Raw genomic sequence first — 112,005 nt, 5'->3', positions numbered from 1 at the left:
TCGGTGGTGGGATTTCCGTCGCGGTCGAGTGCCCAGCCGAGCGGGATCGGCTCGCCGCGCTGCTGATGCACCACGATCTCGCTCTTTGCAACGACGCTCGACGACTGGTCGAGCACCAGCGGATCGGCCCCGGCGCGCGGCACGGCGAGCGCGATCGGGTTCGTGCCGAACACCGGCTTCGTGCCGCCCATCGGCGCGATCGAGGCCGGGGCGTTGACGAAGGCGAGCGCCAGCAGCCCTTCCCGGGCGAGACGCTCGACATGGTAGCCGACCACGCCGCAATTATAGGAGTTGGTCACGGCAAGCGCCGCGATGCCCTGCGCCTTGGCCGCCTCGCACAGGGCCGGCAGACCGAAATCGATCGCCGGGTGGGCGAAGCCGCCCTTGGCGTCGACACGGACGAGGCCGGGCCGCGGACTGTCCAGCACCGGCCGGGCCTTGCCGTCGATCTTGCCGACCTTGGCATGCTCGCAATAGGTCGGCAGCCTCGCGAGGCCGTGGCTGTGGATGCCCTCGGCCTCCGCCGCGACCACCGAGGCGGTGATCGCGGGCTCGTTGCGCGCATCGACTCCGCAGGCGATCAGCGCCCGCCGGGTCAGCGTCTCGACGTCCGCCAGGCTGAGATGGACACCGTCGGCCGGCTGGTGAGCGTTCATGCGACGGCTCCCATCTGCTCGGTGTAGCCGTAAAGCGAGACCGCCTTTTCAGGGCTGATCATGCCGTCGGCGAGGTCCTTGGCGATACGCTGCGGATCGCGCTTCAGCGGATCGCCGAAGCCGCCGCCGCCGGAGGTCTCGATGGTGACGACATCGCCGCGCTTCAGCGGGATGCCGGAGATCTTCGAGCGCAGCGGCGTCCGCGAGCCGTCCGGCCGCGTGATCGTCATGCTGCTGAGCGAGCCGGGCTGGCCACCATGGACACCATGCGGCGGGAACTTGAATCGCTCGAAATGGGCGCCGAGCTTGCCGGCATCCTGCTCCAGCCGCCATTCCCGAACGAGGCCAAGCCCGCCGCGGAACTGCCCGGCTCCCCCTGAATCCGGGATCAACCCGTATTTCGTGAAGGTCACCGGATACTTCGCCTCGACCATCTCGATCGGCGCGTTGGTGTTGTTGTGCAGACCGCAGGAGAGGGCGCTCGCGCCGTCGCCGCCGGCATGGCCGCCCCAGCCCCCGACCTCGATGTCAAAGTAGACCTGGCCCTTGCCCTTTCGGCTGACCGTCTGCAGCGCATAGACATAGGAGATCGCGTAATAAGCCGCCGGGATGCGCTGGGGCGCGATCTCGGCCAGCGCCCCGAATACGGCTATCGCGATGCGGTGGTTGATCACCATGCGCCCCGCAACCGGGGCCGGGAAAACGGCATCAACGACGCTGCCCTCGGGCAAGGTCACCGTGACCGGGCGATAGCAGCCGGAGTTGGCGGGGATGTCGCCGCCGAGCGCGGCGAGCAGGGCGTAATAGACCGCCGAACAGGTCATGGCGCGGGTGTTGTTGACCGGGCCGCTGACCTGCGGGCTCGAACCCGCGAAATCGAGCGCGATCCGGTCGCCTGTCTTGGTGATCTTCACGGCCAGCCGGATCGGCTCGTCGGACTGGCCGTCATCGTCGACGAGTTCGACGAAGGAGGCCTCGCCATCCGGCAGCGCCTTCAGCCCGGCGCGCATCATCGCCTCCGAGCCGTCTAGGATCGCTGCCATCGCGGCGGCCAGCGAGTCGGAGCCGTATTTGCGGGCCATGCGCGCGACGGCACGCTCGCCGATGCCGAGCGCCGCGATCTGCGCGTTGAGATCGCCACGCGTCTCGTCGGGCTGGCGGACATTGTGCAGCAGCATCTCGAAGACGCCGGTGTTCAGCACGCCCTTCTCGACGAGCCGCAGCGGCGGGATGCGGATGCCCTCCTGGAACACCTCGGTCGCGGCGGCATAATAGCTGCCGGCGGCGGCGCCGCCGACATCGACATGGTGGCAGAGCGTGCCGACGATGCCGACGCGCCGACCGTCGACGAAGACCGGCCGGAAGGTCTGGATATCCGGCAAATGCTGGCCGCCGGAATAGGGATCGTTGGTGACGATCACGTCGCCGTCGTTCCACTGCTCGAGCGGGATGAAGCGGTCGAGGATCGTGCGCAGGCAGTCCGACATCGAGTTGAGATGGACCGGGATGCGCGCCGACTGGGCGATGTTGTTGCCTTCCGCGTCGAAGACGGCGGTCGAGAAGTCGAGGATCTCGCGAACCACGGTCGAGCGGCTGGTGCGCCAGATCGTGATGCTCATCTCCTCCGAGGCCGCGACCAGCGCGTTGCGGATCACTTCGAGGCGGATCGGATCGATCGCCGGCTGAAGATCGGTCATGTGCTTCGTCATGGTCTTTGAACCTCAGTGGCTGTCGGCGCGGTCGGCGATCAGGGCGCCCGACGCATGGGTCAGGATCGTCCAGCCGGCGGGGAGGTAGATCGAGGTGTAGGGCTCCTCGACGATGGCGGGGCCTGCGACCGGCGTGGTGCGGCTGATCGCGTCGCGCTCGCGCACCGGCGTCGCGACCGCGCCATGGCGGCCATGGACCGGTCGGGTCGGGGCGGCTTCGCCGGTCTTGGTCGCGATGCCCTGCGTCGGCACCGGCTTGGCGAGGCGCCCGACCGCCTTGAGCCGCAGCGCCACGATCTCGACCGGGACCTCCGGCTCGTCATAGGAGAAGCGCTGGCGATGCAGGGCGTGGAAACCTGCAGTCGCCTTGGCGACACCCGCAGGCGAGAAATCGGCATCGTCGAGCGCGACGCGCAGGTCGAAGGCCTGGCCGGCATAGCGCAGGTCGACTGCCCATTCGAAGTCCTGCGCCGCGTCCGCCACGCCATCCTCCGTCAGCAATTGCCGCGCTTCCGCGACGAGGCGCGTGGTGGTCTCGCCGAGGCCCGGCGCGAGCTCGGCGAAGAGGCCGATCTGCGTGGCGCTGAGGTCATGGGCGATGTCGGACCAGAGGATGCCCCAGGCCGAGAGCGTCGAGGCATGGGCCGGGAAGATCACGCGGCGGATGCCGAGTTCTTCCGCGACCTCGCAGGCATGGACGCCGCCGGCGCCGCCGAAGGAGAGCAGCGCGAAATCCTCGGGGTCCATGCCCTTCTCGAAGAGCGACAGGCGGGTCGCCGTCGCCAGCGCCGAATTGGCGACGTCGATGACGCCGGCCGCGACCTGGTCGACCGAGAGCTTGAGCCGGTTCGCGATCTCCTCGGCGGCCTTCTGCGCCGCCTGCCGGTCGAGCGGCATCGCGCCGCCCATGAAGCTCGCCCCGTCGAGGCGGCCGAGCAGGAGGTTGGCGTCGGTGACGGTGAGCCTCGTTCCGCCCTTGCCATAGCAGGCAGGGCCGGGATCCGCTCCGGCCGAATGCGGGCCGATGCGCAGGCGTCCGCCCTCGTCGACCCAGGCAATCGAGCCGCCGCCCGCACCGATCGTCCGCATCTCGATCATCGGCAGGCGCACGGGCAGCCCGTCGACCTCGCCTTCGTTCACCATCGAGACCGCGCCGTCATGCACGACCGAGACGTCGAAGGAGGTGCCGCCCATGTCGACAGCGACGAGATTGGGCTCGTCGAGCTCGGCCGAGAGCCGCTTCGCCGCCGCAGCCCCGCCACTCGGTCCGGAGAGCAGCAGCCGCGCCGGCTCGCGACCCGCCTTGGCGAGGCCGGAGACGCCACCATTCGACTGCACCAGATAGACCTGCGCCTCCGGAAGCTCCTCCTTCATGCGGCCGGCAAGCCGGTCGGTGTAGCGCTGGACGATCGGCACCAGCATCGCGTTCAGCGCGGTCGTCGACATCCGCTCATATTCGCGGATTTCGGGGGAGATGTCGGAAGCGAGCGTGATCGCGACGCCCGGCAGCAACTCGGCGAGGATCGCGCCGACGCGCCGCTCATGCGCGGGGTTGGCGTAAGCATGCAGCAGGCAGACGGCAACCGACTTGACGCCCGCCTTGGCGAGCTCGCCCGCGACATGACGGACACCGGCCTCGTCGAGCGGCACGGTGATCTCGCCGGCGGCATTGACGCGCTCGCTCACGCCGAAGCAGAACCGCCGCGCCACCAGCGGCTCGGGCTGGGCCAGCGTGATCGCATAGACATCGGTGCGGCCATGGCGGCCGATCTGCATGACGTCCTCGAAGCCGGCCGTGGTGACGACGGCGCCGAGCGGCAGCTTGCGCTCGAGCACGGCATTGGTCGCGATCGTCGTGCCGTGCAGCAGGTACTGCACAGCCTCCATCGGGAAACCGAAGCGCTCGGACGCCTGCTTGATGCCGGTCAGCAGGCCGATCGAGGGATCGGCTGGCGTGCTCGGCGTCTTGATCTGGTGGATCGCGCCGGAGGTCGCATCGAGGATCTCGATGTCGGTGAAGGTGCCGCCGATATCGACGGCGATGCGGATGTCCTGATCCATCAGGCAAGGCTCCAGTGTTCCCGCTCGCGCGCGGCGAGCGGGTCGGGTTGATCAGAAGTCGGTGTTCGTTCGAGTTAGCGCGCGCTCGGCGCGGTTCCGAATGGGGTCAACAAGGCGGTCACTTCACGAAGGTCTTGGCCAGGCCCGAGGTCCGGTCGACCACGAGCACGACGAGCAGGGTGAGCACGACGAGCAGCACGGAGAGCGCCGCCACCAGCGGGTCCGCCTGCTGCTCGACATGGTGATACATCGCGACCGGCAGCGTCTGGATGCGCGGGCCGGTCATGAACAGCGAGAGCACGACCTCATCGAAGGAGACAAGGAAGCACAGCGCAGTCGTGCCGATCAGCCCCGACTTCATCATCGGCAGCGTGATCCGGCGGAAGACGGTGAAGGGTGAGGCGCCGAGCGTCGACGCGGCCTCCTCGACCGCGATCGGCAGCGTCGAAAGTGCCGTGGCGAGCACGCGCAATGCATAGGGCAACGTCACCACGAGATGGGCGGCGACGAGACCGGGGAACGTCGCGAGCAGGCCGAAGCGGGCGAAGACGATCAGGATGGCCAGGCCGAGCACGATCGTCGGCAGCAGGAGCGGCGCGGTGAAGAGGCTCGACAGCGCCTCCGCCCCGCGCGGCTTGAGCCGCACCAGCGCGAAGGCCGCCGGCAGGGCGATGACGAGGCTGAGCACCGTGACGACGCAGGCGAGCAGAAGGCTCGTCCAGAAGGCAGCGGTCATCTTCCCGTCGGCGAAGATCGCCGGATACCACTTCACGCTCCAGCTCGAGGGCGGGAACATCATGTAGCTGTCGCCGGAGAAGGAGATCGGCACGACGACGATCAGGGGCGCCAGCAGGAAGGCGAACATCAGGAACGCCAGCAGCTTCAGCGCGGGGGAGACGGGACGTTCATCCATGACCAGCCTCCCTCACAGGATCGCGCGCAAGGCGCGGGTATAGAGCACGAGCGCAGCGCCGAAGATGACGAGCACCAGGATCGAGAGCGAGGCGGCCAGCGGCCAGTTCAGCGTCACGATCGCCTGGTCGTAGATCTCGGTCGCCAGCAGGAAGACGCGCCCGCCACCGAGCAGCTTCGGCGTGATGAAGGACGAGACGGCCAGCACGAAGCAGAGCAGGCAGCCGAGCGCGATGCCGGGCAGCGTCAGCGGCAGGATGATGCGGCGGAAGATGGTGAAGGGCGGCGCGCCCAGCGTCGATGCGGCTTCCTCGACGCGCGGGTCGAGCCGCCCGAAGCCGGCGAGCAGCGCCAGGATCATGTAGGGCATCAGGATCTCGGTGAGGCCGATGACCACGCCGGTCTTGTTGAACATCAGCCGCAGGCGCTCGAGGCCTAAGCCTGAGACCAGGTTGTTGACCAGGCCGTTCTCCGAGAGGATCGCGATCCAGCCATAGGTCCGCACCACCGCCGAGGTCAGCAGCGGCGAGATCACCAGCACGAGCAGGATCGTCTTCCAGGTCCCGCTGGAGCGGTGGAGATAGAGCGCGATCGGATAGGAGCAGATCAGCGTCAGCAGGGTGATGCCGAGGCTGACTGTGATGCTGTTGACGATCAGCTCTGCGTAGAAGGTGTCGGCGACGACCTTGGCCCAGGTCGCAAGCGAGAACGCCTCGTGCATCGCGCCGGTCGGCTCGACCTCGTAGAACGACATGCGCGCGAGGTTGAGCACCGGTGCGAGGAAGCCGAAGGCGTTGACCAGCGCGATCGGCGCGATCAGCGCAACGACCAGCGCAAGCCCGTTCGAGCGCCGCTCGGCCACCGGAGCGGGCATGGTGATCGCCGCGGTCACGCCGCGGCCCCATAAACGAAGACGTCCTGCGGCCGCCAGGACAGGGTGACCGCCGCACCCGGCGCGAGCACGGTCTCGCCGCCGCGCGTCGCGAGCTCGATGGAGACGATCTGCCCGGCGACATCGACATCGTATTGAAGGATATCGCCGGCGAAGATCGCCCGCGCGATCGTGCCGGGGATGCCCTCGCCGCCGGCCGGAGCCAGGGTTACGCGATGCGGCCGGACCATCACCTCGACTGGGCCGGACAGGCTGGCGGGCGCGGCGATGCGCTGGCCGGCGAAGTCGGCGAAGCCGTCCTTCGCCACTGCCTTCAAGCGGTTGGTACGGCCGACGAAGCTCGCGACGAAAGCGGTCTTCGGCCGCTCATAGAGATCGACCGGCGTGCCGAGCTGTTCGAGCCGGCCCTGGTTCATCACGACGACCTTGTCACACATCGTCAGCGCTTCGCTCTGGTCATGCGTCACGAAGATCGCGGTGATGCCGAGCCGCTGCTGGATGTCGCGGATTTCGTTGCGCATCTCGTCGCGCAGCTTGGCATCGAGATTGGAGAGCGGTTCGTCGAAGAGCAGGATCGAGGGCCGGATGACGAGCGCACGCGCCAGCGCCACGCGCTGTTGCTGGCCGCCCGAAAGCTGCGCCGGCCGATGCTCTTCCTTGCCGGTCAGATGCACCAGCGCGATCGCTTCCTTGACGCGCTTGGCGATCTCGTCCTTTGGCACCTTCCGCATCTCGAGGCCGAAGGCGACGTTCTTCGCCACGCTCATATGCGGGAACAGCGCATAGCTCTGGAAGACCAGGCCCATGTCGCGGCGGTGCGTCGCGACCTCGGTGAGGTCCTGCCCGCCGACGACGATGCGCCCCGACGTCGCCGGCACGAGGCCGGCGATCATCCTGAGCGAGGTCGTCTTGCCGCAGCCCGACGGGCCGAGGAAGGCGACGAGCTCGCCCTTGGGAACCTCGAGGTCGAGATTGTCGACCGCCGTGAAGCCGGCATAGCGCTTGGTCAGCCCCCGGATGGAGAGAAAGCCCTGGCTAGGCGCCGTGCGGGTGTCGGTCATGACGGTCATTCCTTCCCGGATCAGCGGCTCAGCGGGATCACCTTGCGGCGCCACTGTTCCATGATCGGCTCGCGGACCTTAGCGAGGGCGATCCAATCCACGGGGATGACCTTGTCCATCGACTTCACCGCGGTGCGGGCGATGGCAGCGTCCGAAATCTGCGCCTTGGCGTTGGTCGGGGCGTAGAACATCGTCTCGGTGAAGGACTTCTGGGCTTCCGGAGACAGCGCGTAGTCGATGAACTTGGCGCCTGCATCCTTGCCGGGGCCATTGGCGACATAGTTGATCGTGTTGATCTGGAAGACACTGCCCTCCTGCGGCAGGATCGCCTTGAGCTTGCCGCCGGAGGCGTCAGCATTGACCTGCGCGCGGGCGTTCCAGCCGGCGCCAGCAGCGGCCTGGCCGGAGATGATCACCGGATAGACTTCCGGCTTCGGCTCCCAGGTCTGCACGTTGGGGGCGATTTCGCCGAGCGCAGCGATGCCCTGGTCGACGTTCTTGAGGTAGTCGGCGCCGCCGCGCGCCTTGTCCATGATCAGCACGAGCGACAGACCCTGGATGTCAGGCATGCCGGGGATCGCGACCTTGCCCTTGAGGTCGGGCTTGGCGAGGTCCATCCAGCTCTTCGGCGTCTCCTTCACGACGTCGGAATTGTAGAGCATGACGAGGTTGTCGAAGGTCACCGCGACGCCGTCGACATCGGCGATGCGGGCGTTCGGATAGAGATCGGCGACGTTCTTCGAGACCTTGTCGTCGATCTTGATCAGCAGCTTCTCGTCGGTCGCGGCCTTGGAGACCGAGACGTCCATGATGACGACGTCAGCCTGGGGCGCCGCCTTCTGGGCGCGCAGATTGCCGAGCATCTGCGCCGAGTTCGGCAGCGGGAAGTACTCGACCTTGATGCCGGGATTGGCCTTCATGAAGGGCTCGATCACCGCCTTGGTGTAACGCTCCTGGAACAGGCCGGAATAGGCCATGACGGTGACGGTCTGCTGCTGGGCGAATGCACCCTGCGCACTGAGGCCGGCGGCCAGCGCGATGGCCATGGTGAGCTTCGTCGATGTCTGCATGTTCAATCCCCTCTGTTGTTGCGCGGGCGGTGCTCCGCCCGTCGTCAGGTCTGGTCGATTGATCGGGTCTTTCAGGATTTCGCGAGCTTGCCCTCCACCAGCGCGGTCGCGCCGGAAATGTCGGGCAGCTTTTCGCCCTTGCGCAGGCGTTCGAGCAGCACGAGCTCGTTCTGCTGCATCTCGATCGCCTTTCGCGCATAGGCCTCCGCCGTAACAGCCTTCAGGACCACGACGCCGCTTTCGTCGCACAGCACCGCGTCGCCCGGCTCGATCGTCTGCCCGCCGACGCTAACCGGCACGTTGATCGCACCTTCCGTGCCAAGGATCTTGGTGGTGATCGGCGAAGGACCGCGGCACCACATCGGCATGTCGGTCTTGACGATCTCGGAGAAGTCCGTGGCCGGGCCGTCGATGACGCCGGCCGCGACGCCAGCATTCTTCATCGCATGGGTGACGACGCCGCCCCAGCAGGCATGCTTGGTGTCGCCACAGCGGTCGATCACGACGATATCACCGGGGCGCACCAGCTTGGTCAGGTAGTGCAGTGCCGTCGAATCCGCGTGCGGGATGCGGATCGTCACCGCCGTTCCGGCGATGCGCTTCGTCGGCAGCACCGCCTTGATCTCGCGGTCGACAAAGCCCGAATGCAGGACATGGCCGATGGTTGCGACCTCGCATTGCTGCAGCAGGGTAACGAGATCGCCGGAGATCTGCGCCGGCATGGGATTGACGATGAACATGGAAGGCTTCCCGATCAGGCGATGTCGTGGTGGTTGGCGACCGGCACCGCCGCGCGGACCTTCGCCGTATAGTCGAAATCGAGCCGGCCGCTGGTCGTGCCGACGCCGTCCGATGCCTGGGCAGTGATGTGGCCCCAGGGGTTGATCACCATCGAATGGCCGTAGCAGGCATTCTTGCCCTGGGCGTGCGTGCCGGTCTGGCCGGTGGCGAGGAACCAGGTCTGCGTCTCGCAGGCCCGCGCCCGCGCCAGCAGTTCCCAATGGTCCTTGCCGGTCATCAGGGTGAAGGCGGCGGGCAGGACGATGACGTCGGCGCCGGCGTCGCGCAGCTTGCGGAAGAGCTCCGGGAAGCGGATGTCGTAGCAGATGGCACAGCCGACGGTGGTTTCGCCGACCTTGTAGGTGACGACGTCACGCCCGCGCGACACCATGTTGGACTCGCGATAGCTCACGCCGCCGGGCGCATCGACGTCGAAGAGATGGATCTTGCGGTAATGCGCGATCTGCTTGCCGTCGGGTCCGAAGACAATCGTCGCATTGAAGTAGTCGTCGCCGTCGCGCTCGGCGACGCTGCCGGCATGGATGGTGACGCCGTGCTTCTCCGCGAGGCCCGACATCAGGCGATAGCTCTCGCCGTTCGGGAAGGTCTCGGCGCTCTCGCGCATTGCCGCCGGGCTGCCGTCGAGAAACGCGTAGTACTCGGGCAGGACGATGAGGTCGGGCCGGTCCTCGGCTACGACCTTCTCGACCATGGCCCGGGCCGTCTTGAGGTTCGCGGACTTGTCGTCCTGCGAGTTCATCTGGATGAGTGAGACCTTCATCGGCATTTCTCCCCGCTGTCGGTGCGGCAGGAGAGCAAACGCGCGGCAGGCCGGCAAACGCGAAATTCTTGTTCGCCCTGACAAGAATTGCTTATGACAGCGGCGTGACCAGTGCCTGCCTGTTGTCGAGGCAGATTGTCATGGGCGCCGCGGCCGCCTCACGACGCCGCGATTTCCGCTGCCATATCGGCGATCAGGGCCGGCAGCGTGTTTCCCGGATTGTCGTTGAAGACGGCGTGGAAATGCAGCGGCGGCAGTTTTGGCTCGACATCGAGCACATGCAATTCGCCGGTATCGAGGAACTCCTGGACCACCACTCGCGGCAGCACGGCGACGCCGACGCCATCGCGGATCAGCCGCGTGATGGTGGCGAGCGAGTTCGAGTTGAACACCCGCACCGTCTCGGTGTCGATGCCGGACGTCTCGATCGCGCGCAGCACCGCATGATGCGGCTGCGAGCCTTTCGAGTAAGCGAAGATCGGGTAGGCGGCGAGATCGGCTATGGCGAGCGGGCCCGGCTTGAGCGCGAGCTTGGGCGAGCCGATCCAGAGGCAGTCGAAGACGCAGAGTTCGATGTTGCGGATATGCGGCGCGACCACCGGGCCCATGATCAGGCCGAGATCGATCTGGCCGTCCTGGATCTGGCGGGCGAGGTTCAGGCTGGTGTCGACGTTGAGATCGACAGCGACGTTCGGATAGGTTTCCTTCACCCGTTCGATCAGCCGCGGCAGCCAGGCGTAGACGACGGAATCGACCGTGCCGATCAGCACCGTCCCGCGGATCTGACCGGCATCGGCGATCGAGCGCTCGAGCTCCGCCACCATCCGCATGATCGCCTCTGCCTGAGGCAGGGCGCGCTGGCCATGCGGTGTCAGCCCGACATTGCGCAGGTCGCGCTCGAACAGGCGCACGCCGAGTTCGCGCTCCAGTGTCGCGATGCGGTTGGAGACCGCGGCCTGCGTGGTGCAGAGCTTGTCGGCGGCGACGGAGAAGTTCCGCAACCTGGCGACCCAGACGAAGGTTTCGAGAAATTTGAGATTCACGCCATGCCACGTCAGCTGCACGCGCCCAAGCGCGGGAAAGGCTGACTTAGCGCCGTTTGGGGATGGCCGTGAAGTGCGTCGTGAAGCCCACGCCTTGTATCGACGCCTTTTCGTGGCGACTGGCGGCCGGCACGCGCAGTGCCGGCCGCCAGGATGGCTCACGCGACCGCGTAGCCGACCGTACCCTTGATCTCGAGGAACTCCTCGAGCCCGAAATCCGCATACTCACGCCCATTGCCGGACTGCTTGTAGCCGCCGAAGGGAGCGCCCGCGTCCCAGGCCGGGTAGTTGATGTAGACATTGCCCGAACGCATCTGCGCCGCGACCTTGCGGGCGCGGTCGAGCGAGCCGGACTGGACATAGGACGCCAGGCCATAGGGCGTATCGTTGGCGCGCTGCACGACCTCGTCCTCGCTCTGATAGGGCAGGATCGAGAGCACCGGGCCGAAGATTTCCTCACGCGCGATCGTCATTTCGTCCGTGACGTTGCCGAAGATCGTCGGGCGGACATAGTAGCCGCGATTGAGTTCCTCGGGACGCCCCGGACCGCCCACCACGAGATCGGCGCCTTCCTTGATGCCGGCCTCGATCAGCTTCTGGATCTTGTTGTACTGGGTCTCGCTGACGACCGGGCCGAGGAAGGTGTCGTTCGAGGCGGGAGCTCCGACCTTGAGCGGCTCGGCCACGGACTTGGCGATGGCAACCGCCTTGTCGTGCAGTTCGGCCGGCACGAACATCCGGGTCGGCGCATTGCAGGACTGGCCGCTGTTGCGCATCACGCTCTCGACACCGAGCTTCACGGCGCGGTTCAGGTCGGCATCGTCGAGGATGATGTTGGCCGACTTGCCGCCGAGTTCCTGATGCACGCGCTTGACCGTATCCGCCGCCGCCTTGGCGACCAGGATGCCGGCGCGCGTCGAGCCGGTGAAGGAGACCATGTCGACGCCCGGATGGCGCGAGATCGCCTCGCCGACCGTCGGCCCATCACCATTGACGAGGTTGAACACGCCCTTCGGGATGCCCGCCTCATGCACGATCTCGGCGAAGAGGATCGCGTTGAGCGGGGCGATCTCCGACGGCTTCAACACCATGGTGCAGCCTGCGGCCAGTGCGGGCGCGACCTTGCACATGATCTGGTTCATCGGCCAGTTCCACGGCGTGATCATGCCGACGACGCCGATCGGCTCCTTGGCGATCAGCGTCGTGCCGCGAACCTCCTCGAACTCGAAGTTCTCCAGCGTCTCGATCATCTTGGCGAGGTGAGCGGTGCCCATCCCGGCCTGGGCTCTGGTGGCAAGCTCGATCGGCGCGCCCATCTCGCGCGACAGCGTCTCGGCCATCTCGGCGTAGCGCGACTTGTAGACCTCGAGCAGGCGCCGCATCAGGGCAAGGCGCTCCTGCTTGGAGGTCGCGGCGAAGGCAGGGAAGGCGGCGCGCGCAGCCGCTACGGCCTTCTCGACATCGGCCTCGCTGCCGAGCGCGATCGTGGCGATGGCCTCTTCGGTGGAGGGATCGATCACTTCCAGCGTCTTGGACCCTGACGGCTGGACCCATTCGCCGTCGATGTAGAATTGCAGGTTGTGCGACATTGAGAAGGCCTCCTGAGGCTTACACGAATGGTCTTCGACCGGGTGATCTTTGGCGCCGAGACCGCCTGCCCTGCCTGCGCAGGCGGCGGCGAACCAGGCGATTGCGCTGCCCGTGACGGCTGCGACGCTATATTTTTCTGAGCCCAGCGCAACGCGACGCGACGCTGGGCTGCGATGCCCGCCATGCCTGAGGCTAACCGGATGGCCGTCTGCGAGGCGGCCGCGCTCACGGCGTGGCTGGAAGCTCCGCCGCAGCCTCCTGCAGCGCCTCGATATGAAGGGAAGCGGCCTTCAGCGCCTTGCTTTCGATCGCACGATAATGGGCGACGACTTCGCGCCCCATGGCTGTGAGATGGGCTCCGCCGCCATTGGCGCCGCCCGGCGCCGCCTCGACCAGGGGACGTCGGAACATACGATTGAGATCATCGATCAACAGCCAGGCGCGGCGGTACGACATCTTCATCGAGCGGCCGGCGGCGGAGATCGAGCCGGTTTCCTCGATCGCTTCGAGCAGATCGATCTTGCCTGGCCCCAGCCGTCCGGTCGGCACCAGATCGACCCTGACGCTGAGCAGCGCATCCGGTCTCTGCCGCGTGGGTTCAGCCATGTCCGCATCCTCTACACATGCATCCACTCTAGACCATTTCCGAGCGGCGGCACTGTCCCGACCGACCATCATCAAGGGGTGTCGATCGACACGCTCTTGATCACGGCATGGACGGCCCTGCCCTTGGCGAGCGACAGTCCGTCGACGGATTTGGCGGTCAGCCGGGCGAGGAGCTTCTCCCCGCCGCAGTCGATCAGCAGTTCCACAGCCCCGCCGGCGTGGCGCTGGCCGATTTCGGCGATCGTGCCGGGCAGAATGTTCAAGGCGCTGACGCCGACTGGCGCGCCCAGGCTGATCAGAACGTCGCTGGCGAGGATGCGAACGCGCGTGCGCGCTCCGACCGGAAGGCCGCTGCGCGCGACCTGAAACGTGCCCGCCGCCGTTTCCAGCGAGGTGAGGCTGTATGCGTCGTCATGGCCGGCCACCCGCGCCTCGAAGATCGAGCCAGCCTCGGCGGCCCCGGAGATGCCTGCAATGTCGAGCTGCGACATCACGCTGGCCATCGGGCCGCAGGCCGTGACCCGGCCCTGGTCGACGGTAACGAGCGTCGTCGCCAGCCGCGCGACCTCGGCAACCGAATGCGAGACATAGACGATCGGGACGCCGGCCTCGTCGCGCAGGCGCTCGATATAGGGCAGGATCTCCGCCTTGCGGGCCTCGTCGAGCGAAGCCAGCGGCTCGTCCATGAGCAGAAGCCGCGGCTTCGAGAGCAGCGCGCGGCCGATCGCGACCCGCTGCTTCTCGCCGCCGGAGAGTGCGCCGGGCCGCCGTTCGAGCAGATGGCCAATGCCCAGCAACTCGAGCACACCCGCAAGGTCGCTGCTGGCCTTGGCGGCGCGCGGCGCGAACCAGTGCCCGAAGAGCAGGTTCTGCCGCACGCTCAGATGCGGGAACAGCCGCGCCTCCTGGAACACGTAGCCGATCCGGCGGCGGTGCTTGGGCACCAACACGCCGGCGTGCGTGTCCACAAGCACCTGCCCATCGACCACAACGCGTCCCTGCGTCGGCGCAATCAGCCCGCCGATGATGTTGACGAGCGAGGTCTTTCCCGAGCCGGATCGACCGAACAGCGCCGTCAGCCGGCCGTCCGACGAAAAGGCTGCATCGAGCGCGAACTGGCCGAGCCGATGCTGGACGGCAACTTCGAGGACGGGGCTCATTCGACGGAAATCCGCCGCCCGACCAGCCGCGCCAGCCATTCCGAGACGAACAGCGCGGCGACCGAGATCGCGATCGAGATCAGCGTCAGCCGCATCGCGCCGGCATCGCCATTGGGGACCTGGGTGAAGGTGTAGATGGCCGACGGCAGGGTCTGCGTCTCGCCGGGAATGTTGGAGACGAAGGTGATGGTCGCGCCGAACTCGCCCATTGCCTTGGCGAAGCACAGGATCATGCCGACGAGGATACCGGGCAGGCAAAGCGGCAGCGTCACCACGAGGAAGACCCAGGCCCGGTTGGCGCCGAGAGTTCCGGCCGCATCCTCGAGCTTGCGGTCGACGGCTTCGATCGAGAGGCGGATCGCCCTGACCATCAGCGGGAAACCCATCACCGCGCTGGCGAGCACGGCGCCCGTCCAGCGGAACGACAGCACGATCCCAAACCAGTCGTAGAGCAATTGGCCGACGGGCCCTCGCCGGCCGAACCAGATCAGCAGCAGGTAACCGGTCACGACCGGCGGCATGATCAGCGGCAGATGGACGATGGCGTCGAGGATCGACTTGCCCCAGAACCGCCCGCGCGCCAGCAGCCACGCGACCGCAAGCCCGAGCGGCAGGCTTGCCAGCATGGCCGTCGTCGCGACGATCAGGCTAAGACGAACCGCCGTCCACTCTTCCGGAGAAAGCCAGTCGCTCAACGGACCCGCCGCCTGCCGGTTTCCTCACCCCCCCGCGACAACGCGATCAGGTCGCGTTCGCGGGCTTGTTCAGGACGGTGAAGCCCTGCTTCTCGAAGGCTGCCCTGGGGCCGGCGCCGCGCAGATAGGTCAGGAAGCCCAATGCGTCCGAATTGGTCGAATCCTTGGTCACGGCGACCGGATAGAGGATCGGCGGATGCGAATCTTCCGGGAAGGTCGCGATGACCTTGACCTTCGGATCGGCAGCGGCGTCGGTCGTGTAGACGATGCCGAGCGGAGCCTCGCCACGCGAAACCAGGAGCAGCGCGGCACGCACATTGTCGGCCTGTGCGACCTTGTCCTTGACCTTGTCCCAGCCACCGAGCTTCTCCAGCGCCGCCTTGCCGTACTTGCCGGCCGGGACGGAGTCGACATTGCCCATCGCGAGCTTGCCCTGGCCGAGCGCGGCGGAAAGGTCGGCGCCCGGCGCCAGCGTCAGCTTCGCGGTCGAATCCGACGGAGCGATCAGGGCGATGCGGTTCGCCAGCAATGTGATGCGGGTATCTGGCTTGATCAGGCCCTTGCCGGCCGCATAGTCCATCCAGTCGAGATCGGCCGAGAGGAAAAGATCGGCCGGCGCGCCCTGCTCGAGCTGCTTGGCCAGCACGTTGCTGGCCGCATAGGAGATCTTCGGGGCGGGCTTGCCGGTCTCCTTGACCCAGGCGGCGGCGGTCTCGTCCAGCGCGTTCTTCAGGCTGGCGGCAGCGAAAATCACGAGCTCCTTCGGCTGAGCCTGGGCGGCACCGATGACGGGCGAGAGGCCAAGGAGGAATGCGGCAGCTAGGCCCAGCACATTGCGTCGGATGATCATCGTTCCCGTCCTCGTCACATTGCCAATCGTTCGCTACGAATGGATATAGCGAGCCGCGCAAAACGTCGAGGGCCCTCTCGGGGGAAACTGGACAGCGCAGCGAGACTGTCGATACCAGCCAGGCACCCGCCCGATTTGTGAAGGAGCATTCCCATGAAGATCAGCGCCCGCAACCAGCTCAAGGGCACCATCGTCGAGATCACCAAGGGGGCGACCACGGCCCATGTCCGGCTCGATGTCGGCGGCACGATCGTGACTTCGGCCATCACCAATGCCGCCGTCGACGACCTGAAGCTCACTGTGGGCCAGCAGGCCTATGCGGTCGTCAAGGCGTCCGACGTAATGATCGCCATCGACTGACGCGGGACGTCCGGGAAACCCAGTCCCGCCCGAGATTGGGGACTGCGAATGCATGAGCCCCGGCCGCCGGGCCGGGGACTCCGAGCAAACGAAGGCATGTTCAGCCCTTGCGGTGGCTCGTCACGCCGAAATGATAGAGCGGCTCGCCGGGATTGGCGGTCATACTCGGGAAGATGATGAAGCCGTCGCTCGGCGCGGTCACGGCCTCGCCGTTGGCACGCCGCGCCAGCACCGCGCCCTTCGGCACTGCGTCGCCGGTCTTCCAGCCGCCCTCGGCCACGTCGCCCTTGGTCTCGCAGATCACCACCTCGGTCATGTGGATGATCGTGTCGAGGGCCGAGGGTGGCGGCGGCGCATCGATCAGACCGAGATGCGCCAACGTGTTGCGGATCGCGGCATAGCCGACCTCGATGGAAGCCGGGTCCTCATGCGAACCGCATTCGAGCGTCACGGCGTAACCGCCGGAGAAGCGCATGAACTCGGTCGTGCCGTAGCCTTCGGTCACGGCAAGCGGCGGCAATTTCAGCCGTTCGCGCGCAGCGATGATCTTGACGTAGTTGTCCAGCCAGCCATGGATCGCGACAGGGACGCCGAGGCAGGCCGCCAGCGCCAATTCGGCGGCATCGTGCCGGAACGGCTCGAGCTCGCCGGTGTTGTTCTCCGGCCCGAAGAAGACGAAGGGCACGCCCTCGCCGCGGAAGGAGTGCACGTCGAGCAGCATGTCGTGCTCGCGAAGCAGGGCGGTCAGCCGGGCGCCGATCCTGTCCTCGTTGTCGACCGGCTGCGGCCGCTCATACATGTCGCGGTTGAGGTTGCGGTCGCCTTCGCGGGTGTTCTGGCGGTAGGCCTTGGCGTTCGTTACCGGAACGAAGGTGACCTCGCCGCGCCGGATCAGCAGGCGCCCGCTGCGGCAATCCTCGATGATGCGGGCGATCGCGTTCGGGCCGCAGGTCTCGTTGCCGTGGACGGCGCCGAGGACGAGCAGCTTCGGCCCGGCCTTCAGGCCATGGAAGCGTACGCTCTCGAGCGGGGCGTGGTCGTCGGCGGGCACGGTCCAGGCCGGTGCGGCTGGCTGGGTCGGCATATCTGCAGATATCCTGATGGTGATGTGGAGGCTCAGGCCTGACGCGTCCGCGAATGCGGGTCAAGGATGTCGCGCAGTCCGTCCCCGAGCAGGTTGAGGCCAAGCACGGTCAGGAAGATCGCCAGCCCCGGGAAGATCGAGATCCAGGGCGCGGTCGAGATCTGGTCGCGCGCATCCGACAGCATCGAACCCCAGCTCGGGAAGGGCGGGCGGATGCCGAGGCCGAGGAAGGAGAGCGAGGCTTCCGCCAGCACGGCACCGCCCATGCCGAGCGTGCCGATGACGATGATCGGGCCGGCAATGTTCGGCAGGATCTGCGTCGCCATGATGCGGAAGGTGCCGTAGCCCAGTGAGCGGGCGGCCTCGACATAGCCCATCGCCTTGACCGAAAGCGTCGCGGCGCGCGTCAACCGGCAGGTGAAGGACCAGTTGGTCAGGCCGAGCGCGATCAGCAGGCTGGTCAGGCCGGGGCTCAGGATCGCCATGATCGCCAGCGCGAAGATCAAAGACGGGATCGCCAGCATCATGTTGGTCAGGCCGTTGACGAAATCGTCCCACCAGCCGCCGAAATAGCCCGCCGAGAGGCCGAGGGAGACACCGATGATCGTGTTGATCAGTTGCGAGACGATGCCGACGGTGAGCGAGATCCGGGCGCCGTAGAGCACGCGGCTGTAGATGTCGCGGCCCTGCGCGTCGGTGCCGAACCAGAATTCGGAACCGGGCGGAACCTCGGCGTTCATCAGGTTAGCGTCCATGACCGGGTCGGTATGGGCGAACCAGGGGGCGAAGACGCCGCCTGCCACGACGAGCGCGAAGCAGGCGCCGCCGATCCAGAGATTGGCACGGAACTTCATCGGCAAGCCTAGCTGTACTTGATGCGCGGATCGACGACGGCGCAGAGCACGTCGACGGCGATGTTCACGACGAGAAAGAAGAGCACGATCGTCAGGATGCAGCCCTGCACCACCGGAATGTCGCGCAGCGTCACGCTGTCCACCAGCAGGGAGCCGAGACCAGGCCACGCGAAGAGCTTCTCGACCACGACGGCCTGGCCGATGACCGAGCCGAACTGCAGGCCGAGCGTCGTCAGCACGATGACGAGCGCGTTGCGCAGCACGTGCCAGCGCATGACCCTGATCTCGCTCGCCCCCTTGGCGCGGGCGGTTCGAATGAAGTCGGCGTTCATCACCTCGAGCACCGCGGCGCGCGAGGTGCGCGCCAGCAGCGCCAGCGGCGAGACGCCGAGCGCGATCGCCGGCAGGACGATGTAGCGCAGGTCGCCGTCGCCATAGCCGAAGCTCGGGAACCAGCCCAGCGTCAGTGCGAAGGCGTACATCAGCAGCAGGCCGAGCCAGAACATCGGCAGCGACAGGCCGGAGACCGCGAAGATCATCGACAGCATGTCGATCCAGCTTCCCGGCTTGAGCGCTGCGAGGAAGCCGAGCGGCACGCCGATGACGATGGCGAAGAACATCGCCGCGAATGCCAGCTGCAGGCTCGGCCACAGCCGTTCGGCGAGTGCCCAGACCACCGGCTGTCGGGTCCGGAAGGAGTTGCCGAGATCGAAGGTGACGAGGTCGCCGATATATTTGGCGAAGCGGAGATGGAGCGGATCGTTGAGGCCGAACTGCTCGTTCATCCGCGCGATGGTGGCGGCGTCCACGACACTGCGCCCGTCAGCCATCTGCGTGCTGGCGAAATTGCCCGGGATGACGCTGAACAGAACGAAGATCAGGGCCGCGACCGCCAGCAGGATCGGGATCGCCTGCAGCAGGCGGCGAAAGACATAAGGCAACATGGCGAGGGCTCCTGAGCGCCGCTGCACGTGTCGTCGGTGACGACCGAATGCGGAAAGGCTCCCGCCATCCGGCCCACAGGCCGGATGGCGGGAGCGCAGCGCGAGCTTACTTCGCCGCCGGCGAGGAGGCGTCGACCCAGAGGTCCTCGTAGCGCTGCAGCGCGAGCTCGGTCGAGTTCGGCTGGAGGCCATGCAACCAGGGCTGATAGGCCATCACAGCCTTGTTGTAGTTGAAGAACCAGACCGGAGCCTCTTCCTGCAACAGGGCATTGGCCTTCTTCAGCAGGTCGAGCTGCTTGGCCGGATCGGTCTCGGCCGTGGCGTCGTCGATCAGCTTGTCGAAGGCGTCGTTCTTGAAGGTGGTGTAGTTGCAGGACGAGCGCGGCGTCGCGGAGTGGAAGCACTTCAGCGCCGTCAGCGTGTCCGGGCCCGAGGTGTTCGACCAGATATAGGCCTGGAAGTCACCGCCCACGACGACGCCGCCGAGCGCGGAGGTCTCGACCGGCTTGACCTTCACCTTGATGCCGACCTTGGCGAGCATCGGGATCGTTGCCTCGACGATCGGGATGCCCCAGCTCTCGTTCGGCGTCGCGGTCCATTCGAACTCGAAGCCATCCGGATAGCCTGCCTCGGTGAGCAGCTTCTTGGCCTTGTCCGGATCGAAGGCGTAGGGCTTGGCATCCTTGTCGAAGGCCGGCGAGGAGAGCGGCAGCCAGCTCGACGCGCGGAAGGCCTTGTCGCGAACCAGGCGCTTGATGATCAGCTCGCTGTCGATGGCATGGTTGATCGCCTGGCGAACCCGCTTGTCGGAGAAGGGCTTGAATGTCGGATTCATGCCCATGTTGCGGGTGAAGACCTCGGCGACTTCCAGGATGCCCTTCGAGAGGTTCGCATCGGCCTTGTAGGCGACGTACTGGGTCGCGCCCAGGATCGAGACGTCGATCTCCTTGTTGCGGAAGGCGACGTCACGCGCAGCCGCCTCGCCCATCGGCGAGATCACCAGCTTGTCGGCATAGGGCTTGCCGGCCTGGTAGTACTTCTCCCAGCGCTCGAAGCTCATGCGCGAGCCGGGAATATGCTCGACGAACTTGAAGGGGCCGAGACCGATCGGCTTGTTGAAGAAGTCGGGCGCCTGGGCCTCCTTGGCAGGCAGGATCGCGGTCGTCGCCTGGAACAGGAAGTAGCCGGGATCGGCCTTGGCCGTCAGCGTCATCTCAAGGGTGAAGTCGTCGATCTTCTTGAGGCCGGAGATCTCCTTGGCCTGGCCCTTCTGGACCTCGGTCCCGCCCTGGATGCGGGCGATGTAGCGCGCGCCGGGATAGTTCTTCGCGCCATCCATCAGGCGGGTATAGGTCCAGATGATGTCGTCGGCGGTCATCTGGCGACCGTTGTGGAAGAAGGCGTCGTCGCGCAGCTTGAAGGTGTAGACCTTGCCATCCGGTGAGACGGAGACGCTCTTGGCGAGATCCAGCGCCGGCTTGCCGTTCTTCGCATCCCATTTGTAGAGCATGCTGTGCAGCGCGTAGCCGTAGATCTCGTCCTGGATCTGGTTCGAGACGTGGCTGTCATTGCTGACGAAGGACGCGCCGTAGGGCGCCGTGAACCGAATCGTCCCGCCGCGACGAGGCTCCTGTGCCTGGGCCTGCACCGTGAAAGCCGCCAGCGTCAGCGCCGTGGCAAAGGCAAATTTCTTCAACAACACGATCTACTCCTCCCGTTTGGCCATCCACTCCGGCTGATCCGGAGTTGTTTGCTTCTATGGGGAACCATAACGGCTTTGCCGTTCATGTCTTCCCCTCATGCTCAATTATTTGGCAGATCCCCGGCTGCCATCGGGCCCCTGCCCGGCTGCCTCAAGCCGCTCCCCGCTCGAAGACGACGTCGCCGCCCAGGATCGTGAGATCGCAGCGCGTGTCCTTGAGAATGTCGGCGGGATCGGCGGTGAGGAGATTGCGCGAGAACACCGCCACATCGGCCAGGAAGCCCGGCGCGAGGCGGCCCTTTACGGTCTCCTGCTTCTGCGAGAAGGCGCCGAACTCGGTATAAGCCTGCAACGCCTCCTCGATCGAGACGCGCTGGCTTTCGTCCATCACCGTGCCCTTCCAGGTCTTGCGGGTCAGCATGGTGTGGAAGTTCGGGAAGGGGTTCGGGTCGCAGACCGGCGCATCGCTGCCCGTCGCCGGCTTCAGGCCGAGGTCGAACCAGGTGCGGAAGGGATAGCTCGGCAGGGCGCGCTCCGGCCCGAGCACCTTGACGTAGGCATCACCGAAATCATGGATGAAGACCTGCTGGGGGCAGGGATAGATGCCGGCCTTCACCATGCGCTTATGCTGCGCCGGTGTCGAAAAGCCGCAATGCTCGATGCGGTGGCGCCGGTCCGGATCGGGATGAGCGGCGAGCGCCTTCTCATAGGCGGTGATCAGCTGCTCGATCGCGGCATCGCCGATAGCGTGGCAGGCAAGCTGGTAGCCCTTCACATGGGCGTCGAGGACCATGCGCTCCAGCTCGGCATCGTCCCACATCCAGACGCCGGTGGTCTTGTCCTCGCCGAGATAAGGCTCGGTCATCCAGGCGGTGCGCCCGCCGGCCGAGCCGTCAAGGAAGAGCTTGACCGCGCCGATCATGAGCATGTCGTCGCCGGTGCCGGAGATCAGCCCGGCGGCGTGGCATTCCGGCACGATCGAGCGGCCGTCATCGCCGAGCAGCGTCAGCCATGTGCGGACCGGCAGGCGGCTGTCGCGCTTGGCGCGGTGGTAGGCGCCGATCTCGCGAAAGCCGCCCTTCTGGCCGACGGCCGCGTCCATGCAACTGGTGATGCCAAGCGAGAGCAGATAGCGCCCGCCGCGCTCGATGCCGGCGATCAGGTCCTCCTCGGTCGGCGCCGGGATCGCGGCCTGGACGGGAGCGCGGGCATTCTCGGCGAGCAGGCCGGTCAAGCGGCCGTTCTGCTGCTCGATCAGCCCGCCTTGCGGGGTCGGCGAGCTCTCGTCGATCCCGCCTAGACGCAGCGCCTCCGAATTGCAGATCGCGACATGGCCGCAGGTGCGCACCAGCATCACGGGATTGTTCGGTGCCGCGCGGTCGAGTTCCTCGCGATAGGGATGGCGGCCGGTATCGAGTTTGGTCTGGTCGTAGCCGCGCGAGAGGATCCACTCGCCGGGCTTCAGCGTCGCGGCGCGGGCCGAGATCGCAGCGAGCAGCGCCTCCAGCGTCGGCGCGGCATCGGGTTTGGAATCGACCCAGCCCATCGTCATGCCGAGCGAGACGAGATGAAGATGGGAATCGTTCAGGCCCGGCGTCGCGAGGCGGCCCTTCAGGTCGATCACGCGGGTCTTCGGCCCTACGAGCGGCGCGATCTCGTCGTCCTTGCCGGTCGCCAGCACCCTGCCCTGCCAGATCGCCAGGGCGTCGACGACGCCATCCTCGCGCCCGCACCAGATCGGTCCGTTGCGCAGCACGATATCGGCATGCACAGCCATGGTTGCCTCCTGTTTGTCAGTTGTCGCCGGCTCTCGCAGGCCGGTGTCAGATATCGTCGAGCGGAAAGATCGGCCGGCGGACCTTCTTGTAGGGCCGTTCCTTGAAGTTGCGGGTCGAGAGCGCGCCAGTGTCGACCTCCAGCACCTCACGGGCGATCGGCTCGAAGGCGGCGCGGAAATGCTGCATCGACTTGACGATCAGCGTCGACTTCCGCGTCGGATCGACGCCCAGCGAGGTGAACTGGGCGAGGTCGGTCGCCTGGCCGTTATGGGTGATGACGACGATCTCGACATCATCGACCCGCAGCAGGGCCGAGAGCCCGTAATTGCGCCAGACGCCGCCGGCCATCGGGCCGTAGCAGATGAAATGCCCGTCCGTGATCGCGACGACATGGGCGTCGAGTTCGAGCGGTCCGCCACCCATGCTCGGATCGACCTTGCCGCCAAGCCTGATCCGGGCTCGGTTGCCGACGCCGGCCGCCTGCGCCGCGAGCGCCGCCTCGGGGTCGCAGATCGCGTGGAAGCCGACATTCTTCAGTTTCGCCGCCAGCACGGCGCGCAGCAGGTTGGTGGCGTCGCCATAGGCGCCGGAACCCGGATTGTCGGAATAGTCCGAGATCACCAGCGGCTTGTAGCCGGGCTTGCCCGCATCGGCCTCCCCGGCTTTGGCGCGCGCAACCGCCTCCGCCAGCGGCGTGAAATGGATCGAGGAGAAATGGCGCTGCTCCCAGGCATAGTCCATCAGCTCCTCGGCGAGGCCTTGAGCCTTGCCACGATCATCGGCCGTGACCGCGATCGACGGGCCGATATCGTGGACGTCGGCGGAGGAGAAACCGGCCTGGACGCTTACGACCAGCGCATCGCCGGACGCCTCCAGCGCATCGCCCCGGCGCAGCAGTTCCTTGAAGGGTGGCGACGTCGTGCGCCCTCCGTCCAGTGCATAGAGAATTGGGCGCCGGGCGAGCGCGACCTTGGGCCGGATTTCCCCCTTCATCGCGCGCTCGAGCAGCTCCGCCCCCTGCCACGTGCGCTCATACTGGTCGATATGCGGATAGGTCCGGTAGGAGATCAGCGCGTTGGCGTTGTCGGCCATGAGCTGCGTCACCGTGGCATGCAGGTCGAGGATCGCGACGACCGGCACGTCCGGCCCGATCTTCTTGCGCAGCCGTGCCAGCAGCTCGCCCTCGCCGTCGTCCGAGCTTTCCGTCGACATGGCGCCATGCAGGTGCAGCAACACACCGTCGACACCGGCGGCGGCCCCGACGATATGCCCGGCGAAGACGTCGAAGGCGGCGTCTGTCACGCGTCCCGAAGGATTGGCGCCCGTGACCAGCGGATGCGTCAGGCTCCAGCCGAACCTGTCGGCGGCCTCGAAGGCCGCGCCCATCGAGGTGCGGGTGCCGCGGAAGGCATCGGGAATCTCGTTTCCGAGGAAGACGCCATGGGCCCTGAAAGTGGCCTCGTCGGTGAGCTGAACACTGAACGTGTTCGTCTCATGCATGAATTCCGCGATCAGGACGCGTCGAGCCATTCGCTATGTTCCCCACCTCGGCCGCGTGTCAGCGCAGCGGCCATATTTTTTCGATTATCTGCGTGATCGGGCGGCCCATTGGCCATCCGTCTGGCTGCATGCACGCCTTTTCACCGCGGCCCTTGTCGGGCGGCAAGGACTGTGCTGGGGCCCCGCGACAGGCAGCGCCCGGAATCAAACAGCAGCTTCGGACCCCGCGTGGCGTGGACGCCGCGCAATCCGCTCAGCGCTTTTCGATCTCGGCCAGATAGGAGCGTACGTCGCGTTCCGGCCCATGCCAGGTGGTGCTGCCCTTGCCCTGGAGCTCGGGCGCATCCTTCCAGCCCGGCTCGATGCCCGTCATGTCCGGCAGCAGATGCGCGATGCCCTTGTGGCAGTCGATGCAGGTCTTCTCGCCGGAGATCAGGAAGCGGCCATGGATCTCCGCCGCGCGCCGCGTCTGCTTGGTGAAATCCATCGCCACCGAGGAATGGCAGTTTCGGCATTCTAGCGAGTCGTTGGCCTTCAGCCGCGCCCATTCGTGCTTGGCGAGCTCGAGCCGATGATTGAGGAACTTCTCGCGCGTCGAGATGGTGCCGAAGATCTTGCCCCAGACCTCCTTCGAAGCCTGCATCTTGCGGGCGATCTTGTCGGTCCAGTTATGCGGCACATGGCAATCCGGGCAGCTCGCGCGGACGCCCGAACGGTTGGAGAAGTGCACCGTCTGCGTCAGCTCCTGATAGACGTTGTCACGCATCTCGTGACAGGAGGTGCAGAACTTCTCGGTGTTGGTGACCTCGAGCGCGGTGTTGAACCCGCCCCAGAAGATCACGCCGCAGATGAAGCCGCCGATCGTCAGGAAGCCGAGGCTGAGATAGGCGCTTGGCCGGCTAATGATATGCCAGAAGCGGACGACGACGCCCCAGCACCAGCGGACGAGGGATTTGAGCCTGGCCATGATCCGCCCCGCTTAAGGCTTGCGCCCGACATCTTTGGCGTCCTGGAAGGTGTTCCGGACGAGCGGCTGAACGTCGGTCTGCTGGACATGGCAGGCCGTGCAGAAATAGCGCCGCGGCGTCACGTCGGAGAGCACCTGCCCGTCGCGATCCTGGAAATGGGTGACGCTGATCATCGGCGCACCCGAGCCTTCCGTGAACTCGCGCTTGTGGCAGTCCATGCAGCGGTTCGTGTTGAGCGTGAGCTGATAGCCGTCGATCGAATGCGGGATGATCGGCGGCTGCTCAGGATAGTTCCGCATGCGCTTGACGTCGTCGACGACGGGGCGTCCCAGCGGCGGGATATGCTCCAGTGCCATGGGCTGGGCGTTGCCCGTCACCCGCGGCACGATCCTCACAACACCGCCCTCCTGCGAGAAGGCTGCGCCGAAGGCGAGGACGAGGCAGGCCGCCGCAGCGGCCGCGAGAACGGTCCAGGAACCTGTCAAGCTGCGCATCAGGCTGCGCATCAGGCTCAGACCGCGAGGATCTTGACCGCGCATTTCTTGAAATCCGTCTGCTTGGAGATGGGATCGGTGGCGTCGAGCGTTGCCTTGTTGATCAGCTCGCTGGCGTCGAACCAGGGTACGAAGACCACGCCCGGCGGCATGCGGTTGCGCCCGCGAGTCTCGACGCGGGTGCGCATCTCGCCGCGGCGCGAGATCACGCGGATCTCGGCGCCCTGATTGAGGCCGCGCTTGCGGGCGTCGTCGGGGTGCATGAAGCAGCGCGCCCCCGGGAAGGCCTTGTAGAGTTCGGGCACGCGCATGGTCATCGAGCCGGAATGCCAGTGCTCCAGCACGCGGCCGGTGACCAGCCAGAGGTCGAAATCGGCATCGGGGACCTCGGCGGGCGGCTCGTAGGGCACCGCGATGATGCGGGCCTTGCCGTCCTTGTTGCCGTAGAACTCGACCCCCTTGCCGGGCTTGACGTAAGGATCGAGGCCCTCGCGATAGCGCCAGAGCGTCTCCTTGCCGTCGACAACCGGCCAGCGCAGTCCGCGCACCTCATGGTAGAGGTCGTAGGGGCCGAGATCATGGCCGTGGCCGCGCCCGAACGCCGCGTACTCCTCGAACAGCCCCTTATGGACGTAGAAGCCGAATTGCTTGGCTTCCTGGTTCTCGTAGCCCGGGTCGAGCTCCGAGAGCGGAAACTTGTCGACCTGCCCGTTCTTGAAGAGCACGTCGAACAGCGTCTTGCCGCGATAGTTCGGATTGGCGTCGAGGATCTCGGCGGGCCAGACCTCGTCGGTCGTGAAGCGCTTCGAGAACTCCATCAGCTGCCAGAGGTCGGAGCGCGCCTGGCCCGGCGCGTTGACCAGCTGGTGCCAGACATGGGTGCGCCGCTCGGCATTGCCATAGGCGCCCTCCTTCTCGACCCACATCGCGGCGGGCAGGATCAGGTCGGCCGCCATCGCCGTCACCGTCGGATAGGCGTCCGAGACGACGATGAAGTTCTCCGGGTTGCGATAGCCCGGATAGGTTTCGTTGCTGCTGTTCGGCGCCGCCTGGAGGTTGTTGTTGACCTGGATCCAGTAGAAATTCAGCTTGCCGTCCTTGAGCATGCGGTCCTGCTCGACGGCGTGGTAGCCCGGCTTCTCCGGAATGATCCCGTGCGGAATCCGCCAGATTTCCTCGGCATGCTTGCGATGCTCGGGGTTCACCACCGTCATGTCGGCCGGCAGGCGATGGGCGAAGGTCCCGACCTCGCGTGCCGTGCCGCAGGCCGAGGGCTGCCCGGTCAGCGAGAACGGGCTATTGCCGGGCTCCGAGATTTTCCCCGTCAGCAAGTGCAGGTTGTAGACCATCTGGTTGGCCCAGACGCCGCGCACATGCTGGTTAAAGCCCATCGTCCAGAGCGACATAACCTTGCGCTTCGGATCGGCATAGAGTTCGGCGAGCTGCTGCAGGAAGCCCGGCTCGACCCCGGTCAGGGCCGAGACCTTCTCCAGCGTGTAATCCTTGACCGAGTCGGCATAGGCGGCGAAGTCGATCGGCGTCGTCGCCGTCACGTCGGCAGCCTTGCGCGCCTTGATCTCGCGCGGATCGTCTGCACGCAAGCCGTAGCCGATATCGGTCGCGCCCTTGACGAAGGTGGCATGCTTCTCGACGAACGCCTTGTTCACCTGCCCGGTCGAGATGATGTGGTTGGCGATGTAGTTCAGGATCGCCAGGTCCGTACCCGGCTTGAACACGATCGGGATGTCGGCGAGGTCCGAGCTGCGATGGGTGAAGGTCGAGAGCACCGCAACCTTCACATGGGGATGGCCGAGCCGGCGGTCGGTCAGACGCGTCCACAGGATCGGATGCATCTCCGCCATGTTCGAGCCCCAGAGCACGAAGGCGTCGGCATGCTCGAAATCGTCATAGCAGCCCATCGGCTCGTCCATGCCGAAGGTGCGCATGAAGGCGAAGGCAGCCGAGGCCATGCAGTGGCGGGCATTCGGGTCGAGGTTGTTGGAGCGGAAGCCCGCCCGCATCAGCTTGGTCGCGGCATAGCCCTCGAAGATCGTCCACTGCCCCGAGCCGAACATGCCGAGAGCGGTCGGCCCCTTGGCCTTCAGCGTCTCCTTGGCCTTGGCGGCCATGGTGTCGAAGGCCTCTTCCCAGGAGACCGGCGTGAACTCGCCATCCTTGGCATAGACGCCGTTCTTCTTGCGCAGCAGCGGCTGGGTGAGCCGGTCGCCGCCATACATGATCTTGGAGAGGAAATAGCCCTTGACGCAGTTGAGGCCGCGGTTGACCTCGGCCTTCATGTCGCCATGGGTCGCGATCACGCGCCCTTCCTTGACGCCGACCATGACGCCGCAGCCCGTGCCGCAAAAGCGGCACGGCGCCTTCGACCATTTGATCTGCAGCGCATCGACGCCGCCGGCCACCGGCTGCGCCTCGGCCACGCCGCTCACATTGGCGGTTAGCGCCGCTATGCCGGCCGCCTGAGCCTTGAGGATGTCGCGACGAGAGACCGTCATCGGTCGCCTCCATGCTCGTTCAGGGTTTCGATCTGCTCAAAGACGAGATTGGCTGAGAAGACGCGGTCCATCAGCGCCATCTGCGTCAGGCGGGTGCCGATCTCTCCACTGTTCTCGCTTTCCATCACCACGATGATCTTCGTGCCCTCGATGCCGTGGATCTCCGTGCCCGGCAGTTCCGCAATGCGGCGGGCGATCTCCGGGCAATCCTCGGCACGAGCCGTCACGACGGCGCTGGCGATATGGAGAAGACGTGCGGGGCCGGGCTGCCCGGCTCCCTCACCGGACGCGACACGCCCCGTCAGAAAATCGCGGCGATCGATGCCATGCTCGCGGGCTGACATGAGCGGCCCTCAACGCGGCGGGCCCGGAGGCCCGAAGACGATCTGGGACATCCAAATGAGAAAGCCGTAGCCGCCGACAATTCCTACGGCGATGACGGGCCAGATGAAGACTGCCAGGATGAGGAAGGCGCGCAACTCGTCGCGCTTGCTGGCCTGAACAGGCGGGGGCGTATCAGACACCTCTGCCATTCCACACGATCCCATTCGCTAGCCGGCGGGGCCATATGCCCCGACGTCACTGGTTTCGAGTTTCTCCAATGAGAGAATACTGACCGAAGACCATGACTGTCCAGTTACGTCCTGCGAACGAATCTAACTTTGATCTGGATCAATCCCCGGCCTGGCCCGGCCGCCATCGGGCGGCCCGGGCTGGTGCAATGCGGAGTGACGGAGATCAGCCGCCATAGACCGGAAATGCGGCGGTCAGCCTCGCCACTTCGACCTTGGCGGCCTCGACGACGGCGTCCGCCTTGCCGCTCGCCTCGGCCTCGATCAGGTCGGCGATGATGTTGCCGAGCTTCACGAAGGCATCCTCCTTCATGCCGCGGGTGGTGGCTGCCGCGACGCCGAGGCGCATGCCGACCCAGTCGGCCGGGCGTGGGCCGTCATTCGGGATCGGGTTCTTGTTCGAGGTGATGTTGGCGCGCGCCAGCACGACCTCCGCCTGCTTGCCGTTCAGCCCCTTGCTCGACAGATCGAGCAGGACGAGATGCGTATCGGTGCCGCCCGAGACGATGCGCACGCCCCGCTCGATCAGAGTCGCCGCCAGCACCTTGGCATTGGCCTTCACCTGCGCCGCATAGACCTTGAAGTCGTCGCGCAGCGCCTCGCCGAGGCAGATCGCCTTGGCCGCCAGTACCTGGCTGTGCAGCGAGCCCTGCACGCCCGGAAAGACGGCCGATTGCAGCTTCTTGAACCAGTCCTCGTTGTTGGTCAGGATCAGGCCGCCGCGCGGCCCGCGCAACGTCTTCGTCGTGGTGCAGGTCACGATGTCGGCGTGCGGGAACGGCGATGGATGCACGCCGCCGGCGACGAGGCCGGCGATATGGGCCATGTCGACCAGGAACCAGGCGCCGACCTTCTTGGCGATCCTGCCCATCCGTTCGAAATCGATCTCGCGGGGATAGGCCGAGCCGCCGGCGATCAGGAGCTTCGGGCGGACCTCCTCGGCAGTGCGCTCGACGTCGTCATAGTCGATCACCTCGTTCTGCGGATTCACCTTGTAGCTGTGCGCCTCGAACCAGCGGCCCGAGAGGTTGCCCTTCATGCCGTGCGAGAGGTGCCCGCCGGCCGCCAGATCCAGCGACAGCACCTTGTCCCCCGGCTTCAGCAGCAGGAAGAACACGGCCAGATTGGCCTGGCTGCCCGAATGCGGCTGCACATTGGCGTAGCCGCAATGGAACAGTTCCTTGGCGCGGTCGATCGCGGCCTGCTCGACGACATCGACGAACTCGCCGCCGCCATGGAAGCGGTTGCCGGGATAGCCTTCGAGCGTCTTGTTGGTCATCTCATGGCCGAGCGCGTCGAGTACGGCGCGGCTGACGATGTTCTCCGACGCGATCAGTTCGATCTGGTTCTGCTGACGCTTGCGCTCGTTGTTCAGCGCCTGGGCGATGAGCGGATCGCGTTCATGGACGGCCGCGGTGAAGAAGGCTTGCGTCTGATCGGTCATGGCGGCCTCCGGGAGCCTGCGGCGAATGCGTCGGAGCAGCCCTAGCGGCTTCATCGCGCCAGAAAAAGTCAATAATACTTGCTCATGTGTGCAGTTTTGCTAACGATTTGATCATTGGAAAGGGGGCGACGATGGACCTCGCGCGATTGCGCGCGCTGCGCGAGTTGTCGTTCCGCCGAACCATGGCGGCGGTCGCCGAGGCGCTCCACGTCTCGCCATCGGCCGTGTCGCAGCAGATCGCCCTTCTGGAAGAGGAGCTGGGCGTCGCCCTCGTCGAGCGTCGCGGCCGCGGCGTCCACCTGACATTGGCCGGCCAGCACCTCGTCGAGCGGGCCGAGCGCATCTTCGCGGAAGTGGAATCGGCGCGCGCCGACATCGCCGAGCTGAAGAAGCTGATCGCCGGCGAGATCCGCGTCGCGGCCTTTCCCTCGGTCGCGGCGGCGCTGATCCCGGCGACGGTGCGCGAGCTGCTGCGGCTGCATCCCCACTTGATCGTCCAGTTCGACGAGATGGAGCCGGCCGAGAGCCTCGCCGCCCTGCGTAGCTGGCAGACGGACATCGCAATCATCGACGATTTCAACATCCCCGCGGGCGCCCTCGACCCGAATGTCGAGACGCTGCCGCTGATGGAGGATGTCTTCAACGTCATGGTGCCGAAGCAGCACCCCCTCGCCGACCGCGCGACCGTGACACTGCAGGAACTCCGCGACGAGCGCTGGGCGATCGACACCGCCTCGGACACCTATACGCGGATGCTGGCCGCCGCCTGTCAGGCCGCAGGCTTCACCCCGCAGATCGTGGCGCGCTGCCGCGGCTTCGAGGTCACCGTTGCACTGATCCGTGAGGGCTGCGGGATTTCGATGTTGCCCGGGCTGCGCGCCAGCCACCACCTCCAGGACGTCTGGGTCTGCAAGGTCGTCCCCGAGATCCGCCGCAGGATCTCGCTGGCCTTCCGCAAGGGCGAGAAGCGCAGCCCCGCCCTGCAGGCTTTCATCCGAGAGATCGCCGCGCAGGCCACGGCGAGCCGGCCTGCGCTCTAAAGGGCAGCGCTAGGCGCCGACCTTCGCCAGCACGTCGGCTCGCAGGAAGCGCTCGATGAACAGCATGAACAGCACCGAGGGCACGAGCAGGATCAGCGCGGTGATCGAGGCGACCTGGTAGTTGCCGCCCATCGCCGCGTTGTAAAGCAGCAGCGGCAGCGTGGTGACCTGCGGCACGCCGACGAAGAAGGTTCCGGTGAACTCGTCGAGCGACTCGAGGAACACGAAGATGCCGCTCGCGATGATGCCCGGCGCCGCCAGCGGCAGCGTCACCGTGAAGAAGGCACGCAGCGGCGAGGCACCCATGTTGCGGGCCGCGAGTTCGAGATCCTTGTCGACCGCCGCGAAGGCTGCTGCCGCGATCCAGACAGAGAACACCAGGCCATGGGTGGCATGGACGAGCACGACCGCGAAGACGGTGCCGTTGATGCCGAGACCGTAGAAGATCCGCGCCACGTTGATGTAGATCGCCACCGACGGAAACGCCTGCGGCAGCAGGAACATCAGCATGAACAGCGCCCGCATCGGCAGCCTGAGCCGCGCGAGCGCGTAGCCGGCCGGAATCGACAGCGCGAGCGCGACCACGACCGTCAGCACCGCGATCCAGACCGAGGTGCCGAGCGAGGCCATGGCATCGCCCGTGGGGCGGAAGACCTGCTCCCAGTAGCGGGTGCCATAGGTCACCGGCAGCTTGTAGGGCGTGTACCAGCGCTCGGCGACGGACCAGAGCGCCAGATTGAGCAGCGGGCCGATCAGGACGAAGGCGAAGGCGGCGAGCAGCGAGGCTGCCAGCACCATCCGCGCGGAGGAGACGACCCGGCTCATCGCGGCGCCTCCTGCGACATGCCGCGTTTCAGGTAGAGGATCGCGGCGCCGGCGGAGATCAGATAGGTGATGACGCCAAGCGCATTCGCCGTCGCATAGTCGCCATAGGCATTGATGCGGAAGGCCATGTCGACGGTCAGCATGGTCGGCTGCGAGCCGGACACCATCATCGGCACCGAGAGCACCGAGAGCATCGTCACGAAGGACAGCACGAGCGCGACCAGCAGGGTCGGCATCACCTGAGGCAGGGCCAGTTCGAGCAGCACGCGCAGCCGCGAGGCGCCGAGATTGCGCCCGGCCTCGAGAGTCGCCCGGTCGATCGAGGCGAGCGCGCCCGCCAGCAGCAGCGCGACGAAGGGCGTCTGCTTCCAGACGAACGTCGCGATGATGCCGCGCCAGTCGAGGAAGCTCACCGCCTGCAGGGGCTCGATCAGACCCATCGAGACGAAGGTGTTGTTCATCAGCCCGTTCTTGGCGAGGAAGGTGCGCATGCACTGGGCTGCGACGATGAAGGGAATGAACAGCGGCCAGCGATAGAGCGCCTTCAGCGTCCCGACGATCCAGCGGTTCTCGCCGAGCGTGAGCGTGCCGGCGATGGCGACGGCGGCGATCGCCGTCAGCGCGCAGGAGGTCAGCACGATCACGATCGTGAAGACGATGTCGGTGGAATAGAGCTCGAAGGCCTTGGCGAACCACTCCAGCGTGAAGGAGCCGTCTTTCGTGAAGGCCGAGATCAGCGAGAAGCCGAGCGGATAGAGGAACAGCGCGACGACCAGCAAGAGGCCGGGTGCGATCAGGAACAGCGCCAGATGGCGTTGGGAGAGGCTCATTCCACTGCGTCTCATCACGTGGCACCGGGACATCCCGGACGCAGCGAAGCGGAGATCCGGGATCCATTCCGGAACGGCTCAGGAATGGATCCCGGATCGGCGTCGCTGAAGCGATTTGTCCGGGATGACGGCGTGTTTCCACGCGCCATCCCGGGCAAGAGCGATCTCAGTTCGAGACCTTCTTCTCGTAGCCCTCGAGGATGTCGTTGAAGTAGGGCGCGATCGGGAAGGGCTTGCCGTTGGTGGCGAGCTCGGACGGGGTGACGTCGGTGAAGAGCTTGTCCCAGGCGGCCTTGTCGAGCTTGCCTTCGAGGTTCTTGGCATCGATGCCCGGATACCAGTTGAACTTCTTGACGATGCCGTCGGCCTGCACCTGCGGCGAGGTGGCGAGCGCGATGAAGGCCTCGGCCAGCTTCTTCTGGGCCGACTTCTCCGGCACGGCGTAATACATCGGCTGGCCGGGCATGCCCGGCGAGACGAGCTTCAGCTTCATGTTCGGCGGCAGCTTGCCGTCGGCCTGCCAGGAATAGAACATGTCGACCCAGACCGGGCCGATCGCGATCTCGCCGCGGTTGAGCATGTCGAGCGTGCCGGCGTTGCCGGGGGTGATCACGGCGTTGGCGTTGAAGGCCTTGAGATCGGCGAAGGCCTTGTCCCAGTTCGCCTTGGTCGCGGCGTCATAGGGGCCCTTCATCAGCTTGTCGGCATCGCCGCCGAAGGCGTAGACCCAGCCGGCGACGAAGGAGACGCCGGACATGCCGCCCTTGATGCCGTTATAGCCGAACTGCTTCGGGTTCTTCTTGGCCCATTCGGCGAGCTCGGCGAAGGTCGCCGGCGGCGTCTTGACCATGTCGGCATTGTAGGCGAGCGCCGTCTGCGACTGGAACATCGGAATGACGAAGCCGGTCACGTCGGTGCCGAGTGCGTTCTTGGCATTGTCGCCCGTCGCGAGCTTCGCAGTGTCGACATTGCCGGTGTACTTGTTCAGCAGCCCTTCCTTGACCATCTGGCCGGCGGCCTTCTGGTGGATCACGACGACGTCGAAGTCGGTCGTGGCCGCAGCCTTCTGGGCATCGAGCTTCTCATAGATCTTCTGCGAACCGGAATCGCCCGGGCCGGTGCCAACCGAGACGACCTTCACGCCGGGATTGGCCTTCTCGAACATCGGTCCGAGATAGTCCTTGACGTAGTCGACCATGTTCTGGTCGCCGGCGGAGGCGACGTTGAGGGTTTGTGCGGAGAGCGGCGACGCCGCCATCAGCGCTGCGAGCGAACAAGCGATTGTAAGGATGCGCATGGGTCTGGCTCCTGTGTTCAGGCGGCGATCCCGGCCTCGGATGCCGGGAAGATGTGGAGGCGCTGCAGCGGAATGCGCAGGCCGATCGTGGTTCCGAGTTCGTGGCGGTCGCTGTCGTCGACCGTGATCTGGCGGCCGGCGGCCTCGACGCGGTAGCGGTAGACGCCGCCGGGATAGGCCCGCGCGGCGATCCGGCCGGGCACCAGCAGGTCTCCGCCCGCGGCGGCATCCGTGGCATCGAGCCGGGCGACGTCGTCGCGGAAATAGGCGACGGCCTCGCCGGTCTGCAGGGCCTGAGCGGGCTCTGCCGCGAGCGTCGCCGAGGCCTCGCCCATGTTGAGCGAGGCGCCGGCCTCCGACCGTTCGATGCGCAGCGGCAGGACATTCTCCGCCCCCATGAAATTCGCAACGAAGGCGGTCGCCGGGCGATCATACACCTCTTCGGGCGTGCCAACCTGCGCGATCCGGCCCGCCTGCATGATGACGAGCCGGTCGGCCATGGTCATGGCCTCCTCGCGGTCATGCGTGACATGGACGGCGGTCAAGCCAAGCCGCTGCTGGATCGCACGGATTTCGTGGCGCATCGTCATGCGGATCTTGGCGTCGAGATTGGAGAGCGGCTCGTCCAGCAGCAGGATGCCCGGGTCGATGGCGAGCGCCCGGCCGAGCGCGACACGCTGGCGCTGACCACCGGAGAGCGCCGTGACCTTGCGATCCTCATAGCCGGCGAGCCCGAGGAAACTCAGCATCTGCGAGACCTTGGCCGCGATCTCGGTTTTGGAGGCGCCACGCAGCTTCAGCCCGTAGCCGATGTTCTGCAGCACGGTCATGTGCGGCCACAGCGCATAGGACTGGAACACCATCGCCATACCGCGCTTCTCGGGCGGCAGCGAGGCGACATCCTGGCCGCCGACGATGATCGAGCCGGACTCGACCGGCACGAAGCCGGAAAGCGAGCGCAGCAGAGTGGTCTTGCCGCAGCCGGACGAGCCCAGCAGGGCCGTGAAGCTGCCCGGCGTGAAGTCGATGCTGACGCCGTGCAGCACGCGCGTGCCGCCATAGGCGACCTGCAGATCACGCACGGCTATGGCCGCGCCGCTGCGCGGCCCGCTCTGCAAATCCGTTGGCAAGATGCCATCTCCCTGACCGCGAACTTTTCCGGATGAATGGAATGTATCTTCCATTTCCGATACGCTTGGAGCAAACATAACGCCCCGCAGCGACCGTGTGCAATAGGTTTGTGAACCTCTGATGACAGCGCCGATCCATTCCATCTGGCTGATGCCGAACGCCGCCGACGGCGCCCTGCTTTCCGGTATCGTCGCCGATCTCTCGCGCCGCTTCGGCACGCCGCTGTTCACGCCGCATCTGACAGTGAAGGGCGATACCGACATGGCCCTGCCGGCACTCGCCGCCGCGATCGCGGAAGCGGCGGGGCAGGTCGCAGCATTTCAAGAGGTCGTCGCGGGTATCGAGACGAGCGAGACCTACTTCCGCTCATTCTATGCGCGCTTCGCCATCGCGCCGGCTCTCGCCACGCTGAAGCAGCGGCTCGACGCTCAGGCGAGCGAGCCCTTCATCCCGCATGTCTCGCTGCTCTATGGCCCGGTCGCAGCCGGGCCGAAGGCGGAAGCGGCCGCGGAGATCTCAGCATTGCTCGCAAGCCGGTCGATCAACTTCGACCGGCTCTGCGTCGTCACCTCGGGCCAGGACGTCCCGATCGACCAATGGCACATCGTCGAGACGGCGATGCTGGCCTGAGGGAGCGCCAAAGCCGCTCCCGCCACTGTGGCCGCAGCCGCTAGCCGCGCGGCAGCGCCTCGAGGAACCGGGCCGGCTCGCCCTGCGCGGGCGTCACGATCTCGGCTTCCCACATCACCTTGTTGCCGCGCACGAAGGTACCGACCGGCCAGCCCGTGACGGTGACGCCGTCATAGGGTGTCCAGCCGCATTTCGAGGCACCCCAGGCATTGGTAATGGTCTCGCGGCGCTTCAGGTCGACGATGGTCAGGTCGGCATCGTAGCCGGCCGCGATCCGGCCCTTGCCCTCCAGCCCGAAGATGCGCTGCGGCCCATGGCTGGACAGGTCGACGAAGCGCTCCAGCGTCAGCCGGCCGGCATTCACATGGTCGAGCATGATCGGCACCAGCGTCTGCACGCCCGGCATGCCGGAATGGCTCGCCGGATAGGCGTGGTGCTTTTCCTCGTGGGTATGGGGCGCATGGTCCGAGCCGAGCACGTCGACGATGCCCTGCTCCACCCCCCACCAGATGCGCTGGCGGTGGCTGTCGTCGCGGATCGGCGGGTTCATCTGGGCATAGGTGCCGAGGCGCTCGTAGCAATCGGGGGCGACCAGCGTCAGATGGTTCGGCAGCACCTCGACGGTCGCGACGTCCTTGTGGTCCTTGAGGAAGAGCATCTCGTCACCGGTCGAGATGTGCAGGATGTGCACCCGCGCCCCGGTCTCGCGCGCTATCCGCACCAGCCGCTTCGTGCAGGTCAAGGCCACTTCCGGCGAACGCCACACCGGATGGCTCGCCGGATCCCCCTCGACCCGCAGGCCCATGCGCTCGCGCAGCATGCCCTCGTCCTCGGAGTGGAAGGCGGCGCGCCGGCGCGTGCGCTTCAGGATCTCGGAAACGCCGGCATCGTCCTCGACCAGCAGGTCGCCGGTGGAGGAGCCCATGAACACCTTGATGCCGGCAGCGCCCGGCAGACGCTCGAGTTCCGGCACATCTTTGACGTTCTCATGCGTGCCGCCGACCCAGAAGGCGAAGTCGCAATGCATGCGATGCCGGCCGCGCCGGATCTTGTCGGCCAGCGCTTCGGGCGTGACCGTCTGCGGGATCGTGTTGGGCATCTCGAAGACGGTGGTGACGCCGCCGAGCACCGCGGCGCGCGATCCGGTCTCCAGATCCTCCTTGTGGTCGAGGCCCGGCTCGCGGAAATGCACCTGCGAATCGATGACGCCTGGCAGGATGTGCAGCCCGGTGCAGTCGACGACCTCGCCGGCCGAGGCGCGCGACAGATCGCCCAGCGCCATGATCTTGCCGTCGCTGATGCCGAGGTCGCGCTGCACGCGCCCGTCATGGTTCACGACCGTGCCGCCCTTGAGGATGACGTCGAAGGTTTGCGGCATGGCGGGTCTCCGGGTTGAGCGAGCGGCTGACACGGCCTACCTATCGGCCGGAGAACCATTTGCAAGCGCTACCGTCATGACGGGCGCAGCGGAGATCACAAATGCCGGCCACCCATCTGGTCGATCGCGGCGTCATCCGCGTCAGCGGCGAGGATGCACGCGACTTCCTGCAGAACCTCGTCACCAACGACATGGACCCTGTGGCGCCGGATCAGGCCGGCTACGGCGCGCTCCTGACACCGCAAGGCAAGATCATCAGCGATTTCCTGATCGTCGCGATCCCCGAGGGCGAGGGAGGCGGCTTCCTCCTCGACGCGCCCCTGCTCCAGACGGCCGATCTGATGAAACGCCTGAAACTCTACAAGCTGCGCAGCAAGGTCGCGCTCGACGACCTGACCGAAGCGACGGCGGTGATCGCCTCGAGCGACGGCTCGGCCCTGCCCGAGGATGCCGGGCTGGTCTACACAGATCCGCGCCTGCCGGGCCTGGGCCAACGCGCCATGACCGACCGCGACGGCGCAGCCGAGATCGCGACTGTGCCGGCCGAGGACTGGCATGCCCGGCGCATCGGATTGGGCGTGCCCGATGGCGGCCGCGACTTCTCCTATGGCGACGCCTTCCCGCATGAGGCGCTGCTGGACCAGCTCGGCGGCGTCTCCTTCAGGAAGGGCTGCTATATCGGCCAGGAGGTCGTCTCCCGCATGCAGCATCGCGGAACGGCGCGCACCCGCGTCGTGCCGGTCGTCTTCAGCGAGGGCATTGCGGCGGAGACCGGCGCCGAGGCGGTTGCCGGCGGCAAGCCGCTGGGCAAGGTCGGCTCGGCCGCCAATGGTCGCGCTTTGGCCCTGCTGCGGCTCGACCGCGTCGCGGATGCGCTTGCCGCGGGCGAACCGTTGCTCGGCGGCGGCCTCGCCTTCACGCTGGCGAAGCCCGACTTCATCCGCTTCCCCTTCCCCGGCGAGGCCGGCTTCGGAGCCGCCGCATGAACGATGCAGTCCGAGCGAGCGACGATCGCGTCGCCATCGAGGGACCGGACGGCAAATTCCGCTGCCGCTGGCCGGGCACCGACCCGCTCTACCTCGCCTATCACGACACAGAGTGGGGCGTGCCGGAATATGATTCCCGCGCACTCTGGGAGAAGCTGATCCTCGACGGCTTCCAGGCTGGCCTGTCCTGGATCACCATCCTGCGGAAGCGCGACGCCTTCCGCGCCGGTTTCGCCGGCTTCGAGCCAGAGGCGGTCGCCCGCTTCACCGAGGCCGACGTTCAGAGGCTGCTCGCCGACCCCGGCATCATCCGCCACCGCGGCAAGATCGAGGGCACGATCAAGAGCGCGCGTGCCTATCTCGCCGTCAGCGAGCGCGAGCCCTTCGCCAATTTCGTCTGGAAGCATCTCGACGGCCGCGTGCTGCAGAACAGCTTCCGCTCGCAGGGCGAGGTGCCGACCCAAACCAATGTGTCGGAGGCGATGTCGAAGGAGCTGAAGAAGGCCGGCTTCACCTTCTGCGGCCCGACGATCGTCTATGCCTTCATGGAGGCCTGCGGCCTGGTCAACGACCATCTCACCGGCTGCTTCCGCTATGAGGAATGCGCCGCGCTGGCGCGCGACGTGCGGCCGGCCGCCTGAGGATGGCCCGCACTCCCGCCCCGCCTCGCGCCTGGCAACGCATGCTGTCCGGCCGCCGGCTCGACCTGCTCGACCCCTCCCCGCTCGATGTCGAGATCGAGGACATCGCCCATGGCCTCGCCCGCGTCGCGCGCTGGAACGGCCAGACGCAAGGGCCGCATTCCTTCTCGGTCGCCCAACACAGCCTGCTGGTCGAGGCCATTGCCGATCACCTCAACCCGGACTGGTCCGATTCCTGGCGGCTGATGGCTTTGCTGCATGATGCACCGGAGTACGTGATCGGCGACATGATCTCGCCCTTCAAGGTGGTGATGGGCGACGCCTACAAGGCTGTGGAGATGCGGCTGCTCGGCGCGATCCATCTGCGTTTCGGCCTTCCAGCCGCGCCGCCGGCGCTGCTCAAGCGCAAGACCAAGGAGGCCGACACGATCGCCGCCTTCCTGGAGGCGACGGAGCTTGCCGGTTTCGCCCGCGACGAGGCCTTGCGCTATTTCGGCCGGCCGCAGGCGCTGCCGCGCACCGTCACGGCCCTGCTCGTGCCGCTGGATACGCAGGCTGCGCAGGACCGTTTCCTAGCGCGCTTCGCCGCGCTCAGCCCGGGCTGAGCACGGCGAAGGCATTGCCGATGCGAGGCGTCAGAGCGTCAAGCGCACCTGGCTGATCTCACGTGCGATCTGCTGGAACACCGGCGTCAGCTGCGCGGCGCTTGTGACTTCGTAATACATGCTCGGATCGCTGGCGCAGTTCTGCAGCAGCGTTCGGTCACCATTGATCACACGCACGGTGTAGACCTTGATGCCGGCGTCCTTGGCCGTCTGGCAGGCGAGCTTCGTGCGGGCATCGATCGCAGCGCCGTCGCTGGTGAAGCGGTTCTGCGTGTTTTCGCCGTCGGTCAGCAGGATCATGTACTTGTTCAGGCGCGGCGTCGCGTAGGGGCGCGCCTGCGTGAAGGGAACCCCCGGAGTCAGGGTCGCCATGCCCCAGATCGCGCCGATGGTGACGTTGGTGTTGCCAACCGGCGTCATGCCGTTGATGGAGGCCTTCAGCACGGCCCAATCCGCGGTCAGCGGCTGGATCGGCGCCAGCGTCGACTGGGCGCAGAAATCGGCCGGATACAGCGTCGAATAGGCGAGGATGCTCTCATTGTCCTTCACGTCGTTGGGCTGGTCGCGGTCGCTGACGCAGCCCGTCCAGGTCGACTTGGTGATCGGCGTCGTGGTGCAGGTCTGCTTGCCCTTGCTCGTCGTGCAGGTCGTCTTGGTCTGGTCGAAGCGCAGCCAGGCCTCGTCCTTGAAGCCGGTCGAGATCTTGACCTGCGTCGCGAAGGGCACGACCGAAACCTTGATCTGGTCGGTCTCCGTCGTCGCATCCTTCATGATGTCGATCAGGTTGGTCGCCGCCGTCTTCAGCGCGGTCATCTTGCCCGAGGAGTCCATGGAGCCGGTATTGTCGAGCGCCAGTGCGAGCTCGATCGTGTTCGTCCCCCAGGTCGACTGGGACTTGCTCTTGATCGTCATCGACGCCTGGCCGATCAGCCGTGTTAGGCTGGTATCGATGTCGAGCTGTGCCTCGATGGCGATCGTGCGCGCCGTGCGGTCGATCACCGTGTTGGCGCTGGTGAAACCTTTCGCGCTGTCGCCATGCAGGTTCGCCGTGATCCATTTGGTGATCCGGCTGCGAACCTCCGTGTCCGACAGCTTGGCCGCGTCGCGCGCCGCCATCAGCGCCGCCGAGTCGAGCGCCGCGTTGAGCACCTGGCGGGCCGTGGCCGCTCGAGAGTAGTCGATCGATGCGCCGGTCAGCCCGATAACGGGGACCATAGCGAAACCGAACGTGATCAGAACGTTGCCGCGTTCGTCGGAACGCAGCGCACGCAGACGCTTCAGCAGCAAGCCTTTCAGACCCATTGCCTATTCCCCCCTATGGTCTTCCACCATCAAGGACGCGCCTGCAGGGCTTGCGTGGGGCTGAATTGAATCGGTCGAATTGTCTGCAATCCGTCGATTTGTCGGATTTTTCCACGATTTTAGTTCGAATTTGCGCCGAGGACGGCTGCACACTCTCGGCCAACCGAGATCACCTTTTCGATTTTGGAAAAGGTGATCTCGCTCTTTTCCGGATTTCGAGAAGCCAATTTTCGCCTCATAACCGCGGCACCCCTGCCAACAACATCGCGTCGCAAAGGAACCGGTCATGTCGCAGCCTTCCCTCACCTTGCCGAAGGGCGTCGTCGTCAAGGGCGCCATCGCCGATCGCTATGACGAGGTGCTGAGCCATGACGCCCTCGCCTTCGTCGCCGAGCTGCAGCGCCGCTTCAACGAGACGCGCAAGCGCCTGCTCTCGCTGCGCAGCGAGCGCCAGAAGCGCTTCGATGCCGGAGAAACGCCCGATTTCCTCGCCGAGACCCGCCATATCCGCGAAGGCGACTGGAAGGTGGCGCCGATCCCTGCCGACCTTCTCGACCGCCGCGTCGAGATCACCGGCCCGGTTGATCGCAAGATGATCGTCAACGCGCTGAACTCGGGCGCGAAGGTCTTCATGGCCGATTTCGAGGACGCCTCCTCGCCGGTGTGGGCCAATATGGTCGAGGGCCAGATCAACCTAAAGGATCGCTGGGCCAACCGGATCGACTTCACCGATCCCAACTCCGGCAAGGCCTACAAGGTCGGCGCCAAGCCAGCCGTCCTGATCGTGCGCCCACGCGGCTGGCACCTGCCCGAGCGCCACATCGAGATCGACGGCGAGATCGCATCCGGCGCGCTCGTCGATTTCGGCCTCTATCTCTTCCACAACGCCAAGGCCGCGCTGGCGGCGGGCTCGGGCCCCTACTTCTACCTGCCGAAGCTCGAGAGCCATCTTGAGGCGCGCCTCTGGAACGACGTCTTCGTCGCCGCCCAGACGGCGCTCGGCCTGAAGCTCGGCACGATCAAAGCCACCGTCCTGATCGAGACCCTGCCGGCCGCCTTCGAGATGGACGAGATCCTCTACGAGCTGCGCGAGCACATGGCCGGCCTCAACTGCGGCCGCTGGGACTACATCTTCTCCTTCATCAAGAAGCTCGCCCGCAACAAGGCCTATGTCCTGCCGGACCGCTCGCAGGTCGTGATGTCGAAGGCCTTCCTGCGCGCCTACTCGCTGCTGCTGATCCAGACTTGCCACAAGCGCGGCGCCTTCGCGATGGGCGGCATGGCGGCGCAGATCCCGGTCAAGAACAACCCGGAGGCCAACGCCGCCGCCTTCGCCAAGGTCAAGGCCGACAAGGAGCGTGAGGCCGGCGACGGGCATGACGGCACCTGGGTCGCCCATCCCGACCTCGTCCCGGTCGCCATGGAGGTCTTCGACCGGCTCATGCCGCAGCCGAACCAGCTCGACAAGAAGCGCGAGGATGTAAAGGTCGGCACGAAGGACCTTCTGGAGGTCCATCAGGGCACGCGCACCGAGGAGGGCTTCCGCGAGAACATCCGCGTCGGCGTGCAGTATCTCGAAGCCTGGCTGCGCGGCCGCGGCGCGGTCCCGATCTACAACATGATGGAGGACGCCGCGACCGCCGAGATCAGCCGCGCCCAGATCTGGCAGTTCGTCAGCTACGGTGTCGAGGTCGACGGCAAGACCAAGGTCACCCCCGAACTGTTCAAGCGCTGCCTCGGCGAGGAGATGGAGCGGGTGCGGGGCGAACTCGGTGCCGAGAACTACGACAAGGGCCGCTTCCCGGAAGCGATCGACCTGTTCTCGAAGCTGTCGCTCGCGCCGGAATTCGAGGATTTCCTTACCGTGCCGGCCTACGGCAAGCTCGGCTGAAGGATCGGCCTCTGAAGATGCAAGGGCGCCACTGCAAGGTGGCGCCTTTTTCTTTGCCGGGCACGCATCGCGTGACTGCAGTGCAGCAGCCTTGCGCGCCTCGCCGATGCGCCCGATAGTTAGTGCATCTGACTGCTGCCGGACTGGATGCCACCGTGTCATTCATCGAACAACCGGTTGTCGCGCTCTTCCTCTCCCTCGCCCTCGGATATCTGATCGGAAAGCTCCGGATCGCCTCGATCCAGATCGGTGGCGTCTGTGGCACCTTGTTCGTCGCGCTGGCGCTGGGGCAGCTCGGTGTGACCATCAGTCCCGATCTGAAGAACGTGGCCTTTGCGCTCTTCATCTTCGCGCTCGGTTTCACGGCCGGACCGCAGTTCTTCAACAACATCCGGGGCGGCTGGCGCTACGGCATCCTGTCTTTCGTCGAAGTTGGCACGGTGCTGCTGCTGCTCGCCGCAGCGATCGTGATCTTCGGCCTCGACCACGGCACGGCCTCCGGCCTGTTTGCCGGCTCAGCGACGGAATCGGCGGTTCTCGGCACGGCCTCTGACGCGATCGCCCGGCTCGCCCTGCCGAAGGCCGAGATCGATCGGCTGCAGTCCAATATGGCGACCGCCTACAGCGTCACCTATCTGTTCGGCCTCGTCGCGATCGTGGTCTTCACCACGCAGATCGCTCCGCTTCTGCTCGGCATCAATGTGCGCGAAGCCTCGGCGGCCCTGGCCCGCGAACTCGGCGCCGAGGACGAGGCGGGCAACGGCAATGGCGTGCCCGAGATCGTCTCGCGCAGCTTCCGTGCCGGCCCGATCGCCGGGAGCAGCGTCGGCGCCTTCGAGAACAGCGTCAACGGCGTGGTCACGATCGAACAGGTCGGGCGCGCCGGCGGCTTCAGCAAGGCGACCACCGAGACCGTGCTGGAGGCCGACGACATCGTTCTGGTGATCGGCCGGCGGCGTTCCGTCATCGCGATCAGCGAGCGACTCGGCGCCGAGGTGCCGATGCCGGCCGGCGACAACGTCCCGCTGGTCGAGCGCCAGATCGTATTGGTGCGCCGCCAGGTCGCCGGACTCCGGATCCGCGACCTGCGCCGGCTCGCCAGCTCGGAGCAACGGCGCGGCGTGTTTATCTCGCGCATTCACCGGCTCGGCCAGAGCATCCCCGCCTTGCCCGGCACGGTGCTGGCGCAGGGCGATATCCTGACGCTCTATGGCTCCGAAGATGCGATTATCCGCGCTGCGCCCGAACTCGGCCATCTGCTCCCGGCGAGTGCGGCGACGGATTTCGTCATGCTGGGGCTCGGCATCGTCGCCGGCCTCCTGCTCGGCGAGCTCAGCCTGCAGATCGGCGCCCTCAACCTGACTCTCGGCACCGGCGGCGGCGCGCTGGTCTCGGGCCTGTTCTTCGGCTGGCTGCACATGCACCGACCGCAATATGGCGCGATCCCGACCGACGCCGCCGCGTTCATGAAGGATTTCGGCCTCGCGACCTTCATCGCCGCGGTCGGGCTCTCGGTCGGTCCCGATGCCTTCGCGCTGCTCAAGCAATACGGCCTTGTCCTGCCGGTGCTGTCGGTTCTGGTCTCGGCGGTCCCGGCCCTGGCCTCGCTCTACATCGGCCATCGCCTGCTCAAGATCGAGGCGCCGATCCTTCTCGGTGCGATCGCAGGCCAGCACTGCAGCACGCCTACGATCAGCGCGCTCGTTTCGCTCGCCGGCAACTCCACACCCGTGATCGGCTACACCGTCACCTACGCCATTTCGAACGTGCTGCTGCCGCTCATGGGCCCGGTGGTCGTCGGCATGGTCGGGCTCATCGGATAAGCCTCCGGGAGAGGCGCCGACGCCTTATGGCGCCGGCGTGACGTTGAGCGTCATCTGGCCGCGTCCGGTGCGCCCTTCCTTGTCGACGGCCTGGATCTCGATGACGTGCTTGCCGGGAGGCACCAGCACGGCCGGCGCCTCGATGCCCTTCTCCGTGATGAAGGCCTTGACGCGCGTGGTGACGTCGAGCGCCGGCTGGCGGCGATAGATCACGCGCACGCTCTCGGGATCGACCGGCACGCCATTGCTCGGCAGAAACTTGACCGCAAGGCGAAGCGGCTTGCCCGCTACCACCGAGCCCAGCGTGCCCTGCGTATCGACGCCGGGGCCGCGCGTCAGGTTGCGGACGGCGCCGCCGGTCGCGTCCGGCGCCGGCAAGCCGGCTTCCTCGCGGGTGATGAGCTGGACCGGTTCTGATGCCTGTGCTGCGCCCAGCACCAGCGTGGAAACCAGGATGGCAGGCAGGATGAGCCGGATCAACGTCGTGTTGGTCATCGTTTCACTTCACTCCCAGAAGGCCGGCGATCAGGCCGGTCATGATGGTCAATGCGGTGCTGGCCATGAGGATGGTCATCTCAATTGCCTTGAGCGTGTCCATGGGCATCTTGCCGTTCATCGAGAGCAGCGCCGACCGGAGTGCCGGCACCGAGGCGAGCCCCTTCGCGCTCAAGGCGGCCTGCGTCACCCGCAGCAACATGCCGGCGAACATGGAAGCGCCAATGCTCAGCGCGTAGAACGACGTTTCGCGCCAGGCGGCGACTCCCTGTGGCAGCAACGGAATGTTGTCGATCCAACCAAGCAATGCGTTCATTGCCCCAACGGAAAAAAGCGCGAACACTACGGCGATGCTCGCATCGAGCCATGACAGGCGCGGACGAACGCCGAAATAGGCCAGCCCCGTGGCGAATGGGATTGCCATCGAGGCGAAACGCAGCACGGACAGCGACAGGTCGAGCCCCAGCACCACCGTCCAGTAGGCCGCCAGCAGCACGGCAAAGCCGATCGGAAGCACCCAGAAACGTCGGCGGGAGAACGCCGCCTGGAAGGTGCCGGGGGGTTCGACCGCTGTCTCCGCTTCCGCCGCCGCGCTGGCCTCGGTAGCTTCGACGGCCTCGGCCTTGAAACGACGCCTCTCGCTTGCCTGCTCGAGGCTGACGAGGCGTACCTCCAGCGCGTCGAGACTGGCGAGACGGGCTTCGGCGGCGTTCAGACGGCGCAGCAGCGGCAGCACAGGCGTCAGGTCGCGGCCGCAGCAGCGGCACGACAATGCGCTGCCATTGAGCACGGCATCGCAATAGGGACAGACGAGTTGATCCTGCACCGAAATCCGAAGCCTTGTTGGAGAGCGCACGCTCAAAGCCACAACTCTCGGCGCGACGCAAGCAAATCACGGGAAAACAGCTACGGAAGCTTACCAGAATTGCGCAGTTGGTCAGTCGGACCAAAGTCCAGAGCCGATGCGGTGGCTGCACAGTGAAGCCGAATCGTCTATCGCCGGTTCATGAGCATCGCCCCGGACGCCCCCAAGAGCACCGCTTTCCTCGGCCGCCTGAGCGAGGCCGTCTCGCGCTACAGGGCGGATGTCGCCGGCCCGCGCGAGCACCTCGCGCTGCTGCGCTGGCAGATCAGCCAGGGCGACGCGCTCGACCGGCGCGACACCTTTCCCGGCCACGTCACGACGAGCGCCTATGTGCTCTCGCCCGACCATGCCAGCATCCTGCTGATCGACCATGTCGTGATCGGCCGCTGGCTCCAGCCTGGCGGCCATTGGGAGGATGCGGCGACTTTCGCAGCCTCCGCGGCTCGCGAGGCACTCGAGGAAACCGGCGTGCGGGGCATGGCGCTGCACCCCTGGCACGGCGGCGGCGACCTGCCTTTCTTCATCGACAGCCATGACGTGCCCGGCAAGCCCTCGCGCAACGAGCCCGCCCATATTCACCACGACCTGCAGTATCTTTTCATTGCACCGCCTGACCTGCCGCTGGTGGCGCAGGAGGAAGAGGTCCATGCCGCGGCCTGGAAGCCGTTGCGCGAACTCGAGGACATCGCCCCCCTCGCACTCGCGCGAATTCGAGGCCTGACGCCGCCGGGCTAGGGCATCTGCACGGCCAGCGGAATGTGGTCTCGGGGAAGGCCGATCGAAGCAACAGGCTGGGTCATCGAATCCAGGACGATGTTCGCCGCTGTCATCTCGCGGATCGCCGGATAGCGATCAGCGTCGCGGGTCGTCCTCAGGCGCACTCGACGTCACTATTGCGACTCGTTTGCATTTGCATTAGATCCCTTGGACGTCAACCGGATGCCACTGATGTCGCTGAAGCACTTTGCCGTCGCAGTCCTCCTCTCCAGCGTGGGGACCGCCTCGCTCGCCGCAGACCTGACGGCCCGCAAGCCACCGCCACCGCCCGCGACGCCGGTCGCCTCCGCCTGTTCGGAGAGCGAAGGCATCCCGACCGATGCCTTCGGCTTCACCACAGGCTCCGATGTCGCCGACCCCGGCTCCTTCGGCCCCAGCCTGACCTATGGCGGCGCCTATGGCACCCGACTGGGCTCCGCCAGCGGCCATGGCCTGCAGCTCCAGGGCTCCTATGGCCTCGCGCCCTGCCTCGAGGTCGGCCCCTATCTGCTCGGCGGCCTTTCGCGCTCGTCCTTCGCCGGCATCAGTGCCGATGCGAACAGCTTCGGCGCCGGCATCGAGACCAAGTACAAGCTCCTCGGCCGCGACAGGCACGGCATCGGCCTGACCGCAGTGATCGACCCGAGTTTCAACCGCAACGACCCCGATGGCGCCGGACGCTTCACCACATACAATACGGGCCTGCGCCTGTTCGCCGACAGGACGCTCATTCCCGGGAAGCTCTACGCCGCGCTCAATGTCTCGCAGGACATGACCTGGACAGGGCCTGATCCTTACGCCCGTTCCTCGACCTTCACGGTCGGCGGTTCGCTCGCCTGGCAGGTGCTGGACGGCGTCTATCTCAGCGGTGAGGTCCGTCACCAGCGCGCCTACGACACGCTCGGCTTCAGCAAGGAGGCCGGCTACGCCACCTTCGCCGGTCCCGGCGTGTTCTGGCAGGCGACGAAGCAGTTCGCGATCTCCGCCGCCTACAACGTCCAGGTCGCGGGCAAGGCGAAGAACGAGCCGGGCAATCTCGATCTGACCAATTTCAGCCAGCACCTCGTCAAGGTGAAGGCCGCCTACAGCTTCTGACGCCCCACCCTGTCAATCTGCTCTAGGGGCGCCCGCGGCGACGCGGGCGCCCTTCTTGCTTTGCACGGGCCGCCATCACGTTGACATACTCCCGGGCAGTATCTTATCAGCGAGCCGTTTGAGATACTCCACCCCAGTATGGTTGCCGTATGCCCCACAGCCCTGATGACAAGCGGCGTGCCATCACCCGCCTGCGCCGGATCAGAGGCCAGGCCGACGCGCTGATCCTTGCCGTCGAACGCGGCGAGGATTGCGGCGCGCTGTTGCAGCAGCTCGCCGCCCTGCGCGGCGCCGCGACCGGGCTGATGGCGGAAGTGCTCGAAATGCATCTGCGTGAAACGATGCAGGCACCGGGCCGTCCAGCCGAAGGCAGCGACGAAAGCCCGGACTCCATCGCCGAGATCATGCGCGTCATCCGTCCCTATCTGAAGTGAACGCTCGAGAAGAAGGATATTCCCGATGAAGACCCGTGCAGCCGTCGCCTGGGAAGCCGGCAAGCCCCTCACCATCGAGACCATCGAGATCGGCGGCCCGAAGCCTGGCGAGGTCCTCGTCGAGGTCATGGCAACCGGCATCTGCCACACCGACGCCTACACGCTGTCGGGCCTAGACTCCGAAGGCAAGTTCCCGGCGATCCTCGGCCATGAGGGCGCGGGCATCGTCCGCGAGGTCGGCGCCGGCGTCACCACGCTGAAGCCTGGCGACCATGTCATCCCGCTCTACACCCCGGAATGCCGCAACTGTAAGTCCTGCCTGTCGCGGCGGACGAACCTTTGCACCTCGATCCGCGCCACCCAGGGCCAGGGCCTGATGCCGGACGGCACCTCGCGCTTCTCCTGCGACGGCGGAGAGGTCTTCCACTACATGGGCTGCTCGACCTTCGCGAACTTCACCGTCCTGCCCGAGATCGCCCTCGCCAAGGTCCGCGAGGACGCGCCTTTCGACAAGATCTGCTACATCGGCTGCGGCGTCACCACCGGCATCGGCGCGGTCATCTACACGGCCAAGGTCTGGCCGGGCGCCAATGTCGTCGTCTTCGGGCTCGGCGGCATCGGCCTCAACGTCATCCAGGGCGCCCGCATGGTCGGCGCCGACAAGATCATCGGCGTCGACATCAATCCGTCGAAGCGCGCGATGGCCGAGAAGTTCGGGATGACCCACTTCGTCAACCCGAAGGAGATTGGCAACGACAAGGTCGTGCAGGCGATCGTCGATCTCACCGGCGGCGGCGCCGACTTCTCCTTCGACGCGACCGGCAATACCGACGTGATGCGCCAGGCCCTCGAATGCTGCCATCGCGGCTGGGGCGAGTCGATCATCATCGGCGTCGCCGAGGCCGGCAAGGAGATCGCCACCCGTCCGTTCCAGCTGGTCACCGGCCGCGTCTGGAAGGGCACCGCCTTCGGCGGCGCCCGCGGCCGCACCGACGTGCCGAAGATCGTCGACTGGTACATGGAGGGCAAGATCAACATCGACGACCTGATCACCCACAAGCTCTCGCTCGACGAGATCAACACCGGCTTCGACCTCATGCATGAGGGCAAGTCGATCCGCAGCGTCGTGGTCTACTGACCACGCCGCTTCGCTGCCTTATTCCGCGGGCAGTGACACGTCATGGTCGCCCTTGTGGCGACCATCCACGTCTTCGCTGGGCGAAACCGGTGTTCAAGACGTGGATTCTTGGGGCCACCCGAGCATGACATTATCGGCCGACACGCGTTGTCCGGAAGTCGCGCAGACCAGCGAAACGAAGGAACCCTGCATGGAACTCCTCTCCTCCTCGAAGGCATTCGGCGGATCGCAGCGCGTCTATCGCCATGACAGCGCGGCCTGCGCCTGCCCGATGACCTTCGCGATCTACCTGCCGCACCAGATCGAGGACGGGCCGGTTCCGCTGCTCTGGTATCTCTCGGGCCTGACCTGCACGCACCAGAACGCCATGGACAAGGGCGAGTATCGCGCCGCCGCCGCCGCCAACGGCATCGCCATCATCTGCCCGGACACTTCGCCGCGCGGCGCAGGCATTCCCGACGAACCCGACAACTGGCAGTTCGGCATGGGCGCCGGCTTCTATCTCGACGCGACGCAGGAGCCCTATGCGAAGAACTACCGCATGGAGAGCTATATCCGCGACGAACTGCCGGACCTCGTTTCCCGGCATTTCCCGGTCGACATGGGCCGCCAGGGCATCTTCGGCCATTCCATGGGCGGCCATGGCGCGATCACGCTCGCGCTGAAGAATCCGCAGCGCTACACCTCCGTCTCCGCATTCGCGCCGATCGCGCAGCCCTCGACGGCCGGCTGGTCGCGCCCCGCCTTCGAGAAATACCTCGGCACCGACGAGCGCGCCTGGCGCGCCTATGACTCGACCCTGCTGATCGCCGACGGCCATCGCGTCCGCGATCTGCTCGTCGATCAGGGCACCGCCGACGGCTTCCTCGACGAAGGCTTGCGACCACAGCTGCTCGAGATCGCCTGCGCCACGGCCGGCATCCCGCTCGAGCTGCATATGCGCGACGGCTACGACCACTCCTACAACTTCATCTCGACCTTCATGGCCCAGCACATCGCCTGGCATGCCCAGCGACTGACGGGCTGAGGCCAGCCGCGGGAACGCCCGCCGCACCCCGGCGTTGATCAGCCGCAGCGCTCGCGGAGGATCGATGCCATGGCGAAGCACCCACTGCCGCAGGCCGATCGCTCCCTCTTCACGAGAATGTCCCAGGCGACCGCCCATTGGGCCGGCAAGCCGCAGACCTTCTTCATCGCGCTCGCCGTGATCGTCGTCTGGGGTCTCTCGGGCCCGCTCTTCGGCTTCAACGACACCTGGCAATTGGTGATCAACACCTCGACCACCATCGTCACCTTCCTCATGGTGTTCATCATCCAGAACAGCCAGAACCGCGACACCGCGGCGATGCAGATCAAGCTCGACGAGCTCCTCTCAAAGGTGGAGGGCGCGCGCGAGGAGCTGATGGATCTCGAGGAACTGGACGAAGAGAAGCTGGAAGCGCTCCGGGCGGAATTCGAGCGGCGCGCGGCGAAGGCGCGTGAGAACCGCTCGGCTGCCTGAACTTTAACGGCTTCACGCGGAGCTGTGCGTCATCCCGGGCAAGCGGCGAAGCCGCGCAGCTACGGGATGACGCCGATCTGCACGAAACGCTAGGCGTCAGACCACCGCGGTCAGCCCGCCATCGACCATCAGCAGGTGGCCGTTGACATAGTCCGACGCGGCCGAGGACAGGAAGATCGCGGCACCGATCAGCTCCTTGGTCTCGCCCCAGCGCCCGGCCGGCGTGCGGCTGCAGACCCAGGCGGTGAAGGCTTCGTCGGCGATCAGCGCCTTGTTGATCTCAGTGGTGAAATAGCCCGGGCCGATCGCGTTGGCCTGGATGTTGTGCTTGCCGAGTTCGGCCGCCAGACCGCGCGTCATCATCTTCACCGCGCCCTTGGAAGCCGTGTAGGGGATGATCGTGGCGCGGCCGAGCTCGCTCATCACCGAGCCGATATTGATGATCTTGCCGCGCTTGCGCGGTACCATCCGCTTGGTCACCGCCTGAGTGGCGTAGAACACCGAATGCAGATTGGTCGCCATCACCTCATGCCAGCCCTCGACCGGAAATTCGGTGATCGGCGCACGCTTCTGCATGCCGGCATTATTGATGAGGATGTCGATCGGACCGATCTCGGCCTCGACCATCGCGACCCCGGCTTCGACGGCGGCATGGTCCGTCACGTCGAAGGGAGCGATCGAGACCTTGCGGCCGGCCGCCGAAATCACCTGCGCCGCACGCTCCAGCTTGGCCTTGTCGCGGCCATTCAGCACGACATGCGCGCCGGCCTCCGAGAGCCCCTCGGCCAATGCGAGGCCGATGCCCTGCCCCGAGCCGGTGACCAGGGCGATCTTGCCCTCGAGATTGAACAGCGACAGAGACATGGCCGATCCTCGCGACGATTGATACGACCGGCATCTTTAGGTTTGCGCCGGCCCATTGAAACTGGGTAAGCAGCTTTCAAACGATTAGACAACACCGATCACGACGGTGGAACGCTTCGCAGCCATGCTGAGGGGCGCACCGACGATCAAGGGAGAAGCCGCCATGCGCGCTGTCGTCATCCATGCCGAGAAGGACCTTCGCGTCGACGAGGTCGCCATCGGCGAGCCCGGTCCCCAGCAGGTCCGCGTCAAGATCGAGGCCGGCGGCATCTGCGGCTCCGACCTGCACTATTACCTGCATGGCGGCTTCGGCACGATCCGCGTCCGTGAGCCGCTGATCCTCGGCCACGAGATCGCCGGCCGCGTCGAGAAGGTCGGTTCCGAGGTCACCCGCGTGAAGGTCGGGGATCGCGTCGCCGTCAATCCGAGCCGCGCCTGCGGCCATTGCCGCTATTGCCAGATGGGCCTGCAGCAGCACTGCACCGACATGCTGTTCTATGGCAGCGCGATGCGCTTCCCCCATGTCCAGGGCGGCTTCCGCGAGATGCTCGTGATCGAGGAGCGTCAGGCGGTGAAGGTGGCCGACCATGTCACCGCCGCCGAAGCCGCCTTCGCCGAGCCGCTGGCGGTCTGCCTCCACGCCGCCAAGCGCGCCGGCCCGCTGCTCGGCAAGCGCGTCCTGGTCACCGGCTCGGGGCCGATCGGCATCCTCGCCATCGTCGCCGCCAAGGCAGCCGGCGCGGCAGAGATCGTCGCAACCGACGTGGTCGACGGCCCCTTGCCGACGGCCCTCCAGATGGGCGCGAGCCGCGCCATCAACGTCATGGCGGAGCCGGACCGTCTCAAGACCGAGTACGGCGCCGATAAGGGCGCCTTCGACGTGATGTTCGAGGCCTCGGGCAACCAGCATGCCCTGACCGGCGCCTTCGATGTCCTGCGCTCCGGCGGCACCGTCGTCCAGATCGGCGTCGGCGGGAACTTCACGCTGCCGATGAACGTCGTCGTCGCCAAGGAGTTCGACCTGCGCGGCTCCTTCCGCTTCCACGAGGAGTTCGACTGGGCGGTGGCGATGATCGGCTCCAAGACCATCGACCTCTCGCCCCTGCTGACGGCGACGATTCCCGTCGAGCGGGCGGTCGAGGCCTTCGACCTTGCGGCCGACAAGTCGCGCTCGATGAAGGTCCAGCTCGCCTTCGGCTGAGCCGCATCCGTGCAACTCTGCGGGTTCCGTCCGGCCGCCGCGGAGCGGCCGGATAGGATCCGTCACAAAATGTGAGAAGGCGGAAACCAATTCCCGCTATAGAACGCGCCTGAACGGGCTCGCCGCCCGAGCTGGGCAAACGCAAAGATGACACGCAAATACTTCGGAACCGACGGCATCCGCGGACGCGCCAATGGCGTGATCACCCCGGACCTCGCGCTCAAGGTCGGCCAGGCGACGGGCCTGGCCTTTCACCGCGGCGATTATCGGCACCGCGTCGTGATCGGCAAGGATACGCGCCTCTCCGGCTACATGATCGAGTACGCGATGGTCGCGGGCTTCACGTCCGTCGGCATGGATGTGATGCTGCTCGGCCCGATGCCGACGCCCGCCGTCGCCATGCTGACCCGCTCGATGCGGGCCGATCTCGGCGTGATGATCTCCGCCTCGCACAACCCCTATGAGGACAACGGCATCAAGCTGTTCGGCCCCGATGGCTACAAGCTCAGCGACGAGGTCGAGAGCGAAATCGCCAAGCTGATCGATTCCGACCTCGGCCCCCGCCTCTCCGCCTCCCCCGCCCTCGGCCGCGCCAAGCGCATCGACAGTGCCCAATCGCGCTATATCGAGTTCGCCAAGCGCACCCTGCCGCGCAACATGAGCCTGGAAGGCCTGCGCATCGTCATCGATTGCGCCAACGGCGCCGGCTACAAGGTCGCGCCCGAGGCCCTTTGGGAACTCGGAGCGGAGGTCATTGCGATCGGCGTCGAGCCGGACGGCTTCAACATCAACAAGGACGTCGGCTCGACCGCTCCCGATGCGCTGATCGCCAAGGTGCGCGAATTGCGCGCCGACATCGGCATTGCGCTTGATGGCGATGCCGACCGCGTGCTGATCGTCGACGAGCTCGGCCATGTCGTCGATGGCGACCAACTCATGGCCGTGATCGCGCGCGACTGGCTCGAGGATGGCCGCCTGTCGCAGCCCGGCCTGGTCGCGACCGTGATGTCCAATCTCGGCCTTGAGCGCTATCTTGCCGGCCTGGGCCTCAGCCTCGCCCGGACCGCCGTCGGAGACCGTTATGTGCTCGAGCACATGCGCAACCACGGCTTTAATCTCGGCGGCGAGCAGTCCGGCCACATCATCCTCTCCGATTTCGGCACGACCGGCGACGGCCTCGTCGCGGCACTGCAACTGATGGCGGCCGTGAAGCGGCAGGACAGGCCGGTCTCCGAGGTCTGCCACGCCTTCGAGCCGCTGCCTCAGATCCTGAAAAACGTCCGCTACAAGCAGGGCCAGCCCCTGTCCGAAAAGCCGGTCGTGAGCGCGATCGAGGCCGCCCGGCAGCTGCTCGGCGAGAGCGGGCGCCTCGTCATCCGCCCCTCCGGGACCGAGCCCGTGATCCGCGTCATGGCCGAGGGCGACGACGCCGACCTCGTCATGCGTGCGGTCGACGACATCGTCGACGCCGTAACGACGGCGGCTGTCTAGCTCTCGCCGCCGGGGCCCACGCGCCGTCGTTCGCGGGGCAGCTCGACGGATGCCGGAAGCCATCTCGGCACAGGCGCGCGATCATGGCTTCCGACGCAGCCCGAGCGGCCCGTTGGCTATCGGCCGGAAGACTCACGCCCGAGAATATCTGGGGCGACGCATCGCTTGGCGCAGAGTTTGCTCAGGGGAAGGTGGCTGACGCTACGGTCGCGTCGGCGACTTCTTCTGATTCAGGCTGAGGCTACCATGCGAAACCTTCTGATCACCGCTTTGCTTTTGACGCCCTTCAGTGCCGCCCCCGCGGCCGCCCAGGCCCTCGAGGGAACGTGGGTAGGGTCGACGCCGAGAGGATCTGCGCTGAGCGTCACGATCTCCGGAAACCAGGCAACATCGTATTACTTCCAGGGCCGCCCTCAGGGGATCACGGGGGGGCGCGTTTCCGGCAATCGCGTCTCTTTCGACGTGGCGGGCCCGAACAAGGGCAAGGTCGTCATGACAAAGGCCGCAGGCAGTACCGTCTCCTTCCGGTACACCGACAACACCGGGCCCGACGCCATGACGACGACGCTCTCCAGGCAGTAGGCCAGGGAACGAGCGACTTCGATCCTGCGCGACTGGCGCCGGGCTCCTCCGTCGGATCACCGCTCGGCGCAAAAGCCGGTTCCTCGACGTCGACGGGCAGGCGAGTAATCGCCTGCCCGCTTCACCCGCGTTGCTCCGCAAGAATTCCGGCGAGCCGCACCGCCTGCAGTGCCCAATACCATTCACCTATCGTTAAGACATCGGCACATCTTCACGCCTCGTTGAGGTTAACTGCTAAGCTTAATTCTCGCTTAAGAAATCACTGGCATTGTCATCCTGTCGGTAACTCGCGCGGGTCGCGTTCTTGGCGCTGCGCAAAAACTCGAGGGACACTGCCATGGGCAGCCTGAAAACTTTTGCGCTGGCAGGCGCCTTGGCGCTCGGGGCATCCGCCGCCGCTGCCGCTGACCTCGCCTACCCGCAGCCGCTCCCCGCGGAGCCGCCCGTCCTCAAGGGCACGATCAGCAGCGGCTTCTACCTGCGCGGCGACATCGGTGTCGGTTCGCAGGGCTATGACGAGCTGGATGTGACGCTGAACGGCGCCCCGGTGATCAACACGGCCGGCGTCACCTCCTTCGGCACCATCAAGGGAGACCGCAACTTCGCCGCCTTCGCCGGCGTCGGCATCGGCTACCAGTTCAACAACTGGCTGCGCTTCGATCTGACCGGCGAGTATCGCGGCGCCTCGTTCAACGGCCAGGACCAGCTGTCCTACAACTTCGGCGTCGCGACCAACCAGACCAACATCTACCGCGCCGACATCGCGACCTTCGTCGGCCTGGTCAACGCCTATGTCGATCTCGGCACCTGGAACTGCCTGACCCCCTATCTCGGCGTCGGCATCGGCTTCGCCAACCACACCGTGAACGGGCTCTCCGACAACGGCATCAACCAGGCGGTCGGCGCGCCGTTCGCCAACGTCTCCTACGCCTACGGCGCTTCGGCCGACAAGACCGACTTCGCCTGGGCTCTGATGGCCGGCGTGTCCTATGACGTCACCTCGAACCTGAAGCTCGACATCGGTTATCGCTACCTGAACATGGGCGATGGTCCGACCGTCGGCCTGCGCGGCGCCAACGGCCTGCTCGCCAATCCGAGCTCGGCGGTCCGCTTCAAGAACATCGACAGCCACGACATCCGGATCGGCATGCGCTGGAACTTCAGCGACCCGAGCTGCTGCGGCCCGGTCGAGAAGCCGATCGCCTACGCGCCGACCGTGCGCAAGTACTGAGCGCAACGACCGCTATATTATCGGCAGCGCGGACCCCGGTCCGCGCTGCTTTCGTTTGAGCTGCTTTCGTTTGAGACTTGGGGGAGCGTCTCAGCGCAGCAGCGACTGGCCCGTCATCTCCGCCGGCTGCGCCACTCCCAGCAGCGCCAGCAGTGTCGGCGCGACATCGGCGAGGCGCCCGTCCGCCAGCCCCGCGGCTTGGCTGCCAACGACCATCACCGGTACCGGAAAGGTCGTGTGGGCGGTGTGAGGTGCGCCGGTCTCGGGATCGACCATCAGTTCGCAATTGCCATGATCCGCGGTGATGAGCATCGCCCCGCCCGCCCGCGCGATCGCATCCGCGATGCGCCCGAGCCCGGCATCGACGGTCTCGACGGCCTTGATCGCAGCGCTCAGCACGCCCGTATGCCCTACCATGTCGGGATTGGCGAAATTCAGCACGACGAGATCGTATTGCCCGGACCCGATCGCCTGGACCGCCCGTTCCGTCAGTTCCGGCGCCGACATCTCGGGCTGGAGATCATAGGTCGCGACCTTCGGCGACGGCACCATGATCCGGTCCTCGCGCGGATAGGGCGTCTCCTCGCCGCCGTTGAAGAAATAGGTGACGTGCGGATACTTCTCCGTCTCGGCCATGTGCACCTGCGCGAGGCCGGCCTTGGCGACCGTCTCGCCGAGCCCATTGGCCAGCGTCTGCGGCGCGAACAGCGCCGGCATGATCTGGTCGAGCTCGGCGCTGTAGGAGGTCATGCTGACCGCCTTGGCCAGCAGCGGCCGACGCGGCCGCATGAAGCCGGTGAAATCGGCAAACAGCACCGCATCCAAGATTTCGCGAATGCGGTCGGAGCGGAAGTTGAAGCTGAGCAGCCCGTCCCCGTCCTGCATGCCGGCATAGCCGCCGATCACCGCTGGCGGAATGAACTCGTCGTTGATGCCCTCGGCATAGGCGCTCGCGATCGCCGCCGGCGCGTCCGGGAAGACATGCCCTGCGCCCAGCACCATCGCCTGCCAGGCCTGTTCGACGCGCTCCCAGCGATTGTCGCGATCCATCGCGAAGTAGCGGCCCGAAACCGTCGCGATCTCGGCCTGCGGCGGCAGGGCGGCGATGAAATCGCGGACAAAGCCGGCGGCCGATTGCGGCGCGGTATCGCGCCCATCGGTGAAGATGTGGACGCGCACCGGGACGCCCTGCTCCACCAGGATGTGCGCGAGCGCCACCGCATGGTCCTGATGCGCATGCACGCCGCCGGGCGAGACGAGGCCGAGCAGATGGCAGGCGCCGCCGCTGGCCTTGAGCGCCGCGATCAGTCCCGAAGCCGAGAGAGCCTTGGCGATCGAGCCGTCCTCGATCGCTTGGTTGATGCGCGGCAGGTCCTGCATCACCACTCGGCCGGCGCCGAGATTGAGATGGCCGACCTCCGAATTACCCATCTGGCCCGGTGGCAGGCCGACATCGAGGCCAGATGTCTTCAGGAAGGCGCGCGGCGAGCTCGCCCAGAGCCGATCGAAATTCGGGGTCTTCGCCAGGCGCACCGCGTTGTTTTCGCTCTCCTCGCGCCAGCCCCAGCCATCGAGGATCATCAGCATGACGGGGCGAAGAGGCATGGCCGACCTGTGAACATTCGTGGAAGCTCTTGTGCGAGTATCACGCCGCCCAGCGCGAATGCGAGTGCTAAGAAGGTGCGTGGGCTGCGTCGGGAGAGCGCGTATGGCGATCAAGGCAGTGGTTTTCGATGCCTACGGGACGTTGTTCGACGTGCAATCCGTCGGCGCCGTCACCGAGATCGCCTTCCCTGGGCACGGTGAGGTCATCACCCAGATCTGGCGGCTGAAGCAGCTTGAATACAGCTGGTTGCGCGCCCTCATGGGCGCCTACGAGGACTTCTCGACCGTTACCCGGGAATCGCTCGCCTACACGCTGGAGACGCTCGGCCTCCTCGCCACGCCGCAACGCATCGCCGAAATCGCGTCAGCCTACGATGCCCTGGCGCTCTATCCGGAGGCGCGCCGGGCCCTCGAACAGCTTGGGCATTTGAGGCTTGCGATCTTCTCCAATGGCAGCGCCGCCATGCTCGAGCGGCTCGTCGCCCAGGCCGGGATCGAGAGCCTGATCGAAACCGTGATCAGCGTCGACGAGATCGGCGTCTACAAGCCCGATCCGCGCGGATACCGGCATGTCGAGACGCGTCTCGGATTGGGGCGGGACGACATCCTCTTCGTCTCCTCGAACGGTTTCGACATCGCGGGTGCCAAGGCGCATGGCTTCGAGGTGGCGCGGATCGCGCGACTGCCTCCCGATGTCCTGCACCGGGAACTCCAGGATGGCAGCCCGCTCGGCCCAGCGCAGCTGTTCAAGGCGCTGCGGATGCGGCCCGAGCAACTCGGCTTCGATGCCGACGTCACCATTGCGGCCCTGACCGATCTCGTCTCCTATGCCGGCCGCGAGAATGGCCCCTCTCGGGGATGATCCGTCTCGCAGCCCGCCTTCGCCCGAGGAGCCCGAGATGATCAAGTTCTATTACCACCCCTCGCCCAACCCGGCGAAGATCGCCCTATTCCTGGAAGAAGCCGGCCTGCCCTACGAGATGGTCCCGGTCGATACGCGCAAGGGCGAGCAGTTCAAGGCGGAGTTCCTGGCGATCAACCCCAACGCGAAGACGCCGGCGCTGACCGATGGCGACGTCACGGTCTTCGACAGCAACGCGATCCTGCTCTACCTCGCCGAGAAGACCGGCCAGTTCCTGCCGGAGAACACGCCTAAGGCGCGCGGCGAGATGCTGTCCTGGCTGATGTTCGTCGCGACCGGCATCGGGCCCTATTGCGGCCAGGCCGTGCATTTCAGCCGTTTCGCGCCGGAGAAGATCCCCTATGCGATCAACCGCTATGCCCGCGAGGCCGAGCGGCACTGGGGCATCATCGATGCCCAGCTCGGCAAGCACCGCTACATGCTCGGCGACAGCTACACGCTGATCGACATGTCGGTCTGGGGTTGGGCGACGCGGCTGGGCTTCGCCGTCGGGGACGCATGGGTCGACATGTTCCCGCATGTCAAACGCCATCTCGACGAGATCTCGGCGCGCCCGGCCGCCCAGCGCGCTGTCGCGCTCAAGGACGCCTTCGCCTTCAAGACGGATTTCGACGACGAGGCGCGCAAGTTCCTGTTCCCGCAGAACGCCCATCTCGCCGGCCAGGCTTCGTGACGAGGCCGAGCAGGTGCCTCAGCCCTGCTCGCCGTTCTCGCCGCCTCCGTCCTTGAGCGCGTCGAGCGGAGCATCCAGCGTGAAGACGAGACCGCCGGGGAGGTAGGCGCTTTCCGCCCGAGCGTGCGCGGCGGGAAAGCTCCGCTCGATCAGGCGCGAGCCGAAGCCGCGCCGCGTCGGTGTGACGACTGGCGGCCCCCCGCTCTCCTGCCAGCGCAGGCGAAACTGGGCCGCGCCGTCGATCTCATCGACGCGCCAGGACAAGGCGACGATCCCCGACGGATTCGAGAGCGCGCCGTATTTGACGGCGTTGGTGGCCAGCTCGTGCAGCGTCAGGGTCAATGCCAGCGCGGACTTCGGCCCTAGCACGACATCCGGCCCATCAATCCTGAACCGTGCCGGGTCGCCCTGAATACCAACGATGCTGCCGGCGATATCCGCCATCGGCGCATTGGCCCGCTGGCCCGCGACGAGCAGGTCATGCGCGCGCGACAGCGCCGCCAGCCTGGCGCTGAAGGCCTCGTTGGCGCTTTCCAGCGAGGTCGCGCCACGCAGCGTCTGCGAGGCGATGGCTTGGATCATCGCGAGCGTGTTCTTCACCCGATGGGCCAGTTCCTGCATCAGCAGGCGTTGCTGTGCTTCCGCCTCCTTGCGTTCGGTGACGTCGAGATGCGCACCGATCAGGCGCACCGCCTTCCCCGTCTCGTCGCGCTCGATCTGGGCGATCGCCGATATCCAGCGCACGGCCCCGTCCGACGGTCGGATGATCCTGTACTCGGCCTGATAGTCGCGCGCAGTCCCCGCGACCGCCTCGCGGAAATGGCTCTCGACCATCGCCCGTTCCTGCAGGTGGATACGCCTGACCCAATCTTCATGGCTCTCATGCACGGCCTCGGGCGGCAGCCCGTGGATCAGCAGGTATTCCGGCGAGCGCCTGTTGCGGAAACCGTCGCGCAACTCGACCTCGAGGCCACCGACCTTGCCGATCTTCTGGACCTGGGCGAGTTCCTGTTCGCGGCGGCGCAGTGCCTGCTCGGCGGCGTCGCGCTCGCGCCTAGCGCCCACCAGCGTCGTCGTCTCGATGACCACGGCGAGCACGCCGAGCACAGTACCTGAATCGTCGAAGATCGGGCTGTAATCGACATTCAGCCAGACATCCTCCGGCATGCCGTTGCGATGCAGGACCAGCGGCAGGTCGCGATAGGACAGCGGCCGCCCGCCCGCGAAGACGGTCCTCATCACCTCGACATGGAGATCCGTCACCTCCGGCCAGGCCTCCCAGAGGCTCATCCCAAGGATGCCGGGATGCTTCGCGCCGGCGATGACCGCATAGGCGTCGTTATAGAGCAGCAGGCCGGATTCGCCCCAGAACATCACCATCGGCGTCGGTGAGGCCAGTACGAGCTGCAGGGCCGACCTCAGCCGCTCCGGCCAGCTCGAAACGGGCCCCAGCGTGGTCTCGGCACCGGTCCAGGAGCGCAGGATCGTCCCCACCCCGCCGCCACCAGCGGGCCATGATCGCTCAGCCATGGCCGTATCCCCCCGGCAGATCGGCATCCTTGCGCGCCCGATATCGGGTCCGTGCGGCGTGCCACCATTTGGCAGGGCTAGCAGGCTCAGCCGATACGATACACGTCAAATGACATATCCCCCGCCCTCATACGCTCGATACGCACCTCCGGTTCCCGCGAAAGCAGTGGCAGCATATCCGGTTTCGCGGCAGTGTCGCCGAAACGATTCCGCTGCTGACGCAGACGGCGGACGAGGCGCAGCAGAGGGACAGGAATGCCGACTGACATCGAGATCGCGCGCGCGGGAGAGCTTCGGCCGATCGCGGACATCGCCGAGCGCGCCGGCATTCCGGAAGCCGCCCTCCACCCCTATGGCAAGTTCATCGCCAAGGTCGACACGCACGAGATCCCGGACTTCGCGAACAGGCCCGAAGGCAAGCTGATCCTCGTCACCGCGATCAGCCCGACCCCTGCGGGAGAGGGCAAGACCACGACGACCGTAGGCCTCGGCGACGGCCTCTCGCGCATCGGCAAGCGCTGCGTCATCGCCTTGCGCGAGCCCTCGCTCGGGCCCTGCTTCGGGGTGAAGGGTGGCGCCGCCGGCGGCGGCTATGCCCAGGTCGTGCCGATGGAGCAGATCAATCTGCATTTCACTGGCGACTTCCACGCCATCACCAGCGCGCACAATCTGCTCGCTGCAATGATCGACAACCATGTCTACTGGGACAACGCGCTCGGCTTCGACACGCGGCGCATCGCCTGGCGGCGCGTGCTGGACATGAACGACCGGGCCCTGCGCTGCACCGTCTCCTCGCTCGGCGGCAACGGCAACGGCTTCCCGCGCGAGGACGGCTTCGACATCACCGTCGCCTCCGAAGTGATGGCGATCTTCTGCCTCGCGACCGACCGGGCCGATCTCGAGGCGCGGCTGGGCCGGATCGTCGTCGGCCGCACCCGCGACAAGCGGCCGATCACGGCGGCCGAGCTCAAGGCGACCGGCGCGATGAGCGTGCTGCTCAAGGATGCGCTCATGCCCAATCTGGTGCAGACGCTCGAAGGCACGCCCGCCTTCGTCCATGGCGGCCCCTTCGCCAACATCGCCCATGGCTGCAATTCGGTGATCGCCACCCGCGCCGCCCTGAAGCTCTCGGACTACACGGTGACCGAGGCCGGTTTCGGAGCCGATCTCGGCGCCGAGAAGTTCTTCGACATCAAGTGCCGCAAGACCGGGCTCAAGCCCGCCGCGGCCGTCGTCGTCGCGACCGTGCGGGCGCTGAAGATGCATGGTGGCATGGCCAAGGAGGCCCTCGGCCAGGAGGATCTGGTGGCGCTCCAGGCCGGCCTCGCCAATCTCACGCGGCATGTCGGCAACATCCGCAAGTTCGGCGTGCCGCCGATCGTTGCGATCAACCACTTCGTCAGCGACACGCCGGCCGAGCATGAGCTGATAGCGAACTATTGCCGCAACCATCTCGGCGTCGAGGTGGTCGTCTGCCGGCACTGGGCCGAAGGAGGCGCCGGCGCCGAGGAATTGGCACGCCGCGTCGTCGCCCTGGCGGAAAGCGGCGAGGCCGATTTCGAGCCGCTCTATCCCGATACCCTGCCGCTCTGGGACAAGCTCGAGACCATCGCCCGCGAGGTCTATGGCGCGGCCGGCATCTCGGGCGATCCCAAAGTGCGCGCCCGCTTCGCCGAGCTCGAAGCGGGCGGCTATGGCCGCCTGCCCGTCTGCGTCGCCAAGACGCAATACTCCTTCTCGGCCGATCCGACCCTCCGCGGCGCCCCGACGGGTCACATCGTCCCGGTGCGTGAGGTCCGGCTCTCGGCCGGCGCCGGCTTCGTCGTTGCGATCTGCGGGGACATCATGACGATGCCCGGCCTGCCGCGCGCACCCGCGGCCGAGCGCATCCATATCGACGCGCAGGGGCGGATCGAGGGGCTGTCCTGACGCGAGCGACGGCCGCCAGCCGAGGCCGTTGGCGGTTTCTTAAACCCTGACCAACAGGATTTCCGCTCGCGGCCCGCCTGGATCGGAAGCCGCGGGCGCAAGGAGGCGTCAGATCGATGAAAACCACCGCCGGAGCCATCCGGCTGCCCCGCGGCCTCAGGGCTCGGGTGCTCGCCTGGACGCTGGCGATTCTGGTCGCGATCGCGTTGCCGGCGGCTGGCGCCTTCATCTGGCTGGTGGACAGCACGGTGGTGAAGCTCGGCACCCTCTTCGCCGAGAAGCAGATCCTGTTCGATCGCTATCGCGGCCTCGAATCGCTGATGCGCGAGGTCTCGCTTGCCGAGACCGTGGCCCGTTCGCCCGCCATCCTCGAATGGGCGCAGGACGAAGCCGATCCGGCCAAGGCCGAGCGTGGCCTGGCCGAACTCGAGCATTACCGGCTCTCCTTCAAGGACCAGAGCTATTTCGTCGTGCTCGGCGGCTCGGGGAACTACTACTTCAACGACAAGGACAACAATTTCGAGCGCGACCGCAAGCGCTACACGCTGTCGCGCGATAACCCGCGTGACGGCTGGTACTACAAGACCGCCGCGCTCGGCTCCGGCTGCCATCTCAATGTCGACCACGATGACAATCTCAAGGTCACCAAGGTCTGGATCAACTGCATCATCCGGCGCGGCGAGAGCGTTCTCGGCATCATCGGCACCGGCGTCGACCTCAGCCAGTTCATCCGCGAGGTCGTCGATATCCCCCAGACCGGCGTGCAGAGCATGTTCGTCGATCGCACCGGCGCCGTGCAGGCCCACCGCGATCCGAAGCTCGTCGATTTTCACAGCCTGACCAAGGACATCAAGTCCAAGAAGACGATCTTCCAGCAGCTCGATACCGAGCAGGACCGCGGCGCGCTTGCGACCATGATGCAGCAGGTCTCGGCCGGGGGCGCGCTGGTCCGTTCGCGCTTCATGGAGATCGATGGCCGCGAGGCTCTGGTCGGCGTAGGCTATCTCGACCGGCTCGGCTGGTTCAACGTCACCATCATGGACGTCGACGAAATCATCGACCGACGGCTGTTTGCCCCGATCGCGCTGCTCCTCGGCGCCATCCTGCTCGCCGCGGCGGTCCTGATGACCATCCTGTTCAAGCGCAGCGTTCTCGACCGGCTCGCGCGCGTCGAGGCGGCGGTGGAGCGCGTCCAGGCGGGCCGCTTCGACAGCGTCGTCACCGATCAGGGCAATGACGAGATCGGCCGTCTCGCGCGCGCCTTCAGCGAAATGGCCAGGGCGGTCGGCGACAATACGGACCGGCTCGAGCAGATGGTCAGCGAACGCACGCAGAAGCTGGAGCGCCTCGCCCAACTCGACCCGCTGACCGGCATCTTCAACCGCCGCGGCTTCGAGCACGCTTTCGCGACGGAGCAGAACCGGGCGCGGCGCACCGGGCGGCAGGTCGGCTTGCTGCTGATCGACATCGACAACTTCAAGCCGATTAACGACATCCACGGCCATCAGGCCGGCGACCGGGTGATCCTCGAAGTGGTCGGGCGCATGACCGCGCTGCTACGCAATTACGACCTCTGCGCACGCTGGGGCGGCGACGAATTCTTCGTGCTGCTCGGCGACGCCAGCCTCGACGCTCTGAACAAGGTCTCCGCCAAGATCCTCGTGGCAATGCGCGAGAGGCCGGTCATCGTGGTCGAGGGCGTGGCGCTGCCGGTCACGGTCAGTATCGGCGCCTGCCTCGTCGCCCCCGATCAGGCGATGGTGGAGGCCGCAGGCCATGCCGACACGGCGCTCTACAGCGCCAAGCAGAGCGGCCGTGACACTTTCGTGGTCTACGACGAGGCGCGCCTCGAGGAGCCTGTCCGCGCTCGCTGAGGCGTCACGGAACCCCTCCGTCATCCCGAACAAGCCGCGAAGCAGCGCCGCTCCGGGATCCATCGTAGACCTCCGGAGCCCTCCGATGGATCCGGGGGCAAGCCCGGGATGACGCCGCGGTTCAGAAGAAGCTCAGCCCACCCCAGCCCCTCAACGAAAAAGGGCGCCCTTGCGAGGCGCCCTTCCCGATCGGGTTTGATGCTCCGCCCTCACGCCTGAGGCTGCGGCTCCAGTCCGGCATCCGGCTCGCCGCGCTTGCGGCCCTTGCCGGCGCTCGGCACGGCCGAGCCACGCGGGGCGGAAGGCGTATCGTCGATATCGCGCGAGGGACGCTTGCCGGCGATCAGGTCGCGGATTTCCTCACCCGTCAGCGTCTCGAACTCGAGCAGCGCCTCGGCGACCGCCACGAACTGCTCGTGATGCTCGGTGAGGATCTTCTTGGCGTCCTGGTAGCCGTTGTCGACCAGCTTCTTGACCTCGGCGTCGATCTTCTGGGCCGTCGCCTCGGACACGCTCTGACTGCGCCCCATCGACATGCCCAGGAAGACCTCTTCCTGGTTGTCGCCATAGGCGACCATGCCGAGTTCGTCGGAATAGCCCATCTGGGTGACCATGGCCTTGGCCATCTTGGTCGCCTGCTGGATGTCGCCGGTGGCGCCCGACGTCACGTTCTCACGGCCGAAGGTCATCTCCTCCGCCACGCGCCCGCCCATGGCGACCGCGAGCTGCGAGGTGAACTCCTTGTACTTCATCGAGTAGCGGTCGCCCTCCGGCAGGAACTTGACCATGCCGAGCGCGCGACCGCGCGGGATGATCGTCGCCTTGTGGACCGGGATGCCGGCGGGGACATAAAGCCCGACGATGGCGTGGCCGGCCTCGTGATAGGCGGTGAGCTTCTTCTCCTCCTCGGACATCGCCATGGATTTGCGCTCGGCGCCCATCATGACCTTGTCCTTGGCGTCCTCGAACTCGGCATGGGTGACCATGCGCTTGCCGCGACGAGCCGCCAGCAGAGCCGCCTCGTTGACGAGGTTCATCAGGTCGGCGCCTGAGAAGCCGGGCGTGCCGCGGGCGAGGATCTTGAGGTCGACATCCGGCGCCATCGGCACCTTGCGGACATGGACCTTGAGGATCTTCTCGCGACCGGCGACGTCCGGATTCGGCACCACGATCTGGCGGTCGAAGCGGCCCGGACGCAGCAACGCGGGGTCGAGCACGTCGGGCCGGTTGGTGGCCGCGATGATGATGACGCCCTCGTTCGGCTCGAAGCCGTCCATCTCGACGAGGAGCTGGTTCAGCGTCTGCTCGCGCTCGTCATTGCCGCCGCCGAGACCGGCGCCGCGATGACGGCCGACCGCATCGATTTCGTCGATGAAGATGATGCAGGGCGAGTTCTTCTTGGCCTGCTCGAACATGTCGCGGACGCGGCTGGCGCCGACACCAACGAACATCTCGACGAAGTCCGAACCGGAGATCGTGAAGAACGGCACATTGGCCTCGCCCGCGACGGCACGCGCCGTCAGGGTCTTGCCGGTGCCGGGAGGGCCGACGAGCAGCACGCCGCGCGGGATTCGCCCGCCCAGCCGCTGGAACTTCTGCGGATCGCGCAGGAACTCGACGATCTCGGTCAGGTCTTCCTTGGCCTCGTCGATACCCGCGACATCCTCGAAGGTGACGCGGCCATGCGCCTCGGTCAGGAGCTTGGCCTTGGACTTGCCGAAGCCCATGGCGCGCCCGGCGCCGTTCTGCATCTGGCGGGACATGAAGATCCACAGGCCGATGAAGATGACGAAGGGCAGCGAATTGACCAGCAATGCCATGAACCACGGCGTGCCCTCGGCGGGAGCGCGGGCCGAGACCTGCACGCCCTTCTGGGCCAGCGTCTTGAGCAGTGCCGGATCGCCATAGGGCGCATAGGTCACGAAGCTGCGGCCGTCCGAGAAGGTGCCGGAAATTTCCTGCCCGGCGACGACGACGTTCGAGATCCGGCCCGCTTCAGACTCGTTGATCAGCTGGCTGTAAGGGATCTCGTTCGTGCTGGTGCGCTGGCTCGGGCTCTGGAACAGCGTGACGAGCGCCAGAACCAGCAGGAAAATCACCACCCACAGGGCGAAATTTCGAAAATTCGGATTCATCACCAGTCCGATCAGGCCTGCCGGACCAACCGGAAGAGGCCAGGAGTTTGCAAGTTCAAACTTGATTGCTCGACTAATCTAGGTGCGACGGGGGCCCTTGCCAAGGGAAACAGAGGAGTACCGCCACCCTATGGCGTCGCAGGGTGAACACCGCGTCTGCGCGGCCCTTCCTGCCTCAGAGTGAGGACTCCGTCGCTCCCCAGCGAAAGCACGCAGCCGGACAGGGTTCGGGTAACGCGACGCCCCGTCCTCAGGGCGTCGAGCAGCGCCTCGACGCAGGCCTCGAGCCGTTCCAGCCGGGGTGTGCCGCCGCTCTCGGCAGCGACCTTCTCCAGCGCCAGCCCGACAACGCGCAGCACGATCTCCTCGGGCTCGGCCGACAGCGCCGCGAACGGCAAACGCAGCACCGGCGCGACGCCGGCCAGCACGGGCAAGCGCAGTTCCAACAGCAGGGCCTCGGCACGCTGGGCCGCGGCAGCGTCCAGTCGCGCGATGCGCTGCGCCAGCAGCGCCAGGCGCTCCGCGCTCAAGCCTGCATCGGCGAGGTCTGGCATCAACGCCCGCCAGCGCGCCCGCTCGAAGCGCGCATCGGCATTGCTGGGGTCCGTGACGAAGGCGAGGCCCCGCGCCGCCTGCACGGTCGCCACGAGCCGCACCTTCGGCACGCCGAGCAGCGGGCGCACCAGCGTGATCGCCCCCTTGCGCACCCGAGCCCGCATCGCCGCAAGCCCCGACGGGCCGGAGCCGCGCGCCATCCGCATCAGCAGCGTCTCGGCCTGGTCGTCCTGCGTGTGTGCCGTGACCAGCGTGGCGCCGCCGAGCCGCTCCGCTTCGGCGGCCAGAAGCGCATAGCGGGCCGCGCGCGCCCGCTCCTGCAGGCCGGTGCCGGGCTTAGCCCCCTCCCAGCGCAGGATGCGGTGGGGAACACCGAGCCGGTCGCACAGGCAGGCGACGCCCTGCGCCTCCTCGCCCGAGGCGGCACGCAAGCCGTGGTCGACTGTCGCCGCATGAAGCACCGGGCGGCCCGGCTCCAGCGCCCATTCGGCGAGCAGAGCGAGCAAGGCCACCGAATCCGGCCCGCCGGAGACAGCAACGAGCAGCCTCGGCTCGGCCGCGAGGCCGGAAAACAGTTCGGCGGCCTCGCGGCCGCCGAGGGGGGGATGATCGCGGCTGATCTGGGGGACGGCGCTCAAGCGCAGCCCGAACGCCGCCGCTCGCGCTCGATGCCCTGCCGCACCGAATTCGGCGCCGACGGGTAATCGACCCCGACCTTGGCGTAGGTCGCGCAGGCCTGGTCCTTGGCGCCGAGACCGTTCAGGGCGATCCCGAGGCGCAGCAGGCTCTCGGGCGCCTTGGTCGATTTCGGCGCGTCGCTGCTGACCTTCAGGAACTGCTCGGCGGCTTCGCGATAGCGCTTGCGCTGGAGATAGCTCTCGCCCAGCCAATAGGTCGCGTCGATGGCGAGGCGGTCACGCGGATAGCTTTGCAGGAATTGCCGGAAGCCCATCTCGGCTTGTTCGTACTCCTTGCGCAGGATCGAGGCATAGGCGAGGTCATAGGCTTCCTTGGCAGTCGCCGGGCCGCTTGCGGCGGCCACGCTCGGTCCGCGTGGAGCGGTCTGGGGCAGCGCGCCCTGCGGCACGTTGCGCCCGACACCCTGCAGGTCGAGCGGCCCCTGGCCTGCGCCGCCCTCGGCGAACTCATCCTCGATGATCGCGCCGATGCTGCCATTGAGCGGGCGGGGAGCGCCGGCAGCCGCCTGCTGCTGGTTCGGATCGAAGGCATCGCTCCGCCGCTGCGGCTGCTGTGGCTGCGCCCGCGGCGCGGCACCGCCCTGCGGCGCGGCATTGCCGGGTGCGGCCGCCCCGCTCGAGCGTCCGCCGCCGCCGCGTTCGTTCAGGCGGAAATCGACGTCTTCCTGGAACTTGCGGAGCTGCTCGCTCAAGCGCCTGTTCTCGAACTGGAGCTGTTCGATCTGCCCCGAGAGCTGGCGGATCTGGTTCTCCATCCGCGAGGTCCGCACCACCAGATCGGCGGCATCCTGCGCCCGCACGGGCAGGCTCAGGCAGGACACCGCCGCCCCGAGCGCGAGAGCGGCGAGCCCGGAACGGACCCTGCGGTCGAGGCAAAACTGTCGGAGCATCATTCGAAAGACCGGGGTTGAACGTGAAGACGCGCCTATAACACGTGATGACCACGGCCAAAATATGAAAGGGCCGGCACCTTCCCAAAAGGAAGATGCCGGCCCTGGATCGTTCCGCAGCGACGTGTCAGACGCCGCCGGCGCCGTCGAGCACCGTCACGACGCGGCGGTTCTGCGACCAGCAGGAGATGTCGTTGCAGACCGCGACCGGGCGCTCCTTGCCGTAGGAGACGATGCGCATGCGGTTGCCCTGGATGCCGCGCGACGACAGATAGTCGCGCACCGTCTGGGCCCGGCGCGCCGAGAGCGAGAAATTGTATTCGCGGGTGCCGCGTTCGTCGGCATGGCCTTCGACCACGAAGGTGTAGCGCGGATAGCGCTGCAGCCAGGCCGACTGCTTGTCGAGAGTCGCGACTGCCGTCGGGGTCAGGTCGGTCGAATCGGTTTCGAAGAAGACGCGATCTCCGACATTGACGACGAAGTCCTGCGCGCTACCGGGCGTCGCGGCACCGCCGGCGCCGAAGCCGCCATCGGCGTTCTGGTCTTTGGCGCAGGCGCCGAGCGCCAGCGTGGCGGCGATTGCCGCGGCAAAACGGACGGCACGGCCAGCGGGGAAGAGGGTGGCGAACATGATGGACTCCGGGGCGTTCGATCGATGCGAGGCGCGTTTCACGGACGAGGTTGAAGGATCAAGGCAGCAAAGCACTTGAATGCATCAATGAAGCGTCAACCTAAACGAGACCTTGCCAGAACAAGGCGAAGTGGCGGCATTGCGGCATATGGTTAACCAATGATGATGAAAGGCATTTTGCCCGCCTTGCTGTTGCCGGGCCGCAACAGACGCCTCAGCCTGGGGCGGCACGTCGGCGAGCCGCCCGATCTGCAAGGCCCCTCCCCCGTCGATACTGCCGTGTGGCTCCCATCGCGCTCACGGGGGGGGAATCACCCGATATCCTCCGATTGAAGGATGCGCATCCGCAAAGCCTGCGTCAGCGTACCGTAAGGGCAACGGGACAGGCACGATGAAGAAACATCGCTCTATGTCGTACTACGCCAGGCGGGAAAAACTGCGCGGCATGCTCACCGACTCGAAGTCGCAAAGGAAGCGGAAGCGGGACACGCCTCAGCCGGCCAATGAGAACAGGCAGCTCACGGCCGAGGATGCGACGCGGGTCGACGGCGGACGGGCACCGACGCGAGCGGCACGCGACGATCAGGCTGAAGCGGACATCGGCACGGCCGGCACGTAGAAGCCACGGCGCCTACCCGATCAGCTTGAACCTCCTGCCGAAGCTCGGGCGATCCCGGACGGGACTTTCCGCCCGATCCGGAGCTGGCGGTCTCGGGATTGCTCGTTCAGGCCGTGTGGGGCGGCGCGATCGCCTGGAGAATCTTGGGCAGGATGCGGATGAGCAGCCTGATCGACTCGTCCGAGATCGGCACGCTGAGCGATCCCGCACCCAGCTCGCCACCACCAAGAGCAAGGATCCCGAATTCGAGGGTCTCATTCACGGTGGCCGAGACCTGGTCGACCAGGATATCCGCTTCCACGCGTGCAAAGTTCTCACGACTCGCTTCGACGGCCGCAGCCGTGCCTGCCGTGAGCAACAGCGACAGCGCCATTCGCTTGAGATCGGCTGACTTCATCTGGAAGAGGAGATCTTCTCCCGCGGCCGTTCGCAGGCCGAAGCCGACATAGTTCTTGGTGATCTTGAAGCCCTTGTGTTCGACCACGACAGTCGCGTCGCGCCAGTTGTATGACATTGTCAGCGCCCCCCCAGGGCTGCCGCTTGGGCTCATCAGTTGTCGTTGTCAGCGAAGGCGTCGGGCTCGTCCGAAACAGCGGCCGTGAGCCGCTCGCGCAAGCTTTTTATCGTTCCCAGACGGGCTCCGCATGCCGAGCAGACGAGCTCGGTGCCGTCGTGGGTCCATCCAGGCATTTGGATTGACGCGTCGCTGCAGGCGTCGCAGCGGAGCGCGTTCGCGTCGGATTCCATGCGGCCCCCCCAGGCGCATTTGGTTGTCCTAGCAAGGATTGCACCATCCGACGAAGAAATGATCAAGAGGACGCAGTTGCCTGGCTCGCGCCCCTGTCGAAGGTCGTTCATCAACGTCGTGCCGGCGTCTGGACCGGCGCGCTGAGCCGGAACGCCATCATCCAGCACTGCGGCGGGTCCGGCGCCCCTCCGACTGGGCTGCTTCCGTCAAGCCGAGACGAGGCTCATGGCCTCACTTGTCAGTTGGGCTGGCGATCACGGGAGCACAAATATTGGGACACGGCATGCTCCAGTGAGGCCCGTTCGCGGCCCAACGAGGACAATTCGGCAGCCTTCTCCAGCGAGCGCAACCGCGCCACCGCCTCCCTGAACTGATCGGGGTTGGTGATGGCAAAGTCCACGCATTGCATGTGGTGATCAGGGTTTTTGCGCATGGGAGGCATCCTCCTCATTCCGCAGTCTCTGCCCGCCCGGTCGCCACGCAACGTCAAATGACAGACAGCGTTCAGTTTTGCATGTCGAGTGGTCTTCGTTCATCTTCGATGACGCCTGCTCGAAGCGCGATGAGAGCGACTGCAGTATTCACGGCTTGGGCGAGTTCGCCGACTGTCTGCGCTGCGGCAGCAGCGCGCATTTTAACATATCGCAGACGATTGGAGGCGTCGTTCGTCCCGCCTTGTTCTTCCAGCCAGGCGAGGAAGTCATCGGTCCGTATCGCGATGATCTGAAGGGCCTGACCACGTGCCGGGAAATCCCTGGCGACAGCCGATGCCTTCTCGTACCAGACATCGTAATCGGCCGTCATATCGGCGCGGTCTGCCGCAAGCTCAAGGAGCCGGTAGAAGTCCGGTCGTCCATAACATGGCGACTGAGTACGCGTTCATTGAGGGATTCAAGGTTTTCGCCAATCGTCCGCGCGCGGTGCGGAAACTGAGATGGCTAACCGCCCAAGCGGGGGTAGTCGGCAGAAATACAGCAGGCGCCCGCAATCTGGCGGCGTCTATGCCCAATACTGCACATTAGCGCGGATAGTGAGCAGTTGCCTCGGCTAGTCGAGCAAGCACGGCTGATCGCGCTTTCGCTCGCCCGGGTTTAGCCAGCAGCTTCAGGCTGCCGCTTGCGCTTGTCAGTTGTCGTTGTCCGCGAAGTCGGCCGGTTCGTCCGAAATTGCGGCCGTGAGCAGTTCCCGCAAACCTTTGATGGTTCCCACGGGCTCTCCGCATCCCGTGCAGAAGATCTCGGCGTCGTCGTGGGGCCATTCCGGCATTCGGACGGTTGCGTCACCACAGCCATCGCAACGGAGCGTGCTCGTGTTGGATTCCATGCTGCCCCCCCAGGCGCATTGGTTGTCCTAGCAAGGATTGCACCACCCGACGAGCAAATGATCAAGCGAACCGGCCAAGTTGTGCACAGTTGTCGAACAGCCATGGGGCTGTCGGCGTTCACGCGCCTCGGCGACGCGTTGCAGGGCTTTCAAGTCCGCTTCGGTCTCTCGTTGAACTTCGGTCTCCCGTTGAACGACGTACGCGTCCCCCTGCCATTTGACCGTTGGTTCATGGCCATCTTGTCACTCGGCCTTAGCTGTAGAAGATGTGCCGGCCGATTACGTCCATCTTCTTCAGCTTCTTCGCCCAGCTCGGCTGGACGTAGTCGGCATGGTAATGCGTGGCGACACCCACCTCCGCCAGGTAGATCCTGCCCTCGTAGACGTCGCGCGCGATGCGCACCGCCACCTCCCAGGACCTGGTCTCGGTGATGCGCAGCGCCTTTCCCTCGCAGGCGAATGTGAACTGGCAGGCGAGCCTGCGGTGGCGGTTCTGATAGACGACGCCGCAGACCGTCCCCGGATAGACCCCGCTCTTGACCCGGTTGAGCACAACCTGGGCGACCGCGGCGCGCCCGTCTTCCGGCTCGGAGCGAGCCTCGAAATAGACCGCTTCGGCCAGGCAGCGCTGTTCGCGCACGATGTGCTCGGGCTTGATCAGCCCGATATAGGTCAGCCGCGGCTTCGGGGCGTTCTCGCGCTCGGTCCTGATCTCAGGCAGCGTCTCGCGAGCGTCGACGCCGGCAGTGGGTTCGGTCTCGGCCGGGGCCGCGTTTTGCACGGGCGGGGTCGCAGGGGTCACGCCATCGCCGGCAGGCAGCGCCGCGTCCTGGGACCGCGCATCGTCGCGCAGGGTGGGGTCGGAGCGTCCCTCTTCATGCAGATCGAGCTCGAGGCCGGGTGCGCTCTGCGGCTGGAGCCCGCCGCGGATCGCATCGGGGGAGAAGCTGGCCGTGATCAACCCCGGCAGGTCGTCGGTGTTGCCGAGATCGGCGATGTCCTCGCCATCGATGCCGCTGGTAGGAACGGCTTTCCGCTTCTTGGCCGATGCATCGCCGCCGATCCCGATGGGAGCATGCGCAAGGGTGTGCGAGGTTGATGGTGTGGATTTCGCGGGCAGCACGGCAAAGGCCGTGAGCGCGAGCAGCGCCGCCTGGGCGTTGCGCTTCATGGGGTCTACTCCGGGGCAAGGGTCAGGCCGAGCAATCGCGGCGCCGGTCGACCGGCGGCAGCATCGGTGGCTCTTTCGACGGGGTCTTATTTTGAGGGATGGGTGAGTTCGGTGGGGGCTAGCGCTCCACCAGAGGCGCGTTTTCGTGCGTCGGCGCGCGGGAAAGCCCCGCATGGGCCACGAAAACCAGGCAATCCGCAGCCGATGCCAGGCTCCGTAGTGCAGGCATTGTCGCTAGATTTTCAGCGACCCGGGGAGCGATCAATCGATCGCCGACCGCGGGGCCGGGCAGCGTCAACGGAGACAATGCCTTGATCGCAAGCGCGCGATCCGCGGATGTTTGAAGTCGAATTTAATTTTTAAGCTGACTGGATTTCTGATGTTACTTAACGTCAACGATTCTCTTGCTCCGCATCGTCGAATTTGCGCGTCACTCGACATGCGATATGGTTAATGACTTCGGCATCTTTGTGACCTGATCTGTCAATCAATGAGGCGCCCGCTCTTGCCGCTTGCACGGCGGGGACTGCCGCATCGCCCGCGCCGATTCGAAATGGGTCATTTCGGCAGGAGATTGGCCGGACCAATGCGGGACAGCCCGTCAGCGCCACGGAAAAGGCGTGCAAATCCGCCGTTTCGGCGGGTGGCCCCTGCCGCACAATCAGAAAAGCCGCCCGGCGATGGCCGGACGGCTTCTGGACAAATTCAGACCGGCGGCTGCTTCAGCGCGCGCCGCTCAGCAGCGGCGACCAGGTCGGGTCCGAGGCAAAGGCCGGCGTCGGCACCGGCACCTCGACGCGGCCGGTGATGTCGACCATGTAGAGCTTGCCGCCGGACTGTCCGCCGGGGTCGCGGAAGAACATGATGTACTGGCCGTTCGGCGCCCAGTTCGGCGCCTCGTTGTGGAAGCCCTCGGTCAGCAGGCGCTCCCCCGAACCATCCGCCCGCATCACGCCGATGGCGAAGCCGCCGGCGCCGCGCTTGGTGAAGGCGATCAGGTCTCCGCGCGGCGACCAGGTCGGCTGCGAGTAGGAGCCCGAGCCAAAGGACAGACGCTTGCCCTCGCCGCCGCCGGCGCTCATCACATAGAGCTGCTGCGAACCGCCGCGATCGCTCTCGAAGACGATCTGCGTCCCGTCCGGCGAATAGGACGGCGAGGTGTCGATCGCCCCCGTCGAGGTCAGGCGCATCGTCGTGCGCGAGCCGATGTCGATGGCATAGAGGTTGGCATTGCCGCCCTGCTGGAGGCTGAGCGCGATGCGTCCGCCATTGGGCGAGAAGCGCGGGCTCGAGGTCATGTCGGGGAAGTTGCCGACGATCTGGCGCTGTCCGGTCTCGATGTTCAGCACATGCACGCGCGGCTGCTCGCCCGTGCGCTGCGACATGTAGGTCACTTCCTGCGACACCGGCGAATAGCGCGGCGTCACCACCGAGACGTCGCCATTCGTCAGATAGCGCACATTGGCGCCATCCTGGTCCATGATGGCGAGCCGCTTGCGACGGTTCTCCTTCGGCCCGGATTCGTCGACGAAGACGACGCGCGTATCGAAGAAGCCGCTGACGCCGGTGATCTTGGTGTAGATCGCATCGGAGATGATGTGGCCGACGCGGCGGGCGTTGTTCGGGTCGGTGAAATATTGCTGGCCATCGGTCTGCGTGCCGGTGGTCACGTCCCAGAGCCGGAACTCGGCCTTGATCCGGCCCGAGCCGTCGCGCGAGACGCGGCCTGTCACCAGCGCCTGCACGCCCGAAGCCTTCCAGGCGCCGAATTCGGGTACGGCGTCGAAGGGCGGATTCTTGTCGGGATGCCGCGCCTTGTCGATCGGCGCGAAATAGCCCGAGCGCTTGAGGTTGTTGGTGATAACGCCCGAGACCAGGATTCCGCCTTCGCCGCCGAAATCGGCGATGGCGATCGGCAGCGGCTGGAAGGAGCCACCGCGCAGGTCGATCACGAGCTCGGCCCGGGCGGCCGCAGGCACCAGAGACACGGCTGCGGGAACGAGCAGCGACGCGCCGGCCAGGGCAAGCATCCGGCGGCGCGTCGGCGCAGCCGGAATGAGGGGAAGAGAACTACGGTCGATCAGGGTCACAGCACGTCCCTTGCGTCGAAATTGACGACGACATCGCGCCAGTCGTCATAATAGGCGGCGAATTGAGCCGGAATGCGCAAAGGCGCGCAGCGGCGGGTTGCGGTCAGGGCCGAGCTGGCTGCGACCGCGAAAAGCGGATCGGATGAGGAATTCACGACGCCGGGCTGGCCGAGGAGCGAGCCATCGGCGTTCAGCTTCATCCGGACCTGCGGCACGACGGCGCCTCGCGCATTGGCTAGCGCGATCGGCACGTTCCAGCACTTCATCAGCTGGTCCTGGATGATGCCGATCAACTGGCCGCGCAGCGAAGGGCTGAGCTTCTGCGATGCGCCGCGCTCCGTCCCGAGCGATGCCGTGCGGTTGACCTGCGGCGCGGCCGCGCCCGTGGACTGGGCCTGCTCCTTCGACTGCAGCAGCTTGGAGATGTCGTTCGGATTGAAGTTCTTGGCGATCTCGGCCTCGCGCTTGGCCTTGGCCTCAGCCTCCTGCTTGGCCTTGGCGGCGGCGGCGATCTTGGCCTTCGCCTCGGCCTCGGCCTTCGCCTTGGCGGCGGCTTCCGCCTTCTCCTTGGCTTCCTGCTCTGCCTCCGCCTTGGCCAGCGCTTCCGCCTTGGCCTTCGCCTGGGCCTCGGCCCGTGCCTTGGCTTCGGCTTCCGATTTCGCCTTGGCAGCGGCTTTCGCCGCCTCCTCGGCCTGCTTGGCCTTGGAAGCCAGCTCGGCCTCCTCCGCGAGCTTGGCCAGTTCCTCGCGCTTCTGCTCGGCGAGCTCGGCTGCGCTCGGGCCGGCCTTCTGCGGCTGCTTCACCGGCTCGGGCGGCTTCGTCTCCGGCTTCGGCAGGTTGGCAGCGCGCGAGGGCGGCAGCGGCGCGGCGGCGTTGTCGTCGGCAGTCTTGAGCTCGACCGGACGCGTCGGCGGCGCGGGCGCGTCCTGCTTGGCCTCGCCCTCCTCCTTGCGCTCGACGATCTCAGACTTGCGCTCGGCCCGCGGGGTCGGCTGCTCCTGGACCTTCTCGGCCTTGCGCTCGCCGCGCGTGACCTGGTTCAGCGCGCTGGCATCGACCATCTCGACCGCAATCGCCTCCTCGTTCTCCGGCAGCGGCGCAGCCGATGAGAACGCAAGCAGCCCCACGACGAGGAACGTCGCGTGGCCGAGCGCCGACATCACCATGCCTGGTTCGGAGGTCGATAGCTTCACGACCGAAAAACCCTCGCCATATCCGTCGTCACTTCGTCGCCGGCTCGGTGACCAGCGCGACACGCTTGAAGCCCGCCGAGGTGATCGTCGACATCACCGAGGCGACCCGGCCGTAATCGACCATGCGATCGCCGCGCACATAGATCCGCTCGTCGAAGCCCTGCTTCGCCAGGCCGTGCAATTTCGTCACCAGATCGGGTTCCAGCGTCGGCTGGTCCTGCAGGAAGATCTGGCCCTTGCCGTCGATCGCGATGGTGATCGGTTTCTGGTCGACATTGATCGGCTTGGCGCCGGTCTGCGGCAGGTCGAGCGGCACGCCGGTCGCGATCAGCGGCGCCGCGACCATGAAGATGATCAGCAACACCAGCATGACGTCGATGAACGGCGTCATGTTGATCTCGGCGATGGCTCCGTGCCTGCGGCCGCGCCGGCCGCGCCGTCCCCCGGCCTTGGCGCCGGATGCTGCGGACATGCCCATCTCAGCGCTCCCTCAGGCCGCCAGCCGTTCGTCGATCTGCCGCGACAGGATCGCGGAGAATTCATCGGCGAAGGCCTCGAGGCGGCTCGAGGACTTGGCAACCTCGGCCTGGAGCTTGTTGTAGGCCATCAGCGCCGGAATCGCGGCGAAGAGCCCGATCGCGGTCGCAAACAGCGCCTCGGCAATGCCCGGCGCCACCACGGCAAGCGACGAATTCTTGGAGACCGCGATCGCGGTGAAGGAGTTCATGATGCCCCAGACCGTACCGAACAGGCCGATGAAGGGCGCCGCCGACGCGATCGTCGACAGCACCAGAAGCTTGGACTCCAGCCGTTCGGTCTCGCGCTGGATCGTGACGTCGAGCACCTTGTCGATGCGCTGCGACAGACTCGCGACCGAACGCCCGCCATTCTCGAAGGAGCGCTTCCATTCCCGCATCGCCGCGACGAAGACGGCCGACATGTCGGAAACCGGCTTGGCGGCGAGCTCGCGGTAGAGTTCTTCCAGCGAGCGGCCGGACCAGAACACCTCCTCGAAGGCATCCATCTCCTTACGCGTGCGCCGGTAGAGCAGCGTCTTGTCGATGATGATCGACCAGCACCAGACCGAAGCTGCCAGCAGACCCAGCATCACGAGTTTCACGACGATGTGAGCGTGCCAGAACAGGGTCCAGAACGACATGTCGATCTGTGGCGCGGCCTGCGCGACGTCGGCGGGGTTCATCCTGTCTTCCTTTTGCCCTGGCGGTTCGAGCCGGTTTCCCGGACAACGCCTCGCCATACGCGTCGCGGGTGACCCCACGACGCCGCCCGATTCTGCGATCCGGGGAATGCCGTATCCGTCAATCGCCTTTGAATCCGGCGAAAGATGGGCCGAAACGGGGTTTCCTGCGAAACGCATGCTCGCGTTCGAGTTAAGCCTCCAGCAAGGTTAATGCCGGGTATACGCAGGCGCTTTCGCGATGCCGCATGACGGGGCCGCAATGCGAAACACCCGCCCCGGTTTCCCGGAGCGGGTGTCGTTCTCGCCAGGCTTTCGCCGTGTGCTGCTTATGCCGCGTCGGGCGTGGCCGGGGGCTGTTGCGGCTGAGCGCGGCGGTCGGCCATGAACTGGTCGAACTCGGCCTTGTCGCGGGCCATGCGCAGGCGGCCCAGGAAATCCTGGAACTCGCGCTGCTCGTCCTCGAGCCGGCGCAACGTCTCCTGGCGGTACTCGTCGAAGGCGCGGTTGCCGCTCGAGGGTGCGCGGTGCCAGCCGCCCCCGCCGAAGCCACCGAAACCGCCTTCGCGGCCCGCCATCCGCTCGCGCAGACGCTCCATCTTGCCCTGCAGGCGGTTCATCCTGTGTTCGTAGCGGTCAGCGCCAAATCCACAACCCATGCGTCCACTCCAGAAAAGAAAGGCCAGGGTCGCCAGACCCAGCGGCCAGAAGACGATGAAGCCGAGAACCGCGAAGGCGATCCAGGCTCCCTTCCCATATTCATCGAGCTTCTCGACAATCGGCATCGTTCCCTCACCGTGACAAAGCGTGAATGTAAATCACATTTACATAGATGGCCCCGACAGGTCCGTTTGTCAAGCTCCGGCCATGGCGTTGCGTCAGTCGCGCGGTGTCGGGCGCTCGCCGGGGCCGAGGCCGAGGCCCTGCAGATAGATCAGCATGCCGGCCTCGAGCAGCTCGGCCGCCGACATCGGCAATGGCCTGCGGCCGCCATCAGCCCGGCCGAACAGCGCAGCCACGCCATGCGACATCGACCAGACATGCAAGGCCATCATCAGCGCCGGAGGGCGTTTTCCTGGCGACAAAAGCGCGATCAGCGCCTCCGATGCGCCGCGCAGGTTCTGGAAGGCGCGGTCGGCCGCAGCGCGCAGCTCAGGACTGGCGTCGAGCGACACCCCCGCCTCGAACATCGCCGAGTAATAGGCCGGCTCGTCATGGGCGAAGGCGAGATAGGCCCGTCCCAGCCGGTGGAAGGCCGTCTCGGGATCGGGCCGGCCTTGGTCCCAGGCCCGCGCCAGCGTCGCCTCGAACACGACGAAGCCTCGCGTCGCGACATCGGCCAGCAACTCGTCGCGATCGCGGAAATGCCTGTAAGGGGCAGCCGGGCTCACGCCCGCGAGCCGCGCGGCCTCAGCAAAGGTGAAGCCGTTCGGCCCCTTCTCGCCGATCAGCCCCATCGCAGCACGCACCAGCTCCTCCTTGAGGTTGCCATGGTGATAGCCGCGCGGCGGCTGCTCGGGCTTGTCGCGTTTCCAGCTCATGTGAAGAGCGCTAACATGGCGTCCTGCGGCCGTCGACCGCTTCGCCGCTCAGTCCGGCATGCCCAGCCGCAAGCGCAGGCCGTCAGGGATGCGCCGCGCCCGCCCGCCGCCGACGCATGCGACCTTCACATTCGCCGTGACCAGCACCTCCTCACCACGCAGGACGCGCTGTTCGACATCCATCGTCGCCCCCCGCGCCGCCACCGAGCGCGTCTCGATCGTCAGCATGTCGTCCATCACGGCCGGGCGCAGGAACTCGATCTGCATGCTCCGGACGGCGAAGCCGAGGGCGGTGTCGCCGTCGAACAATTCGCGCTGCTCGACGCCGAGCGCGCGGATCAGTTCGGTGCGCCCGCGCTCCATGAAGCGCAGATAGGAGGCGTGATAGACGACGCCGGAGAAGTCGGTGTCCTCGTAGTAGACGCGGACGGGGATCTGGTGGACCTTGCTCATCGCGCCGGAATAATCGCGACAGCCGCAGCAGGCAAATGCGCAAGACAAGCGGCACCCGGCGGAGATGAAGCGGGGCGGGGCAACACAGGAGACGCATATGTCGCTATCGGCAAAGGCTTTGGAGCGCCTGCTCGACAAGACGGAATTCGATCTCGTCGCCCGGACCCGCAGGGGCAAGCTCGCCGACGAAAAGGATGAGCAACTGCGCGACCTCGCCCGCACGCTGCGCGACCGACGCGACAAGGCCCGCACCGTCGCCCGGCAGCAGCGCCGCGAGTTCCGCGGCAAGGTGCCGCCGCAGGGCACGCGCCCGGCCTCCGACAACACGGGGACCAAGGCCAAGGCCGATGCCCTGACGGTGGCGCTGAAGCGTGTCGGCGCCGAGCAGACCCGCCGTGCCGAGAAGCTGCGCGCGCCGAGCCAGCGCAGCATCGCGCGCAAGGCACTCGCCCTGAAGCAGCGTCAGAGCGCCGCGGAACGGCCGAAGAGCCGCACCGCCGACAAGGGCATGAAATCGCTCCCGACCCGCAAGACAGCGAAATCGGGCGCGCTCGACCATGCCGGCCAGCGCTCGGCGATGCACCGGTCGAAATTCGCGAGGTGAGTTAGCCGCCCCCGGGAAAGGCCCTGCAAGCTCAGCGCTTGCAGGGCTTGTTCATGAAGGAGCCGCATTCATAAGGCTGCGACAGCGCCTCGCGCACCGGATAGTCCTTGCCGTCGATCCGGTTGATGATGTCGTCGATGCGCCAGGCGCCGCCTTCCTCGACCATCCGGAAGCGCACGCTGACCGGCTGCCTGAAGCTGCGGAACGCGGCGGTCACCAGCGCTCGTCCGTTGGCGGGCGCCTCCGTGACCGTCACGCGCAGGCTCTTGATCTCGCCATCCTGCCCGCTGAGGAAGGGATCGGCGCCGAGATTGCCCATCTCGCCGGCTTCCTGCTGATAAAGGTCGTCGCGCGCGAAAAGCGCCGCCAACGCCTTGCTCATCAGCCTGTCGCGATGCGGCGGCTGCCAGGGCGCCGACACCGGCTTGGAGCCGGCGGACGCGAGTTGCTTGGCGGTGATGGCATAGGCCGCGCGGATCGGAGCCTCCGGACCGGGCTCGGCCGCCTGCACCGACGGCGCGCCGAGCAGGAGAGCGCCCACCGTTGCCCCGATCATCGCGATCGATCCCTTCATCGCCACACCTCGATCCATGCCCTCATCCCTCCCACGAGGGAAACCGCTGCCGCCCCAAGGCGCGTCATCCGAATGCGGGATGGCGGCACGGCGAACCGCCCGCCTACTCCTCTCCATCCCCGAACAGCCCGAATTGCGCAGTCTCGCGACTGGGCTCCGGCATCCCGAGATGACGGAAGGCGTGCGGCGTCAGGATGCGCCCGCGCGGGGTGCGCTGGATGAAGCCCTGCTGCAGCAGGAAGGGCTCGATGATCTCCTCGATCGCGTCGCGCGGCTCCGACAAGGAGGCGGCGATCGTCTCGATCCCGACCGGCCCGCCGCCGAAATTGATCGCGACGGTCGTGAGATAGCGCCGGTCCATCTGGTCGAGGCCGATCGGATCGACATCGAGCAGCTTCAGCGCCTTGTCGGCGACCGCGCGCGTCACGATGGCATCACCGTCGACGATGGCGAAGTCGCGCACGCGCCGCAGCAGCCGCCCGGCGATGCGCGGCGTCCCGCGCGAGCGTTTCGCGACCTCGTTCGCGCCGTCATCCGACATCGGCACGCCAAGCACCCGCGCGCCGCGCGCAACGATGCCCTGCAACTCCTCGACCGTGTAGAACTGCAAACGGATCGGGATGCCGAAGCGGTCACGCAGCGGCGTCGTCAGCAGCCCGGCGCGGGTAGTCGCACCGACGAGGGTGAATTTCGGCAGGTCGATCTTGACCGAGCGCGCCGCAGGCCCCTCGCCGATGATCAGGTCGAGCTGGTAATCCTCCATCGCGGGATAGAGGATTTCCTCGACGGCCGGGTTGAGGCGGTGGATCTCGTCGATGAAGAGCACGTCACGCTCTTCGAGATTGGTGAGTTGCGCCGCGAGATCGCCGGCCTTGGCGATCACCGGCCCGGAGGTCGAGCGGAAGCTGACTCCGAGCTCGCGCGCCACGATCTGCGCCAGCGTGGTCTTGCCGAGACCCGGCGGGCCAACGAACAGCACATGGTCGAGCGCATCGCCGCGCGCCTTGGCCGCCTCGATGAAGACCTGGAGATTCGCCCGCGCCGCCGCCTGCCCGGTGAAATCGACGAGCGACAGCGGCCGCAGCGAGGATTCGCTGTCGTCGTCGCGCTTGTCGGCGGAAAGGAGGCCGGGACGGCGGGCTTCACTCACAATGCGATCTCCAGCTCGATCGCGTCATGGATCGGGATGTCCATGTATCCGGTTCGCACGATGCTCGGAACCACCGAGCGGAAGTTGTCGATCGCCTCGACATGCAGCCGCGAGAATCGAAATCCGCTTTTCTGGTAGAAGGTCAGCCCCGGCATGTTGTCGTTGGTCAGCATCGCCTTCAATCGATGCGCGCCACGGGCCCTTGCCGCCGCCTTCACGCCTTCGAGCAGCTGGATCGCCGCACCCTGCCCCGGCGCGACCGAATGCAGGGCGCAGAGCAGCGCGACATCGCCGCGCATCGTCCAGCTGGCATAGGCCATGAAGGCCCCATCCTCTCCGGCCACGCCAAGCAGATCGAGCGTCGCGCAGTCATAGACGGTGAGATCGATCATCATGCTGTGCGAGCCCCAGCTCGCCAGCATCAGAGCGAGAAAGGCGCTCTTGTCCTCGACCGGCCTGACACTCAGGCGGCCGGCGCTCACTTCGCCAGTTCCTTCAGGCCGAGCTTGATCAACTGCGCCGTGCCCGCGCCCTCCCCGGCCGCCTTCGACGCAGCGGCGACCGCCGCCACCGCCTGCGCCTGCGGATAGCCGAGATTGACCAGCGCCGAGACCGCGTCCGCCACCGCCTGCGGCAGCTTCCTGTCTTCAAGAGCCCCGGCCAGCGTCGCCACCGAAGGATCGACATGGCCGAAGGCCGGCGCCTTGTCCTTCAACTCTGCGCAGATGCGTTGTGCCAGCTTCGGCCCCACGCCAGGCGCGCGTGCGATCGCCGCCTTGTCGTTGGTCGCGAGCGCTGTCGCCAGCGCGCCCGCATCGAGCGTCGAGAGGATCGCGAGCGCGACCTTGGCGCCCACACCCTGCACCATCTGCATCAACCGGAACCAGTCGCGCTCATTGTCGGACATGAAGCCGTAGAGCCGGATCGCGTCCTCGCGCACATGCGTCTCGATCGCCAGCACCGCTGCCTCGCCGGGCTTCGGCAGACGCTGCAGCGTGCGGCCTGAGCACTGCACGACATAGCCGACGCCCTGCACGTCGAGGATGACGTGATCCTCGCCATAGGAATCGACGACGCCCTTGAGCTTGCCGATCATCACCCCATCCCCCTCAAGACGCCCGCATCTGCGCGACCAGCGAGCGCATGCCGCGATGCTGTGCGTGGCAGATCGCGACCGCGAGCGCATCCGCCGCATCGGCCGATGTCGTCTCGGCCTTGGGCAGCAGTACGCGGATCATCATCTGGACCTGTTTCTTGTCGGCATGGCCGACGCCGACCACCGTCTTCTTGACGAGGTTGGCGGCATATTCGGCGACGCTCAGGCCGGCCAGCGCCGGCACGACCAGCGCGACGCCGCGCGCCTGGCCGAGCTTGAGCGCCGATTGCGGATCGCGGTTGACGAAGGTCTCCTCGACCGCGACCTCGTCCGGACCGAAGGCGCCGACGATCCGCGTCAACCCCTCATGCAACTGCCGCAGCCGCTCAGCCAGCGAGAGCCCGGCCTCGCTCTCGACGCAGCCGCAAGCGACGAAGCCGAGCTTGCTGCCCTCCGAGACGACGACGCCCCAGCCCGTCTTCCGGAGGCCGGGATCGATGCCAAGTATGCGAATCGGTGGGTTCATGTCGGGAGCAACCTAGACCTTGGACACGCTTTGTTCCATGCATCATCCTAACGATCCCCTTCCATCTGCCGCCCGTCGATGAACGCCGTGCATCGGTCGCATCACACTGACAGGGGTTGTCCAGGCGCCCGCTAGCCTGTTGGTGCGGAGAACGTCGATCCGCTCTCGCACCGCCGGACAGTATGACAGATCTCCTCAGCCACCTGTTCCCCGGCGTCTCTTTGTCCGGCCTCGCCGTCCTGATCGGTGCGACGCTGCTCGGCGGCCTGGTGCGCGGCTTCACCGGCTTCGGCTTCGCCATGGTGTTCATGCCGCTGGCCTCGATGGTGCTGGGGCCGGTGGCGGCACTCGGGCTGATCTGGTGCATCGACCTGCCATTCGCCCTGCCGATCGCCGCCCGCAACGCCAGGCAGGCCGAATGGCGCGAGGTCGCGCCACTGCTGCTGACCGCAACGCTCGCCCTGCCCGCCGGCATCTGGCTGCTGATCTGGCTCGACCGCGAGACGATGCGCTGGATTCTGGCTGTCTTGATCCTGGCCGCGGTCGGCCTGATGGCCTCGGGCTGGCGCTATCACGGCCGGCCGGGCATTCCGCTCTCGCTCGGCGTCGGCGTGCTGTCGGGCCTGTTCAACGGCATGGCCTCGATCGGCGGCATGCCGCTCGCCGTCTTCTGGCTCGGCGCCCAGCGCAACGACCGGCACATGACGCGTGCCAATCTGCAGACCTTCTTCGGCATCTCGACGCTGGTCAGCGGCGCGATCCTCTGGCGCAACGGCATCCTGACGATGACTGCGCTGACGATGGCCCTGCCGCTGATGGCGGTCTATGGGGCCGGCATGTGGGCGGGAACGCATGGCTTCCGCCTCGCGAACGAGATCACCTTCCGCCGCATCGCCTATCTGGTGATCTTCGCCAGCGCGCTGGTCAGCCTGCCGCTGTGGGATGCGGTGGTAGGGCGGTAGAGCCCGGCACGTCATGCTCGCCCTCGTGGCGAGCATCCACGTCTTGAACACGGCGCGCGGCCAGCAGAGACGTCATGGTCGGGACAGGCCCGACCATGACGGTGAGGCAAGCCTCAGCCGAGCTTCGCCATGATGTCGTCGGCGATCTCGAAATTGGCAAAGACGTTCTGGACGTCGTCGTCGTTGTCGAGCGCTTCCATCAGCCGCATCATCGAGGCCGCCTTCTCCTCGTCGAGCGGGGCGGAGGTCGTCGGCCGCCAGACCGGCTTGGCCGAGGCCGGCGCGCCGAGCGCGGCTTCGAGCGCCTTGGAGACCTCGTTCAGCGCGTCGAAGGCGCACAGGATGGTGTGGCCGTTCTCGTCGGTGATGACGTCATCGGCGCCGGCCTCGATGGCAGCTTCCATGATCTTGTCGGCATCGCCGGCCTCCGGCGGATAGCTGATCTCGCCGACGCGGTTGAACATGAAGGAGACCGAATTGCTCTCGCCCAGCGCCCCGCCCGCCTTGGTGAAGTAGGAGCGCACGGCGGAAGCGGTACGGTTGCGGTTGTCGGTCAGCGCCTCGACGATGACGGCCGCGCCGCCCGGGCCGTAACCCTCGTAGCGGACCTCATCGTAATTGTCGCCTTCGCCGCCCGCCGCCTTGTTGATGGCGCGCTGGATGTTGTCCTTGGGCATGTTCTCGGCGCGCGCGGCGAGCACGGCCATGCGCAGGCGCGGATTCATCGCCGGGTCGGGCATGCCCATCTTGGCGGCGACGGTGATTTCGCGCCCGAGCTTCGAGAACAGCTTGGCACGCACCGCGTCCTGCTTGCCCTTGCGGTGCATGATGTTCTTGAACTGGGAATGACCGGCCATGGAACCCGAGCCTCTGCTGTCATGTCGATGCAAGCCGCCCGAACGTCGTCGATCGACCGGGCATGCGAAGCCCGGCTTATAAGCGCCGCCCTCGCCGGCTAGCAAGCCGCGACGCGCCATCGGTTCGCGACGCTCCATCGCATCAGCATTCTGGATTTCGTTAAGTCATCGTTTGCCAAACGCTTTCAATGTCATCGCATGACGGTAGCGCCCATCGAGGGCGTCGAAGGCGCAGGCTCGTATGAATCCTTCCTCCAACGTTGCGATCGCTGATCAGGGTCCGCGTTTCCATGCCTTTCAGATCGGGCCGGACGACATTGCCGCGCTTCGTGGCCAGGCCGAGTTTGCCCGAACCTGCCTGCCCGCCTTGCTGGTCGACCTCCACGACCAGTTCGCCCCCTGGCCGGAAACGGCACGGGCCCTGCGCATCCCAGCGGTCCACGACGCACGCCTGGCCCATTGGATCAGGCTCGCATCCGGCGAACTGCAGGACGGCTTCGTGGAGTCGGCGCATCGCCTTGCCACCGCCTTCCACCAGCATGAGGTACCGGCCTACGCGGTGGCGATCTGCCACGCCATCGTGACCAACCGTGTCGGCGTCGAGCTCGGGCTCGACCGCGACTCGCTTTCACGCCTCGGCGCCTGGCGTAGCAAGGAAATCCGCCGCCGCATCGCGCTCCGCTCCGCACTGAACAAGGCCGCCGCGCTCGATCTCGAGCTGCTGCTGGAGACCTATGCCGAGGTGCAGCGCCAGAGCAGGGAACGGACGCGCGCCGAGATCGCCGCCTTCGAGGTCACCGTCCGCCAGGTGGTGACGGCCGTGAATGCCGGCGCCGGCAGGGTCGAGACGCTGGCCGGCACGATGAACCATGTCATCCAGGACACCGGCAGCCAGGCGATCGCGGCAGCGCGCGCCTCGGACGTGGCCTCCGCCAATGTCCACAACGTCGCCAGCGCGACCGGGCAGCTCTCGGCCTCGCTCGACCATGTCGCCTACGAGGTGACGCGCGCCGCCACCATGGCGCAGGATGCCAATTTGGCGGCGGTCAAGACCGACATCATCGTCAAGAGCCTGGCTCAATCCGCCCAGACCATCGGCTCGATCGTCGAGATGATCCGGACGATCGCGGCCCAGACGAACCTCCTCGCGCTCAACGCCACGATCGAGGCCGCCCGCGCCGGCGAGGCGGGGCGGGGCTTCGCGGTGGTCGCGACGGAGGTCAAGCAGCTCTCGGCCCGCACGGCCCAGGCGACCGACGAGATCGCCGCCCAGGTGCCCGCGATGCAGGCCGCGACCCGCGAGGCCGTGGAGGCAATCGAGAGCATCGTCGGTTTCGTCCGGCTGATGCACGACACCACCTCCACCGTCGCCGGTGCGCTGGAGGAGCAGCGCTCGGCGACGGCCGAGATCGCCCGCAGCGTCGATCTCGCTGCCGTCGGGACGCAGGAGGTGGCGCAGACCGTCTGCGGCGTCAGTGACCTGGCGATCTCCGCCGGCACCAGCGTTGGCGAGGTGCTCGATGTGGCGGGAACGCTCGCGCGGGAAGCCGTCGCCCTTTCGGCCGCGTTCGACGGCCTGATGCAGCGCAGCCGCGCTGCCTGAGGCTGCACTCAGTCCAATGCCCAGGGCGGCACGGCCTCGCTCAGATGCGGCCCGAGCCGCACGGGCCAGACCGCCTTCGCCAGCCCCGTGCCGTCATCGATCTCGACCGCGACACCTGTCAGCGTGCCCTCGCCTGTTGCCGCCTCGAAACGCACGCCCGGCGTCTTCTGCAGGAAGCGCCTGACGGGCTCCTCCTTCTGCATGCCCAGCACCGAGTCATAGTCCCCGCACATGCCGGCGTCGGACTGGTAGGCCGTGCCGCCCGGCAGGATGCGCGTGTCGGAGGTCGGGACATGCGTATGCGTGCCGACGACGAGGCTGGCGCGGCCGTCGAGGAAATAGCCCACCGCCTGCTTCTCGCTGGTCGCCTCGGCATGGAAATCGACGATCACGGCGTCTGCGACCTCGCCGAGCGGGCAAGCCGTCAGTTCGCGTTCGAGCGCCTGGAAGGGGTCGTCCAGCGCATCCATGAAGACGCGGCCCATCACGTTGACCACCAGCACGCGTGCGCCGTTCCGCGCCTCGATCACCGCGGCTCCGCGCCCTGGCGTACCCTTCGGATAATTGGCCGGCCGCACGAGCCGATCCTGGCGTTCGATGAAAACCAGCGCCTCGCGCTGGTCCCAGGAATGGTTGCCGAGGGTGACGGCATCGGCACCAGCCGCCAGCAACTCGTCGCAGATCGCCTCCGTGATGCCGAAGCCACCCGCTGCGTTCTCGCCATTGATGACGACGCAATCGAGGGCCCAGGCATCGCGCAGACCTGGCAGGCGCTCCTGCACCACGGTCCGCCCGGGGCGGCCGACGACATCACCGAGGAAGAGAAAACGCATGGGAAGACGGTCCGGAAGAGGCAAAGACCTTCCGTCGCCCGAATATCGCCTGGAATCAACTGGCGCCAGTCAACCGCAGGCGATCGTCTCGCGTTCGGTCACGATCCAGTCGAGGCGCCGATCATGCGGCTCGTCGGGCACCGCGTCGATCTCCTGCGCGGCATAGGCGATGCCGATGCTGACGACAGGGCCGAGTTCGCTGAGCTTCGCATCGTAGTAACCCTTGCCGTACCCGATGCGGTATCCGCGCCGGTCGAAGGCGGCGAGCGGGACCAGCAGGATCGCAGGCACGACCTCCGGCTCCGCGGGATGCGGCACGAGCGTGCCGAAACCGCCGGGCACGATCGGTTCATAGGGCGCCCAGCGCCGGAACAGCATCCGCTTCGCGACGATCGCGGGAAGGCAAAGCGACAAGCCGCTTTCATGCAGCCCCTCGAGGATGGGGCGCGGATCGGCCTCCGACTGCATCGGCCAATAGGCCGAGACCGGACCGGCCCCCTCGCCGAAGACCGGCAGCGCCAGAACCCGCCCGGCGATCACCGGATCCCATTCGAGCCGGTCGTCGATTTCGAGCGCGTCACGCCGCGCCAGCGCTGCCTCGCGCAAGGCGGCCTTGCGGCGGGCTGCTTCGGGAGGGAAAGGCGTGTCCGTCATGGGAACAGTGCTGAGCCACCTCGGCCGTGGAGATTTCGATCCCGGGACACCTACTAAAGTAGGTGGGCGCCGTGTGTCCGGGTCCAGGGACCTGGTCAGGGACAGCTCCCTAGGGAGTCGTATGGGCCCGGGAATACATGACTCGCACGCACCAGGCAGCCCAGCCGAACCAATGTAGGGAATGCGCCGGCAAAGCGCCAGAGGCGAGTTGAAGCTGGCTTACGCCTTGCCCACGTTCTCCGCTGCCTTGGCCCGCGCCAGCCCATGCCGGATCACCCGGTCGATCAGGTCTGGATAGGCGATCCCGCTTGCCGCCAAGGCCTTCGGATACATGCTGATATCGGTGAAGCCCGGGATCGTGTTGATCTCGTTGACCACGGCGCTCATGTCCGGCCGCACGAAGAAATCGACGCGCGCCATGCCGTCGCAGCCGAGCGCCCGGAACGCCTGAAGCGCCAGTCCCCTGATCCGCTCTGCGACCTCGACCGGCAGGTCGGCGGGGATGTTGATCGCCGCGCCGTCGGCATCGAGATATTTGGCCTCATAGGTGTAGAAGCCGTGGCTCGCGGCAGGCGCGATCTCGCCGGGAACGGAGACGACCGTCTCGCCATCGACCTGCTCGAGGACGCTGCATTCGATCTCGCGCCCCTGGATGAACTCCTCGACCAGCACCTTCTGATCGAACCTGAAGGCCTCGGCCAGCGCAGCGCCGAACTCCTCTGCGGTCGTCGCCTTGCTGACGCCGACGGACGAGCCCTGCCGCGCGGGCTTGACGAAGAGCGGCAGTCCGAGCGCCGCGCTGACCTCGTCGAAGGATGGGGCCTCGCCGCGTCGGACCGTGACCGAGCGCGCGACCAGAAGCCCGGCCTCCCGCAACAGGCGCTTGGCGATTTCCTTGTCGATCGCCGTGGCCGACCCCAGGATACCGCAGCCCGCCAGCGGCACGCCGGCGATCTGCGCCAGCCCCTGGATCGAGCCGTCCTCGCCGTTCAGCCCGTGCAGGACCGGGAACAGGACATCGACGGCCGGCAGTTCCTCGGGCGCGCGCCCCTTCGGCACGCAGAGCAGCCGGCCCCGGCCGCCCGGCAGCAGGCAGATCTCGGCGCCGCCCTCCGGGATCGGGTCGGGCAGGACGCCGTTCTGCAGCTCGAGCAGGCTCCATTCCCCGCTCCGGCTAATCAGGATCGGCACGACCTCGTATTTCGCCTTGTCGATCGCCCGCACGACATTGCCGGCGGAGAGGATGGAGACGTCGTGCTCGGCGGATTGCCCGCCCAGGAGAACAGCAACCCGCAATCTGGTGGTCATCAACTGGATATCTCGCGTCGATCTCAATGACAGGCTTCAGCCCACGGGGCCCGGAATCAGGCTGCGCGCCACGCCCTCGATCCGCTCCGCGGCGACGATCAGTGCCTCCGCCGCACGGTCCTCGACCTCGCCGAGGCGTCGGTCGGCCGCCCCGGCATCGCCCTGGATCAGGGCAAGGTCGGTTTCGAGCCTCACGACCCGCCGCTGCAATTCGGAGACCTCGTCGGCCACCATCAGCGCGGCCATGACGTGAAGCCTCATGTCACCGATCTCGCCGAAAGCCTGGCGCATTTCCTGGATCTTGCCGTCATAGATGCGGGCGAGGCCTTCCAGATGCGGCTCCTCGCCCTCGCCGCAGGCCATGCGGTAGGCCTTGCCCGCGATCGTGACATTGACTTGCGGCATGACGTTCCCCGCTCAATGCTCCCGGCCACCGGAACCGGCCTCGGCCAGTTCCGGATAGTCTGTTTCAGTTTCGTCCTGTTCCGGGCCGGGCGTTTCCACCGGTTCGGCCTCGGCACGCGCGATCACGGCGCCGATGACGTTCATCGCACGCTGCAGGCGCTGGTCGACATCGGCAGCGGCGGTCTCGACATCGCCAAGCCTCGCCGTCGCGCCGTCGAGCTCCGCTGCGAGCCTCGCCCGGTCGTCCTGCATCAGCGCCAGTTCCGTCTCCAGATTGGCCCGGCCGCGTTCAGCTTCGACACGCCGCCGCGCCGCGGCCTCGAGTTGCGCCAGGGCGCCGTCGAGGCGCATCAGGGCATTCTCCAGCATCAGGCTCGCCACGTTCGCTCTCCCTTCAGATCGAAGCCGGCTCACACGATTCGGAATCCTAGACCAAATTGCGCAAAAACGGGAATCGGGACCGCGAAGATGCCTCCCGATCCCAAAGGCTTGGCCCCTCTTGCTGACTTCGCGGTTGCAGCAAGGCGAAAACGCGGCATCGCTTTGCTCGTCGGGACTGCGTCTGGGCGAATTGACTCGCAGCGACCCCACAGCCTAATCGAGCCACCATTCGTAGCGATACGAGCATTATCGGAATTTCGGACCGTCCCGGCCTGCCGCCCGCGCAGGATTTGGCCGCGGCCTCGTCCTCCCGCCAGACGGAGCCTGAGAGACTCATGACCACGATCGACCGTGTCCAGCACGACAAGCTCGCCAACGCCATCCGCTCGCTCGCGATGGATGGGGTCGAGCAGGCGAAATCCGGCCATCCGGGCCTGCCGATGGGCGCAGCCGACGTCGCGACCGTGCTCTTCACGCGCGTGATGAAGTATGATGCGGCCGATCCGCGCTGGCCGGACCGCGATCGCTTCGTGCTCTCGGCCGGCCACGGTTCGATGCTGCTCTACGCCCTGCTCTATCTCACCGGCACGCCCGGCATGGAGCTCGCCGACCTCAAGAAATTCCGCCAGCTCGAATCGAAGACGCCGGGCCATCCCGAGAACTTCATGACCTCGGGCGTCGAGACCACCACCGGCCCGCTCGGCCAGGGTCTCGCCACCGCCGTCGGGATGGCGATGGCCGAGCGCATGCTCGCTGCCGAGTTCGGCAAGAAGGTCGTCGACCACCACACCTATGTGCTCGCCTCCGACGGCGACCTGATGGAGGGCATCAGCCAGGAGGCGATCGCGCTCGCCGGCCACCTGAAGCTCAACAAGCTGATCGTGCTCTGGGACGACAACGGCATCTCGATCGACGGCCCGCTCTCGATCACCGACAATGTCGACCAGGTCGCCCGCTTCAAGGCCTGCGGCTGGCGGGCCGAGCGCGTCGATGGCCATGATCCCGACGCCATCGAGGCTGCGATCCGCCGCGCCCAGAAGTCGAGCAAGCCGACCATGATCGCCTGCAAGACGGTGATCGGCTTCGGCGCGCCGAAGAAGGCCGGCACCTCCAAGGCCCATGGCGAGCCGCTCGGCGCCGAGGAACTCGCCGCCGCCAAGAAGGCGCTCGGCATCACCGGTGGCGCCTTCGAGGTCGCGGCCGACATCCTCAAGGCCTGGCGCGGCCATGGTGCGGCCGGCACGAACGCCCACGCCAACTGGAAGAGCCATTTCGGCGCCCTTTCGGAGCGCAAGCGCGCCGAGTTCGAGCGTCGCCTCACCCATGGCGTGCCGGTGAAGCTGGCTAAGGCCATCCTCGCCCACAAGAAGGCGCTGGTCGCCGCGCCGCAGGCGGTCGCAACCCGCAAGGCGTCGGAGCTGGCGCTCGAGGCCATCACCTCGGTGATGCCGGAGCTGGTGATGGGCTCGGCCGACCTGACCCCGTCCAACAACACCCGTACCAAGGCCGCCCTGGACTTCACCCCGAAGACCCCAAAGGGCCGCTATGTCCGCTACGGGATCCGCGAGCACGGCATGGCAGCCGCGATGAACGGCATCACCCTGCATGGCGGCTTCCGCACCGGCGGCGGCACCTTCCTCGTCTTCGCCGACTATGCCCGCCCCTCGATGCGCCTCGCTGCCCTGATGGGCCTGCCGGTCGTCTACGTCATGACCCATGACTCGATCGGCCTCGGCGAGGACGGCCCGACGCACCAGCCGATCGAGCAGATCGCCTCGCTGCGCGCCATGCCGAACATGCATGTCTTCCGCCCGGCCGACACGATCGAGACCGCCGAGGCCTGGCAGTTCGCGCTGGAGAACACGAGCGGCCCGACCGTGCTCGCCCTCTCCCGCCAGAACCTGCCGCAGCTGCGCACCGACGCGACAGCGACCAACCGCTCGGCCAAGGGCGGCTACGAGTTGCTGGCGGCCGAAGGCGGCAAGGCGCAGGTCTCGCTCTTCGCCTCGGGTTCCGAGGTCGAGATCGCGGTGGCCGCCCGCAAGCTGCTCGCCGAAAAGGGCATCAAGGCGCGAGTCGTCTCGGTTCCCTCGCTCGAACTGCTGCTGCAGCAGGACGAGGCGACCCAGGCCGCCATCATCGGCACGGCCCCGGTCAAGATCGCGATCGAGGCTGGTGTCCGCTTCGGCTGGGATGCCGTGATCGGCCATGACGGCATCTTCGTCGGCATGTCCTCCTTCGGGGCGAGCGCTCCCTACAAGGAGGTCTACAAGCATTTCGGCATCACGCCGGAGGCCGTGGCCGAGGCTGCGATCAAGCGTCACAACGCCTGACACACCCAGGATGCGTGAGAGAATCGGGCATCATCCCGATTTTCTCACCGAAACACTTGCGTCCGGCCACGCTTTGGCCGAATTGCCCGCATGAATGGCGTGCTGGCGCCCTGTCTAGGCCCGAAGGAGAGGATTGAGATGACGATCAAGGTGGCGATCAATGGCTTCGGCCGCATCGGGCGCAACGTTCTGCGGGCGATCATCGAGTCGAAGCGCAAGGACATCGAGGTCGTGGCGATCAACGATCTCGGCCCGGTCGAGACCAACGCCCATCTCTTCCGCTTCGACTCCGTGCATGGCCGCTTCCCCGGCACGGTGACGGTCTCCGGCGACACGATCGATGTCGGCCGCGGCCCGATCAAGGTCACTGCCGTGCGTGATCCGAAGGATCTGCCGCACAAGGCGCTCGGCGTTGACATCGCGCTGGAATGCACCGGCATCTTCACCACCAAGGAGAAGGCCTCGGCCCATCTCGCCGCCGGCGCCAAGCGCGTCCTGGTCTCCGCCCCTTGCGACGGCGCCGATCTGACCGTCGTCTTCGGCGTCAACCAGGGCGAGCTGACCAAGGACCACCTCGTGGTCTCCAACGCCTCCTGCACCACGAACTGCCTCGCGCCGGTCGTTCGCGTGCTCCATGACGCCGTCGGCATCGACAAGGGCTTCATGACCACGATCCACGCCTACACCGGCGACCAGCCGACGCTGGACACGATGCACAAGGATCTCTACCGCGGCCGCGCCGCCGCGATGTCGATGATCCCGACGTCGACCGGCGCCGCCAAGGCCATCGGCCTCGTCATCCCCGAGCTGAAGGGCCGTCTCGACGGCACCTCGATCCGCGTCCCGACCCCGAACGTCTCGGTCGTCGACTTCAAGTTCATCTCGAAGCGCAAGACCACCGTCGAGAAGATCAACGACGCCATCATCAAGGCGTCGAAGCGCGGTGCGCTGAAGGGCATCCTCGGCGTCACCGACCAGCCGAACGTCTCGATCGACTTCAACCACGACCAGCATTCCTCGACCTTCGCCCTCGACCAGACCAAGGTCATGGACGACAAGTTCGTGCGCGTGCTGTCCTGGTACGACAACGAGTGGGGCTTCTCGAACCGCATGAGCGACACCGCCGTCGCCATGGGCAAGCTGCTCTGAGCTGACGCTCTTTCGAGGTCGCGCCAGCCTGGCGCGGCCTCGCTCCTTTCCCGAAACGAACGGAACGACCATGGCCAAGATCGAGCCGACCGTCGCGTCGCAAGGCGACGCTTCCCTGCCGACGACCGCCACGCCCGCACCGGCCTATGGCGCGCCCTATGTCGTCGGGAGCGCCGCGCCCGCGACCGAGGCCCCACCGGCCAAGGAGCCACGCCAGCTCGATCAGCTCTCCCGCATCGAGGAGAAGGCAGCGCGCATCGAGGAGAAGTTCGCCCGCTACGAGGCCGTCCTGACCCGCGCCGAAGCTTCGCTGGAGCGCAGCGCCCACAAGGTCGACGCCGCGGCCGGTACGATGGATTTCGCGGCGATCCGCGGCGAGATCGCGGGCCTGCGTGACCGCGTCGACGCGACGCCGCGTGCCGCCACCCTGTTCACCACGGCGATCGTCACCGCCGTCCTCACCGTCATCCTGACCATTCTCGTCCTGCGCTTCGGCGTGCCGGGCCTCATGCCCAAGCTCTTGCCGTGAGCGCTGCCGTGACCGCCTTCAAGACGCTCGACGACGCCGACCTCGCCGGCAAGCGTGCCCTCGTTCGCGTCGACCTCAACGTCCCGATGGAGGACGGCAAGGTCACCGACGCGACCCGCATCGACCGCATCCTGCCGACGATCCGCGAAATCTCGGCCAAGGGCGCCAAGGTCATCCTCCTCGCGCATTTCGGTCGGCCGAAGGGCCGCGACGACAAGAACAGCCTGAAGCAGGTCGTGCCGGCATTGGCCCATGCACTCGGGACGCCCGTCACTTTCGTGGCCGACTGTGTCGGCGAGGACGTCGCCAAGGCGGTCTCGGCCGCGAAGAACGGCGAGGTCCTGCTGCTCGAGAACACCCGCTTCCACGCTGGCGACGAGAAGAATGACCCGGAGTTCGTCAAGGCGCTCGCGGCCAATGGCGACCTGTTCGTCAACGACGCCTTCTCCGCTGCCCACCGGGCGCACGCCTCGACAGAGGGCCTCGCCCATGTCCTGCCGGCCTATGCCGGACGGACCATGCAGGCCGAGCTGGAAGCGCTTTCCGCCGGCCTCGACAACCCGGCCCGCCCGGTCATGGCGATCGTCGGCGGCGCCAAGGTCTCGACCAAGCTCGATCTCCTCGGCAACCTCGTGAAGAAGGTCGACGTGCTCGTCATCGGCGGCGGCATGGCCAACACCTTCCTCGCAGCGCGCGGCGTCGATGTCGGCAAGTCGCTCTGCGAGCATGACCTTGCCGCCACCGCCCGCGAAATCGAGGAGAAGGCCAAGGCCGCCGGCTGTGAGATCTTGCTGCCGGTCGATGCCATGGTCGCCCGCGAGTTCAAGGCCCATCCCGGCCATCGCGTCGTCCAGATCGGCGAGGTCGCGGCCGACGAGATGATCCTCGACGCCGGCCCGCTCAGCGTTGCCGAGGTCGTGCTCAAGCTCGACACCGTCAGGACGCTGGTCTGGAACGGCCCCTTCGGCGCCTTCGAGCTGCCGCCCTTCGACACGGCAACCGTCACCGTCGCCAAGGCGGCCGCCAAGCGAGTGAAGGACGGCACGCTGGTCGCAGTCGCCGGCGGCGGCGACACCGTCGCGGCGATGAACCATGCCGGCGTGGCCGACGACCTGACCTATGTCTCGACCGCCGGCGGCGCCTTCCTCGAATGGATGGAAGGCAAGGCCCTGCCGGGCGTCGAGGCGCTCAGGAAGGCATGATCGACAACGGCGCGCTGCCCTTGCGGCAGCGCGTGTTTATGCTATGTTCTCATCGCCAGACGGGAGGTCACCGTGAGTGAGAACGTGCAGACGGCGATGTTCGAGATCCTGAAGAGTATTCAGGCCGACCTCTCGGCTTTTCGCGTGGAAACGAGCGCACGCTTCGAGAAGGTGGAGAACCGTTTCGTTGGGCTGGAAGGCCTCGTCCGCAAGCAGCGCCGCGATACGGCTGGCCTGCTCGTGATGGCGAAGGCCACCGCAGGCCAGTTCGCGGAGGAACTGGCCGCTGTGGAGGAGCGTGTCCGCGTACTCGAGGCGCGCGTGCGCTGATCTTAAGCGCTTTTCCCGCTTTCGCTTTACCTTCGTCGCAGTTCGCCGCTAAACCCTCCCCACATCCATTTGCCTTCAAGGGGAGTTCCATCGTGGCCCGTATTACGCTCCGCCAGTTGCTCGATCACGCCGCCGAAAACGACTACGGCGTCCCCGCCTTCAACATCAACAACATGGAGCAGGCTCTGGCCATCATGGCGGCGGCGGATGCCACCGACGCGCCCGTCATCATCCAGGCCTCGCGCGGCGCCCGCTCCTACGCCAACGATATCATGCTCAAGCACATGATGGACGCGGTCACCGAGATCTACCCGTATATCCCGGTCTGCGTGCATCTCGACCACGGCAACGAGCCGGCGACCTGCATGACCGCGATCCAGGCTGGCTTCACCTCGGTGATGATGGACGGCTCGCTCAAGGCCGACGGCAAGACCCCCGGCGACTGGGACTACAATGTCGGCGTCACCCGCACGGTGACCGAGATGGCCCATCTCGGCGGCATCTCGGTCGAGGGTGAGCTCGGTGTGCTCGGCTCGCTGGAATCCGGCGAGGGCGAGAAGGAGGACGGCCACGGCTTCGAGGGCAAGCTCTCCCACGACCAGCTCCTGACCAACCCCGAGGAAGCGGTGAAGTTCGTCGCCGAGACCAAGGTCGATGCGCTCGCCATCGCCATGGGCACCTCGCATGGCGCCTACAAGTTCACCCGCAAGCCTGACGGCGCGATCCTGGCGATGCATGTCATTGAGGAGATCCACAAGAAGCTGCCGAACATGCACCTCGTCATGCACGGCTCCTCCTCGGTCCCGCAGGACCTTCAGGACATCATCAACCAGTACGGCGGCAAGATGCCCCAGACCTGGGGCGTGCCGGTCGAGGAGATCCAGCGCGGCATCAAGCACGGCGTCCGCAAGATCAACATCGACACCGATAACCGCATGGCGATGACCGGCCAGATCCGCAAGATTCTCTCCGAGCATCCCGGCGAGTTCGACCCGCGCAAGTATCTGAAGCCCGCCATGGAGGCGATGACCAAGCTCTGCACGCTGCGCCTGCAGGAGTTCAACACCGCCGGCCAGGCCTCGAAGATCAAGCGCGTCGCGACCACTGCCGAGATGGCCAAGCGCTACGCCAAGGGCGAGCTCGACCCGACCTTCGGCTCGCAGAAGGCGGCCTGACCGGCCTGGCTGCGACAGCAGCTTTCGACAGCCATTCGCCGATCGACCAGAACGCCGCCGGCTCACCCGGCGGCGTTCTGCGTTGTCGGGCGGTGGGCGCTTGACGTCTTTAGGTCAATCGTCCTACTAACGCGATTAGGACGATCGACCTAAGCCTGGATCGAACCGGCAAGCCAATCGGCCGAAGGGACCCAGCAATGGCCGCAGCTGCCACGCGCCAACACATTGTCGAAGCCGCCGACAGGCTGTTCTACGAGCGCGGCTTCGAGGCGACCGCCTTCGCCGACATCGCGGCGGCCACCGGCCTTTCGCGCGGCAATTTCTACTATCATTTCAAGGCCAAGGACGAGATCCTCGACGCCGTCATCACGCTCCGGCTGGAGCGCATCCGCCTGCTTCTCGCCGGCTGGCTGGCCGCAGCCGACATTCCTGTCGAACGCATCCGCAGCTTCATCGCCATGCTGATAGGCAACCGGGCCGAGATCATGCTCTATGGCTGCCCCGTCGGCACTCTGTGCGCCGAACTCGCCAAGCTCGACCATATCGCCAGCAGCCGCGCCAGCGAGCTCTTCACGCTGTTCCGGGAGTGGCTGGCGGGTCAGTTCAGCCTTCTCGGCCGGGCGGCCGATGCCGACGCCCTCGCCATGCATCTGCTCATGCGCAGCCAGGGCGTCGCCACGCTCGCTGCCGCTTTCCGCGACGAAGCCTTCATCCGGCGCGAAGTCGAGGCGATGAGTCTCTGGCTGGAGTCGCTGAGCCCCGCCGCACCGCTCCCGCCGGAAACCTGAAGCACGAGGCTCCCATGTTCGTCGTCACGCTGCGCTTTTCCGCCAACAAGGCCCAGGCCCCTGCCCTGATGCCGGCCCACAATGACTGGATCAGGGACGGCTTCGATGACGGCGTCTTCCTCATGACCGGCAGCCTGAAGCCCGGTCTTGGCGGCGTCGTGCTCGCCCATGGCGTGACGCGTGCCGAACTCGAAGCCCGCCTCGGGAAGGACCCGTTCGTGGTCGAGGATGTCGTCAGCGCCGACATCCTCGAAATCGCGCCGGGCCGCGCCGACGCTCGGCTCGCGTTCCTGATGGGCTGAGCCGGCCTCGCCCGCTCAAACGCCGATCTTGCCTCCGCCCTTGCGGGTGATCGCCACCACCGAGGGCCGCACCGGCATGTCCGGCTTGAAGTCCGGCCAGCGCGTCGACAGGTCCTCGTAATAGGAGCGGCGGCCGAAGGCAGGCCAGTCCGGGCCGTCGTCGCCCGGATGCTGCACGGCGACGAAGGCCGTGGTGTCGTCCGGCGTGAAGCAGGGGCCGCAGAGTTCCGCGCCATGCGGGACCCGGTAGAACAGCTTGGAGGTCCGCCGCGCCCCGCCCTCGGTATCGACCGCCCAGAGCCCGTCGGTGCGGCCTGTCACATCCGGACCGTTGCCGTCCGTCGAGACCCAGAGACGCCCGGCGGAATCGACCACTGCATTGTCCGGCATGCCGAACCAGCCGCTCTTCGTCGTGTCGGTCGAGAAGCTCGCGCCGACTTCCGCGACGGACGGATCGCCGCATTTCAGCAGGATCTCCCAGCGGCCCTTGGTCGCGGTGTGGTCGCCGCCATCCTCGATGATCTCGATGATGTGGCCGAAGGCGTTCTTGGCGCGGGGATTGGCCGCGTCGACCTCACCGTCCTTTCGGCTCGTATTGTTGGTCAGCATCACATAGACCTTGCCCGTGACCGGGTTCGGCGTGATGTCCTCGGGCCGGTCCATCTTGGTGGCCCCGAGCAGGTCGCCGGCACGCCGCGTCTCGATCAGCACGTCGGCCTGGCTCTGGAAGCCGTTGCCCGCCGTCAGCGGGCCTTGGCCGAAGACCAGCGGCAGCCATTCGACGGCGCCGTCCGCCGCGAATTTCGCGACGTAGAGCGTGCCGGAATCGAGCAGGTCGAGATTGGCGGTACGGTTGTTCGGGTCGAAGCGCCCGGCCGTGACGAATTTGTAGACATAGTCGAAGCGCTCGTCGTCGCCGAGATAGACCACGACGCGGCCGTCCTTCGCGACGATGTTGTCGGCGCCCTCATGCTTGCAGCGGCCGAGCGCGGTGCGCTTCTTCGGCACCGAATTCGGATCGAAGGGATCGACCTCGACCACCCAGCCGAAGCGGTTGGCCTCGTTCGGCTCCTTCGCCAGATCGAAGCGCTCCTCGAAGCGGCCCCAGGCATAGGGCGAGGACGGAACGGCGAGGCGCTTGTAGTTCGCCTCCTCGCGATGGCCCTCCGGCAGCTTGCCGGAGAAATAGCCGTGGAAGTTCTCCTCCCCGGTGACGAAGGTGCCCCAGGGCGTCATCGCGCCCGAGCAGTTGTTCAGCGTGCCGAAGACCTTGCGACCGCTGCCATCCGCCCCCGTCTTGACGCGGTCATTGCCGGCGACCGGCCCCGAGAGCTGCATCTCGGTCGCCACGGTGATGCGGCGATTGTACTTGGAGTCCTTGACCAGCGCCCATTTGCCGTCGGTGCGGCGGATCTCCGCGATCGTCGCGCCATGCGCCATCGCCTCGATGCGGAAGCGCTCCGGCGTCGCATTCTTCATCACCGGCTTGCCGTCCTTGATCTCGACGACGCCCGGGAACATCAGATGCGGGTTGGTGTATTCGTGATTGACGAAGAGCAGGCCATGCGCCGACGGGTCGGCCGCGCCCGGCATCGGCAGGTAGCCGACGAAGTCGTTGTTGTAGCCGAACTGCTGGGCCTGGGCTTCCGGTGTCTGCCCGGCCGGATCGAAGGCGGGCGCACCGGCGGTGATCGGATCGCCCCAGCGCAGCAGCACGTCCGCGTCGTAGCCCTCTGCGACATGGTGGTCGGCATCGACGCCGGCCTCGACCTCCTTGAAGGCGAAGGCCGTCTTAATGCCCTGCGCCTGAGCCTGCTCGGCCGTCTCCAGCGCGAGCGTGCCGACCGTCGCCGAGATCGCCGAGACCGCGAGCGCGCCCTTGAGCAGCCCCCGGCGCGAGAAGCGCTGCGAGATCAGCTCGCCCATCGTCGGATTGTCGGTCGGGTTCTGCGGCGCGGCATCCTCATGCTCGAGCATGCTGGCGCCAAAGGTCGATTCGTACTGCGTCTCGTCGCTCTTGGTTTCGTCGCTCATGGGCCCGGTCCTGACGAAGCTTCAGATTGTCATTGGAGGAAATCGAGCGATAGGCGGCAGCGGTGACGCTGCGGTGACAATGTCTGCCGCAAGGCGCCTCGGACATGCCCGCCGCACGCACAGGCCCTTCCGGCCCGAGGCACTTTCTGGTTGAAGGATGCACCCGCCTCGCCGCATCCGGCCGTTTACGCCGCAGGTTCCGCATGTCGATCGTCTTTTCGGCCCTCGTCGCGGCCTTTGTCGGCTTCTCCGCCTCCGTAGCGGTCGTGCTTGCCGCGACGCAGGCCGTCGGCGCGACGCCTGGGCAGGCGATCTCCTGGATCGCGGGTCTCGCCATCGCGCAGGCCGGGGCCGGCATCTGGCTGTCATGGCGCTACCGGATGCCGATGATCTGCGCCTGGTCGACGCCCGGCGCCGCGCTGATCGCCGCGACCAGCGGGCTCGACATGGCAGCCGCCGTCGGCGCCTTCCTGGTCGCGGCGGCGCTGATGATGCTGACCGCCGCCTTCCGTCCGCTGGGTGCGCTGATCGAGAAGATCCCGATGCCGATCGCTGCCGCGATGTTGGCCGGCGTGATCTTTCGCTTCGTCGTCGCGGTCTTCGACGAGATGCGAGTCTCGCCCGGGCTCGTGCTGCCACTTCTGGCTGTCTTTCTGCTGGCGCGGCTGATCAATCCGTTTCTCGGCGTGATCGCGGCGCTCTTCGCCGGCATCGCACTCAGCTTCGGCCTCGGCTTGGCGAACTGGCCGACGGGCCCGCTCGCGTTCAGCGGCCTCGAATTCGTCACACCACGCCTTGATATGGCAGCCATGCTTGGCGTCGGCGTCCCGCTCTATCTCGTCACCATGGCGGCGCAGAACCTGCCGGGCTTCGCCGTCCTGCGTGCGGCCGGCTACAAGCCGCCGACGACCGCGAGCCTTTTCGTGACCGGGCTCGCCTCCTTCGTGACCGCGCCCTTCGGCGCCCATATGGTCAACATGGCCGCGATCAGCGCCTCGATCTGCACCGGCCCCGACACGCATCCCGACCCGGGCCAGCGCTGGAAGGCCGGCGTGCTCTACGGGCTCGCCTACCTCGCCATCGCCGCCTGCGCGGGTCTCCTGCTGGCCTTGATCTTCGCGATGCCGAAGGCGCTGATCGTCGCGGTCGCGGGGCTGGGTCTGGTGGGCTCGCTGACGGGGGCGCTCGGCCAGGCCATGGCTTCCGAGAAGGAGCGCGTCGCCGCCGTCATCGCCTTTGCCGTCGCCGCCTCCAGCCTGACGCTGTTCGGGGTGGGATCGGCCTTCTGGAGCCTCGTCGCCGGCCTCAGCGTCTTGACATTGGACGCAGTCGCGGGCCGTTTGCGCGCAAGATCATGACCAGCCAGAACCCAACCACCCGCCTGATGCTCGTCACCCCGCTCGTCGCGGATGCCGACGCGATGGCCTTCAAGCTGATGCAGGCTCAGGCCGGCGGCGATCTCGCAGCCGTGCTGCTGCGCCTTGCCGAAGGCGACGACCGCAGCCGCATCGAACGCGTCAAGCGCCTCGCAGGTCCTGTCCAGGCCGCCAATGTCGCGCTGGTCGTCGAGGCCTCCGCATTGGTTGTGGCGCGCGGCGGCGCCGACGGCATGCACCTGACCGGCGGCGTCGAGGCCGTCGCCGAGGCGCGCTCCAGCCTCAAGGGCGACCGCATCATCGGCGCCGGCGGCCTGCGCGCCCGGCACGACGCCATGGATATCGGCGAGGCCGGCGTCGACTACGTCATGTTCGGCGAGCCACGGCCCGACGGCAGCGTGCCGCCGCTGCCGGCCGTCATCGAACGCGCCGGCTGGTGGGCCGAGATCTTCGAGACCCCTTGCGTCGCCTATGCGCCCGACCCGGAATCGGTGCCGGCGCTGGTCGAGACCGGCGCGGAGTTCGTCGCACTGGGAGCCTGGGCCTTCGAGGAAGGCCGCGACATCCGCGCCCTCGTCGCCGAGGCAAACGAGGCCATCGCCGCCCGTATCGCGCGGAAAGCCGCGAGATGAGGCGCATGCACCGCGGCCTTGCCGCCCTGCTGTTGCTCGCCGGCCTGCCCCTGACGCTTCCCGCCACGGCAGCCGAGCGCGATGCCGCCTACGCCGCCTATCAGACCGGCCATTACCGCCGTGCGCTCAGCGAGGCGCTGAAGCGGATCGAGGCCGATAGCAGCGACGCTGCCGCGATGACGCTGGTCGGCGAGCTCTACCGGCAGGGTCTCGGCGTCCCCCCCGACCAGAAGGTCGCGACGGAATGGTACGAGCGCGCTGCCGCGCGCGGCGACATCAATGCGACCTATGCGCTGGCGATCGCCCTCTTCGGCGAGGCAGGTGGCCGTGGTGACACGGCCCGCGCCGGCACCCTGCTGCGCAAGGCGGCAGCCGCAGGCCATGCCGCCGCCAACTACAACCTCGCCCTCGCTTTGCTGGCGACCGGACAGGCCACTGACGACGAGGCCGCCGTGAAGAGCCTGCAGATCGCGGCGAATGCCGGCATCCCGGACGCCATGCACGCGCTCGGCACGCTGGCGAAGCAGGGGCGCGGCCTGCCCAAGAGCGACGTCGCGGCGGCCGAATGGATGGCCAGGGCGGCCGCTGTCGGCCATGTCCCCGCCGAGATCGAATACGCCATCATGCTGTTCAATGGCACCGGCGTCGCAGCCAACGAGACCGCCGCCGCGAAGCTCTTTCTGCGCGCCGCCGACAAGGGCAACCCGATCGCGCAGAACCGCATCGCGCGGCTCTACCAGATCGGCCGCGGCATTCCGCCGGACTCGATCCAGGCGGCCGCGTGGTATCTCGCGGCGCGGGCACGCGGCCTCGACGACCCGGCGCTCGAACAGCTCTTCGACCGCCTCACGCCCGAACAGCAGGGCCGTGCCGCGCGCCTTGCGGCCAGCCGGATCGAAGGCGCGGCCTTGACGTCGCCCTGACAGGCGAGCAAGTGACCGGCTGAATTGTGATGAACTGACGGGCGCCCGGGCTTGAGCGCCGCAGGATGGCGCCGGATGGCGCGAACGAGGTTGAGATGATCCGCTCCCCCCTGATGACCGTGATGACCGACGCCGTGATGAAGGCGTCCCGTTCGCTGAAGCGCGATTTCGGCGAAGTCGAGAACCTGCAGGTTCTCGCCAAGGGGCCGGGCGACTTCGTCTCCAAGGCCGACCACAAGGCCGAGGAGATCATTCGCGGCGCGCTGGAAAAGGCCCGCCCTGGCTACGGCTTCGTGATGGAGGAAAGCGGCGTCGTCCAGGGCACCGACGAAAGCAACCGCTGGCACATCGACCCGCTCGACGGCACGCACAACTTCCTGCGTGGCATCCCGCACTGGAACATCTCGGTGGCGCTCGAGCGCGACAACCAGTTCATCGCCGGCGTGGTCTACGACGCCGCCAAGGACGAGCTCTTCATCGCCGAAAAGGGCAAGGGCGCCTATGTCAACAACCGCCGCATGCGGGTCTCGGGCCGTCGCGAGCCGGCCGAGATGCTGATCGGCATGGGCGTGCCCCATATCGGCAAGGGCGGACATGCGCTCTTCCTGCGTGAGCTCGGCGCAGTCATGCCCCACTTCTCGAACGTCAGGCGCATGGGTTCGGCGGCGCTCGACATCGCCTATGTCGCGGCCGGGCGCATGGATGGCTATTGGGAGCGCGGCCTCAACACCTGGGATTTCGCGGCCGGCGCCGTGATGATCCGCGAGGCCGGCGGCACCTTCGGCACGCTCGACGGCAAGCAGCCGACCATGGCGCGCGACGTCATCTGCGGCAACGAGATCGGCGAGCAGGCGCTGCGGGCTGCCCTCAAGGCGGCCTGATCCGGGCCGGCGGCCTGCGGCCGTCGACAGCTCGTCATATGTCTTTGATCTTTCGCGCTTGATCATCGCGGCACGGGAGGCGACAGTTCCCGCCGCGGAAAAGCATGATGCCGAAAAGTGGGAACCGGTTTTCGGGCAACATCATGCTTTCGCTCTTCGACTTGTAGCGACGAACGGAAGACGAAGCATGGCGAACGAGGATTTGGCGGCCGAGGCGGAAACGGCCGCGCCTGTGCGGGACGAAACCCGCTTCTCGCGACCCCTGCGCTACGCCATCCGTGCGATCCTGTTCCTCGCCCTGATCGGCTTCCTCTGCTTCATTCTCCAGGCCGGGTTGATCTCGGCCTTCATGACCAATCCGGGCCTGAACGGCCTGATTCTCGGCGCGTTGCTGGTCGGTGTGCTGATCGCGCTGCGCGAACTCTGGCGCCTCCACAGCGAGGCGCGCGCCGCGACGCGGCTGGCTGCCGCCCCCGCCCTGGCCCAGGTCCAGCGCGGGCAGGTCATCGCGCCGCTCGGCCCGGTCCTGACGGCGCTCGACGACCGCAGCCTCGAGCCGTCCCAAGCCGCCGGCGTGCTCGAATCGATCGCCGTCAGGCTCGATGACGGGCGCGAGGTGCTGCGCTATCTCGCCGGGCTTCTGGTCTTCCTCGGCCTGCTCGGCACCTTCTGGGGCCTGCTCGACACCGTCTCCTCGGTCGGCAACGTCATCAAGTCGCTGCGCACCGGTGCCGAGGCCGGCGTGCTGTTCGACGAGCTGAAGGCCGGCCTTGCCGCCCCGCTCGCCGGCATGGGCCTGTCCTTCTCGTCCTCGCTCTTCGGCATCGCCGGCTCGCTGATCCTCGGCTTCCTCGAATTGCAGGTCGCCCAGGCGCAGCGCCGCTTCCGCAACGAGGTCGAGAGCTGGCTCGGCACCCGAACCATCGCCGCCACCCCTATGGTCGGTCTCCAGCCCCTGTCCGGCGGCCCGCTTTCGGACAGGCTCGATCGGCTCGGAGCCGCCATGGCCGAGAGCGGCGCCAACAACCGGGCCGCGACGCAGGCCCTGGCCAATCTCGCCGAAGGCATCCAGGGCCTCGTCCAGCACATGCGTTCCGAGCAACAGCTGATCCGCGACTGGGTCGAGGCGCAGGCGGCACGCGAGAAGGATCTGAAGCGGTTGCTCGAGCGCCTCACCGCCGACAATGTGATGGAGCCTTGATGGTGCTCCCCATGCCTGCCGCCGTGCAACCTGCAGGAGCCTGACCGCGATGGCCCTCTCCCGCTCGCACCGTCGCGAAGAGCTCAACTTCTGGCCGGGCTTCGTCGACGCCTTGTCGACGATGCTGATCGGCATCGTCTTCCTGCTCTCGGTCTTCGTGCTCGGCCAGTTCTTCCTGTCACAGGAGCTGACCGGCAAGGACACCGCCCTCGAACGGCTGAACAAGCAGATCTCGGAGCTCACCGACCTGCTGGCGCTCGAGCGGTCCACCAGCCGCCAGGCCCAGGAAAACCTGACCCTGCTGCAATCCTCGCTGACGCGGGAACAAGCCGAGCGCGGCCGCATCCAGGACATGCTGAACGCCCAGCCGGGGAACTCGGCCGCCCAGCTCGGCGAGGCGCAGAAGGCGCTCGAGGCCGAAAAGCAGCTCTCCGCCCGCGCGCAGTCGACGGTCGACCTCGTCAACCAGCAGATCATCGCGATGCGCCGCCAGCTCGCCGCACTGGAGGAAGCGCTCAGCGCCTCCGAGGCCAAGGACAAGGACTCGCAGGCCCGCATCTCCGAACTCGGCTCGCGGCTTAACGTGGCGCTGGCCCAGCGTGTGCAGGAACTGGCGCGCTACCGCTCGGACTTCTTCGGCCGCCTGCGCCAGGTTCTCGGCACGAGGCCCGACATCCGCGTCGTCGGCGACCGCTTCGTCTTCCAGTCAGAGGTCTTCTTCGATGCCGGCCAGTCCGTGCTGAAGCCGGAAGGCCGTGGCGAACTCGACAAGCTGGCCGCGATCCTCATCGATCTCGGTCGCGAGATGCCGCCGGACATTCCCTGGATCCTGCGCGTCGACGGCCATACCGACAACCGGCCGATCCGCTCGCCGCAATTCCCCTCGAACTGGCACCTGTCCTCGGCCCGCGCCATCGCCGTTGTCGAGTACCTGATCAGCAAGGGGCTGCCGAGCGACCGCATCGCCGCCACCGGCTTCGGCGAATACCAGCCGCTGGACGTCGCCAACAACGACGACGCCTGGCGTCGCAACCGCCGCATCGAGTTCAAGATCACCGAACGGTGACCGACCGCATGTCGAACTATCGCAGGTGCGGCCAGCGGCCGGCGCGTCGGGCCGCGCTCGCTCTTGCCGTGTGGCTCGTCGCAGCTCCGGCCCTGGCCGAGCCGCGGACCTCGACCATCGAGGATTGCGCCCGCTGCCATGGCGAGGACGGCATCGCGCGCGACACCGAGGTGCCGCATCTCGCCGGCCAGAACGAGCGCTACCTCTACAATCAGATGCTCGCCTTCCGCTCAGGCAGGCGCGCTCACAAGGAGATGCGCTACATGGCCCGCGCCATGTCGCTGCAGGAGATCGCGGCCCTCGCCGCCTATTACGCGGCGCTGCCGCCGCGCTGAGCGACCAGGTCAGGAAAGGGAGCGCACCGATGCCGCCCATCGAACCCGCCGACGCGGCCGAGCGCCGCGCTAGACCCGCCGTGGTCTGCTATCCGGTCGACGCCCTGCCGGTGCCGGACATGGCGATGCTCGGCCGCGCCCGCGATCGGCTGACGAAGACGGACGAGGTCATCGTCGCCCCGCGCGACGCCGCGTCCTTCCGCGTACCCAAGGGGCACTTCTTCCGGATCGTCGGCATCGAGGGCCCGCAGGTCGGCGATCTCAACCTCTGGAACGCCCATGATCTTTCGGAGCGCTTCTTCAGCGGCAAGACGCGCCAGCTCCACGCCACCCATGTCTCGACCGGAGACCGGCTCTGGAGCAGCCTGCCCAACTTGCGCCCCATGGCGACGATCACTCACGATACGCTGGCCTGGTATGGCTGGGACGCGGATGGCGGCGGCATCCACGACGTCATCGGCACGCGCTGCGACCCCTACACCAACCGCCTGCTCTCCGGCGACGATTACCACCATTGCTGCCATTCCAACCTGACGCGCGCGCTCGCCAAGGCGAAGGGCCTGCCGGTGCGCGAGGCCGAGATGCATGTCCATGACGTGCTCAACGTCTTCATGTGCACGGGCTTCACCCGCGACACGCACCAGTATTTCATGAAGGCGAGCCCGGTGCGGCCGGGCGACTTCATCGAGTTCTTCGCCGAGATCGATCTGCTGGGCGCGCTCTCCGCCTGCCCCGGCGGCGATTGCAGCACGACCCATTCCAGCGACGTCGCGGCCTGCTACCCGCTCAAGGTCGAGATCTTCAGGACGGAGCCGGAGCTGCTGGCCGGCTGGAAGGCGCCAGAGCCGAGCGCCTATCCCCGCACGCATGGCCTCTGACAGCCGTCCGGGCGTCGTTTGACAAGCATGCCCCTACGGAAGACAGATGGTTGCGATACGGAAAACCGGTTTCCGGGGGGAAGCAGAATGAGGATAGCAGGCCTGGCGGCGTTCGCCGCCGTGATGTCGGCTGGCACGCCGGTCGTCGCCCAGCAACAGCAGACCGAAGTCTTCTTCTGCAACAAGACCGGCTCGAAGATCTTCACCGCGCTGGCCCATGTCCCACAGGCGACCCGGAAATGGACGCTGACCGCCTGGCAGACGATTCCCGCCGGCAGTTGCAAGAGCGTCGGCCGCTGGAACACCGCGCTGTTCTACTACTATGCGGAAAAGGAAGGCCGGACCTTGCACTGGCCTGCCGCATCCGGCGTCGACAAGACCTTCTGCGTGCCCAGCCGGGCGATCACCCGCGAGATCGTCGGCGGAACCTGCGCGACAGGCGAGCGCAGCGTCGGCTTCAAGGGCACGGTCCCGAACGCGGGTAAGTACACGATCAACCTGACCTCCTGAGCGCCGCGCCTCAAGCCGCCTCGAGCCCAAACTGCAGCGCAGCTAGCCGGGCATAAAGCCCGCCGCGCGCCGTCAGTTCGGCATGTGTCCCCTCCTCGACCACACGGCCGTCCTCCATCACCAGGATGCGGTCGGCCGAGAGGATCGTCGCCAGCCGATGCGCCACGACCAGCGTGGTGCGCCCCTGCATCAGCGCATCGAGCGCATCCTGCACGGCGCGCTCGCTTTCGGAATCGAGCGCGCTCGTCGCCTCGTCGAGCAGCAGGATCGGCGCGTCCTTCAGCACCGCGCGGGCGATCGCCAGCCGCTGGCGCTGTCCGCCCGACAGTGTGACGCCGCGCTCGCCGACAATCGTGTCGTAGCCATCAGGCAGGCTGCGGATGAAGCCGTCCGCCGCGGCCAGACGCGCCGCCTCCTCGACCTGTTCCGGCGATGCGTCGGGCCGGCCATAGGCGATGTTGTCGCGAACCGAGACACCGAAGACGGTCGGCTCCTGCGGCACGAGCGCGAAACGCTGCCGCCATGCCTCCGGATCGGCCTGGGGTCCGGCGACGCCGTCGACGATGACGCGGCCCCGGCTCGGGTCGTAGAAGCGCAGCGCCAGCTGCAGCACCGTGCTTTTCCCGGCGCCCGACGGGCCGACCAGCGCGACGCGCTCGCCCGGCCTCACCGTGAAGCTGAGCTCAGACAAGGCCTCCACACTGCGGCCGGGATAGTTGAACGAGACGTTCTCGAAGGAAAGCTCGCCGCGCGACGGCTCGGGCATCGGCGAGGGATGCGGCGGTGCCGCGATCGCGGGTTTCGTGGCGAGAATCTCGCCGAGCCGGCCGGCCGCCCCGGCAGCCGCCGAGATCTCGCCATAGACCTCGGAGAGCTGGCCGAGCGAGCTCGCCGCCAGCACCGCATAGAGCACGAATTGCGACAGCCGCCCGCCGGTCATCCGCCCCTCGAACACCTCGGTCGCGCCGGTCCAAAGCACCCAGACGACACTGGCGCTGACCAGGAAGATCGCGACGCCCGACAGGACCGCCCGCGAGGCCGTGGCCGCCCGCGAGGCGCCATAGGCCTCGTCGGACACCGCTGTGAAGCGCGCCGCCGTCTCCTTGGAGGCACCGAAGGATTGCATGGTCCGGATTGCGCCGACCGCCTCCGCGGCGAAAGCGGAGGCATCGGCCAGCCGATCCTGCGCCGCCCTGGCGCGACGGCGCACCGAACGCCCCGAAAAGACCAGCGGCAGCACGATCAGCGGGATCGCCCCGATCACGATCGCGGAAAGCTGCGGGCTCGTCGCGATCATCAGCGCCAGCGCACCGATGGTCATGATCGCATTGCGCAGCGCGATCGAGGCCGTCGAGCCGAAGGTCGACTTGATCTGGGTCGTATCGGCCGTCAGCCGCGAGATCAGGTCACCGGCGCGGCTCGAATCGAAGAAGGCCGGCTCCAGCCGCGTCAGATGCGCGAAGACGTCCGAACGGAGGTCGGAGACGATGCGCTCTCCGACGGTCATGACGAGATAGAAGCGGGCAGAACTCGCCAGCGCCAGCACCGCGACGACACCTGTCAGCAGGATGAAGTAGCTGTTGGCCAGCCGCTGCTCGCCGCCGGAAAACCCGACATCGATGACCCGGCGCACCGCGACAGGCAGTGCAAGCGTCGCGACCGAGGCGACGACCAGAGCCAGCAGCGCCAACCCGATGCGCCCCTTGTGCTTCAGCGCGTAGGGCCAGAAGGATGCGAGCGAACGAAAGTCTGGCCGCGGTTTCTTCTCGTCTTTTTCAGCTTCGGGCACGCGTCTTCGTCCTGTTCTGCTTGCGCTGTCGGCCCGGCTGCGATATGTGCACGCGACTTCACGACAGGCTCATACGAATTTTTCGACGGGCCGGGCAGGCTCGCCTGCTTGTCGACCACGCCCGTTTATAGACGTTTGAGGATTCAGCCATGGCCAAGACCGGCATCCACCCCGACTACCACACCATCAAGGTCGTCATGACCAATGGCACGGAATACTTCACGCGTTCGACGCTCGGCAAGGAGGGCGACACCCTCAACCTCGACATCGATCCGACGACGCACCCGGCCTGGACCGGCGGCACCCAGCACATGCTGGACCGTGGCGGCCGCGTCTCGCGCTTCAATTCGCGTTTCGCCGCGATCGGCTCGCTCGGCAAGAAGTGATCTGGCCGCGGGCGGCCTCGCCCGCGCTGATCTGAATCAAAAAAGGCCCGGTCTTTCGACCGGGCCTTTTGCGTTGCGGCACGTTAGAAGGCTTTGCCCGTCCGAAGCGACGTCGTCGTCCTGGACAAGCCGCAAAGCGGCGAAGTCCCGGGATGACGGCTTCATTTTGAGGCCGTGCGAACGAGCTTGGAAACGGCGACCGCTCAGAACGCCAGGCCGAGGCGTGCCTGGAGGCTGGCGAGCTGGTCCTGGACTGGATTGGCCTTTGGCGCAGCCGGCGCCTTGCCTGCCATCTGGCCTTCAAGATGGCGGATGCGGCCCTGCAGTCGGAAGGAGTGCTCGATCAGGTCGCGCAGGCCCTGCGGCAGTCGCTCGAATTCGGTCTCGACCGCTGACACGATCTGCTCGGGAATCCGCACCTTGTCATTCTCGGCGCGGGCCTGCTCGGCGGTCATCTCGCCCTCGGCGACCGCGCGCTGCACCAGAAGCCAGGAGGCGATCTGCATCAGTCGCGTGGTCAGGCGCATGCTCTCGGTCGCATAGGACAGGGCGACCTCGCGCGGCAGCGCCGCCGACTGCGCCCGGCCGTCCCCGTCGAGATAGGCCGCCGTCTCTTCGACGAGCCCCATCCCCTCCCGGAACAGCGCCATGAAGGCATCCGACTTCACGAAGCCCCGCGCGAAGGAGATCGCGCCCTCGTCGGCAGCCGGCTCGAGCAACATGAGATCGTTCATTGCGGTGTCTCCCATCGGCACAACGCCGTGTCCGCATGGCACACGTCGCGGTTCATGCCGCCGATGTCGCAAAGATAGCGCCGATGGGCCGGCGCCGCGCCGGTAAGGTGTGGTTAACCTTAACGGGGATACACACCATAAAAAAGAGCCGCCCGGGGGCGGCTCGAAGGTCAACAGGGAGGCGTCAAACAGAGCGGGCAGGAGCCACTCACATCCAGACAATCTGGACCTCTCGATTCATACTTTGGAATCGTTAAGCGCGCGTTAACGCGGCCGGAAATTGCCGCTTTTTCAATCGGTCTTGCGAAAGAATGCGTCTGCCGCGCTTCGCGAGGCAGCCTTCTTGATTCTCGCCTCGGCGAGACGCTCGATCTCGGCCTTCAGCGCCTCGACCCGCAGGTCGATCTCGGCCAGCGAAAGCATCGACAGGTCCTGACCGATCTCATGGACCATTTTGGGCTTCGGACGGTCATCGTCGGAAAACAGCGACATCGGGGCCTCCCTCCACTCAAGACGGCGCGCACACTAGGACCGATGACCGGGCGACGCCACTGCCGGAATCCACCGGGCAATGACGTGCTTTTTCTTGGACAGTCGCTCTTGCCTCGCC

Annotated in this window: 113 protein-coding genes and 1 other RNA gene (1 of these 114 only partly in view); 44 read left to right on the top strand and 70 right to left on the bottom strand. The window is 66.6% G+C overall.

Features of this window, described 5'->3' with window-relative positions:
- The 15 genes from VGN82_RS03795 to modA all read right to left on the bottom strand — a co-directional run.
- Positions 1-656 carry the 5' portion of an Ldh family oxidoreductase gene (locus VGN82_RS03795; protein WP_327525656.1) on the bottom strand. The gene continues 370 nt to the left of window position 1, outside the view, so 656 of the gene's 1,026 nt are visible here — the first part of the coding sequence; it begins with the start codon at positions 654-656; the stop codon falls past the left edge of the window.
- Positions 653-2,353, bottom strand: a complete 1,701-nt coding sequence (locus tag VGN82_RS03790) for a hydantoinase B/oxoprolinase family protein (RefSeq protein WP_327525655.1) — start codon at positions 2,351-2,353, stop codon at positions 653-655. The genes VGN82_RS03795 and VGN82_RS03790 overlap by 4 nt, the downstream gene beginning before the upstream one ends.
- A gap of 24 nt (positions 2,354-2,377) precedes the next feature.
- Positions 2,378-4,426, bottom strand: coding sequence for a hydantoinase/oxoprolinase family protein (locus tag VGN82_RS03785; RefSeq protein WP_327525654.1), 2,049 nt, complete (start codon positions 4,424-4,426; stop codon positions 2,378-2,380).
- 118 nt (positions 4,427-4,544) lie between these two features.
- Positions 4,545-5,339, bottom strand: coding sequence for an ABC transporter permease (locus tag VGN82_RS03780; protein ID WP_327525653.1), 795 nt, complete (start codon positions 5,337-5,339; stop codon positions 4,545-4,547).
- Between the two features lie 12 nt (positions 5,340-5,351).
- Positions 5,352-6,230 carry an ABC transporter permease gene (locus VGN82_RS03775; protein WP_327525652.1) on the bottom strand — a complete coding sequence of 293 codons (879 nt, stop codon included), beginning with the start codon at positions 6,228-6,230 and terminating at the stop codon, positions 5,352-5,354.
- Positions 6,227-7,291, bottom strand: coding sequence for an ABC transporter ATP-binding protein (locus VGN82_RS03770; RefSeq protein ID WP_327525651.1), 1,065 nt, complete (start codon positions 7,289-7,291; stop codon positions 6,227-6,229). The genes VGN82_RS03775 and VGN82_RS03770 overlap by 4 nt, the downstream gene beginning before the upstream one ends.
- A 20-nt stretch (positions 7,292-7,311) precedes the next feature.
- The gene (locus tag VGN82_RS03765; protein WP_327525650.1) at positions 7,312-8,361 is read right to left on the bottom strand and encodes an ABC transporter substrate-binding protein; all 1,050 of its coding nucleotides are present in this window, start codon (positions 8,359-8,361) and stop codon (positions 7,312-7,314) included.
- A gap of 71 nt (positions 8,362-8,432) precedes the next feature.
- Positions 8,433-9,101, bottom strand: a complete 669-nt coding sequence (locus tag VGN82_RS03760) for an RraA family protein (protein WP_327525649.1) — start codon at positions 9,099-9,101, stop codon at positions 8,433-8,435.
- Positions 9,102-9,115: 14 nt separating this feature from the next.
- Positions 9,116-9,922 (bottom strand): carbon-nitrogen hydrolase family protein, encoded by an 807-nt coding sequence (locus VGN82_RS03755; RefSeq protein ID WP_327525648.1) that lies wholly within the window; start codon positions 9,920-9,922, stop codon positions 9,116-9,118.
- A gap of 158 nt (positions 9,923-10,080) precedes the next feature.
- Positions 10,081-10,965, bottom strand: a complete 885-nt coding sequence (locus VGN82_RS03750; protein ID WP_327525647.1) for a LysR family transcriptional regulator — start codon at positions 10,963-10,965, stop codon at positions 10,081-10,083.
- Positions 10,966-11,123: 158 nt separating this feature from the next.
- The gene (locus VGN82_RS03745) at positions 11,124-12,554 is read right to left on the bottom strand and encodes an aldehyde dehydrogenase family protein (protein ID WP_327525646.1); all 1,431 of its coding nucleotides are present in this window, start codon (positions 12,552-12,554) and stop codon (positions 11,124-11,126) included.
- 226 nt (positions 12,555-12,780) lie between these two features.
- Positions 12,781-13,161, bottom strand: coding sequence for a winged helix-turn-helix domain-containing protein (locus VGN82_RS03740; RefSeq protein WP_327525645.1), 381 nt, complete (start codon positions 13,159-13,161; stop codon positions 12,781-12,783).
- 71 nt (positions 13,162-13,232) lie between these two features.
- The gene (gene modC, locus VGN82_RS03735) at positions 13,233-14,321 is read right to left on the bottom strand and encodes a molybdenum ABC transporter ATP-binding protein (protein WP_327525644.1); all 1,089 of its coding nucleotides are present in this window, start codon (positions 14,319-14,321) and stop codon (positions 13,233-13,235) included.
- Positions 14,318-15,016 (bottom strand): molybdate ABC transporter permease subunit, encoded by a 699-nt coding sequence (gene modB / locus VGN82_RS03730; RefSeq protein ID WP_327525643.1) that lies wholly within the window; start codon positions 15,014-15,016, stop codon positions 14,318-14,320. Before modB ends, modC begins: the two co-directional genes overlap by 4 nt.
- A gap of 46 nt (positions 15,017-15,062) precedes the next feature.
- A complete protein-coding gene (gene modA, locus VGN82_RS03725) occupies positions 15,063-15,866 on the bottom strand; it encodes a molybdate ABC transporter substrate-binding protein (protein WP_327525642.1) in 804 nt (267 codons plus the stop codon).
- A gap of 153 nt (positions 15,867-16,019) precedes the next feature.
- On the opposite strand from modA, the gene VGN82_RS03720 reads away from it, so the two are divergent.
- Entirely contained in the window at positions 16,020-16,226 is a 207-nt protein-coding gene (locus tag VGN82_RS03720) for a TOBE domain-containing protein (protein WP_327525641.1), read from the top strand.
- Between the two features lie 100 nt (positions 16,227-16,326).
- Here VGN82_RS03720 and VGN82_RS03715 read toward each other — a convergent pair whose 3' ends face one another.
- The 12 genes from VGN82_RS03715 to VGN82_RS03660 form a co-directional block, all read right to left on the bottom strand.
- Positions 16,327-17,310: a succinylglutamate desuccinylase/aspartoacylase family protein gene (locus VGN82_RS03715; RefSeq protein WP_327525640.1), complete on the bottom strand. Its 984-nt coding sequence runs from the start codon at positions 17,308-17,310 to the stop codon at positions 16,327-16,329.
- 32 nt (positions 17,311-17,342) lie between these two features.
- The gene (locus VGN82_RS03710; RefSeq protein ID WP_327525639.1) at positions 17,343-18,164 is read right to left on the bottom strand and encodes an ABC transporter permease; all 822 of its coding nucleotides are present in this window, start codon (positions 18,162-18,164) and stop codon (positions 17,343-17,345) included.
- A gap of 8 nt (positions 18,165-18,172) precedes the next feature.
- Positions 18,173-19,108, bottom strand: coding sequence for an ABC transporter permease (locus VGN82_RS03705; protein ID WP_327525638.1), 936 nt, complete (start codon positions 19,106-19,108; stop codon positions 18,173-18,175).
- Positions 19,109-19,214: 106 nt separating this feature from the next.
- The gene (locus tag VGN82_RS03700; protein WP_327525729.1) at positions 19,215-20,804 is read right to left on the bottom strand and encodes an ABC transporter substrate-binding protein; all 1,590 of its coding nucleotides are present in this window, start codon (positions 20,802-20,804) and stop codon (positions 19,215-19,217) included.
- A 157-nt stretch (positions 20,805-20,961) separates the two neighbouring features.
- Entirely contained in the window at positions 20,962-22,587 is a 1,626-nt protein-coding gene (locus tag VGN82_RS03695; protein ID WP_327525637.1) for an amidohydrolase, read from the bottom strand.
- A 46-nt stretch (positions 22,588-22,633) separates the two neighbouring features.
- A complete protein-coding gene (locus tag VGN82_RS03690) occupies positions 22,634-24,118 on the bottom strand; it encodes a M81 family metallopeptidase (protein ID WP_327525636.1) in 1,485 nt (494 codons plus the stop codon).
- Between the two features lie 223 nt (positions 24,119-24,341).
- Positions 24,342-25,055 carry a cytochrome c3 family protein gene (locus VGN82_RS03685; RefSeq protein WP_327525635.1) on the bottom strand — a complete coding sequence of 238 codons (714 nt, stop codon included), beginning with the start codon at positions 25,053-25,055 and terminating at the stop codon, positions 24,342-24,344.
- 12 nt (positions 25,056-25,067) lie between these two features.
- The gene (locus VGN82_RS03680; protein WP_414644191.1) at positions 25,068-25,550 is read right to left on the bottom strand and encodes a nitrate reductase cytochrome c-type subunit; all 483 of its coding nucleotides are present in this window, start codon (positions 25,548-25,550) and stop codon (positions 25,068-25,070) included.
- Positions 25,551-25,567: 17 nt separating this feature from the next.
- Positions 25,568-28,063, bottom strand: a complete 2,496-nt coding sequence (napA, locus tag VGN82_RS03675; protein WP_327525633.1) for a periplasmic nitrate reductase subunit alpha — start codon at positions 28,061-28,063, stop codon at positions 25,568-25,570.
- Positions 28,060-28,407: a chaperone NapD gene (locus tag VGN82_RS03670; protein WP_327525632.1), complete on the bottom strand. Its 348-nt coding sequence runs from the start codon at positions 28,405-28,407 to the stop codon at positions 28,060-28,062. Before VGN82_RS03670 ends, napA begins: the two co-directional genes overlap by 4 nt.
- Positions 28,408-28,416: 9 nt before the next feature.
- A complete protein-coding gene (gene napE / locus VGN82_RS03665) occupies positions 28,417-28,596 on the bottom strand; it encodes a periplasmic nitrate reductase, NapE protein (protein ID WP_327525631.1) in 180 nt (59 codons plus the stop codon).
- A 205-nt stretch (positions 28,597-28,801) separates the two neighbouring features.
- Positions 28,802-30,079 (bottom strand): serine hydroxymethyltransferase, encoded by a 1,278-nt coding sequence (locus VGN82_RS03660; RefSeq protein WP_327525630.1) that lies wholly within the window; start codon positions 30,077-30,079, stop codon positions 28,802-28,804.
- 131 nt (positions 30,080-30,210) lie between these two features.
- Here VGN82_RS03660 and VGN82_RS03655 point away from each other — a divergent pair, with 131 nt between their 5' ends.
- The gene (locus tag VGN82_RS03655; RefSeq protein WP_327525629.1) at positions 30,211-31,119 is read left to right on the top strand and encodes a LysR family transcriptional regulator; all 909 of its coding nucleotides are present in this window, start codon (positions 30,211-30,213) and stop codon (positions 31,117-31,119) included.
- Between the two features lie 9 nt (positions 31,120-31,128).
- Here VGN82_RS03655 and VGN82_RS03650 read toward each other — a convergent pair whose 3' ends face one another.
- From VGN82_RS03650 to VGN82_RS03635, 4 genes are all read right to left on the bottom strand, one after another.
- Entirely contained in the window at positions 31,129-31,944 is an 816-nt protein-coding gene (locus VGN82_RS03650; RefSeq protein WP_327525628.1) for an ABC transporter permease, read from the bottom strand.
- Positions 31,941-32,774: an ABC transporter permease gene (locus VGN82_RS03645; protein ID WP_327525627.1), complete on the bottom strand. Its 834-nt coding sequence runs from the start codon at positions 32,772-32,774 to the stop codon at positions 31,941-31,943. Before VGN82_RS03645 ends, VGN82_RS03650 begins: the two co-directional genes overlap by 4 nt.
- A 166-nt stretch (positions 32,775-32,940) precedes the next feature.
- Positions 32,941-34,071, bottom strand: coding sequence for an ABC transporter substrate-binding protein (locus VGN82_RS03640; protein WP_327525626.1), 1,131 nt, complete (start codon positions 34,069-34,071; stop codon positions 32,941-32,943).
- A gap of 17 nt (positions 34,072-34,088) precedes the next feature.
- A complete protein-coding gene (locus VGN82_RS03635) occupies positions 34,089-35,153 on the bottom strand; it encodes an ABC transporter ATP-binding protein (RefSeq protein ID WP_327525625.1) in 1,065 nt (354 codons plus the stop codon).
- A gap of 169 nt (positions 35,154-35,322) precedes the next feature.
- Here VGN82_RS03635 and VGN82_RS03630 point away from each other — a divergent pair, with 169 nt between their 5' ends.
- On the top strand, positions 35,323-35,832 hold the full coding sequence (locus tag VGN82_RS03630) for a 2'-5' RNA ligase family protein (protein WP_327525624.1): 510 nt from the start codon (positions 35,323-35,325) through the stop codon (positions 35,830-35,832).
- Between the two features lie 40 nt (positions 35,833-35,872).
- Here the strand turns inward: VGN82_RS03630 and VGN82_RS03625 are convergent, their stop codons facing one another.
- The gene (locus VGN82_RS03625; protein WP_327525623.1) at positions 35,873-37,210 is read right to left on the bottom strand and encodes a dihydroorotase; all 1,338 of its coding nucleotides are present in this window, start codon (positions 37,208-37,210) and stop codon (positions 35,873-35,875) included.
- A gap of 101 nt (positions 37,211-37,311) precedes the next feature.
- Between VGN82_RS03625 and ygfZ the strand changes: the two genes are divergently transcribed.
- From ygfZ to VGN82_RS03610, 3 genes are read left to right on the top strand one after another with little or no spacing between them, the layout of a single operon-like run.
- Positions 37,312-38,196, top strand: a complete 885-nt coding sequence (gene ygfZ, locus VGN82_RS03620) for a CAF17-like 4Fe-4S cluster assembly/insertion protein YgfZ (RefSeq protein WP_327525622.1) — start codon at positions 37,312-37,314, stop codon at positions 38,194-38,196.
- Positions 38,193-38,837, top strand: a complete 645-nt coding sequence (locus VGN82_RS03615) for a DNA-3-methyladenine glycosylase I (protein WP_327525621.1) — start codon at positions 38,193-38,195, stop codon at positions 38,835-38,837. Before ygfZ ends, VGN82_RS03615 begins: the two co-directional genes overlap by 4 nt.
- Before the next feature lie 2 nt (positions 38,838-38,839).
- Complete coding sequence (locus VGN82_RS03610) at positions 38,840-39,442, top strand: HD family hydrolase (RefSeq protein ID WP_327525620.1); 603 nt, start codon at positions 38,840-38,842, stop codon at positions 39,440-39,442.
- Between the two features lie 30 nt (positions 39,443-39,472).
- On the opposite strand, the gene VGN82_RS03605 is transcribed toward VGN82_RS03610, so the two are convergent.
- Complete coding sequence (locus VGN82_RS03605; protein WP_327525619.1) at positions 39,473-40,744, bottom strand: TadE/TadG family type IV pilus assembly protein; 1,272 nt, start codon at positions 40,742-40,744, stop codon at positions 39,473-39,475.
- A 286-nt stretch (positions 40,745-41,030) separates the two neighbouring features.
- Here VGN82_RS03605 and aceB point away from each other — a divergent pair, with 286 nt between their 5' ends.
- Both aceB and aspT read left to right on the top strand, forming a co-directional pair.
- Positions 41,031-42,635 carry a malate synthase A gene (gene aceB, locus VGN82_RS03600; RefSeq protein WP_327525618.1) on the top strand — a complete coding sequence of 535 codons (1,605 nt, stop codon included), beginning with the start codon at positions 41,031-41,033 and terminating at the stop codon, positions 42,633-42,635.
- 155 nt (positions 42,636-42,790) lie between these two features.
- Entirely contained in the window at positions 42,791-44,458 is a 1,668-nt protein-coding gene (aspT, locus tag VGN82_RS03595; RefSeq protein ID WP_327525617.1) for an aspartate-alanine antiporter, read from the top strand.
- A 24-nt stretch (positions 44,459-44,482) separates the two neighbouring features.
- On the opposite strand, the gene VGN82_RS03590 is transcribed toward aspT, so the two are convergent.
- Positions 44,483-44,953 (bottom strand): hypothetical protein, encoded by a 471-nt coding sequence (locus tag VGN82_RS03590; RefSeq protein WP_327525616.1) that lies wholly within the window; start codon positions 44,951-44,953, stop codon positions 44,483-44,485.
- Between the two features lie 4 nt (positions 44,954-44,957).
- Entirely contained in the window at positions 44,958-45,779 is an 822-nt protein-coding gene (locus tag VGN82_RS03585) for a hypothetical protein (protein ID WP_327525615.1), read from the bottom strand.
- 180 nt (positions 45,780-45,959) lie between these two features.
- On the opposite strand from VGN82_RS03585, the gene VGN82_RS03580 reads away from it, so the two are divergent.
- The 6 genes from VGN82_RS03580 to VGN82_RS03555 all read left to right on the top strand — a co-directional run bounded on the left by VGN82_RS03580 (position 45,960) and on the right by VGN82_RS03555 (position 50,742).
- Positions 45,960-46,553, top strand: coding sequence for an NUDIX hydrolase (locus tag VGN82_RS03580; protein ID WP_327525614.1), 594 nt, complete (start codon positions 45,960-45,962; stop codon positions 46,551-46,553).
- A gap of 213 nt (positions 46,554-46,766) precedes the next feature.
- On the top strand, positions 46,767-47,669 hold the full coding sequence (locus tag VGN82_RS03575; RefSeq protein ID WP_327525613.1) for a hypothetical protein: 903 nt from the start codon (positions 46,767-46,769) through the stop codon (positions 47,667-47,669).
- A gap of 149 nt (positions 47,670-47,818) precedes the next feature.
- Positions 47,819-48,103, top strand: a complete 285-nt coding sequence (locus VGN82_RS03570; protein ID WP_327525612.1) for a metal-sensing transcriptional repressor — start codon at positions 47,819-47,821, stop codon at positions 48,101-48,103.
- A gap of 25 nt (positions 48,104-48,128) precedes the next feature.
- Positions 48,129-49,241 carry an S-(hydroxymethyl)glutathione dehydrogenase/class III alcohol dehydrogenase gene (locus VGN82_RS03565; protein ID WP_327525611.1) on the top strand — a complete coding sequence of 371 codons (1,113 nt, stop codon included), beginning with the start codon at positions 48,129-48,131 and terminating at the stop codon, positions 49,239-49,241.
- 190 nt (positions 49,242-49,431) lie between these two features.
- Entirely contained in the window at positions 49,432-50,268 is an 837-nt protein-coding gene (gene fghA / locus VGN82_RS03560) for an S-formylglutathione hydrolase (protein ID WP_327525610.1), read from the top strand.
- A gap of 69 nt (positions 50,269-50,337) precedes the next feature.
- Entirely contained in the window at positions 50,338-50,742 is a 405-nt protein-coding gene (locus VGN82_RS03555; protein ID WP_327525609.1) for a low affinity iron permease family protein, read from the top strand.
- Between the two features lie 96 nt (positions 50,743-50,838).
- Here the strand turns inward: VGN82_RS03555 and VGN82_RS03550 are convergent, their stop codons facing one another.
- Complete coding sequence (locus VGN82_RS03550) at positions 50,839-51,606, bottom strand: SDR family NAD(P)-dependent oxidoreductase (RefSeq protein WP_327525608.1); 768 nt, start codon at positions 51,604-51,606, stop codon at positions 50,839-50,841.
- A gap of 163 nt (positions 51,607-51,769) precedes the next feature.
- On the opposite strand from VGN82_RS03550, the gene VGN82_RS03545 reads away from it, so the two are divergent.
- The 4 genes from VGN82_RS03545 (at position 51,770) to VGN82_RS03530 (ending at position 56,111) form a co-directional block, all read left to right on the top strand.
- Positions 51,770-52,807, top strand: coding sequence for an L-idonate 5-dehydrogenase (locus VGN82_RS03545; RefSeq protein ID WP_327525607.1), 1,038 nt, complete (start codon positions 51,770-51,772; stop codon positions 52,805-52,807).
- Between the two features lie 147 nt (positions 52,808-52,954).
- Positions 52,955-54,298 carry a phosphoglucosamine mutase gene (glmM, locus tag VGN82_RS03540; RefSeq protein WP_327525606.1) on the top strand — a complete coding sequence of 448 codons (1,344 nt, stop codon included), beginning with the start codon at positions 52,955-52,957 and terminating at the stop codon, positions 54,296-54,298.
- A 246-nt stretch (positions 54,299-54,544) separates the two neighbouring features.
- On the top strand, positions 54,545-54,880 hold the full coding sequence (locus VGN82_RS03535) for a hypothetical protein (protein ID WP_327525605.1): 336 nt from the start codon (positions 54,545-54,547) through the stop codon (positions 54,878-54,880).
- 337 nt (positions 54,881-55,217) lie between these two features.
- The gene (locus VGN82_RS03530; RefSeq protein WP_327525604.1) at positions 55,218-56,111 is read left to right on the top strand and encodes an outer membrane protein; all 894 of its coding nucleotides are present in this window, start codon (positions 55,218-55,220) and stop codon (positions 56,109-56,111) included.
- Positions 56,112-56,201: 90 nt separating this feature from the next.
- Here the strand turns inward: VGN82_RS03530 and gpmI are convergent, their stop codons facing one another.
- Positions 56,202-57,716 carry a 2,3-bisphosphoglycerate-independent phosphoglycerate mutase gene (gene gpmI / locus VGN82_RS03525; protein ID WP_327525603.1) on the bottom strand — a complete coding sequence of 505 codons (1,515 nt, stop codon included), beginning with the start codon at positions 57,714-57,716 and terminating at the stop codon, positions 56,202-56,204.
- 103 nt (positions 57,717-57,819) lie between these two features.
- On the opposite strand from gpmI, the gene VGN82_RS03520 reads away from it, so the two are divergent.
- Together VGN82_RS03520 and VGN82_RS03515 are read left to right on the top strand one after the other, a co-directional pair.
- Entirely contained in the window at positions 57,820-58,578 is a 759-nt protein-coding gene (locus tag VGN82_RS03520) for a haloacid dehalogenase type II (RefSeq protein WP_327525602.1), read from the top strand.
- A 37-nt stretch (positions 58,579-58,615) separates the two neighbouring features.
- The gene (locus VGN82_RS03515) at positions 58,616-59,311 is read left to right on the top strand and encodes a glutathione S-transferase family protein (protein WP_327525601.1); all 696 of its coding nucleotides are present in this window, start codon (positions 58,616-58,618) and stop codon (positions 59,309-59,311) included.
- Between the two features lie 18 nt (positions 59,312-59,329).
- Here the strand turns inward: VGN82_RS03515 and VGN82_RS03510 are convergent, their stop codons facing one another.
- Entirely contained in the window at positions 59,330-60,841 is a 1,512-nt protein-coding gene (locus VGN82_RS03510) for a sensor histidine kinase (RefSeq protein WP_327525600.1), read from the bottom strand.
- A 255-nt stretch (positions 60,842-61,096) separates the two neighbouring features.
- Between VGN82_RS03510 and VGN82_RS03505 the strand changes: the two genes are divergently transcribed.
- Positions 61,097-62,770 (top strand): formate--tetrahydrofolate ligase, encoded by a 1,674-nt coding sequence (locus VGN82_RS03505; protein WP_327525599.1) that lies wholly within the window; start codon positions 61,097-61,099, stop codon positions 62,768-62,770.
- 116 nt (positions 62,771-62,886) lie between these two features.
- A complete protein-coding gene (locus tag VGN82_RS03500; protein ID WP_327525598.1) occupies positions 62,887-64,644 on the top strand; it encodes a sensor domain-containing diguanylate cyclase in 1,758 nt (585 codons plus the stop codon).
- A gap of 209 nt (positions 64,645-64,853) precedes the next feature.
- On the opposite strand, the gene ftsH is transcribed toward VGN82_RS03500, so the two are convergent.
- From ftsH to pal, 4 genes are all read right to left on the bottom strand, one after another.
- Positions 64,854-66,779: an ATP-dependent zinc metalloprotease FtsH gene (ftsH, locus tag VGN82_RS03495; RefSeq protein WP_327525597.1), complete on the bottom strand. Its 1,926-nt coding sequence runs from the start codon at positions 66,777-66,779 to the stop codon at positions 64,854-64,856.
- A 128-nt stretch (positions 66,780-66,907) separates the two neighbouring features.
- Positions 66,908-67,972, bottom strand: coding sequence for a tRNA lysidine(34) synthetase TilS (gene tilS / locus VGN82_RS03490; RefSeq protein ID WP_327525596.1), 1,065 nt, complete (start codon positions 67,970-67,972; stop codon positions 66,908-66,910).
- Positions 67,969-68,922, bottom strand: a complete 954-nt coding sequence (gene ybgF / locus VGN82_RS03485) for a tol-pal system protein YbgF (protein ID WP_327525595.1) — start codon at positions 68,920-68,922, stop codon at positions 67,969-67,971. The genes tilS and ybgF overlap by 4 nt, the downstream gene beginning before the upstream one ends.
- Before the next feature lie 127 nt (positions 68,923-69,049).
- Positions 69,050-69,553 carry a peptidoglycan-associated lipoprotein Pal gene (pal, locus tag VGN82_RS03480; protein ID WP_327525594.1) on the bottom strand — a complete coding sequence of 168 codons (504 nt, stop codon included), beginning with the start codon at positions 69,551-69,553 and terminating at the stop codon, positions 69,050-69,052.
- Between the two features lie 391 nt (positions 69,554-69,944).
- On the opposite strand from pal, the gene VGN82_RS03475 reads away from it, so the two are divergent.
- A complete protein-coding gene (locus tag VGN82_RS03475; protein ID WP_327525593.1) occupies positions 69,945-70,172 on the top strand; it encodes a hypothetical protein in 228 nt (75 codons plus the stop codon).
- Positions 70,173-70,278: 106 nt separating this feature from the next.
- Here VGN82_RS03475 and VGN82_RS03470 read toward each other — a convergent pair whose 3' ends face one another.
- The 12 genes from VGN82_RS03470 to ybgC all read right to left on the bottom strand — a co-directional run bounded on the left by VGN82_RS03470 (position 70,279) and on the right by ybgC (position 79,889).
- On the bottom strand, positions 70,279-70,686 hold the full coding sequence (locus VGN82_RS03470) for a hypothetical protein (RefSeq protein ID WP_327525592.1): 408 nt from the start codon (positions 70,684-70,686) through the stop codon (positions 70,279-70,281).
- A 472-nt stretch (positions 70,687-71,158) separates the two neighbouring features.
- Positions 71,159-71,353, bottom strand: a complete 195-nt coding sequence (locus VGN82_RS03465; protein WP_327525591.1) for a hypothetical protein — start codon at positions 71,351-71,353, stop codon at positions 71,159-71,161.
- Between the two features lie 71 nt (positions 71,354-71,424).
- Complete coding sequence (locus tag VGN82_RS03460) at positions 71,425-71,724, bottom strand: hypothetical protein (protein ID WP_327525590.1); 300 nt, start codon at positions 71,722-71,724, stop codon at positions 71,425-71,427.
- A gap of 321 nt (positions 71,725-72,045) precedes the next feature.
- Positions 72,046-72,243: a hypothetical protein gene (locus tag VGN82_RS03455; protein WP_327525589.1), complete on the bottom strand. Its 198-nt coding sequence runs from the start codon at positions 72,241-72,243 to the stop codon at positions 72,046-72,048.
- Positions 72,244-72,496: 253 nt separating this feature from the next.
- Complete coding sequence (locus tag VGN82_RS26445; protein WP_414644190.1) at positions 72,497-73,414, bottom strand: cell wall hydrolase; 918 nt, start codon at positions 73,412-73,414, stop codon at positions 72,497-72,499.
- Positions 73,415-74,136: 722 nt separating this feature from the next.
- Entirely contained in the window at positions 74,137-75,444 is a 1,308-nt protein-coding gene (tolB, locus tag VGN82_RS03445; RefSeq protein WP_327525588.1) for a Tol-Pal system beta propeller repeat protein TolB, read from the bottom strand.
- Between the two features lie 56 nt (positions 75,445-75,500).
- The gene (tolA, locus tag VGN82_RS03440; protein WP_327525587.1) at positions 75,501-76,697 is read right to left on the bottom strand and encodes a cell envelope integrity protein TolA; all 1,197 of its coding nucleotides are present in this window, start codon (positions 76,695-76,697) and stop codon (positions 75,501-75,503) included.
- Between the two features lie 28 nt (positions 76,698-76,725).
- Positions 76,726-77,175, bottom strand: coding sequence for an ExbD/TolR family protein (locus VGN82_RS03435; protein WP_327525586.1), 450 nt, complete (start codon positions 77,173-77,175; stop codon positions 76,726-76,728).
- 12 nt (positions 77,176-77,187) lie between these two features.
- Positions 77,188-77,898 (bottom strand): protein TolQ, encoded by a 711-nt coding sequence (gene tolQ, locus VGN82_RS03430; RefSeq protein WP_327525585.1) that lies wholly within the window; start codon positions 77,896-77,898, stop codon positions 77,188-77,190.
- A gap of 326 nt (positions 77,899-78,224) precedes the next feature.
- Positions 78,225-78,680: a DUF2852 domain-containing protein gene (locus VGN82_RS03425; RefSeq protein ID WP_327525584.1), complete on the bottom strand. Its 456-nt coding sequence runs from the start codon at positions 78,678-78,680 to the stop codon at positions 78,225-78,227.
- A gap of 93 nt (positions 78,681-78,773) precedes the next feature.
- Complete coding sequence (locus VGN82_RS03420) at positions 78,774-79,436, bottom strand: TetR/AcrR family transcriptional regulator (protein ID WP_327525583.1); 663 nt, start codon at positions 79,434-79,436, stop codon at positions 78,774-78,776.
- A 48-nt stretch (positions 79,437-79,484) separates the two neighbouring features.
- Positions 79,485-79,889 (bottom strand): tol-pal system-associated acyl-CoA thioesterase, encoded by a 405-nt coding sequence (ybgC, locus tag VGN82_RS03415; protein ID WP_327525582.1) that lies wholly within the window; start codon positions 79,887-79,889, stop codon positions 79,485-79,487.
- Positions 79,890-79,986: 97 nt separating this feature from the next.
- Here ybgC and VGN82_RS03410 point away from each other — a divergent pair, with 97 nt between their 5' ends.
- Positions 79,987-80,493 carry a hypothetical protein gene (locus VGN82_RS03410; RefSeq protein WP_327525581.1) on the top strand — a complete coding sequence of 169 codons (507 nt, stop codon included), beginning with the start codon at positions 79,987-79,989 and terminating at the stop codon, positions 80,491-80,493.
- A gap of 31 nt (positions 80,494-80,524) precedes the next feature.
- Here VGN82_RS03410 and VGN82_RS03405 read toward each other — a convergent pair whose 3' ends face one another.
- From VGN82_RS03405 to ruvC, 5 genes are all read right to left on the bottom strand, one after another.
- The gene (locus VGN82_RS03405; protein WP_327525580.1) at positions 80,525-81,067 is read right to left on the bottom strand and encodes a DUF3828 domain-containing protein; all 543 of its coding nucleotides are present in this window, start codon (positions 81,065-81,067) and stop codon (positions 80,525-80,527) included.
- Positions 81,068-81,170: 103 nt separating this feature from the next.
- Entirely contained in the window at positions 81,171-82,217 is a 1,047-nt protein-coding gene (ruvB, locus tag VGN82_RS03400; RefSeq protein ID WP_327525579.1) for a Holliday junction branch migration DNA helicase RuvB, read from the bottom strand.
- Entirely contained in the window at positions 82,214-82,699 is a 486-nt protein-coding gene (locus tag VGN82_RS03395; RefSeq protein WP_327525578.1) for a GNAT family N-acetyltransferase, read from the bottom strand. Before VGN82_RS03395 ends, ruvB begins: the two co-directional genes overlap by 4 nt.
- Positions 82,696-83,313: a Holliday junction branch migration protein RuvA gene (ruvA, locus tag VGN82_RS03390; RefSeq protein WP_327525577.1), complete on the bottom strand. Its 618-nt coding sequence runs from the start codon at positions 83,311-83,313 to the stop codon at positions 82,696-82,698. Before ruvA ends, VGN82_RS03395 begins: the two co-directional genes overlap by 4 nt.
- Positions 83,314-83,326: 13 nt before the next feature.
- Positions 83,327-83,839 (bottom strand): crossover junction endodeoxyribonuclease RuvC, encoded by a 513-nt coding sequence (gene ruvC / locus VGN82_RS03385; protein ID WP_327525576.1) that lies wholly within the window; start codon positions 83,837-83,839, stop codon positions 83,327-83,329.
- 182 nt (positions 83,840-84,021) lie between these two features.
- Between ruvC and VGN82_RS03380 the strand changes: the two genes are divergently transcribed.
- Complete coding sequence (locus VGN82_RS03380; RefSeq protein ID WP_327525575.1) at positions 84,022-84,801, top strand: sulfite exporter TauE/SafE family protein; 780 nt, start codon at positions 84,022-84,024, stop codon at positions 84,799-84,801.
- Positions 84,802-84,914: 113 nt separating this feature from the next.
- On the opposite strand, the gene VGN82_RS03375 is transcribed toward VGN82_RS03380, so the two are convergent.
- Positions 84,915-85,658 (bottom strand): YebC/PmpR family DNA-binding transcriptional regulator, encoded by a 744-nt coding sequence (locus VGN82_RS03375; protein ID WP_327525574.1) that lies wholly within the window; start codon positions 85,656-85,658, stop codon positions 84,915-84,917.
- A 241-nt stretch (positions 85,659-85,899) separates the two neighbouring features.
- Here VGN82_RS03375 and VGN82_RS03370 point away from each other — a divergent pair, with 241 nt between their 5' ends.
- Positions 85,900-87,261, top strand: a complete 1,362-nt coding sequence (locus VGN82_RS03370; protein WP_327525573.1) for a globin-coupled sensor protein — start codon at positions 85,900-85,902, stop codon at positions 87,259-87,261.
- Between the two features lie 8 nt (positions 87,262-87,269).
- Here VGN82_RS03370 and VGN82_RS03365 read toward each other — a convergent pair whose 3' ends face one another.
- From VGN82_RS03365 to VGN82_RS03340, 6 genes are all read right to left on the bottom strand, one after another.
- A complete protein-coding gene (locus tag VGN82_RS03365) occupies positions 87,270-88,094 on the bottom strand; it encodes a TIGR00282 family metallophosphoesterase (RefSeq protein ID WP_327525572.1) in 825 nt (274 codons plus the stop codon).
- A 69-nt stretch (positions 88,095-88,163) separates the two neighbouring features.
- Positions 88,164-88,748, bottom strand: coding sequence for a 5-formyltetrahydrofolate cyclo-ligase (locus VGN82_RS03360; RefSeq protein WP_327525571.1), 585 nt, complete (start codon positions 88,746-88,748; stop codon positions 88,164-88,166).
- A gap of 8 nt (positions 88,749-88,756) precedes the next feature.
- Positions 88,757-88,913, bottom strand: a non-coding RNA gene (gene ssrS, locus VGN82_RS03355) — 6S RNA.
- Positions 88,914-88,967: 54 nt separating this feature from the next.
- The gene (locus VGN82_RS03350; RefSeq protein ID WP_327525570.1) at positions 88,968-90,056 is read right to left on the bottom strand and encodes a D-alanine--D-alanine ligase family protein; all 1,089 of its coding nucleotides are present in this window, start codon (positions 90,054-90,056) and stop codon (positions 88,968-88,970) included.
- Between the two features lie 36 nt (positions 90,057-90,092).
- A complete protein-coding gene (locus VGN82_RS03345) occupies positions 90,093-90,461 on the bottom strand; it encodes a cell division protein ZapA (protein WP_327525569.1) in 369 nt (122 codons plus the stop codon).
- 12 nt (positions 90,462-90,473) lie between these two features.
- Positions 90,474-90,842 (bottom strand): DUF4164 domain-containing protein, encoded by a 369-nt coding sequence (locus VGN82_RS03340; RefSeq protein WP_327525568.1) that lies wholly within the window; start codon positions 90,840-90,842, stop codon positions 90,474-90,476.
- A 335-nt stretch (positions 90,843-91,177) separates the two neighbouring features.
- Here VGN82_RS03340 and tkt point away from each other — a divergent pair, with 335 nt between their 5' ends.
- From tkt to VGN82_RS03300, 8 genes are all read left to right on the top strand, one after another.
- Complete coding sequence (gene tkt, locus VGN82_RS03335; protein WP_414644189.1) at positions 91,178-93,175, top strand: transketolase; 1,998 nt, start codon at positions 91,178-91,180, stop codon at positions 93,173-93,175.
- A 138-nt stretch (positions 93,176-93,313) separates the two neighbouring features.
- Entirely contained in the window at positions 93,314-94,324 is a 1,011-nt protein-coding gene (gene gap / locus VGN82_RS03330) for a type I glyceraldehyde-3-phosphate dehydrogenase (protein ID WP_327525567.1), read from the top strand.
- A gap of 70 nt (positions 94,325-94,394) precedes the next feature.
- Entirely contained in the window at positions 94,395-94,853 is a 459-nt protein-coding gene (locus VGN82_RS03325; RefSeq protein ID WP_327525566.1) for a hypothetical protein, read from the top strand.
- An 8-nt stretch (positions 94,854-94,861) separates the two neighbouring features.
- Positions 94,862-96,055, top strand: coding sequence for a phosphoglycerate kinase (locus tag VGN82_RS03320; protein ID WP_327525565.1), 1,194 nt, complete (start codon positions 94,862-94,864; stop codon positions 96,053-96,055).
- Between the two features lie 72 nt (positions 96,056-96,127).
- A complete protein-coding gene (locus VGN82_RS03315) occupies positions 96,128-96,385 on the top strand; it encodes a hypothetical protein (protein ID WP_327525564.1) in 258 nt (85 codons plus the stop codon).
- Between the two features lie 92 nt (positions 96,386-96,477).
- Positions 96,478-97,560 carry a class II fructose-bisphosphate aldolase gene (fba, locus tag VGN82_RS03310; RefSeq protein WP_327525563.1) on the top strand — a complete coding sequence of 361 codons (1,083 nt, stop codon included), beginning with the start codon at positions 96,478-96,480 and terminating at the stop codon, positions 97,558-97,560.
- Positions 97,561-97,757: 197 nt separating this feature from the next.
- A complete protein-coding gene (locus VGN82_RS03305) occupies positions 97,758-98,348 on the top strand; it encodes a TetR/AcrR family transcriptional regulator (RefSeq protein WP_327525562.1) in 591 nt (196 codons plus the stop codon).
- Positions 98,349-98,362: 14 nt separating this feature from the next.
- Complete coding sequence (locus tag VGN82_RS03300) at positions 98,363-98,650, top strand: YciI family protein (RefSeq protein WP_327525561.1); 288 nt, start codon at positions 98,363-98,365, stop codon at positions 98,648-98,650.
- Positions 98,651-98,665: 15 nt separating this feature from the next.
- Here the strand turns inward: VGN82_RS03300 and VGN82_RS03295 are convergent, their stop codons facing one another.
- A complete protein-coding gene (locus tag VGN82_RS03295; RefSeq protein ID WP_414644188.1) occupies positions 98,666-100,684 on the bottom strand; it encodes a PhoX family protein in 2,019 nt (672 codons plus the stop codon).
- Between the two features lie 203 nt (positions 100,685-100,887).
- Here VGN82_RS03295 and VGN82_RS03290 point away from each other — a divergent pair, with 203 nt between their 5' ends.
- From VGN82_RS03290 to VGN82_RS03250, 9 genes are all read left to right on the top strand, one after another.
- Positions 100,888-102,042: a benzoate/H(+) symporter BenE family transporter gene (locus VGN82_RS03290; protein WP_327525560.1), complete on the top strand. Its 1,155-nt coding sequence runs from the start codon at positions 100,888-100,890 to the stop codon at positions 102,040-102,042.
- Positions 102,039-102,692, top strand: a complete 654-nt coding sequence (locus tag VGN82_RS03285) for a thiamine phosphate synthase (protein WP_327525559.1) — start codon at positions 102,039-102,041, stop codon at positions 102,690-102,692. Before VGN82_RS03290 ends, VGN82_RS03285 begins: the two co-directional genes overlap by 4 nt.
- The gene (locus tag VGN82_RS03280) at positions 102,689-103,615 is read left to right on the top strand and encodes a tetratricopeptide repeat protein (protein WP_327525558.1); all 927 of its coding nucleotides are present in this window, start codon (positions 102,689-102,691) and stop codon (positions 103,613-103,615) included. The genes VGN82_RS03285 and VGN82_RS03280 overlap by 4 nt, the downstream gene beginning before the upstream one ends.
- A gap of 95 nt (positions 103,616-103,710) precedes the next feature.
- A complete protein-coding gene (locus VGN82_RS03275; protein WP_327525557.1) occupies positions 103,711-104,496 on the top strand; it encodes an inositol monophosphatase family protein in 786 nt (261 codons plus the stop codon).
- Positions 104,497-104,683: 187 nt separating this feature from the next.
- The gene (locus VGN82_RS03270) at positions 104,684-105,697 is read left to right on the top strand and encodes a flagellar motor protein MotA (RefSeq protein WP_327525556.1); all 1,014 of its coding nucleotides are present in this window, start codon (positions 104,684-104,686) and stop codon (positions 105,695-105,697) included.
- 49 nt (positions 105,698-105,746) lie between these two features.
- Entirely contained in the window at positions 105,747-106,763 is a 1,017-nt protein-coding gene (locus VGN82_RS03265; RefSeq protein WP_327525555.1) for a peptidoglycan -binding protein, read from the top strand.
- Positions 106,760-107,098, top strand: a complete 339-nt coding sequence (locus VGN82_RS03260) for a c-type cytochrome (RefSeq protein WP_327525554.1) — start codon at positions 106,760-106,762, stop codon at positions 107,096-107,098. The genes VGN82_RS03265 and VGN82_RS03260 overlap by 4 nt, the downstream gene beginning before the upstream one ends.
- A gap of 29 nt (positions 107,099-107,127) precedes the next feature.
- The gene (locus tag VGN82_RS03255) at positions 107,128-107,976 is read left to right on the top strand and encodes an urea carboxylase-associated family protein (RefSeq protein WP_327525553.1); all 849 of its coding nucleotides are present in this window, start codon (positions 107,128-107,130) and stop codon (positions 107,974-107,976) included.
- A gap of 87 nt (positions 107,977-108,063) precedes the next feature.
- Complete coding sequence (locus VGN82_RS03250) at positions 108,064-108,486, top strand: DUF1036 domain-containing protein (protein WP_327525552.1); 423 nt, start codon at positions 108,064-108,066, stop codon at positions 108,484-108,486.
- 10 nt (positions 108,487-108,496) lie between these two features.
- On the opposite strand, the gene VGN82_RS03245 is transcribed toward VGN82_RS03250, so the two are convergent.
- The gene (locus tag VGN82_RS03245; protein WP_327525551.1) at positions 108,497-110,275 is read right to left on the bottom strand and encodes an ABC transporter transmembrane domain-containing protein; all 1,779 of its coding nucleotides are present in this window, start codon (positions 110,273-110,275) and stop codon (positions 108,497-108,499) included.
- Between the two features lie 149 nt (positions 110,276-110,424).
- Between VGN82_RS03245 and rpmE the strand changes: the two genes are divergently transcribed.
- A complete protein-coding gene (gene rpmE / locus VGN82_RS03240; RefSeq protein WP_054208515.1) occupies positions 110,425-110,661 on the top strand; it encodes a 50S ribosomal protein L31 in 237 nt (78 codons plus the stop codon).
- A 203-nt stretch (positions 110,662-110,864) separates the two neighbouring features.
- Here rpmE and rcdA read toward each other — a convergent pair whose 3' ends face one another.
- On the bottom strand, positions 110,865-111,395 hold the full coding sequence (rcdA, locus tag VGN82_RS03235; RefSeq protein ID WP_327525550.1) for a protease adaptor protein RcdA: 531 nt from the start codon (positions 111,393-111,395) through the stop codon (positions 110,865-110,867).
- Positions 111,396-111,686: 291 nt separating this feature from the next.
- Entirely contained in the window at positions 111,687-111,887 is a 201-nt protein-coding gene (locus tag VGN82_RS03230) for a DUF1192 domain-containing protein (RefSeq protein ID WP_327525549.1), read from the bottom strand.
- Between the last annotated feature and the right edge of the window lie 118 nt (positions 111,888-112,005).

Source organism: Allobosea sp., from assembly GCF_035999205.1.
In the GTDB taxonomy this organism is placed as follows: Bacteria; Pseudomonadota; Alphaproteobacteria; order Rhizobiales; family Beijerinckiaceae; genus Allobosea.
The sequence above is the reverse complement of the archived record's forward strand: the minus strand, read 5'-3'. Positions and strand labels throughout refer to the sequence as shown.

Excerpts from the sequence above, each read along its gene's own strand:
- VGN82_RS03790 (WP_327525655.1), bottom strand. The coding sequence starts at position 2,353 with ATGACCGATCTTCAGCCGGCGATCGATCCGATCCGCCTCGAAGTGATC.
- VGN82_RS03785 (WP_327525654.1), bottom strand. The coding sequence starts at position 4,426 with ATGGATCAGGACATCCGCATCGCCGTCGATATCGGCGGCACCTTCACC.
- VGN82_RS03780 (WP_327525653.1), bottom strand. The coding sequence starts at position 5,339 with ATGGATGAACGTCCCGTCTCCCCCGCGCTGAAGCTGCTGGCGTTCCTG.
- VGN82_RS03770 (WP_327525651.1), bottom strand. The coding sequence starts at position 7,291 with ATGACCGACACCCGCACGGCGCCTAGCCAGGGCTTTCTCTCCATCCGG.
- VGN82_RS03765 (WP_327525650.1), bottom strand. The coding sequence starts at position 8,361 with ATGCAGACATCGACGAAGCTCACCATGGCCATCGCGCTGGCCGCCGGC.
- VGN82_RS03760 (WP_327525649.1), bottom strand. The coding sequence starts at position 9,101 with ATGTTCATCGTCAATCCCATGCCGGCGCAGATCTCCGGCGATCTCGTT.
- VGN82_RS03755 (WP_327525648.1), bottom strand. The coding sequence starts at position 9,922 with ATGAAGGTCTCACTCATCCAGATGAACTCGCAGGACGACAAGTCCGCG.
- VGN82_RS03745 (WP_327525646.1), bottom strand. The coding sequence starts at position 12,554 with ATGTCGCACAACCTGCAATTCTACATCGACGGCGAATGGGTCCAGCCG.
- VGN82_RS03740 (WP_327525645.1), bottom strand. The coding sequence starts at position 13,161 with ATGGCTGAACCCACGCGGCAGAGACCGGATGCGCTGCTCAGCGTCAGG.
- modC (WP_327525644.1), bottom strand. The coding sequence starts at position 14,321 with ATGAGCCCCGTCCTCGAAGTTGCCGTCCAGCATCGGCTCGGCCAGTTC.
- modA (WP_327525642.1), bottom strand. The coding sequence starts at position 15,866 with ATGATCATCCGACGCAATGTGCTGGGCCTAGCTGCCGCATTCCTCCTT.
- VGN82_RS03720 (WP_327525641.1), top strand. The coding sequence starts at position 16,020 with ATGAAGATCAGCGCCCGCAACCAGCTCAAGGGCACCATCGTCGAGATC.
- VGN82_RS03715 (WP_327525640.1), bottom strand. The coding sequence starts at position 17,310 with ATGCCGACCCAGCCAGCCGCACCGGCCTGGACCGTGCCCGCCGACGAC.
- VGN82_RS03710 (WP_327525639.1), bottom strand. The coding sequence starts at position 18,164 with ATGAAGTTCCGTGCCAATCTCTGGATCGGCGGCGCCTGCTTCGCGCTC.
- VGN82_RS03705 (WP_327525638.1), bottom strand. The coding sequence starts at position 19,108 with ATGTTGCCTTATGTCTTTCGCCGCCTGCTGCAGGCGATCCCGATCCTG.
- VGN82_RS03695 (WP_327525637.1), bottom strand. The coding sequence starts at position 22,587 with ATGGCTGTGCATGCCGATATCGTGCTGCGCAACGGACCGATCTGGTGC.
- VGN82_RS03690 (WP_327525636.1), bottom strand. The coding sequence starts at position 24,118 with ATGGCTCGACGCGTCCTGATCGCGGAATTCATGCATGAGACGAACACG.
- VGN82_RS03685 (WP_327525635.1), bottom strand. The coding sequence starts at position 25,055 with ATGGCCAGGCTCAAATCCCTCGTCCGCTGGTGCTGGGGCGTCGTCGTC.
- VGN82_RS03680 (WP_414644191.1), bottom strand. The coding sequence starts at position 25,550 with ATGCGCAGCTTGACAGGTTCCTGGACCGTTCTCGCGGCCGCTGCGGCG.
- napA (WP_327525633.1), bottom strand. The coding sequence starts at position 28,063 with ATGACGGTCTCTCGTCGCGACATCCTCAAGGCTCAGGCGGCCGGCATA.
- VGN82_RS03670 (WP_327525632.1), bottom strand. The coding sequence starts at position 28,407 with ATGTCAGCCCGCGAGCATGGCATCGATCGCCGCGATTTTCTGACGGGG.
- napE (WP_327525631.1), bottom strand. The coding sequence starts at position 28,596 with ATGGCAGAGGTGTCTGATACGCCCCCGCCTGTTCAGGCCAGCAAGCGC.
- VGN82_RS03660 (WP_327525630.1), bottom strand. The coding sequence starts at position 30,079 with ATGACCGATCAGACGCAAGCCTTCTTCACCGCGGCCGTCCATGAACGC.
- VGN82_RS03655 (WP_327525629.1), top strand. The coding sequence starts at position 30,211 with ATGGACCTCGCGCGATTGCGCGCGCTGCGCGAGTTGTCGTTCCGCCGA.
- VGN82_RS03650 (WP_327525628.1), bottom strand. The coding sequence starts at position 31,944 with ATGAGCCGGGTCGTCTCCTCCGCGCGGATGGTGCTGGCAGCCTCGCTG.
- VGN82_RS03645 (WP_327525627.1), bottom strand. The coding sequence starts at position 32,774 with ATGAGCCTCTCCCAACGCCATCTGGCGCTGTTCCTGATCGCACCCGGC.
- VGN82_RS03640 (WP_327525626.1), bottom strand. The coding sequence starts at position 34,071 with ATGCGCATCCTTACAATCGCTTGTTCGCTCGCAGCGCTGATGGCGGCG.
- VGN82_RS03630 (WP_327525624.1), top strand. The coding sequence starts at position 35,323 with ATGACAGCGCCGATCCATTCCATCTGGCTGATGCCGAACGCCGCCGAC.
- VGN82_RS03625 (WP_327525623.1), bottom strand. The coding sequence starts at position 37,210 with ATGCCGCAAACCTTCGACGTCATCCTCAAGGGCGGCACGGTCGTGAAC.
- ygfZ (WP_327525622.1), top strand. The coding sequence starts at position 37,312 with ATGCCGGCCACCCATCTGGTCGATCGCGGCGTCATCCGCGTCAGCGGC.
- VGN82_RS03615 (WP_327525621.1), top strand. The coding sequence starts at position 38,193 with ATGAACGATGCAGTCCGAGCGAGCGACGATCGCGTCGCCATCGAGGGA.
- VGN82_RS03610 (WP_327525620.1), top strand. The coding sequence starts at position 38,840 with ATGGCCCGCACTCCCGCCCCGCCTCGCGCCTGGCAACGCATGCTGTCC.
- VGN82_RS03605 (WP_327525619.1), bottom strand. The coding sequence starts at position 40,744 with ATGGGTCTGAAAGGCTTGCTGCTGAAGCGTCTGCGTGCGCTGCGTTCC.
- aceB (WP_327525618.1), top strand. The coding sequence starts at position 41,031 with ATGTCGCAGCCTTCCCTCACCTTGCCGAAGGGCGTCGTCGTCAAGGGC.
- VGN82_RS03590 (WP_327525616.1), bottom strand. The coding sequence starts at position 44,953 with ATGACCAACACGACGTTGATCCGGCTCATCCTGCCTGCCATCCTGGTT.
- VGN82_RS03580 (WP_327525614.1), top strand. The coding sequence starts at position 45,960 with ATGAGCATCGCCCCGGACGCCCCCAAGAGCACCGCTTTCCTCGGCCGC.
- VGN82_RS03575 (WP_327525613.1), top strand. The coding sequence starts at position 46,767 with ATGTCGCTGAAGCACTTTGCCGTCGCAGTCCTCCTCTCCAGCGTGGGG.
- VGN82_RS03570 (WP_327525612.1), top strand. The coding sequence starts at position 47,819 with ATGCCCCACAGCCCTGATGACAAGCGGCGTGCCATCACCCGCCTGCGC.
- VGN82_RS03565 (WP_327525611.1), top strand. The coding sequence starts at position 48,129 with ATGAAGACCCGTGCAGCCGTCGCCTGGGAAGCCGGCAAGCCCCTCACC.
- fghA (WP_327525610.1), top strand. The coding sequence starts at position 49,432 with ATGGAACTCCTCTCCTCCTCGAAGGCATTCGGCGGATCGCAGCGCGTC.
- VGN82_RS03555 (WP_327525609.1), top strand. The coding sequence starts at position 50,338 with ATGGCGAAGCACCCACTGCCGCAGGCCGATCGCTCCCTCTTCACGAGA.
- VGN82_RS03550 (WP_327525608.1), bottom strand. The coding sequence starts at position 51,606 with ATGTCTCTGTCGCTGTTCAATCTCGAGGGCAAGATCGCCCTGGTCACC.
- VGN82_RS03545 (WP_327525607.1), top strand. The coding sequence starts at position 51,770 with ATGCGCGCTGTCGTCATCCATGCCGAGAAGGACCTTCGCGTCGACGAG.
- glmM (WP_327525606.1), top strand. The coding sequence starts at position 52,955 with ATGACACGCAAATACTTCGGAACCGACGGCATCCGCGGACGCGCCAAT.
- VGN82_RS03535 (WP_327525605.1), top strand. The coding sequence starts at position 54,545 with ATGCGAAACCTTCTGATCACCGCTTTGCTTTTGACGCCCTTCAGTGCC.
- VGN82_RS03530 (WP_327525604.1), top strand. The coding sequence starts at position 55,218 with ATGGGCAGCCTGAAAACTTTTGCGCTGGCAGGCGCCTTGGCGCTCGGG.
- gpmI (WP_327525603.1), bottom strand. The coding sequence starts at position 57,716 with ATGCCTCTTCGCCCCGTCATGCTGATGATCCTCGATGGCTGGGGCTGG.
- VGN82_RS03520 (WP_327525602.1), top strand. The coding sequence starts at position 57,820 with ATGGCGATCAAGGCAGTGGTTTTCGATGCCTACGGGACGTTGTTCGAC.
- VGN82_RS03515 (WP_327525601.1), top strand. The coding sequence starts at position 58,616 with ATGATCAAGTTCTATTACCACCCCTCGCCCAACCCGGCGAAGATCGCC.
- VGN82_RS03510 (WP_327525600.1), bottom strand. The coding sequence starts at position 60,841 with ATGGCTGAGCGATCATGGCCCGCTGGTGGCGGCGGGGTGGGGACGATC.
- VGN82_RS03505 (WP_327525599.1), top strand. The coding sequence starts at position 61,097 with ATGCCGACTGACATCGAGATCGCGCGCGCGGGAGAGCTTCGGCCGATC.
- VGN82_RS03500 (WP_327525598.1), top strand. The coding sequence starts at position 62,887 with ATGAAAACCACCGCCGGAGCCATCCGGCTGCCCCGCGGCCTCAGGGCT.
- ftsH (WP_327525597.1), bottom strand. The coding sequence starts at position 66,779 with ATGAATCCGAATTTTCGAAATTTCGCCCTGTGGGTGGTGATTTTCCTG.
- ybgF (WP_327525595.1), bottom strand. The coding sequence starts at position 68,922 with ATGCTCCGACAGTTTTGCCTCGACCGCAGGGTCCGTTCCGGGCTCGCC.
- pal (WP_327525594.1), bottom strand. The coding sequence starts at position 69,553 with ATGTTCGCCACCCTCTTCCCCGCTGGCCGTGCCGTCCGTTTTGCCGCG.
- VGN82_RS03475 (WP_327525593.1), top strand. The coding sequence starts at position 69,945 with ATGAAGAAACATCGCTCTATGTCGTACTACGCCAGGCGGGAAAAACTG.
- VGN82_RS03470 (WP_327525592.1), bottom strand. The coding sequence starts at position 70,686 with ATGTCATACAACTGGCGCGACGCGACTGTCGTGGTCGAACACAAGGGC.
- VGN82_RS03465 (WP_327525591.1), bottom strand. The coding sequence starts at position 71,353 with ATGCGCAAAAACCCTGATCACCACATGCAATGCGTGGACTTTGCCATC.
- VGN82_RS03460 (WP_327525590.1), bottom strand. The coding sequence starts at position 71,724 with ATGACGGCCGATTACGATGTCTGGTACGAGAAGGCATCGGCTGTCGCC.
- VGN82_RS03455 (WP_327525589.1), bottom strand. The coding sequence starts at position 72,243 with ATGGAATCCAACACGAGCACGCTCCGTTGCGATGGCTGTGGTGACGCA.
- VGN82_RS26445 (WP_414644190.1), bottom strand. The coding sequence starts at position 73,414 with ATGAAGCGCAACGCCCAGGCGGCGCTGCTCGCGCTCACGGCCTTTGCC.
- tolB (WP_327525588.1), bottom strand. The coding sequence starts at position 75,444 with ATGCTTGCCCTGGCCGGCGCGTCGCTGCTCGTTCCCGCAGCCGTGTCT.
- VGN82_RS03435 (WP_327525586.1), bottom strand. The coding sequence starts at position 77,175 with ATGGGCATGTCCGCAGCATCCGGCGCCAAGGCCGGGGGACGGCGCGGC.
- tolQ (WP_327525585.1), bottom strand. The coding sequence starts at position 77,898 with ATGAACCCCGCCGACGTCGCGCAGGCCGCGCCACAGATCGACATGTCG.
- VGN82_RS03425 (WP_327525584.1), bottom strand. The coding sequence starts at position 78,680 with ATGCCGATTGTCGAGAAGCTCGATGAATATGGGAAGGGAGCCTGGATC.
- VGN82_RS03420 (WP_327525583.1), bottom strand. The coding sequence starts at position 79,436 with ATGAGCTGGAAACGCGACAAGCCCGAGCAGCCGCCGCGCGGCTATCAC.
- ybgC (WP_327525582.1), bottom strand. The coding sequence starts at position 79,889 with ATGAGCAAGGTCCACCAGATCCCCGTCCGCGTCTACTACGAGGACACC.
- VGN82_RS03410 (WP_327525581.1), top strand. The coding sequence starts at position 79,987 with ATGTCGCTATCGGCAAAGGCTTTGGAGCGCCTGCTCGACAAGACGGAA.
- VGN82_RS03405 (WP_327525580.1), bottom strand. The coding sequence starts at position 81,067 with ATGAAGGGATCGATCGCGATGATCGGGGCAACGGTGGGCGCTCTCCTG.
- ruvA (WP_327525577.1), bottom strand. The coding sequence starts at position 83,313 with ATGATCGGCAAGCTCAAGGGCGTCGTCGATTCCTATGGCGAGGATCAC.
- ruvC (WP_327525576.1), bottom strand. The coding sequence starts at position 83,839 with ATGAACCCACCGATTCGCATACTTGGCATCGATCCCGGCCTCCGGAAG.
- VGN82_RS03380 (WP_327525575.1), top strand. The coding sequence starts at position 84,022 with ATGACAGATCTCCTCAGCCACCTGTTCCCCGGCGTCTCTTTGTCCGGC.
- VGN82_RS03375 (WP_327525574.1), bottom strand. The coding sequence starts at position 85,658 with ATGGCCGGTCATTCCCAGTTCAAGAACATCATGCACCGCAAGGGCAAG.
- VGN82_RS03370 (WP_327525573.1), top strand. The coding sequence starts at position 85,900 with ATGAATCCTTCCTCCAACGTTGCGATCGCTGATCAGGGTCCGCGTTTC.
- VGN82_RS03365 (WP_327525572.1), bottom strand. The coding sequence starts at position 88,094 with ATGCGTTTTCTCTTCCTCGGTGATGTCGTCGGCCGCCCCGGGCGGACC.
- VGN82_RS03360 (WP_327525571.1), bottom strand. The coding sequence starts at position 88,748 with ATGACGGACACGCCTTTCCCTCCCGAAGCAGCCCGCCGCAAGGCCGCC.
- VGN82_RS03350 (WP_327525570.1), bottom strand. The coding sequence starts at position 90,056 with ATGACCACCAGATTGCGGGTTGCTGTTCTCCTGGGCGGGCAATCCGCC.
- VGN82_RS03345 (WP_327525569.1), bottom strand. The coding sequence starts at position 90,461 with ATGCCGCAAGTCAATGTCACGATCGCGGGCAAGGCCTACCGCATGGCC.
- tkt (WP_414644189.1), top strand. The coding sequence starts at position 91,178 with ATGACCACGATCGACCGTGTCCAGCACGACAAGCTCGCCAACGCCATC.
- gap (WP_327525567.1), top strand. The coding sequence starts at position 93,314 with ATGACGATCAAGGTGGCGATCAATGGCTTCGGCCGCATCGGGCGCAAC.
- VGN82_RS03325 (WP_327525566.1), top strand. The coding sequence starts at position 94,395 with ATGGCCAAGATCGAGCCGACCGTCGCGTCGCAAGGCGACGCTTCCCTG.
- VGN82_RS03305 (WP_327525562.1), top strand. The coding sequence starts at position 97,758 with ATGGCCGCAGCTGCCACGCGCCAACACATTGTCGAAGCCGCCGACAGG.
- VGN82_RS03300 (WP_327525561.1), top strand. The coding sequence starts at position 98,363 with ATGTTCGTCGTCACGCTGCGCTTTTCCGCCAACAAGGCCCAGGCCCCT.
- VGN82_RS03295 (WP_414644188.1), bottom strand. The coding sequence starts at position 100,684 with ATGAGCGACGAAACCAAGAGCGACGAGACGCAGTACGAATCGACCTTT.
- VGN82_RS03290 (WP_327525560.1), top strand. The coding sequence starts at position 100,888 with ATGTCGATCGTCTTTTCGGCCCTCGTCGCGGCCTTTGTCGGCTTCTCC.
- VGN82_RS03285 (WP_327525559.1), top strand. The coding sequence starts at position 102,039 with ATGACCAGCCAGAACCCAACCACCCGCCTGATGCTCGTCACCCCGCTC.
- VGN82_RS03280 (WP_327525558.1), top strand. The coding sequence starts at position 102,689 with ATGAGGCGCATGCACCGCGGCCTTGCCGCCCTGCTGTTGCTCGCCGGC.
- VGN82_RS03275 (WP_327525557.1), top strand. The coding sequence starts at position 103,711 with ATGATCCGCTCCCCCCTGATGACCGTGATGACCGACGCCGTGATGAAG.
- VGN82_RS03270 (WP_327525556.1), top strand. The coding sequence starts at position 104,684 with ATGGCGAACGAGGATTTGGCGGCCGAGGCGGAAACGGCCGCGCCTGTG.
- VGN82_RS03265 (WP_327525555.1), top strand. The coding sequence starts at position 105,747 with ATGGCCCTCTCCCGCTCGCACCGTCGCGAAGAGCTCAACTTCTGGCCG.
- VGN82_RS03255 (WP_327525553.1), top strand. The coding sequence starts at position 107,128 with ATGCCGCCCATCGAACCCGCCGACGCGGCCGAGCGCCGCGCTAGACCC.
- VGN82_RS03250 (WP_327525552.1), top strand. The coding sequence starts at position 108,064 with ATGAGGATAGCAGGCCTGGCGGCGTTCGCCGCCGTGATGTCGGCTGGC.
- rpmE (WP_054208515.1), top strand. The coding sequence starts at position 110,425 with ATGGCCAAGACCGGCATCCACCCCGACTACCACACCATCAAGGTCGTC.
- rcdA (WP_327525550.1), bottom strand. The coding sequence starts at position 111,395 with ATGAACGATCTCATGTTGCTCGAGCCGGCTGCCGACGAGGGCGCGATC.
- VGN82_RS03230 (WP_327525549.1), bottom strand. The coding sequence starts at position 111,887 with ATGTCGCTGTTTTCCGACGATGACCGTCCGAAGCCCAAAATGGTCCAT.